The organism is Kitasatospora sp. NPDC051164 (assembly GCF_044455625.1).
In the GTDB taxonomy this organism is placed as follows: domain Bacteria; phylum Actinomycetota; class Actinomycetes; order Streptomycetales; family Streptomycetaceae; genus Kitasatospora.
The window spans coordinates 128,536-218,356 of record NZ_JBITFB010000020.1 but is presented as its reverse complement, the minus strand read 5'-3'; the positions used below and the strand labels follow the sequence as shown (position 1 = coordinate 218,356).

Annotated in this window: 86 protein-coding genes and 3 pseudogenes; 42 read left to right on the top strand and 47 right to left on the bottom strand. The window is 73.4% G+C overall.

What is annotated here, in order from left to right; all coding sequences use genetic code 11:
* On the bottom strand, nucleotides 1–89 hold an 89-nt coding region (locus ACIBEC_RS28830; protein WP_360497822.1), incomplete at its 3' end, for a helix-turn-helix domain-containing protein.
* 152 nt (nucleotides 90–241) lie between these two features.
* On the opposite strand from ACIBEC_RS28830, the gene ACIBEC_RS28825 reads away from it, so the two are divergent.
* Entirely contained in the window at nucleotides 242–640 is a 399-nt protein-coding gene (locus ACIBEC_RS28825) for a hypothetical protein (protein WP_360497789.1), read from the top strand.
* A 60-nt stretch (nucleotides 641–700) separates the two neighbouring features.
* On the opposite strand, the gene ACIBEC_RS28820 is transcribed toward ACIBEC_RS28825, so the two are convergent.
* The 3 genes from ACIBEC_RS28820 to ACIBEC_RS28810 form a co-directional block, all read right to left on the bottom strand.
* The gene (locus ACIBEC_RS28820; RefSeq protein WP_360497786.1) at nucleotides 701–1,324 is read right to left on the bottom strand and encodes an AAA family ATPase; all 624 of its coding nucleotides are present in this window, start codon (nucleotides 1,322–1,324) and stop codon (nucleotides 701–703) included.
* Nucleotides 1,325–1,586: 262 nt separating this feature from the next.
* A complete protein-coding gene (locus ACIBEC_RS28815) occupies nucleotides 1,587–2,108 on the bottom strand; it encodes a DUF6328 family protein (RefSeq protein ID WP_360497783.1) in 522 nt (173 codons plus the stop codon).
* A gap of 76 nt (nucleotides 2,109–2,184) precedes the next feature.
* Nucleotides 2,185–2,754: a MarR family transcriptional regulator gene (locus ACIBEC_RS28810; RefSeq protein WP_360497780.1), complete on the bottom strand. Its 570-nt coding sequence runs from the start codon at nucleotides 2,752–2,754 to the stop codon at nucleotides 2,185–2,187.
* A 49-nt stretch (nucleotides 2,755–2,803) separates the two neighbouring features.
* On the opposite strand from ACIBEC_RS28810, the gene ACIBEC_RS28805 reads away from it, so the two are divergent.
* From ACIBEC_RS28805 to fusA, 3 genes are all read left to right on the top strand, one after another.
* A complete protein-coding gene (locus ACIBEC_RS28805; protein ID WP_360497777.1) occupies nucleotides 2,804–3,736 on the top strand; it encodes an EamA family transporter in 933 nt (310 codons plus the stop codon).
* 77 nt (nucleotides 3,737–3,813) lie between these two features.
* On the top strand, nucleotides 3,814–4,323 hold the full coding sequence (locus ACIBEC_RS28800) for a hemerythrin domain-containing protein (protein WP_360497774.1): 510 nt from the start codon (nucleotides 3,814–3,816) through the stop codon (nucleotides 4,321–4,323).
* Nucleotides 4,324–4,743: 420 nt separating this feature from the next.
* Nucleotides 4,744–6,819 carry an elongation factor G gene (gene fusA, locus ACIBEC_RS28795; protein ID WP_360497771.1) on the top strand — a complete coding sequence of 692 codons (2,076 nt, stop codon included), beginning with the start codon at nucleotides 4,744–4,746 and terminating at the stop codon, nucleotides 6,817–6,819.
* 78 nt (nucleotides 6,820–6,897) lie between these two features.
* Here fusA and ACIBEC_RS28790 read toward each other — a convergent pair whose 3' ends face one another.
* Both ACIBEC_RS28790 and ACIBEC_RS28785 read right to left on the bottom strand, forming a co-directional pair.
* Complete coding sequence (locus ACIBEC_RS28790) at nucleotides 6,898–7,755, bottom strand: NAD(P)-dependent oxidoreductase (protein WP_360497768.1); 858 nt, start codon at nucleotides 7,753–7,755, stop codon at nucleotides 6,898–6,900.
* A gap of 428 nt (nucleotides 7,756–8,183) precedes the next feature.
* Nucleotides 8,184–8,714: an EF-hand domain-containing protein gene (locus ACIBEC_RS28785; RefSeq protein WP_360497765.1), complete on the bottom strand. Its 531-nt coding sequence runs from the start codon at nucleotides 8,712–8,714 to the stop codon at nucleotides 8,184–8,186.
* Nucleotides 8,715–8,859: 145 nt separating this feature from the next.
* Here ACIBEC_RS28785 and ACIBEC_RS28780 point away from each other — a divergent pair, with 145 nt between their 5' ends.
* Complete coding sequence (locus ACIBEC_RS28780; protein ID WP_360497820.1) at nucleotides 8,860–9,690, top strand: helix-turn-helix transcriptional regulator; 831 nt, start codon at nucleotides 8,860–8,862, stop codon at nucleotides 9,688–9,690.
* A 161-nt stretch (nucleotides 9,691–9,851) separates the two neighbouring features.
* On the opposite strand, the gene ACIBEC_RS28775 is transcribed toward ACIBEC_RS28780, so the two are convergent.
* The 4 genes from ACIBEC_RS28775 to ACIBEC_RS28760 form a co-directional block, all read right to left on the bottom strand.
* Nucleotides 9,852–10,655: a hypothetical protein gene (locus ACIBEC_RS28775; RefSeq protein ID WP_360497762.1), complete on the bottom strand. Its 804-nt coding sequence runs from the start codon at nucleotides 10,653–10,655 to the stop codon at nucleotides 9,852–9,854.
* A gap of 25 nt (nucleotides 10,656–10,680) precedes the next feature.
* Nucleotides 10,681–12,819 carry a serine/threonine-protein kinase gene (locus tag ACIBEC_RS28770; protein WP_360497759.1) on the bottom strand — a complete coding sequence of 713 codons (2,139 nt, stop codon included), beginning with the start codon at nucleotides 12,817–12,819 and terminating at the stop codon, nucleotides 10,681–10,683.
* Nucleotides 12,816–15,008, bottom strand: a complete 2,193-nt coding sequence (locus tag ACIBEC_RS28765; protein WP_360497756.1) for a protein kinase — start codon at nucleotides 15,006–15,008, stop codon at nucleotides 12,816–12,818. The genes ACIBEC_RS28770 and ACIBEC_RS28765 overlap by 4 nt, the downstream gene beginning before the upstream one ends.
* 251 nt (nucleotides 15,009–15,259) lie before the next feature.
* Nucleotides 15,260–16,126: a patatin-like phospholipase family protein gene (locus ACIBEC_RS28760; RefSeq protein WP_360497753.1), complete on the bottom strand. Its 867-nt coding sequence runs from the start codon at nucleotides 16,124–16,126 to the stop codon at nucleotides 15,260–15,262.
* Nucleotides 16,127–16,231: 105 nt separating this feature from the next.
* Here ACIBEC_RS28760 and ACIBEC_RS28755 point away from each other — a divergent pair, with 105 nt between their 5' ends.
* Nucleotides 16,232–16,792, top strand: a complete 561-nt coding sequence (locus ACIBEC_RS28755; protein ID WP_360497750.1) for a TetR/AcrR family transcriptional regulator — start codon at nucleotides 16,232–16,234, stop codon at nucleotides 16,790–16,792.
* Nucleotides 16,793–16,999: 207 nt separating this feature from the next.
* Complete coding sequence (locus ACIBEC_RS28750; RefSeq protein ID WP_360497818.1) at nucleotides 17,000–17,293, top strand: DUF1330 domain-containing protein; 294 nt, start codon at nucleotides 17,000–17,002, stop codon at nucleotides 17,291–17,293.
* Between the two features lie 124 nt (nucleotides 17,294–17,417).
* On the opposite strand, the gene ACIBEC_RS28745 is transcribed toward ACIBEC_RS28750, so the two are convergent.
* The 3 genes from ACIBEC_RS28745 to ACIBEC_RS28735 all read right to left on the bottom strand — a co-directional run bounded on the left by ACIBEC_RS28745 (nucleotide 17,418) and on the right by ACIBEC_RS28735 (nucleotide 19,395).
* A complete protein-coding gene (locus ACIBEC_RS28745) occupies nucleotides 17,418–17,633 on the bottom strand; it encodes a hypothetical protein (protein WP_360497747.1) in 216 nt (71 codons plus the stop codon).
* A 39-nt stretch (nucleotides 17,634–17,672) separates the two neighbouring features.
* Nucleotides 17,673–18,224 carry an ATP-binding protein gene (locus ACIBEC_RS28740; protein WP_360497744.1) on the bottom strand — a complete coding sequence of 184 codons (552 nt, stop codon included), beginning with the start codon at nucleotides 18,222–18,224 and terminating at the stop codon, nucleotides 17,673–17,675.
* A gap of 274 nt (nucleotides 18,225–18,498) precedes the next feature.
* Nucleotides 18,499–19,395: a hypothetical protein gene (locus ACIBEC_RS28735; RefSeq protein WP_360497741.1), complete on the bottom strand. Its 897-nt coding sequence runs from the start codon at nucleotides 19,393–19,395 to the stop codon at nucleotides 18,499–18,501.
* A gap of 513 nt (nucleotides 19,396–19,908) precedes the next feature.
* Between ACIBEC_RS28735 and ACIBEC_RS28730 the strand changes: the two genes are divergently transcribed.
* A complete protein-coding gene (locus ACIBEC_RS28730) occupies nucleotides 19,909–21,039 on the top strand; it encodes a hypothetical protein (protein ID WP_360497738.1) in 1,131 nt (376 codons plus the stop codon).
* Nucleotides 21,040–21,056: 17 nt separating this feature from the next.
* Here ACIBEC_RS28730 and ACIBEC_RS28725 read toward each other — a convergent pair whose 3' ends face one another.
* Entirely contained in the window at nucleotides 21,057–21,929 is an 873-nt protein-coding gene (locus tag ACIBEC_RS28725) for an IS982 family transposase (protein ID WP_396289188.1), read from the bottom strand.
* A gap of 489 nt (nucleotides 21,930–22,418) precedes the next feature.
* Between ACIBEC_RS28725 and ACIBEC_RS28720 the strand changes: the two genes are divergently transcribed.
* Both ACIBEC_RS28720 and ACIBEC_RS28715 read left to right on the top strand, forming a co-directional pair.
* Nucleotides 22,419–22,658, top strand: a complete 240-nt coding sequence (locus ACIBEC_RS28720; protein ID WP_360497735.1) for a hypothetical protein — start codon at nucleotides 22,419–22,421, stop codon at nucleotides 22,656–22,658.
* Nucleotides 22,659–22,874: 216 nt separating this feature from the next.
* Nucleotides 22,875–24,008, top strand: coding sequence for a phenylalanine 4-monooxygenase (locus tag ACIBEC_RS28715; RefSeq protein ID WP_360497732.1), 1,134 nt, complete (start codon nucleotides 22,875–22,877; stop codon nucleotides 24,006–24,008).
* A 555-nt stretch (nucleotides 24,009–24,563) separates the two neighbouring features.
* On the opposite strand, the gene ACIBEC_RS28710 is transcribed toward ACIBEC_RS28715, so the two are convergent.
* From ACIBEC_RS28710 to ACIBEC_RS28675, 8 genes are all read right to left on the bottom strand, one after another.
* Nucleotides 24,564–25,187 carry a DUF6000 family protein gene (locus ACIBEC_RS28710; protein WP_360497730.1) on the bottom strand — a complete coding sequence of 208 codons (624 nt, stop codon included), beginning with the start codon at nucleotides 25,185–25,187 and terminating at the stop codon, nucleotides 24,564–24,566.
* Nucleotides 25,188–25,355: 168 nt separating this feature from the next.
* Complete coding sequence (locus ACIBEC_RS28705) at nucleotides 25,356–26,642, bottom strand: sugar ABC transporter permease (RefSeq protein WP_360497727.1); 1,287 nt, start codon at nucleotides 26,640–26,642, stop codon at nucleotides 25,356–25,358.
* On the bottom strand, nucleotides 26,639–27,424 hold the full coding sequence (locus ACIBEC_RS28700; protein ID WP_360497724.1) for an ATP-binding cassette domain-containing protein: 786 nt from the start codon (nucleotides 27,422–27,424) through the stop codon (nucleotides 26,639–26,641). The genes ACIBEC_RS28705 and ACIBEC_RS28700 overlap by 4 nt, the downstream gene beginning before the upstream one ends.
* A gap of 103 nt (nucleotides 27,425–27,527) precedes the next feature.
* Nucleotides 27,528–28,625, bottom strand: coding sequence for a substrate-binding domain-containing protein (locus ACIBEC_RS28695; RefSeq protein ID WP_360497721.1), 1,098 nt, complete (start codon nucleotides 28,623–28,625; stop codon nucleotides 27,528–27,530).
* Between the two features lie 224 nt (nucleotides 28,626–28,849).
* Nucleotides 28,850–29,215, bottom strand: coding sequence for a hypothetical protein (locus ACIBEC_RS28690; RefSeq protein WP_360497718.1), 366 nt, complete (start codon nucleotides 29,213–29,215; stop codon nucleotides 28,850–28,852).
* Nucleotides 29,216–29,427: 212 nt separating this feature from the next.
* Nucleotides 29,428–30,381, bottom strand: coding sequence for a DUF4331 family protein (locus ACIBEC_RS28685; protein ID WP_360497715.1), 954 nt, complete (start codon nucleotides 30,379–30,381; stop codon nucleotides 29,428–29,430).
* A gap of 211 nt (nucleotides 30,382–30,592) precedes the next feature.
* Complete coding sequence (locus ACIBEC_RS28680) at nucleotides 30,593–31,036, bottom strand: cytochrome P450 (RefSeq protein WP_360497816.1); 444 nt, start codon at nucleotides 31,034–31,036, stop codon at nucleotides 30,593–30,595.
* Between the two features lie 85 nt (nucleotides 31,037–31,121).
* Nucleotides 31,122–32,348, bottom strand: a complete 1,227-nt coding sequence (locus tag ACIBEC_RS28675) for an RNA-guided endonuclease TnpB family protein (protein ID WP_360497814.1) — start codon at nucleotides 32,346–32,348, stop codon at nucleotides 31,122–31,124.
* 160 nt (nucleotides 32,349–32,508) lie between these two features.
* Here ACIBEC_RS28675 and ACIBEC_RS28670 point away from each other — a divergent pair, with 160 nt between their 5' ends.
* Nucleotides 32,509–33,117, top strand: a complete 609-nt coding sequence (locus ACIBEC_RS28670; RefSeq protein ID WP_360497712.1) for a putative glycolipid-binding domain-containing protein — start codon at nucleotides 32,509–32,511, stop codon at nucleotides 33,115–33,117.
* A 156-nt stretch (nucleotides 33,118–33,273) separates the two neighbouring features.
* Here the strand turns inward: ACIBEC_RS28670 and ACIBEC_RS28665 are convergent, their stop codons facing one another.
* The gene (locus ACIBEC_RS28665; protein WP_360497709.1) at nucleotides 33,274–34,680 is read right to left on the bottom strand and encodes a PQQ-binding-like beta-propeller repeat protein; all 1,407 of its coding nucleotides are present in this window, start codon (nucleotides 34,678–34,680) and stop codon (nucleotides 33,274–33,276) included.
* A gap of 334 nt (nucleotides 34,681–35,014) precedes the next feature.
* Here ACIBEC_RS28665 and ACIBEC_RS28660 point away from each other — a divergent pair, with 334 nt between their 5' ends.
* Nucleotides 35,015–35,497 (top strand): hypothetical protein, encoded by a 483-nt coding sequence (locus tag ACIBEC_RS28660; RefSeq protein WP_360497706.1) that lies wholly within the window; start codon nucleotides 35,015–35,017, stop codon nucleotides 35,495–35,497.
* An 86-nt stretch (nucleotides 35,498–35,583) separates the two neighbouring features.
* Here ACIBEC_RS28660 and ACIBEC_RS28655 read toward each other — a convergent pair.
* Nucleotides 35,584–35,847: pseudogene (locus ACIBEC_RS28655) on the bottom strand (helix-turn-helix domain-containing protein); the annotation flags it as partial.
* Nucleotides 35,848–35,872: 25 nt separating this feature from the next.
* On the opposite strand from ACIBEC_RS28655, the gene tnpA reads away from it, so the two are divergent.
* Nucleotides 35,873–36,289 (top strand): IS200/IS605 family transposase, encoded by a 417-nt coding sequence (gene tnpA, locus ACIBEC_RS28650; protein ID WP_360497703.1) that lies wholly within the window; start codon nucleotides 35,873–35,875, stop codon nucleotides 36,287–36,289.
* A 191-nt stretch (nucleotides 36,290–36,480) separates the two neighbouring features.
* Here the strand turns inward: tnpA and ACIBEC_RS28645 are convergent, their stop codons facing one another.
* Both ACIBEC_RS28645 and ACIBEC_RS28640 read right to left on the bottom strand, forming a co-directional pair.
* On the bottom strand, nucleotides 36,481–36,690 hold the full coding sequence (locus ACIBEC_RS28645) for a DUF397 domain-containing protein (protein WP_360497700.1): 210 nt from the start codon (nucleotides 36,688–36,690) through the stop codon (nucleotides 36,481–36,483).
* A complete protein-coding gene (locus ACIBEC_RS28640; RefSeq protein WP_360497698.1) occupies nucleotides 36,675–37,514 on the bottom strand; it encodes a helix-turn-helix transcriptional regulator in 840 nt (279 codons plus the stop codon). The genes ACIBEC_RS28645 and ACIBEC_RS28640 overlap by 16 nt, the downstream gene beginning before the upstream one ends.
* A 117-nt stretch (nucleotides 37,515–37,631) precedes the next feature.
* Here ACIBEC_RS28640 and ACIBEC_RS28635 point away from each other — a divergent pair, with 117 nt between their 5' ends.
* The 3 genes from ACIBEC_RS28635 to ACIBEC_RS28625 all read left to right on the top strand — a co-directional run bounded on the left by ACIBEC_RS28635 (nucleotide 37,632) and on the right by ACIBEC_RS28625 (nucleotide 38,626).
* Nucleotides 37,632–37,838 (top strand): hypothetical protein, encoded by a 207-nt coding sequence (locus tag ACIBEC_RS28635; RefSeq protein WP_360497695.1) that lies wholly within the window; start codon nucleotides 37,632–37,634, stop codon nucleotides 37,836–37,838.
* Nucleotides 37,835–38,083, top strand: a complete 249-nt coding sequence (locus ACIBEC_RS28630) for a hypothetical protein (RefSeq protein ID WP_360497692.1) — start codon at nucleotides 37,835–37,837, stop codon at nucleotides 38,081–38,083. Before ACIBEC_RS28635 ends, ACIBEC_RS28630 begins: the two co-directional genes overlap by 4 nt.
* 75 nt (nucleotides 38,084–38,158) lie before the next feature.
* Nucleotides 38,159–38,626 (top strand): NUDIX hydrolase, encoded by a 468-nt coding sequence (locus ACIBEC_RS28625; protein ID WP_360497689.1) that lies wholly within the window; start codon nucleotides 38,159–38,161, stop codon nucleotides 38,624–38,626.
* Between the two features lie 78 nt (nucleotides 38,627–38,704).
* On the opposite strand, the gene ACIBEC_RS28620 is transcribed toward ACIBEC_RS28625, so the two are convergent.
* A complete protein-coding gene (locus ACIBEC_RS28620) occupies nucleotides 38,705–39,283 on the bottom strand; it encodes a TetR/AcrR family transcriptional regulator (RefSeq protein ID WP_360497686.1) in 579 nt (192 codons plus the stop codon).
* A gap of 90 nt (nucleotides 39,284–39,373) precedes the next feature.
* Between ACIBEC_RS28620 and ACIBEC_RS28615 the strand changes: the two genes are divergently transcribed.
* Nucleotides 39,374–39,820 carry a DUF1772 domain-containing protein gene (locus ACIBEC_RS28615; RefSeq protein WP_360497683.1) on the top strand — a complete coding sequence of 149 codons (447 nt, stop codon included), beginning with the start codon at nucleotides 39,374–39,376 and terminating at the stop codon, nucleotides 39,818–39,820.
* 277 nt (nucleotides 39,821–40,097) lie between these two features.
* Here ACIBEC_RS28615 and sigJ read toward each other — a convergent pair whose 3' ends face one another.
* Nucleotides 40,098–41,072, bottom strand: coding sequence for an RNA polymerase sigma factor SigJ (sigJ, locus tag ACIBEC_RS28610; RefSeq protein ID WP_360497680.1), 975 nt, complete (start codon nucleotides 41,070–41,072; stop codon nucleotides 40,098–40,100).
* A 127-nt stretch (nucleotides 41,073–41,199) separates the two neighbouring features.
* Between sigJ and ACIBEC_RS28605 the strand changes: the two genes are divergently transcribed.
* The 3 genes from ACIBEC_RS28605 to ACIBEC_RS28595 all read left to right on the top strand — a co-directional run bounded on the left by ACIBEC_RS28605 (nucleotide 41,200) and on the right by ACIBEC_RS28595 (nucleotide 42,927).
* Nucleotides 41,200–41,679, top strand: a complete 480-nt coding sequence (locus ACIBEC_RS28605) for a carboxymuconolactone decarboxylase family protein (protein ID WP_360497677.1) — start codon at nucleotides 41,200–41,202, stop codon at nucleotides 41,677–41,679.
* Between the two features lie 62 nt (nucleotides 41,680–41,741).
* Nucleotides 41,742–42,221 carry a carboxymuconolactone decarboxylase family protein gene (locus tag ACIBEC_RS28600; RefSeq protein WP_360497674.1) on the top strand — a complete coding sequence of 160 codons (480 nt, stop codon included), beginning with the start codon at nucleotides 41,742–41,744 and terminating at the stop codon, nucleotides 42,219–42,221.
* 187 nt (nucleotides 42,222–42,408) lie between these two features.
* Nucleotides 42,409–42,927 carry a histidine phosphatase family protein gene (locus ACIBEC_RS28595; protein ID WP_360497671.1) on the top strand — a complete coding sequence of 173 codons (519 nt, stop codon included), beginning with the start codon at nucleotides 42,409–42,411 and terminating at the stop codon, nucleotides 42,925–42,927.
* A gap of 78 nt (nucleotides 42,928–43,005) precedes the next feature.
* Here the strand turns inward: ACIBEC_RS28595 and ACIBEC_RS28590 are convergent, their stop codons facing one another.
* Nucleotides 43,006–43,683, bottom strand: a complete 678-nt coding sequence (locus ACIBEC_RS28590; protein ID WP_396289165.1) for a histone deacetylase — start codon at nucleotides 43,681–43,683, stop codon at nucleotides 43,006–43,008.
* Nucleotides 43,684–44,122: 439 nt separating this feature from the next.
* Between ACIBEC_RS28590 and ACIBEC_RS28585 the strand changes: the two genes are divergently transcribed.
* The 3 genes from ACIBEC_RS28585 to ACIBEC_RS28575 all read left to right on the top strand — a co-directional run bounded on the left by ACIBEC_RS28585 (nucleotide 44,123) and on the right by ACIBEC_RS28575 (nucleotide 49,457).
* On the top strand, nucleotides 44,123–48,112 hold the full coding sequence (locus tag ACIBEC_RS28585; protein ID WP_360497668.1) for a Pls/PosA family non-ribosomal peptide synthetase: 3,990 nt from the start codon (nucleotides 44,123–44,125) through the stop codon (nucleotides 48,110–48,112).
* Nucleotides 48,113–48,225: 113 nt separating this feature from the next.
* The gene (locus ACIBEC_RS28580) at nucleotides 48,226–48,486 is read left to right on the top strand and encodes a DUF4287 domain-containing protein (protein WP_360497665.1); all 261 of its coding nucleotides are present in this window, start codon (nucleotides 48,226–48,228) and stop codon (nucleotides 48,484–48,486) included.
* Nucleotides 48,487–48,677: 191 nt separating this feature from the next.
* The gene (locus ACIBEC_RS28575; RefSeq protein WP_360497662.1) at nucleotides 48,678–49,457 is read left to right on the top strand and encodes an SDR family oxidoreductase; all 780 of its coding nucleotides are present in this window, start codon (nucleotides 48,678–48,680) and stop codon (nucleotides 49,455–49,457) included.
* Between the two features lie 89 nt (nucleotides 49,458–49,546).
* Here the strand turns inward: ACIBEC_RS28575 and ACIBEC_RS28570 are convergent, their stop codons facing one another.
* Nucleotides 49,547–50,119 carry a helix-turn-helix domain-containing protein gene (locus tag ACIBEC_RS28570; protein WP_360497659.1) on the bottom strand — a complete coding sequence of 191 codons (573 nt, stop codon included), beginning with the start codon at nucleotides 50,117–50,119 and terminating at the stop codon, nucleotides 49,547–49,549.
* Between the two features lie 126 nt (nucleotides 50,120–50,245).
* On the opposite strand from ACIBEC_RS28570, the gene ACIBEC_RS28565 reads away from it, so the two are divergent.
* Entirely contained in the window at nucleotides 50,246–50,686 is a 441-nt protein-coding gene (locus ACIBEC_RS28565; RefSeq protein ID WP_360497656.1) for a nuclear transport factor 2 family protein, read from the top strand.
* A gap of 287 nt (nucleotides 50,687–50,973) precedes the next feature.
* Nucleotides 50,974–51,615 (top strand): hypothetical protein, encoded by a 642-nt coding sequence (locus tag ACIBEC_RS28560; RefSeq protein ID WP_360497654.1) that lies wholly within the window; start codon nucleotides 50,974–50,976, stop codon nucleotides 51,613–51,615.
* Between the two features lie 23 nt (nucleotides 51,616–51,638).
* On the opposite strand, the gene ACIBEC_RS28555 is transcribed toward ACIBEC_RS28560, so the two are convergent.
* Entirely contained in the window at nucleotides 51,639–52,280 is a 642-nt protein-coding gene (locus tag ACIBEC_RS28555; RefSeq protein ID WP_360497651.1) for a flavin reductase family protein, read from the bottom strand.
* Between the two features lie 136 nt (nucleotides 52,281–52,416).
* Nucleotides 52,417–52,992, bottom strand: a complete 576-nt coding sequence (locus ACIBEC_RS28550) for a carbonic anhydrase (RefSeq protein WP_360497810.1) — start codon at nucleotides 52,990–52,992, stop codon at nucleotides 52,417–52,419.
* 260 nt (nucleotides 52,993–53,252) lie between these two features.
* Between ACIBEC_RS28550 and ACIBEC_RS28545 the strand changes: the two genes are divergently transcribed.
* The 4 genes and pseudogenes from ACIBEC_RS28545 (at nucleotide 53,253) to ACIBEC_RS28530 (ending at nucleotide 56,256) form a co-directional block, all read left to right on the top strand.
* Complete coding sequence (locus ACIBEC_RS28545) at nucleotides 53,253–54,560, top strand: deoxyribodipyrimidine photo-lyase (RefSeq protein WP_360497807.1); 1,308 nt, start codon at nucleotides 53,253–53,255, stop codon at nucleotides 54,558–54,560.
* A gap of 39 nt (nucleotides 54,561–54,599) precedes the next feature.
* Nucleotides 54,600–54,954 (top strand): annotated as a pseudogene (locus tag ACIBEC_RS28540) (RNA-guided endonuclease InsQ/TnpB family protein); the annotation flags it as partial.
* 454 nt (nucleotides 54,955–55,408) lie between these two features.
* Nucleotides 55,409–55,834: a helix-turn-helix transcriptional regulator gene (locus ACIBEC_RS28535; RefSeq protein ID WP_360497804.1), complete on the top strand. Its 426-nt coding sequence runs from the start codon at nucleotides 55,409–55,411 to the stop codon at nucleotides 55,832–55,834.
* A gap of 5 nt (nucleotides 55,835–55,839) precedes the next feature.
* Nucleotides 55,840–56,256 carry a VOC family protein gene (locus ACIBEC_RS28530; protein WP_360497648.1) on the top strand — a complete coding sequence of 139 codons (417 nt, stop codon included), beginning with the start codon at nucleotides 55,840–55,842 and terminating at the stop codon, nucleotides 56,254–56,256.
* A 92-nt stretch (nucleotides 56,257–56,348) separates the two neighbouring features.
* Here the strand turns inward: ACIBEC_RS28530 and ACIBEC_RS28525 are convergent, their stop codons facing one another.
* The 3 genes from ACIBEC_RS28525 to ACIBEC_RS28515 all read right to left on the bottom strand — a co-directional run bounded on the left by ACIBEC_RS28525 (nucleotide 56,349) and on the right by ACIBEC_RS28515 (nucleotide 58,673).
* Nucleotides 56,349–56,558: a hypothetical protein gene (locus ACIBEC_RS28525; RefSeq protein WP_360497645.1), complete on the bottom strand. Its 210-nt coding sequence runs from the start codon at nucleotides 56,556–56,558 to the stop codon at nucleotides 56,349–56,351.
* Nucleotides 56,555–57,328, bottom strand: a complete 774-nt coding sequence (locus ACIBEC_RS28520; RefSeq protein WP_360497642.1) for a MerR family transcriptional regulator — start codon at nucleotides 57,326–57,328, stop codon at nucleotides 56,555–56,557. Before ACIBEC_RS28520 ends, ACIBEC_RS28525 begins: the two co-directional genes overlap by 4 nt.
* Nucleotides 57,329–57,437: 109 nt before the next feature.
* Entirely contained in the window at nucleotides 57,438–58,673 is a 1,236-nt protein-coding gene (locus ACIBEC_RS28515; RefSeq protein ID WP_360497639.1) for an FAD-dependent monooxygenase, read from the bottom strand.
* Between the two features lie 275 nt (nucleotides 58,674–58,948).
* Here ACIBEC_RS28515 and ACIBEC_RS28510 point away from each other — a divergent pair, with 275 nt between their 5' ends.
* A complete protein-coding gene (locus tag ACIBEC_RS28510) occupies nucleotides 58,949–59,359 on the top strand; it encodes a RidA family protein (protein ID WP_360497636.1) in 411 nt (136 codons plus the stop codon).
* Nucleotides 59,360–59,401: 42 nt separating this feature from the next.
* Here ACIBEC_RS28510 and ACIBEC_RS28505 read toward each other — a convergent pair whose 3' ends face one another.
* Both ACIBEC_RS28505 and ACIBEC_RS28500 read right to left on the bottom strand, forming a co-directional pair.
* On the bottom strand, nucleotides 59,402–60,700 hold the full coding sequence (locus tag ACIBEC_RS28505; protein WP_360497633.1) for a hypothetical protein: 1,299 nt from the start codon (nucleotides 60,698–60,700) through the stop codon (nucleotides 59,402–59,404).
* Between the two features lie 222 nt (nucleotides 60,701–60,922).
* Entirely contained in the window at nucleotides 60,923–61,759 is an 837-nt protein-coding gene (locus ACIBEC_RS28500) for an NAD(P)-dependent oxidoreductase (protein ID WP_360497630.1), read from the bottom strand.
* Nucleotides 61,760–61,824: 65 nt separating this feature from the next.
* On the opposite strand from ACIBEC_RS28500, the gene ACIBEC_RS28495 reads away from it, so the two are divergent.
* Nucleotides 61,825–62,733: a LysR substrate-binding domain-containing protein gene (locus tag ACIBEC_RS28495; protein ID WP_360497627.1), complete on the top strand. Its 909-nt coding sequence runs from the start codon at nucleotides 61,825–61,827 to the stop codon at nucleotides 62,731–62,733.
* A 110-nt stretch (nucleotides 62,734–62,843) separates the two neighbouring features.
* On the opposite strand, the gene ACIBEC_RS28490 is transcribed toward ACIBEC_RS28495, so the two are convergent.
* A complete protein-coding gene (locus ACIBEC_RS28490) occupies nucleotides 62,844–63,692 on the bottom strand; it encodes an HNH endonuclease (RefSeq protein WP_360497624.1) in 849 nt (282 codons plus the stop codon).
* Between the two features lie 158 nt (nucleotides 63,693–63,850).
* Here ACIBEC_RS28490 and ACIBEC_RS28485 point away from each other — a divergent pair, with 158 nt between their 5' ends.
* Nucleotides 63,851–64,018 carry a hypothetical protein gene (locus tag ACIBEC_RS28485; protein WP_360497621.1) on the top strand — a complete coding sequence of 56 codons (168 nt, stop codon included), beginning with the start codon at nucleotides 63,851–63,853 and terminating at the stop codon, nucleotides 64,016–64,018.
* Nucleotides 64,019–64,131: 113 nt separating this feature from the next.
* Nucleotides 64,132–64,662 carry a cupin domain-containing protein gene (locus tag ACIBEC_RS28480; protein WP_360497618.1) on the top strand — a complete coding sequence of 177 codons (531 nt, stop codon included), beginning with the start codon at nucleotides 64,132–64,134 and terminating at the stop codon, nucleotides 64,660–64,662.
* Nucleotides 64,663–65,043: 381 nt separating this feature from the next.
* Here the strand turns inward: ACIBEC_RS28480 and ACIBEC_RS28475 are convergent, their stop codons facing one another.
* Nucleotides 65,044–65,793 (bottom strand): hypothetical protein, encoded by a 750-nt coding sequence (locus tag ACIBEC_RS28475; protein ID WP_360497615.1) that lies wholly within the window; start codon nucleotides 65,791–65,793, stop codon nucleotides 65,044–65,046.
* A gap of 218 nt (nucleotides 65,794–66,011) precedes the next feature.
* Nucleotides 66,012–66,869, bottom strand: coding sequence for a hypothetical protein (locus ACIBEC_RS28470; RefSeq protein ID WP_360497612.1), 858 nt, complete (start codon nucleotides 66,867–66,869; stop codon nucleotides 66,012–66,014).
* Nucleotides 66,870–67,256: 387 nt separating this feature from the next.
* On the opposite strand from ACIBEC_RS28470, the gene ACIBEC_RS28465 reads away from it, so the two are divergent.
* From ACIBEC_RS28465 to ACIBEC_RS28455, 3 genes are all read left to right on the top strand, one after another.
* On the top strand, nucleotides 67,257–67,775 hold the full coding sequence (locus tag ACIBEC_RS28465; RefSeq protein WP_360497610.1) for a hypothetical protein: 519 nt from the start codon (nucleotides 67,257–67,259) through the stop codon (nucleotides 67,773–67,775).
* Nucleotides 67,776–67,849: 74 nt separating this feature from the next.
* Complete coding sequence (locus tag ACIBEC_RS28460; RefSeq protein ID WP_360497607.1) at nucleotides 67,850–68,830, top strand: aldo/keto reductase; 981 nt, start codon at nucleotides 67,850–67,852, stop codon at nucleotides 68,828–68,830.
* Between the two features lie 171 nt (nucleotides 68,831–69,001).
* On the top strand, nucleotides 69,002–69,850 hold the full coding sequence (locus ACIBEC_RS28455) for a DUF4253 domain-containing protein (RefSeq protein WP_360497604.1): 849 nt from the start codon (nucleotides 69,002–69,004) through the stop codon (nucleotides 69,848–69,850).
* A gap of 33 nt (nucleotides 69,851–69,883) precedes the next feature.
* Here the strand turns inward: ACIBEC_RS28455 and ACIBEC_RS28450 are convergent, their stop codons facing one another.
* A complete protein-coding gene (locus tag ACIBEC_RS28450) occupies nucleotides 69,884–71,725 on the bottom strand; it encodes a beta-galactosidase family protein (protein WP_360497601.1) in 1,842 nt (613 codons plus the stop codon).
* Between the two features lie 271 nt (nucleotides 71,726–71,996).
* On the opposite strand from ACIBEC_RS28450, the gene ACIBEC_RS28445 reads away from it, so the two are divergent.
* The 3 genes and pseudogenes from ACIBEC_RS28445 to ACIBEC_RS28435 form a co-directional block, all read left to right on the top strand.
* Nucleotides 71,997–82,772 (top strand): LamG-like jellyroll fold domain-containing protein, encoded by a 10,776-nt coding sequence (locus ACIBEC_RS28445; RefSeq protein WP_360497598.1) that lies wholly within the window; start codon nucleotides 71,997–71,999, stop codon nucleotides 82,770–82,772.
* A 13-nt stretch (nucleotides 82,773–82,785) separates the two neighbouring features.
* Entirely contained in the window at nucleotides 82,786–83,334 is a 549-nt protein-coding gene (locus ACIBEC_RS28440; RefSeq protein WP_360497595.1) for an SMI1/KNR4 family protein, read from the top strand.
* A gap of 53 nt (nucleotides 83,335–83,387) precedes the next feature.
* A pseudogene (locus ACIBEC_RS28435) lies at nucleotides 83,388–83,492 on the top strand (DUF397 domain-containing protein); the annotation flags it as partial.
* Between the two features lie 65 nt (nucleotides 83,493–83,557).
* Here ACIBEC_RS28435 and ACIBEC_RS28430 read toward each other — a convergent pair.
* Entirely contained in the window at nucleotides 83,558–84,088 is a 531-nt protein-coding gene (locus ACIBEC_RS28430) for a hypothetical protein (protein ID WP_360497825.1), read from the bottom strand.
* A gap of 233 nt (nucleotides 84,089–84,321) precedes the next feature.
* Here ACIBEC_RS28430 and ACIBEC_RS28425 point away from each other — a divergent pair, with 233 nt between their 5' ends.
* The gene (locus tag ACIBEC_RS28425) at nucleotides 84,322–84,651 is read left to right on the top strand and encodes a DUF1330 domain-containing protein (RefSeq protein ID WP_360497592.1); all 330 of its coding nucleotides are present in this window, start codon (nucleotides 84,322–84,324) and stop codon (nucleotides 84,649–84,651) included.
* A 7-nt stretch (nucleotides 84,652–84,658) separates the two neighbouring features.
* Here ACIBEC_RS28425 and ACIBEC_RS28420 read toward each other — a convergent pair whose 3' ends face one another.
* The 3 genes from ACIBEC_RS28420 to ACIBEC_RS28410 all read right to left on the bottom strand — a co-directional run bounded on the left by ACIBEC_RS28420 (nucleotide 84,659) and on the right by ACIBEC_RS28410 (nucleotide 86,219).
* A complete protein-coding gene (locus ACIBEC_RS28420) occupies nucleotides 84,659–85,630 on the bottom strand; it encodes an NAD-dependent epimerase/dehydratase family protein (RefSeq protein ID WP_360497589.1) in 972 nt (323 codons plus the stop codon).
* 99 nt (nucleotides 85,631–85,729) lie between these two features.
* Nucleotides 85,730–86,026: a hypothetical protein gene (locus ACIBEC_RS28415; RefSeq protein ID WP_360497586.1), complete on the bottom strand. Its 297-nt coding sequence runs from the start codon at nucleotides 86,024–86,026 to the stop codon at nucleotides 85,730–85,732.
* Entirely contained in the window at nucleotides 86,019–86,219 is a 201-nt protein-coding gene (locus ACIBEC_RS28410; RefSeq protein ID WP_396289155.1) for a hypothetical protein, read from the bottom strand. The genes ACIBEC_RS28415 and ACIBEC_RS28410 overlap by 8 nt, the downstream gene beginning before the upstream one ends.
* 220 nt (nucleotides 86,220–86,439) lie before the next feature.
* On the opposite strand from ACIBEC_RS28410, the gene ACIBEC_RS28405 reads away from it, so the two are divergent.
* Together ACIBEC_RS28405 and ACIBEC_RS28400 are read left to right on the top strand one after the other, a co-directional pair.
* A complete protein-coding gene (locus ACIBEC_RS28405; protein ID WP_360497583.1) occupies nucleotides 86,440–86,961 on the top strand; it encodes a peptidylprolyl isomerase in 522 nt (173 codons plus the stop codon).
* Between the two features lie 23 nt (nucleotides 86,962–86,984).
* Nucleotides 86,985–87,395, top strand: a complete 411-nt coding sequence (locus tag ACIBEC_RS28400; protein WP_360497580.1) for a hypothetical protein — start codon at nucleotides 86,985–86,987, stop codon at nucleotides 87,393–87,395.
* Nucleotides 87,396–87,426: 31 nt separating this feature from the next.
* Here ACIBEC_RS28400 and ACIBEC_RS28395 read toward each other — a convergent pair whose 3' ends face one another.
* Both ACIBEC_RS28395 and ACIBEC_RS28390 read right to left on the bottom strand, forming a co-directional pair.
* Nucleotides 87,427–88,533, bottom strand: a complete 1,107-nt coding sequence (locus ACIBEC_RS28395) for an RICIN domain-containing protein (protein WP_360497577.1) — start codon at nucleotides 88,531–88,533, stop codon at nucleotides 87,427–87,429.
* A gap of 63 nt (nucleotides 88,534–88,596) precedes the next feature.
* On the bottom strand, nucleotides 88,597–89,748 hold the full coding sequence (locus ACIBEC_RS28390) for an alpha/beta hydrolase-fold protein (RefSeq protein ID WP_360497574.1): 1,152 nt from the start codon (nucleotides 89,746–89,748) through the stop codon (nucleotides 88,597–88,599).
* Nucleotides 89,749–89,821: the final 73 nt, after the last annotated feature.

The window sequence follows — 89,821 nt, the reverse complement described above, 5'->3', positions numbered from 1 at the left end:
CACCCGAACGTGCGCGACAGCTCAGCCGCCTGCGCATCGGTCGGATAGAAACGGAACTTGAACGCCCGCTTCACGGAAGTGGTCCGCACGAATCATACGATACATCATCAGATTGTGACCATTTGCTGGCGGTTGGTAACCGGCGGTCCGTCTCTACGACGACCCGCCGTCCCCTGCCCCGCTACGCGGGCGGTCCGTTTCCTCCCCCGGCTGAAGCCGGGGGTATCCACGGAGACATCCGATGACCGACACCAGGACCGAAGAGGGCTCCGCCGTGCGCAGCGGCAGCCCGGACTCCGCGGTGGACCGGGTCGCCGACTTCTACGGCGCCTACATCGACGCCGTCTCGGACGGCACCGACGACCTGGGCCAGGAACTGCGCGCCCACTACCTCACCGAGGACCTGCGCCGGCGGCTGGCGGCCTGGGAGGAGGCCAACCACGCCGACGGCGTGCTGCGCGCCCAGGACGTGCCGACCCGCTGGGAGGTGCGGTACCACGACTCCGGCGCCGGGCACCTGTTCACCACCGTCACGCTGACCTGGGGCGCCGGCCCCGACGCCACGCACACCCGGCTGGCGGTGCAGAGCGACCTGGGCACGAAGCTGATCTCGGACATCGAGGACGGCCCGGCGGCGTAGCGGCACTTCCGGTGACCCCGGCCGGGGCGCTGCGGTGCGGCAGGCGCCGTCCGGGGTCGGTCAGGCCAGGGCGGCGGCCAGGCGTTCGGGCAGGGTGGCGTACGGGCGGCAGTCGACCACGGGCAGGGCGTGGGCGGCGGCCCGGTCGACGAGCCAGGCGGAGTAGCGGGCGCTGACGGCGGCGCGCTCGCGCTGCGGGCCGCAACCGGGCTCGCGCTCGGCGTAGTTGGCGGCGATGCGCCGCGGGTCGCCCTCGTGGAGGAAGACCGCCCGTACCCGCCGTCCCTGCCCGGCGGCCTCGGCGGCGGCGCGGGCGGCGGCGTGCGGGGTGAGGTAGTCGCCCTCGACGATGGCGGGCACGTCGACGGTGAGCCGGTTGCGCACGACGCCGAGCAGGGCGTCGTCCAGGGCGTGGGCGGTGGCGATCTGCAACTGGAGGACGCGCTCGGCGCTCCTGGCCTCGGCGGGGGCCTCGTCGGAGGCCGAGAGGTCGGGGGCGGAGAAGTGGTGCAGGCCGGGGTGGGTGGCCGGGGTGGTGGCGGCCTGCAGGGCGGCGACGATGTCGTCGAACTCCACCGTGAACGCCCCGTGCCGGGCGGCGAGTCGGGCGGCGGCGCGGCTCTTGCCGATCCCGGAGGCGCCGCCGATCAGCAGGACGTCCCACGGGTTTTCGTCGGTGTGCATACGGGCACGGTAAGCGGTTCGGGGTGCGGGTGGGCTCGGTGGGGTGGGGGAGGCGGCCGGGGCGCGCCTTCCCGGCCCGGCCCCCGGCGCCCGACAGCCGGCCCATGGCCCGGTCCGTGGTTCGCCGCCCGCACCCCGTGGTGCCGGCGGCGGAAGCGGCGGCGGAAACGGGCGGCGGAAGCGGGTGGCGAGCGGACGCCGGAAGCGGGCAGCGGAAGCGGCGGAGGCGGCGGCCGGCGCGGTCAGGCGCGGTCAGGCGTGGTCAGGCGCGGTCGTGGGTGGTGGCGCGGCGTACGGCCCAGGGCAGGACGAACCACAGGGCGGCGAAGATCAGCGCGATGACGCAGGTGATCGGCACGGCCACCGCCGCGCCGAGGATGACGTCGAGGACGAGCAGGACGGCGCCGGTCAGCGCGCAGGCGAGCAGGAGCAGGCCGGCCTGGGCGATGCGGGCGGAGACGGTGACGATCCGTGCCTTGCCGGGGTGGCGGTACAGGCCGCGGTGCAGGGCGACGGGGGTGGCGAGGACGGCCGCGGCGACGACGGCCAGCAGCAGGGTGGCGACGTAGATGTCCTGCTGGGCGTCGGTGAGTTCGGCGAAGCGCGGGGTGAAGGCGATGCCGAGGAGGAAAGCGAAGACGATCTGCACGCCGGTCTGCAGCACCCGCAGTTCCTGCAGCAGTTCCACCAGGCGCCGGTCGGCCCGGACAGCGGGGTTCTCCCAGCCGGGCGGGGGAGGGGCGGAGGGCGAAGGGGCGTCCGGCGGGGGCGGCGTGCTGGTCATGGACCACATTGTCGCGGGAGGCAGCGGCCGGTCGCGGGAGGCCGGGGGCGGTGGCGGGCGCGCGGGCCCGGCGCGGTCACCGGTCGTGGCCCGCCTGCCCGGTGCCGTCCAGCCGGGCCTGCCAGGCGGTGAGCAGGGTCTGCAGGGCGGCGGCCTCCTCGGGGTCCAGGTGGGCGAGCAGGCGGTGCTCGTTGCGCATATGGGCGGTGAACGCCTCGTCGATCAGGCGCCGGCCGGCGTCGGTGAGGGCGACGACGCGTCCGCGCCGGTCGTCCTCGGCGGGGCGGCGGGTGACCAGTCCGGCGCGTTCCAGGCGGTCGATGCGCTTGGTCATCGCGCCGGTGGTCACCATCGTGTGGGCGGCGAGTTCGCCGGGGGCCCGTTCGTACGGGGCGCCGGCGCGGCGCAGCGCGGCGAGCACGTCGAACTCGCCCTCGCCGAGGCCGTAGCGCTGGTAGACGAGGGCGAGCTCGGCGGTCAGGCGGGCGGCGAGGCGGTGCAGGCGGCCGATGACGGCCTGCGGGGAGACGTCGAGGTCGGGGCGTTCGCGCCGCCACTCGGTCTGGATCTGCGCGACGTGGTCGCCGGGGTCGCCGGGGTCGCCGGGGTCGCCGGGGTCGCGGTGGGCGGCGTGGTCGGTCTCCATGGCAGCCAGTGTAGCGCGGATAGCTTCCCGAGAAGCTATATTGTCTTCCATGGAAGCCAATGTGCGGTGGGTGCTGCCGACCGCCCTCGCCCCCCTCACCTGGGGCGCCAACTACTACGTCACCCACGCCTACCTGCCCGCCGACCGCCCGCTGTGGGGTGCCGCCCTGCGCGCCCTGCCCGCCGGCCTGCTCCTGCTCGCCCTCGCCCGCCGCCGCCCGCATGGCCCGTGGTGGTGGCGCAGCGCCCTGCTCGGACTGCTCAACACCGCCGTCTTCTTCGTCCTGCTCTACCTCGCCTCCCAACTGCTGCCCACCAGCGCCGCCGCCACCGTGATGGCCGCCTCCCCGCTGGCGATGCTGCTCACCGCCTGGGCGCTGGCCGGCCAGCGCCCGCGCCGCGCCCACCTGGCGGGCGCCGTGGTGGGCCTGGCCGGAGTCGCGCTGGCCCTGTTCGGGGGACTCGGCACCGGCGGCGCCACCGGCTGGACCGGGCTGGCCACCTCGGCGGCGGCCATGCTCGTCTCCTCCGTCGGCTACGTGCTCGCCGCCCGCTGGCGCGAGGGCGCCGACCCGCTGGCCGCCACCTCCTGGCAGCTGACCGCCGGCGGCCTGATGCTGCTGCCGCTGGCCGCCGCCACCGAGGGCGCGCCCCCGGCGATGGACACCCCCACCCTGCTCGCCTTCGCCTACACCACCCTGATCGCCACCGCCCTCGCCTTCACCTGCTGGTTCGCCGGGCTGCGCCACCTGCCGGCCGGGACGGTGGGGCTGCTCGGGCTGCTCAACCCGCTGGCCGGGGTGCTGCTGGGCACCGCGCTGGACGGGGACCCGTTCGGGGTGCGGCAGGGGGCGGGACTGGTGCTGGTGGCGGCCGGGATCCTCCTCGGACGGCCGCGCGGGCGGTCGGCGCAGCCCTCGCCGGCCGAGGCCGCCGCCGAGCCTTCCACGGGTGTGCGCTTGCCCGATGATCGGGTCGCGTGATCTGCTGGCGCCAGCATCGCGTGCCGGTGACGGACTGCGTCAGGCATGGAGGTGCGGAACCGAAGGGACCGCCACCCGTGGCCTCCCCCGCCGGCGGCCGTACGGCCGCCCTCAGTCTTCAACTCTCCCGCGCGCACCAGGACTTGCGCCTCCGCCTGGCCGACGTCCGCTCGCACCTCGGCCGGCCCCGCCCGGACGGCGACACGCTCCTCACCCACTGCCTGGCCTTCTGCACCGCCCTGACCAACCACCACCAGGGCGAGGACAGCGGCCTCTTCACCCAACTGCTCCACGAACGGCCCGACTTGGTGCCGACCGTCGCCAAACTCGTGGAGGACCACGGGTTCATCTCCGCCATCCTCGCCCGCGTCCGCGACCTCGCCGAACAGGCCGCCCACCTGTCCGATGCCGACCCGGCCCGCCTGGAAGCGATCGGACGCGAACTCGACGGCCTGGCCGCCATCATGGACTCCCACTTCGGCTACGAGGAACGCGCCATCGGCGCCGCCCTCGACGCCGGGGTGCCCGACGACGGCTGGTCCGATCCGGTGCTGCGCTTCGCGGCCCCGCAGAACCCGCCGTCTTAAAACCCGCCGTCGCAGAACCCGCCGTCGCAGAACCCGCCGCCGCAGAACCCGCCGCCGGAGAACCGCCGCCGTAAAACCCGTCGCCCCACCCGGCCCGCCTTCCCTACACTCGCCACGCAGCCGCGCCGCGCCACGCCGTGCGGCCGACCGTGCCGACGGACGAGACGAGAGAGGGGGCGAGCGGCCGTGCCGAAGCAGAGCGCCGCCGCCCCCTCTCCCGCGTCGCGGTACGAGGTGATCCTGGTGTCCCCGTCCTCCCGGTGCCCGCTGCGCGGCCGGCACCGGAGCAGTGCCGCCACCGTCTGAACCCCGGCATCCACGGCCCGCACGGGCCCGCCAGGAAAACGCACCTGACGTGTCGTCAGCACCGCCGAATCGCGCGCCCACCCGCAGGAAAACGCCTCGAAAGGCACCCGGGCCATGCGCACCGACACCACCGCCTCCGCCATTGCCGCCGTCCGCAACCTCGGCATCCTCGCCCACGTCGACGCCGGCAAGACCACCGTCACCGAGCGGATCCTCTACCTCACCGGCACCACCCACAAGCGCGGCGAAGTCCACGACGGCACCACCGTCACCGACTTCGACCCCCAGGAACGCGACCGCGGCATCACCATCTTCGCCGCCGCCGTCAGCTGCGCCTGGGCCGGACACCGGATCAACCTCATCGACACCCCCGGCCACGTCGACTTCGCCGACGAGGTCGAACGCTCGCTGCGCGTCCTGGACGGCGCGGTGGCGGTGTTCGACGCGGTCGCCGGCGTCGAGCCGCAGAGCGAGTCCGTCTGGCGCCAGGCCGAACGCCACGGCGTGCCCCGCATCGCCTTCGTCAACAAACTCGACCGCGCCGGCGCCGACCTGGACACCGCCGTCGCCTCCATCCGCGAACGCCTGCACCCGCGCCCGCTCGCCGTCCAACTGCCCATCGGCACCGAGGAGTCGTTCACCGGCGTCGTCGACCTGCTGCACCTGCGCGCCCACACCTGGCACGACGACGGCACCCCGGCCGCCGAGGGCCCGGTGCCCGCCCACCTCGCCGACCAGGCCGCCCAACGGCGCCGCGCCCTGGAGGAGGCCGTCGCCGAACTGAACCCCGAAGCCCTGGAGGAGTTCTGCGCCCACGGCACCGTCACCGCCGCCACCCTCGCCACCGCCCTGCGCGAACTCACCCGCACCGGCGAGGCCGTGGTCGTGCTGTGCGGCTCCGCCTACCGCAACCGCGGCATCGAACCCCTCCTGGACGCCGCCGTCGCCTACCTGCCCTCCCCGCTCGACGTCCCGCCCGTCCGCTCGGCCGACGGCGCGCAGCAGCGCACCGCCGACCCCGAACAGCCCCTGACCGCCCTGGCGTTCAAGGTCGTCGCGGCCCCCACCGGCCGCCTCACCTACCTGCGCCTGTACGCCGGCACCCTGCACAAGGGAGCGACCGTGCTCGACACCGCCACCGGACGCCGCGAACGCGTCGCCCGCATCCTGCGCGTCATGGCCGACCGCCACACCGAGACCGACCACGCCCGCGCCGGCGACATCGTCGCCGTCATCGGCCCCAAGACCGCCCGCGTCGGCGCCACCCTGTGCGACCCCGACCACCCCGTCCTCCTGGAGGCACCCGTGAGCGCCGAACCGGTCGTCACCGTCGCCGTCGAGGCCCGCCGCGCCACCGACACCGACAAACTCGCCGCCGCCCTGGCCCGCCTGGCCGAGGAGGACCCCTCGCTGCGCCTGGCCACCGACCCCGAGACCGGGCAGCGCACCCTGTCGGGGCTGGGCGAGCTGCACCTGGAGGTGGCGGTGGAGAAGGTGCGGCGCGACAGCGGCATCGAGGCGGTCACCGGACGGCCGACGGTCGCGCTGCGCGAGGCCCTGGTCGAGGGCGTGCGCGGCTTCGTGTACCGGCACGCCAAGCAGGACGGCGGCGCGGGCCAGTTCGCGCACCTCGTCCTCGACGTCCACCCGCTCGCGGACGGCAGCGAGGGGGAGTTCGGGTTCGCCTCCACCGTCACCGGCGGGCGCGTGCCGCGCGAGTACGTGCAGGCCGTCGAGGCCGGCTGCCGCGACGCCCTCGCCGAGGGCCCGCTCGGCGGCCACCCGGTCACCGGCGTCGCCGTCACCCTCACCGACGGGGCCACCCACCCCAAGGACTCCTCCGAGCTCGCCTTCCGCACCGCCGCCCGCCTCGGCCTGCGCGAGGCGCTGCGGGCCTCGCGGATGCGGCTGCTGGAGCCGGTCGCGGAGGTGACGGTCACCGTGCCCGAGGACGCGCTGGGCACCGTCCTCGGCGACCTCGCCGCCCGGCGCGGCCACGTCCGGGCCACCACGGCCGGACGCGGCGGCACCGCGCAGGTGAGCGCGCTGGTGCCGCTGGCCGAACTGTTCGGCTACGCGAGCCGCCTGCGCGGGCGCACCCAGGGCCGCGGCACCTTCACCACCCGCCCGGCCGGCTACGCGCCCGCGCCGTCACCCTCGCCGTCGCCCTCGCCCGTGAGCGCCGGCTGAGCCCGGTGCCCGGCCCTCCCGTCCCCGGGAGGGCCGGGCACCGGCCCGCACCCGACCGACGGGTCCGGGCCCCGGCCCCTACAGCGCCCCGGCCTCGGCCGCCGCCCACGCCGACGGGTACAGCGGCCGCCAGCCCAGGTCCCGGCGCGCCGCGGCCGTCGACACCTGGCCCTCCCACGGGTCGAACGGCGCATCCGGCGAACCGCCCGGATGCGTCAGGCCGTTGAGCGCGTGCAGGTCCCAGGCCGTCAGCGGCGCGTCGTCGCCCACGTTGTACGTACGCCCCTCGATCCCGGGCACGGACACCGCCCGCCACAGCGCCTGCGCCACGTCCGCGTGGTGCACCACCGCCAGGCGCTGGTGCGCGGGCCAGTCGGCGGCCCACTGCAGCGACTGCGCCAGATGCGGATCGCCCTCCCCATACACGAACGCCAACCTCGCCACCACCAGCGGAAGTTCGTCGCCCAGTGCGCGCAGCCCGGCCTCCGCCTGCGCCTTGGACGCCGCGTACACCCCCCACGCCGGATCCGGCGCCGGCCGGTCGTCCTCCACGGCGGGGCGTCCCAGCCCCCGCCCGTACACCAGGTTCGTACTGGTGTGGACGAACCGCGCCACCCCCGCCTTCGCCGCCTCCCGGCCCAGCGCCACCGCCGCGTCCCGGTTGACCGCCCACGCCGTCTCCTCCGGCACCCCGCGCAGCGCCGCCGCGACGTTCAGCACCACCTCGGCCCCGTCCAGCGCCCGCGCCCGGTCCGCCTCCTCGCACAGGTCGCCGACCACCACCTCCACGCCCGGCCCCGCCAGTACGGCCGCCTTCGCCGCGTCCCGCGCCAGCACCCGCACCGCCGAGCCGTCCGCCCCGGCCCACCGCACCAGCCGCGGCACCAGCCGGCTCCCGACCGAACCGGTCGCGCCCGTCACCAGGATCGTCGCCATCGCCCGTCTCCTCCAGGAGAGTTGTTTTCCTCCGACGCCCACCACCCTGCCCGCGGCGCGGCAGGCGCGCCAAGAGACCCCCCGATCCAGGGACCGCCGATCCCTGGCTGGGGCGTCCGACCGGATACGCCCCGAGCGGTCAGCCGGCCGCCGCCTCCTCGATGAGCCGCAGCGCCTGCGCGCCGCTCAGGGCGCAGCCGTCGGCGCCCCTGTGGATCGAAGCGCACCGTCGGTTCGCGGGCCGGGTCCTCGTCGGGGACGACCGCGGTCACCAGGGTCCGCTGCTCGCACGCACGCACCCACCGGCTGGGCACCCGAATTCCCGGCCGACCGCCCGCCCTCACCTGGCCCGGCCGGGGCCGACCAAGCGCGCCCCGGCCGGTTCCCCACGGGCGTGCGGGAGAGCACGCCGGCCCTGCGGGCTCCGGTCAGTGGACGGGCAGCTCCCGAAGGTCCGGCCGGCCGTCGCCGTAGGCGCCGGCCATGGGGGAGGAGCCGGTGGTGAGGAACGCGCTGATCGCGGCCAGGTAGGCGGCGCGGTCCACGGTGCCCTCGCCGTCGGGGTCCAGGGCGTCGAACGCGGCGTCGGCCCCCTCGGCCGGGTTGCCGCTCGCCGTGCGCAGCCGGGTGAACTCCTCGCGGGTCAGGCGCCCGTCGCCGTCGCCGTCGGCGAGGTCGAACAGCGATCCGAGGGCGGGCCGGCAGGTCTGCTCGAAGGCTTCGTGGCCCGCCCAGAGGCGGTACTCCTCGAAGGTGACGCCGCCGTCCCCGTCGCCGTCCATCTGCCGGAAGACCTCCTGGTGGGTCGCGCGGGCCGCAGCGACCAGCGGGTCCTGCGGGCCGCGTCCGAAGGCCGAGGCCGCCCGGTCGACCCGGGCGAGGTACTCGTCGTGCGTGATCGCGCCGTCGCCGTCGCTGTCCAGCATCGCGAAGATGCGCCGCTTCGCCTCGTCCGACATATCGTCACCATCCGTTCGTAGTAGGGAGTTTTACGACCGGAACGCTATCGGTGGGGCGAGTCGGCGCCGGGGAGGCGCGGCCCGTCGAGGCAGGGATCGGCGGTCCCTGGCTGCGGACCGCCCGGCGCGCCATGCTGGGGGCATGATCGATCGCGCGGCGCTGGCCGACTTCCTCACCCGGACCCGGGCCCGGCTCGCCCCCGCCGACCTGGGGCTGCCGCCCGGGGCGCGGCGCCGCACGCCCGGGTTGCGGCGCGAGGAGGTCGCGCAGGTGGCGGGCCTGTCGGTGGACTACTACGCGCGCCTGGAGCAGCGGCGCGGGCCGCAGCCCTCGCCGCAGCTGCTGGCCGCCCTGGCGCGGGCGCTGCGGCTCAGCGAGGACGAACGCGACCACCTGTTCCGCCTCGCCGGGCACGAGCCGCCTCGCCGGCACGGGCCGCTCGGGCACGTGCGGCCGGGGCTGCTGCTGATCCTGGACCGGCTGCACGACACACCCGCCCAGGTGGTCTCCGACCTCGGCGACGTCCTCGCGCAGAACGCGATGGCCGCCGCCGTCTTCGGCGACACCGGCGCCCTGCCGCCCGGGCGGCGCAACCTGCTGCTGCGCTGGTTCACCGAACCGCACACCCGGGCACTGTTCCCGCCCGAGGACCACGAAGACCTGGCCCGCGCCCACGTCGCCGCCCTGCGCGCCGCCCGCACCGCCCGCCCCGGGGACCGGCGCGCCGCCGAACTGCTGGAGCAACTCCTCGCCACCGGCGATGAGTTCACCTCCCACTGGGAGCGCCACGAGGTCGCCCGGCGGCGCAGCGGCCGCAAGCGGGTGCTGCACCCGGTGGTGGGGGAGCTGGACCTGGAGTGCGAGGTGCTGGCCGCCGGCGGCGAGGACCAGCTGCTGCTCGTGCACACCGCCGCCCCCGGCAGCGACTGCGCCTCCCGCCTGGACCTGCTGCGCGTCGTCGGCGCCCCGGCCTGATCCCTGATCCCTGAGGCCTGAAACCCGAGGCCTGAGGTCCCCGCCGCTGCCCGCTGCCCGCTGCCCGCTGTCCGGCCCGAGGCCCCGCCGCGGCACCGCCGGCGCCGCTGCCCGTAGGCTGGGCGGGCCGTCGGCGGCACAGACCGTGGTGCCGGCGGGGTTCACGAGGTGGTGAGTGTGGCCAGCGCGTCCTGTGCGCAGGCGGTGGCAGCGGCCTCGGCGGTGGCGCTCGGGAGGGGCTGCGGGGTGTAGCCCGAGAGGGTGGCCCCCGTGAACGTGACGGAGACCAGCGCATTGCGCTGGAGAACCATGAGGTCGACCCGGCCGACGCCGCCTCCGGTGCTGTAGATCAGGGCCGCCTTGTCGCCGAGACCGGGAACCGCCCGGTCCTCGGTGATCTTCAGGCCGCCGGTGGGCAACGTCGACCGGTCGACGGTCAGCATTTGCTGGTAGACGCTCTCACCCATCGGGCCCAGTTGGACTTCGACCTGCACGGACGTGTAGCCGCTGCGGGGGTCCTTGGTGTTCCACAGTCCACGTGAGGTGTTGTCGCCCCCGGTGGTGCTTGCCTCGGTGCACGTGGCCCCTGCGGCGTAGCGGTCGACCGTGGCGGGGCTCATCAGCGAACAGCCTTTGGCCAGCCTGGTGTAGGGCATGTCGGCAGGCTGTGCCGAGGCGGGGGAGGACGCCGTGGCCGAGGTGGCGGCCGAGGTGGCCGCGGCGGCCGCCGGCGCGGTCGCCGCCGGGCTGACGAGGGTGGCCACCAGGCTCAGGACGAGTGCTGCGGCGCCCGCACCGGCCGTGATGCCGCCGAGCAGCCAGGTCCAGCGCCGGGCGGGTCCGGCGGGGCGCAGGTCGGCCTGGTCCGGGAGGGTCGCCGGGGTGGGCCGCGGCGGAAGCGGGCGCGTGGCGGCGGCCGTCGGCAGCGGCAGTGTCGCGGGCGGGGTGTCCTCGATGTCGGCCATCTCGTGGTGAACCTTCCTGGGGCTGTCAGGCGGAGGGCAGGCGATAGGCGGTCAGACCGGTTCCGTAGCCGACCAGCAGGACCGAGTCCTGGAGGAGGACCTGCGGGTCTCCTTGCTGCCGGGCGAAGTCCTGGTGCCACAGCGAGGTGCCGTCGGCGGCGGCGAGCGCCTGCAGGGCGACGCCACCGGTGGCGGTGGGCGCGGTGGCGAGGACCAGCTTCCCGGTGGCGGCCCGCACGGTGGCCGTCCCCTGTGCCGACCGCCAGGTCCACGCGGTGTGCCCGGTGCGCAGCGCGATGCCACTCGCGCCCTGCGGCCCGCCGAGCGCGACCACGCCTGCGGCGTCCGCGTATCCGGTGATGGTTCCGGGATGTGAGCCGTTCCAGAGCGGGGTGCCCTGCGCGGCGTCGAAGGCTGCCGTGGCGATCTTCTGCTCCGCGCTCGCCACCGCGAGGGCCGGCAGGCAGGTGAGGACTCCCTGGTGGAGCGAGAGCGAACGTTCGTAGGCGCCGGCGGCCATCGTCGCCGAGGCCGGGGGAAGCCCGCTGGGCCGGCTCCAGGCGGTGGATCCGTCCCCGGCGTCCACCGCGGTGAGGGCGAGGTCCGACGTCAGGGCGTACAGCCGGTCGCCGCTCGGCGGGGCGTACAGGTCCTGGACGTCGAGCGACCAGCGCTGCCGTCCGGTCGCGGCGTCGAGCGCCACGGAGTGGAACTCGCCCTTCACCGCCCCCGCCAGGTCCCCGAGGAACAGCATGACCAGCAGTGCGGCCTGGGGCATGGCCTGGAGGCGATACGAGGTGCCGAGCGCCGAACTGGCCCACCGCCTCCCGCCTGTGACCGCGTCGAAGCCGTGCAGCGCACCGCCTTGCCCGCTCACCAGCAGCAGGCCCGGTACCGGCAGCGAGACGGACTGTGCGCCGGGAACGGTGTCGGCCGAACGCCACAGCCGGGCACCGCTGGTCGCGTCGTACGCCTGCACCGAGCCGTCGGAGCCCACGGTCCACACCCGGCTGCCGTCGCTGGCCGGGAGGATTCCCGCTCCCTCCGTGGTGCTCCACAACGTCCGCCCGTCGGACCGCGCGTAGCCGACCACGCCCGTGCGGTCGGCGCACACCACGGCCGCCGGCCCGCAGCCGACGGGGGCCATGCCGGCCCGGGGCAGCGTGGCCGTCCAGGTCCGCAGCGGCACGTCCCCGGCCACCCCCGGGCCCGGCCACAGCGCCCAGGCGCCACCGCCCACAGCCGCCGTGGCGAGCAGCGCCCCGCCGAGGACGACCAGCCGCCGCCGGGTGCCGTCCGGGTCCTTCAGCACGCGGTCGAGTTCACGCTCGTGCCGGCGCACGCTGCGCTCGGCCACGCCCAGCCAGCCGGTGCCGACCGCCGGGCCGTACCGGAACGCCCTGGCGAGCTCGGCCGGCGCGGGCCTGCGGTACGGGTCCCGGTCCAGGCAGCGCAGCAGCAGTCCCAGCAGTTCCTGCGGCACTCCGTCGAGATCGGGGGGCTCCTCGGACGCCCGGTAGATCAGCACCGCGGGCGGGCCCTCACCGAACGGCGCACGGCCGGTGGCCGCGAAGGCCAGCACCGCGCCGAGGGAGAACAGGTCGCTGGCGGGGGTGAGATCCCTGCCTGCCGCGTGTTCGGGGGACATGAACCCGGGTGTGCCGATGATCTCGCCGCTGGCGGTGGGTGCCGCATCGGCGGTCGGCTTGCTGATACCGAAGTCGATGACCCTCGGGCCGTCCCGGGTGATCAGGATGTTCGAGGGTTTGAGGTCCCGGTGGATGGTCCGGGCCCGGTGGATCGCGGCGAGCGCCTCCACCAGTCCCGCGCCCAGCACCTGCAGTGCCGTCCCGTCGAGTGCCCCGTGCCGCGCCACGGCCTCGTGCAGCGACGGGCCGGCGACGAACTCGGTCGCCAGCCAGGGGATGTCCGCCTCGGTGTCGGCGTCCACCACGGCCACGGTGTAGGCCCCGTTGACGGCCCGTGCCGCCGCCACCTCCTGGGTGAACCTGCGCCGGAACCCGGTGTCGGCCGCGTACTGCTCCTGCACGGTCTTCACGGCGACGGGGCGTCCGCTGTCGGTGGTGGCGAGGTAGACGGCTCCCATGCCCCCGGCCCCGAGTTTGCGCAGGATCCGGTACGGGCCGATGCTCTCCGCGCTCATGCGCCGGCGGCCCGGAAGGCGTGCAGCGTGGTGGCGGAGACGCAGTAGAGCGTCCCGCCGGCGGCGGCGGTGGTCCACTGGCCCTCGTCGGAGGTCCCGTGCGCGGCCCAGTGGATCGTGCCGTCGGCGGCGTCCAGCACGACCACCCCGGACGGCTGGTTGACCATCGGGACGGCGAAGAAGCCGTCACCGGCGGATGGCGCCCGGAATCCCGTGCTCGTCCCGGTCGCCACCGCCACGGTCGTGTGCCACAGCCCCTTGCCGGTCGTGATGTCCAGGCAGTACACGGTGTCCAGTGCCCCGCACAGCAGCAGCCTGTCCGTGCCGAGCGCACAGCCGAAGACCGTCTGCGGGACGGTGGGAGCGGTCCAGCGCTGCTGCCCGGTGGCCGCGTCGAGGGCGACGACCGCCTGGCCGTTGACGACCAGCAGCAGTTCACCGGCCCGCAGCAGCCGTGAGGGCAGCGCGTTCGTGCCGGGTGCGAGGCCGGTGGCCTGCCAGAGGGAGGCGCCGGTGCGCAGGTCCACCGCGTACAGGACGTCGCTGTCCTGGTAGTAGCAGCGGCCGTCGGCGACCAGGCCCATCGAACTGCCGGAACCGCTCAGCTCGGTCTCCATGTGGCGTGCCGTGCTCACCGCCATGCTCTGGGTGACCTCGTGCTGCCACAGCACCTGCCCGCTGCTCTGATCGGTCCCCATGACGACGCCGCCACCGGTGACGCTCGTCTGGTAGGCCAGCACCACGGTGCGGCTGTCCGCACCGAAGACCCGCAGGCTTATCGCGGCGGCGGTGCGCTGCGACGCGGGCACGGGGAGCGGGCTGCTGTGGGTGGCGGCCGTGGCATCCAGCCACACCAGGCTCCCGAAGTCCATGGAGGTGCCGTAGAGCAGGCCGTTCTGTGCCTGGAAGAACTGGACGCTGGGCTGCGACCAGAGCTGGTGCCCCGTCGAACCGTCGAAACCGCGTGCGCCCTGCCCCTCGGCCCACCGCACCGGGGTGGACCCGAGGACACTCAGCTGAGCCATCATCAAGCCGCTGTCCTGACCGGTCCACAGCGGTGACGGGGCTGCGGGCAGCGGGTCGGGCACCGTGGCAGCGGCCCCCCAGGCGTTCGTGGGCTTGCCCACCGTGGCGGTGTTGCCCGCTATCTGCGCCCGGCGGGTGAGCAGCAGCGGCACTCCGGCGGCGACGACCGCACCCGCACCGAGCCCGGCGCCGAGGCCGAACAGGCCGCGGCGGGTGAGCGACTGCCACGTCCGCACCGGCAGCGCGGGCGGATCGGCGGGCGGCGCGGCCAGGTCGATCGCGGCCTGCCGCTCCCGGGCGTCGAGGTCGGCGAGCAGTCCCGGGGTCAGGAACATCTCCGGACCGGCCGGGGCCAGTGCGCCCAACAGGACCGCCGGCGTGGGGCGCCGGGCCGGATCCTTGTCCAGACAGGCGGCGACCAGCGGGCGCAGCGCGGCCGGCACTCCGGAGAGGTCGGGCTCCTCGTACACGACGCGCCGGTTGATCTGGGCGGGCTCGCCGCCGCCGAACGGGGTGCGGCCGGTGAGGACGTACACGAGCAGGCAGCCGAGTGAGAAGACGTCCGCCGCCGCGTAGGCGACCGAGGCGGAGACGATCCGCTCGGGGGCGATGTATCCGGGCGTGCCGCACACCGTGCCCGTGCGGGTCAGGTGGACGGCGTCGAAGGCACGGCTGATGCCGAAGTCGATGACACGCGGCCCGTCCCGGGCTATCAGCACGTTGCCCGGCTTGAGGTCACGGTGCACGACGCCCGCCGCGTGGATCGCCACCAGCGCCTCGGCGAGCCCGGCCCCCAGGGCCCGCGCTCCCGCCTCGCCGAGGACGCCGAACCGCGTGATCACTTCGCTGAGCGTGGGAGCAGGCAGGTAGGACGTGGCCAGCCAGGGCCTGCGGCCGCGAGGTTCCGCATCCACCACCGGCGGGGTGTGAAAGCCGGTCACCCGCCGTGCGGCCTCCACCTCCTGCTGGAAACGCTGCTGGAACTGCGGGTCATCGGCGAACTCGGGGCGGATGACCTTCACCGCGAGCAGCCTGAGCCCGGGTGAGCGCGCGAGGTACACCTCACCCATCCCGCCCTCGCCCAGGGGCCGCAGCAGTTGATGCGGGCCCACGAACACCGCCGGTCGTGCCTGCACGTCCCTGCCGTTCCTGTCGGCGGCCACCAAGCCTCCACGAGTGTAGTCCGCCACCATAGCCAGAGTGGCATGCGCGGCACACCCGTCGGGCGCCCTGACGTACGGTCAATGCCGGGACCGGAGACGATCGGTGTGCCGCCGTCGCGCTGCCACCGGCCACCGCCTGCGGCCGGAGCCTGCGGCCCGGTGGGCTCGCGCAGCGGTCCGCGCGGTTCCACCCGCCACCCGGACCGGCACCGAGGGGACGACGGCCCACCCCGACGTCCTGCGGGCCGAGGTCAGACGGATCCCCAGACGGCGCCCGCCCGTTCGGCCGCCCCGCCGCCCTGGCGCACGCCCTCCCGGTAGGCGCCGACCCAGGTGTCCCAGTCCGGCCGTTCGGAGTCCAGCACCGCCCGCGCCCCGGCGTCGGGGGCGAGCGCCACGGCCGACGGCCAGGGCGTGAGGTCGGTGGGCGGGTGGCGGTGCGCCAGCGGCTCGACCACGACCAGCGCGCGGGCCCCGGCGGCGAGGTCGGCGTTGGTGCCCGCGCGCAGCGCGCCGTCCATGCCGTGGCGGCCGCCGGGCAGGGTGACGGGCGCCTCCGCCCCCGGGAAGGCGCTGGAGGCGGCCACCGCGCGCAGCAGCGGCACGCCGTCGTCGGCGCCGAGCACCAGGGGCTCGCCGTCCACCGCGTCGACGACGGGCACCAGCAGGCGCCGGTCCGGCCATGCGGGCGCGCCGATCAGGGCCTCGCGGCGGGCCAGCAGGTCGCTTTCGGCCTCGGCGCCGGCGCTCGCCAGCGCGATCCGCCCGACCTGCCGGCGCGCCTCGGCCGGATCCAGGCCCCGGCCGAGCACGGCGAACACCTCGCCCGTGACGGCCGGATCGGGCCGGCGGGCCGGGCCTTGGAACCGGTGCCGCGGGTCCACCATGCGGCCCGGGTCCTGTCCGGTGGCCAGCAGTGCGGCCACGATCGCCCCGGCCGAGGTGCCGACCGTCAGCTCCGCCGCGCCCAGGTCCACCCCGGCCTCGCGCAGCCCGCTCACCAGCCCGGCCGTCCACGCCGTGCCCAGCCGGCCCCCGGGCCCGAGCACCAGCGCCCGCCCGAGGCCGTGACCGTCCGTCACAGCGACCTCGCCGCCCATGGCTTCCCCCTTCGTCACGGCGACCCCCGCCGTTCTTGAAACAGTCGTACCATAAACTCGTCCGGCAGCGCCGACCCGGTGCTGACCAGCCGTCACCGGGCCCCGGAGAAAGGACCGACCGCCGTGGGACGACCCGCCGACCCCGCCCGGCGCGAGCGCACCCTGGCCCGGGCGACCGACCACGTCCTCGCCCACGGGCTGGCCGGACTGAGCCTGCGCCCCTTGGCCGCCGCCCTCGACACCAGCCCGCGCATGCTGCTCTACGACTTCGGCAGCAAGCAGGAACTGGTGGCCGCCGTCCTCGCCGAGGCCCGCCGCCGCGGCGCGGCGCGCCTGGCCGGATGCCCGCCGTTGGGGGCGGGCACGCCCGCGCAGCGGCTGCGCGGCATCTGGGCGTGGCTGAGCGCGCCCGAACGCGCCCCGTTCGTCCGGCTGTTCTTCGAAGTCCACGCCGACGGCCTCGTCCACCCCGAGCACTATCCGGACCGCGCCCGCGCCGTCACCGACTGGTTCGACACCCTCGGCACCGCCTTCCGCGATGTCGCCGACGGCGAGAACGACACCGCCACCCCCACCCTGGTCATGGCCGTCCTGCGAGGCCTGCTGTTCGACCTCACCACCACCGGCGACCGCGAGCGCGCCGACCGGGCCCTGGAACGCTTCGCCCGCCTGCTGGGGCCTTGACCGGCCCCCTGCGCCGGTGCCGCACGGGCGGCGCGCGGGCGATGGGCCGGAACCTCGGGGGTGAATGTCGTACGTGAGTTGCCCTACGAGGATGACCTGCGTGAAGGGCGCATCCCGGCGGCGCCGGCGAGCTGGACGCCCGCCAAGTCGTACGATCTGATTGTCAATTCGACGTCGGACGTGTCCGGCCCAACACAGGAGGTCTCCATGGCCAAGGGCTACTGGGCCAGTGTCTACCGCGTCATTTCCGACCCTGAGAGGCTGGCCGCCTACGACAAGCTGGCCGGTCCGGCTGTCCGGGCCGGGGGCGGGCGCGTCCTGTCCCGTGGCGGTCGAATCGTCGCCCACGAGGCCGGAACCACGCAACGCGTCATTCTGATCGAGTTCGACAGCTTTGAACAGGCCGTCGCGGCATACGAGAGCGAGGCATACCAGAAGGCGCTGGTGGTCCTCTCCGACGGCGTCGAGCGCGACTTCCGCATCACCGAAGGCGTCGACTGACCGGCGGGCCCAGGACAGCGTGGTCCAGGGATGGTCCAGGGACAGTCCCGAACCCTGATGGCATACGTTGACAGAGCCTGGATCCTGGATCAGAAACCCACATCCCGTACTACAGCCGGTGGTTCTACGGTGAGAGGTCGGGTTGCTCGGCGAACTGCCACAGGTTCCTGCGCGGTACCTCGCTCAGCGGTCCGCAGGCCATCGCGCGCAGGTTCTCCCGCGAGGCCGGACGCGCGAAGGCGCCATCGACCGAGGCGCACAGTGCCTCCAACTCGCCTTCCACCGCCCGGACGTCGGCCTCGCCCGGCACACCCGGCCCGACCGCTACCAGCGGCAGCATCGGTCCCGCGAACGACTCGACGGACCCACCGCCGTCACGTCACGTGAACCACCGGCGGTAGTACCAGGGGCTCAGACGCCCCGGACGAGTGGTCCCGCTCGCGGCCGTCGGCCCCGCCTCGGTGAGCGGGGTGACAGCCACGCCGCGCGCGTACTCCTGGACCCAGCGGGCCCCCTCGCGCCGGACCTCGGCCGTCATCCGGCTCGACAGGGCGTTGACGACGGAAAGCCCGACACCGCCGAGTGCCACGTCGTGGCGGTCACCGGGCCCGACCCCGGCCCCGATACGGGTCAGGAGGGCTTCGAGGCCGGGACCGCAGGCGTCCTCCGTCTCGTGGACGGGAACGCCCGGGCCGTCGTCCTCGACGCGCACGCCGCCGTCGGCCGTCAGCGTGACGTCGACACGGCCGCCCCGGTCGGCGCGCCCGGCCAGGACCTCGTTCACCGCCCGGTCGGCGACCTCGAACACCAGGTGCGTCAGGCCGCGTTCACCGGTCGAGCCGATGTACATCCCGGGCCGCTTCCGAACGGCCTCCCACCCCTCCAGCACCTGGATGTGGCTGGCGTCGTACGCGCTGCCCTCCTGGCTCACGATGTCCCCTCCGAAGGTGGCCGACAGACCTCCACAGCCTAGGCGAATTTCCGAATAGCGCCAGGTCAGAGCCGGTTTGGCGAAGGCGTGGACGGGCATGGGAACCGCCCGCCCGGGGGCACCCGCCCCAGGAGTCGCGGACCACCCCCGCAGCGTGGACACGGCCCCGCCGAGGCCGCGCCCGGGGCCGTTCCGGGTGCCCCCGAGGGCCCCTCTTCCACCTTTTTTCGCGTGCGGCGCACACCGGCGTCGCGGACCCCGTGACGGCCCGGTCTCAGGCGGCGGCAAGGCCGCCCAGGTGCGGGCCCGGCGCCTTCCCGGCCCGCAGCGCCGACCTGGCGCGGGCCGCACCGAAACGGGCGGCCGCCACGCCACAGCCGACGTCCACCGGCCGGGGTGCGAGGCCCGCGCAGGGGCCGCAGATGCCGGGTTCGGGGACCGGGTCGTGACAGGCGGCGCACTCGGCGTACCGGGCCGCTGCGGGCTGCGCAGCGGCCCGGACGGGCGGCAGCTTGCGCTCCAGGCGGTAGCGGAGCACCGCGACCGCCGAATGCACGGGGGAGGGCAGGCCCGGCAGCAGGGCCCGGGCGAGGTCGGCGGCGCTGCTGCCGCGCTCCAGCCACTGCCCGACCAGGGGTGCGAGTTCACGAGCCTCGGCCTCGCCCAGACGCAGGCGCGGCTCGGGGCGGATCACCCGGAACAGCGTGGCGACCGCCTCGCGCAGCTGCTCGTCCGTTTCCGCCCCGGGAGCCGCGGGCGGCGGCCGTTCGGCCTGCCGGGCGGGGAGGGAGGGTTCTTGCCGCCGGTTCTTTGGAAGGGTGTCAGCGCCGCCGGTGGTCGCTGCGCCGGGGACCGGACGGGTGGCACCCGGCGGCGCGAGCTGCGGGGTGTCGTAGACGTGGGTCTCGGTGACGATCGTGCCGTCGGGCAGACGCACCTTCTCCACCCAGTAGAAGCCGGCGGCGGTCAGCTCCTTGAGGGCCTTGCGGACCGCGCCGCGCCCCTGGGGGCTGGTGTCGGCCATGCGACGGCCGTCCTCGCGCCGGCCGTCGGGGCGGGAGAGGAGATCGGCGAGCAGGCCGCGGGCGGTGTAGGACAACTGCCGGTCCTGCAGCATGCCGTTGGGCAGTACGGTGAAGTCGCGCACGTGGGCGCTACGATGGACACGCATGGGGAGTGTTGGCTCCTGGTGCCGGACCCCGGGGCGTTGGCGCGCTGCCGGGGTCGCCTGTTTTTCGGTTAGGTTACGGAACGTACCACAACGATCAGGCACCCAAAGGGCGTTCGCGACAACTGCCACCCCAGCCGGCTACTGGGCGGCGAAACGCTCCCCGCGCCCGACGACCCCGGGCAGGACGGCCGCGAACCTGCCGGCGCCCGGGCCTGCTCGTCCTGGGCTTCCCCCGGACGACACCGTCCTCACGGTCCTCGCCGCGGTCCGCGCCGGACTCCTGGCGGCCGTCGCGACGGCGGTGAGCGAGGGCCCGTCCGGGGTGATCCGCACCTGCCTCGCCCGGGAGGCCGCGCGCCCGACGCGGGCGTCACCCGGGCGCCCGGCATTCGGCGCACGTCGTCGGGCGGGGTGCGGTGGTGCGTGCCTAGCGTGGCGTCCTGGGGGGCGATCCGAGCACCTTCCACGGGTCGGGACGATCCATCCCGGCCCGCCCTCCAGGAGGCACCGCACATGAGACTTCGGGCTTGTTCGAGCGCACTGGCTGCCGCCGCGCTGACCGTCGGCCTGACCGCCGCCGCGACCCCGGGCGTCGCGACCCCGGGCGTCGCCGCCGAGCCGCAGCCGTTCCTCGACCGGCTGAACACCGTGTCCCTCGTCGGGTCCACCGTCCCCGCCAACGGCGACGTGAACCCGTACGGCACGTTCACGATCCGCGAGAACGCCGGCAGCCTGCGCCGGGGCAATGTCCTGATCAGCAACTTCAACGGCTCGGCGAACCTTCAGGGCACCGGCACCACCCTGGTCCAGGTCGCCCCGGACGGCACCCTGAGCACCTTCGCCACGATCGACCCGGGCGCCCTGCCCGGCCCCTGCCCCGGCGGGGTCGGCCTCACCACGGCGCTGACGGTCCTCCCCGGCGGCTGGGTCGTGGTCGGCAGCCTCCCCACCTCGGACGGCACGTCCGCCACCGCCCAGGCAGGCTGCCTGCTCGTGCTCGACAAGCACGGGACGGTCCGCGAGACGATCGCGAACGACGCCATCAACGGGCCGTGGGACATGACCGCCGTCAGCTCCGGCACGCGCAGTGAGCTGTTCGTGACGAACGTGCTCAACGGGACGGTCGCGGGCGGCGGCGCGGAGGTCGACCGGGGCACGGTCCTACGGATCACCCTGTGCACCGAGGGCGACGAGCCGCCGGTCCCGGTGGCCTTCACCGAGATCGGCTCCGGCTTCCCCGAGCGGACGGACCCGGCGGCCCTCGTCGTCGGCCCGACCGGGGTCGGCCTGCACGACGGCACGCTCTACGTCGCCGACACCGTGCTGAGCCGGATCACCGCCATCCCGGACGCGATCACCCGCAAGGGCAGCGCCGGAACCGGACGGGTCGTCACCTCCGGCGGCAACCTCAACGCCCCGCTGGGCATGGCCATCACGCCCAGGGGCGACATCCTCACGGTCAACGGCGGGGACGGAAACATCGTCGAGACCACCAGGACCGGACGTCAGGTGGCGACCAAGACGATCAACAGCGAGGGCACCCCGCCCGGCGCGGGCGCCCTCTTCGGCCTCGCACTGGACCTCGACCACGACGCGGTCTACTTCGTCAACGACGCCGACAACGTCCTCGACGTCCTGCACTAGATGACCGATGCGAAGGGTTAGTGATCGTAGGCGGTCAGCGGGCGCATGACGGGTTGGCCGGTGTGGTGGTTGTGCCAGATCGCGCTGGTCAGCGCGAGGATACGTTGCAGGACGCGGACCATCACGCCGCCCGGGGTGCGACCCTGGTGGCGTTCGAGGTCGAGCTGGGCCTTGAAGGTCTGGTTGACGGACTCGATGATCTGCCGCAGTGGCTTGAACAGGGCGGAGCCGGCCCGCGAGGGCTCGCCCTTGCGGGCCGGCCGCGGCAACTGGACACCCCACGCGGCGAGGTCGTGTTCGAAGGCGCGGCCGTAGTACTGCCGGTCGCCGATCACGGTCTGGCCCGGCCGGGAGCCGGCGAAGCCGGGTTCGGCGTGGAGCATGCCGAGGAGGGTCTCGCGCTCGTCCGCCTTCGCGCCGGTCAGCGCGAAGGCGACGGGCAGGCCGTGCAGGGTGCACAGCAGGTGCGGGCGCAGGCCCCAGAAGTACCGGGAGTGGCTGGCGCAGTAGCCGTACTCGGCCCAGCCGGCCAGGTCGGAGCGTTTGGCGGTCTCGCGTGAGCGGCCGCATTCCACCGGGGTGGAGTCGACGACCCACGCGGTGTCGGTCCGCGGCGAGGTGTCGCGGGCGAGCAGGCGGTTGACCCAAGCGATCAGGTCGGCGGCCTTGCGCAGCCGCCTGTTGTAGCCGGACCGGCCGGGCACGTAGGGGAACAGGTGCCGCAAGTGCGCTTGGGCGTGGCGGATCCGGCGGCGTTCGGAGGTGAAGCCGAGCAGGGCCTGCATGACTGCGAGGGTGACCGGCTCGGCGTCGCCGAGCCGGGGCCCTTCCGTGCCTCCCGGATCATGGTCGAACTGTCCGGCCGCGTGGGGCGTCGACCTGAAGGCGATCGTAGTGGCCTGCCCATCTCTTGCCACGACCTCAGGGTCCCGTTCCAGAAGGCTCCGCCCGAGCGTTTCGGTGTACTCGGCCATCGTCCGGGTGGGCAGGGTCAACAAGGTGACCGAGTGTGAGAACGGGCGCGACCCGTACCCGACACCCGCATCATGTACGCCCTCCTCCGCCGCTGCACCCACGCCGCCCCAGCAGCCGCCACCTGAACCCGCGCACGAGAAGTCGGCCCCACCGACTTCTCGTGCAGCGCGGTCGGTCCCCGGTTACGGGGCGAGCCGCAGGTGGATCGCGAGGACGCCGAGCCGCTCCTTCTCCGGTGGGTAGATGTCCCGGCAGGCGGTGAGGAGTTCGGCCCGGCTCATGCCTTCGGAGCCGATCGACTGGGGTTGCTGTCCGCGCTCCGGTGGCATCGGCAAGTTCGTCTGGGCGCTGGTCGCCCCCACTTCCGTCCCCGTCCTCGCCACCGCCTGAGAGACCGAGTCCCCATGCAGCAGCCCTCCCTGGCCACGCTCGCCCGGCACGCGCTCTCCCGGGGCGCCACCCCCGCCGCCACCTACGCCCTGCTCGCGCGCCGCAGCCGCGAACCCCTGCCCTGCGCCCGGGCGGTGTGCGCCGCCCTCGGCATCCCCCTCGCCGTGACCGCCCGCCGCCTCGATGACTGCTACGACGCCCTGCTCGCGAACCCCCGGCCGAACCCCGAGGCGGAGTCCGACACCCTTCGGTGACCGCCCCTCGCATGTGGGCCACCTCTGCGGTCCCGTTGTGCGAACGCGCACTGCGTCTGCACCGGTTGAGTCCCGACGGCCCGCTTCCGCAGCTTGAACGCCTGCCGGACCACGAGCGCCACCTCCGGGCGGAACCTCAGCGCCGGTGCATTGGACCTGGCGGATTCTCGCTCGATTTCATGCGTGTTGTCGGATCTGCACTGTGCCTTGCGCGGCGTGTTGACGGAGGTGGGGCTGGCCGATGTCGAATGGGCTGATGCCGACGGCGGCGGCCTGCGGCAGACCAGCGGGGTGGGCGCGGGTCCGGACCGGGCGCATGAGTCCACGCTGCTTGGAGACATCTACTCCGTGAGCGAAACAGAAGGGCGTACGCCCGTCGCGGCCGACGGCCGGCTGGGCGCGCCCGCCGAGCACCCCGGCCTGGGCGATCCGCACTACCTGCGACGGCGCCAGGCCATCGCCGGCATGGCCCGCGAACACCGGGTCGGTGATCCCGCACCGATGGTCGACTACAGCGCGAGCGAGGAACGGACCTGGCGAATCGTCCACCAGGCGCTGTGGGCGGCCCAGGGCGAGCATGCCTGCCGCGCCGTCCTCGACGCCAGGGAGCAGGCGCCCATTCCCGCCGACCACATCCCGCAGCACGCCGAGGTCGGGCCGGAGCTGCGGCGGATGACGGGCTTCGATTTCACCCTCGCGGGAGGCGTGGTCGCCAACAAGCGATTCCTCGGCTCGATGGCCGAAGGCTACTTCCACGCCGTGCAGTTCGTCCGCCACCCCGCCGTACCGCTGTTCACACCCGAGCCCGATGTCATCCACGACGTCTTCGGCCACGGGATCCACCTGTCCTGCCCGGCCTTCGCCGACATCTACCGCTTGATCGGACAAACGGCCAGGCGCATCGACAACGCGGACGTCCTGCAGATGATCAGTGACGTCTACTGGTTCACCGTGGAGTACGGCATCCTCGATGAAGACGGCACACCGAAGGCATACGGCGCAGCCCTGCTCTCCTCCTACGGGGAGATCCGGCGCCTGGGCCTGCCCCGTGCCCGCGCGCTGGACATCGAGGCGATGCTCGCCACCCGGTACGAGATCGACGGCTACCAGCCGGTGCTCTTCAGCGCACGCTGCCTGCACGAGGTCGCCGACACCCTGAACGGCTTCCTGGAGAAGCTCGACGACGAGAGCGCGCAGCGCTTCGGCCGCACCCGGCTGCCTGAGCGCGCTTCGCCCGCTCCGGGCAGCGCTCCGGCGGCGTGGCCGATGTCCTCGCGGAGACCGGATCGACCGAGATTTCGGGCTGCTCCTCGTCTCACGCGATCTGGTCGCCGCAGGCCACAGCCCTGATGCCGGACCAGATCATTTGCGACGGGACCCGATCTCACCGCGTCCTCGGATCTCGTCCGACTGAGCCCGCACCGCAACTGCCTCCGCCCTCGCCCTGACTTGGTCCTCCTCGAAAGGAAATACGCATGCCAAGGTGCCCAGGCAATCAGCGATCCTCTCTCGCCAGTCAGCGAACTCGCCTGGACGACACCGACCGGCCGCTGCGATTTCACAGCACGAAGGCGGACCAAGGCGGCCTTGAGCAGGGGGTCAACCACGAGAACTTCTTCCGATCGGCACGCGGTTGACCCCCATCCGGCACGACTTCCAAAACTGTACTGACCTGTGAGGTTGGGGACGCGGTGCACGGTGGCGCAGGAAGTCGGACCCGCCGACTTCCTGCGCCGTCCTTTCCGGATCGGCCCCCGCAGTCCGCCTCGCGCCTCGCGCCTCGCGCCGCTCGGCCCGGGTGCCGGGAAGCGGGACCTCCGGCCGCCGGCGGAACCGGTTCACCATGCTCAAGCGGGCCGGGGCGAACCGGGTCGTCACCTGCGCGGCCCCGGACCCCGCCCGTCGTCACGTCCTTGCCGTGCAGTGTCCGCCGCTCTCGTCGGCGAAGGCACAGAACCGGGCGATGACTGTGCGGTAGTGGTCCGGGATGCCGTGGTGCTTCTTGTGGGGAGGCCCCTCGATCCACTGGTGCCAGAGGCCGTCCGGGGCCAGGAACGGGGCTGCTTGATCGGCGCCGAGCTTGGTGTCGAGATGCGAGAGCGCGCCCATGGCGGCTTCCTGGTCGTAGCGGAGGTCGGGGCGTCGCAGGTAGCGGTCGAGGTAGGCGGCCAGCAGGTCCGCGTCGGCGGGGGTGCCGAAGGTGGCGAGGGCGACGCAGTAGGCCATGCCCGTGTAGGGCCCTTCGCCGGCGAGCAGGAGTTCGCCGAGGCGTTCGCGGAACTCGGTTCTGCGGGCGACGGCAATGAGCCAGGCCGCGGTCTTGCGCTCGCGCCAGCCGCCTTCGAGTAGGACGCCCAGCTCATGCGGTGTGATGTCGCCGGCGACCTCGCCGAGCTCCAGTGCGACCTTGGCGCGTTCGGGCCCGGTCACGCGCATGAGGCTGCCGCCGAGTCTGAGGTAGCGCCGGTCGGGCGTGACGTAGCGGCGCACGAGAGTTCGCAGCTCGGGGTCTTCGTGGGTGTGGCGCATGGCGGCATCCTGCCCTGGGCGAGGCCGTCCGACCAGTGCGTTTCTCAGCCGCCCCTCTCGGGCGGGGTGCCCCTGCGTTCAGCGGCCCGGCGTTCAGTGGCCCGGCGTCCCGCGATGCGGCGGGGCGTCGGGCCGGAGGAGCTGGTGGGTGGTGCGCCGGGCCGGGGGCTACCTGCCGGTGGTGGCGCGGGTGCGGCGGGTGAGGGAGTCGAGGACGACGGCGGCGAGCAGGACGGCGCCGGTGATCATGTACTGGATGGCCTGGGCGGCGTGGACCATGTCCAGTCCGGTGGTGATGGACTGGATGACCAGGATGCCCAGCAGCGCCGACCAGGTCTTGCCGCGGCCGCCGAAGAGGCTGGTGCCGCCGATGACGGCGGCCGCGATGGCGCTCATCAGCACGTTGCCGCTGCCGAGTTGCTTGTCGGCGGAGCCCTGCTGGGAGGCGTAGAAGAGGCCGCCGAGGCCGGCCAGGAACGCGGAGAGCACGAACACCGAGATCCGTACCCGGGCGACGTCGACGCCGGCGCGCCGGGCCGCCTCGACGCCGCCGCCGACCGCGAAGACCTGCCGCCCGTAGCGGGTGCGGCGCAGTACGAAGTCGGTGGCGAGGACGGTGCCGAGCAGTACGACCAGGGACAGTGGCAGGCCGCGGTCCTGGTTGAGGGCGTAGGCGGTGGCCAGGGTGAGGACGGTGAGCGCTCCGGCGCGTACGGCGGTGTCGGCGCCGGTGCGGGCGGTGAGGCCGGCGGCGCGGCGGCGGCGGGCGGTGTACAGGTGGGCGAGCAGGTAGAGGGCGGGGGCGAGGACGGCCAGGGCCCAGGCGTAGGCGATGTCGCCGTCGCCGAGGAAGGTGGTGTCCAGGCTCGCGATGACGCCGTCGTGGCGGTTGTTGGCGGTGCCGCCGTCGCCGAGGACGTACTCCTGCAGGCCGCTCCAGGCGAGCATGCCGGCCAGGGTGACGACGAAGGCGGGCACGCCGACGCGGGCGAAGAAGAGGCCGTGCAGCAGGCCCATGACGCAGGCCGCGGCCAGGGCGAGGAGGATCGCGACCCATTCGTTGAGGCCCTGGCGTACGGTCAGCACCGCCGCCATCGCGGCGCTCGCGCCGGCGACGGAGCCGAGTGACAGGTCGATCTCGCCGAGGATGAGGACGAACACGACGCCCACCGCGATCAGGCCGGGGCCGGCGATGAAGCGGCTGATGTTGGTGAGGTTGTCGGCCTGCAGGAAGTGGTGGGTGACGGACTGGAAGACCACGGCGATCACGACGAGGCCGACGACGACGGGCAGTGAGCCGAGTTCGCCGGTGGCCAGGCGGCGCCGGACGGCTTCCAGGTGCCCGGCCCATCCCTGCGCGGGCGCGTGCAGCCGCGGGTCGGGCGCGCCCGGCGCGGGGGAAGCCGTGGGCGCGGGGGAGGCGGTGGTGGGGACGGGTGCTTCGGGGGTGGTCATGCGGCGTCGGCCTCCTCGCTGCGGCGGGCCTTGCGGCGGGCGTGGGCGTTGTCGCTCGCGCCGGTGATGGCGGCGACGATCTGTTCCTGGGTGGTGTCGGCGACGGGGAAGACGCCGTTGTTACGGCCCAGGCGCAGCACGGCGACGGTGTCGGCGACGGCCCGCACGTCGGCCATGTTGTGGCTGACCAGCACGACGGCCAGGCCGCGCTCGCGAAGCCGTTCCACCAGGTCGAGGACCTGGGCGGTCTGCTCGACGCCGAGGGCGGCGGTGGGCTCGTCCAGGATGACCAGGGACGGCTCGCCGACCAGGGCGCGGGCGATGGCGACGACCTGGCGCTGCCCGCCGGACAGGGCGGCCACGGGGGTGCGCACGTCGGGGATGCGGATGGCGAGGGTGTCCAGGAGGCGGCGGGCGTGCTGCTCCATGTCGACTTCGTCGAGCAGGCCGCGGCGGCGTTTCTCGCGGCCCAGGAACAGGTTGGCGATGACGTCGAGGTTGTCGCACAGCGCGAGGTCCTGGTAGACGGTCGCGATGCCGAGGGCGGCGGCGTCCTGCGGGCGGGCCAGGCGTACGGGCTCGCCGTGCCAGGTGACGGTGCCCCCGTCGACGGGGTGGACGCCGGCGATGGTCTTGACGAGGGTGGACTTTCCGGCGCCGTTGTCGCCGACGAGGGCGAGGACCTCGCCGGCGTGGACGGTGAGGTCGACGTCGGTGAGGGCCTGGACGGCACCGAAGCGCTTGGAGACCGAGCGCAGCTGGAGGACGGGTGCGCCTGTCACGTGTGAACCACCTTGGAGTGGGCTGGGGCAGGGGCTGCTCGGGTTCCCGAGGAGGCGTCCCCGAGGAGGCGTCCCCGAGGAGGCGTTCCCGAAGGGGCCGGGGCTACTTGAGGCCCGCGGCGGCGCAGGCGGCGGCGTAGTCGGCGGTGCAGATGTCGGAGGCCTTGTAGAGGCCGTCGGCCAGCACGGTGGCGGCGATGTTGTCCTTGGTGACGACCTTGGGGTCCAGCAGCTTGGCCGGGATGTTCTTGGCGGTGGCGCTGTCGACGCTCGCGGTGGCGACGGTCTTGACGTCCTTGCCCTGCAGGAGGTCGACGGCCAGTTCGGCGGCGGTCTCGGCGAGCGGCTTGTAGGCCTTGTAGATGGTGTAGGCCTGGTCGCCGTTGACGAGGCGCTGGACGGCGTCGAGGCCGGCGTCCTGGCCGCCGACGGGGACCTTGATGCCGGCGCCCTTGAGCTGGGTGATGATGGCGCCGGCCATGCCGTCGTTGGCGGAGTAGACGGCCTGGAAGCCGTTCTTGCCGAGCTCGGTGACGGCGGCGGAGATCTTCTGGCCGGCGACGGTGGGGCTCCACTGGCCGGACTGCTCGTAGACGACCTTCTTGACCTTGCCGTCGAGGACCTTGTGGGCGCCGGACTTGAACTGGGCGGAGTTGGGGTCGGCCTCGTCGCCGTCGATCATGACGATGTTGGCGTCGGCGGCCTGCGCGCCGAGCGCGTCGAGCAGGGCCTGGCCCTGGAGTTCGCCGACCTTCTCGTTGTCGAAGGAGGTGTAGGCGGCGATCGGGCCGCCGGCGAGGCGGTCGTAGGCGAGGACCTTGACGCCCTTGGCGGCGGCCTCCTGGACCCAGCCCTCGGTGGACTTGGCGTCGTAGGGGTCGAGGATGATCACCTTGACGCCCTGGGTGAGCAGGGTGTCGAACTGCTGCTTCTGCTTGGCCGCGCTGCCCTCGGCGTTGTTGTAGAGCACCTTGCACTGCCCGCACAGGGACTTGACCTTGGCCTCGATGAAGGGCTTGTCGAAGGACTCGTAGCGGACGGAGGAGGCGTTCTCGGGCAGCAGCAGGCCGATGGTGCCGGAGTCGCCGGCGGAGGTGGCGTCGCTCTTGGTGCCGCCGGCCTTCCCGCAGGCGGCGGTCATGGACAGGGCCAGCGCGAGGCCGGTGGTGGAGACGAGGGCGCGACGCAGTACGACATTCATACGGGTGCCTCTCCCTGGGGTCGCCGCGACTCTGCGGCGGGGTGGGGGGAGTTAACCTGAGCGCGTACATGACGTCAATAAGTAAAACCAAACTGCCCGGAATCCACCTCGACTCGTCATCTTCATGAACACGCCCCGGTGAAGACACGGGAAAATGGGGGTGCCCGCCGCTCCCCTGTGCGGCGGGCACCCCCGGCTTGCGGTGACGCTCGGATGACCGCCCGTCAGGGGCGGTCGAGGGTGATCGAGTTGATCGGACCCAGGTCGTAGTAGACGCCCCGCTGGGCCGCGATGTCGTAGACGCAGTTCCCGCCGCCCGAACCGCGGCACAGGTGCGCGTGCGCGCCGCCGGTCTGGTTGTTCAGCACCCAGTGGTTGCCGTACTGGTTGCTCAGGTTGTGGGCGCCGTAGCTCCAGTACACGTCGGTGGGGGAGACGGCCGGGTCCTGGTTCTGCGGGTAGATGCAGACCGCGCCGGACGGGCAGTTCGCCCAGGAGCCGTCCGCGGCGCCGGCGCTGCCGGTGCCCATCGCGGTCAGGGCGGCGGTGGCGAGACCGAGGGCGGCCAGGGCGTGGGTGATCCTGCGCATGGGGTGGTTCTCCCTTGGCTGGTGCGGGGCCCGGCGATCGACCGGACCGGTGCCCGTCAGCCTAGGAACGCACCGGCCGCAGCGGTCCCTGACATCTGACAGGGGCGCGCCGCCTTGCCACACGCCCCTGACCGGCGTACTCGGCGACGCCTGCTCGGCGAGGCGGGCTCGGCGAGGCCTGCACAGCGCGGGGTACGTCAGTGCGGGGTGCGTCAGTGCGGGTGGCCCAGGTACGGGAACGCGGGCAGCAGGTCGGTGTGCGGGCCGATGTGATCGGTGGGCACCGTGCCGTCGGTGAGCATCGACAGCCGCGCCGAGGTGACGTCGTCGCTCAGCGTGCGCCCGTTCGGATAGCCGGCCGCACGGGTGCGGTCGTAGCGCAGGATGTCCGGCAGCACGAGCCGCAGCTGCGCCTCGGCCGCCTCCGTGGTGTACCCGCCGAAGTGCTGCAGCTTGGCCGTCCACGGCGCACGGTAGGTCTGCCAGTCCTCGGCGGGCTCCCCCGCGTTGTACGCGTCCTTGACGTCCTCCTCGTTGAAGTACGCCGTCAGCGACGGGTGCGCCCCCCGGTCCACCGACACCAGCCGCCCGTCCTTGCGCACGCTCACCCGCGCCCACACCCCGATCTGCGGCGCGTCGCCGAACTCCGCCTCGGGCGCCTCCAGCACGATCCCGAACACGTTCTTGTCCGCGCCCCAGTCCACCCCCGTCCACCGGAACTCGTGCACGATGCCGTCCAGGTCCGCGAAGAACGGGTCGCTGCGCAGCCCCGCGCTCACCCGGTACGGGCCCGCCTCCACCACCGCCGGGGTGTCCGTGAAGCTCACCGGCGCACCCGACACCAGCGGCTCGCCCGTCGCCTCGTGCCCCCGCGCCCCCTCGCCGGTGGCGCGCCGCACCGTCATGGTCTGCGCACCGCCGACCGGTTCGGAGAAGGTGAAGCTGAAGGCGAGATCGGCCCGGTTGTCGCCGTCGGTGTCGATGTTGATCCGGTACACCGCCTCCGGGTGGAAGGCCTGCCCGCCGGTCGGCGCGACCGGGTTGACGTTCATGATCAGCACGGTCCGGCCCGCCTGCGGCGAGGCGAAGGCGAACAGGTCGGTCAGGTCCAGGCGCGCGTCGCCGTCGGGCGAGCGCAGGTTCGGTCCGCTGAGGTGGTGCGACAAGACGGGTCTCCCGCTTCGAGTGCGCACGTGCGCGTGAACGCGTGCGCGTGCGTGCTGGCGTGTGTACGTGCGTGCGTGGGTGCTTCGTACGGATGGCCCCACCCCTGCGGCCATTGCTAACACGCCCGCCCGCCCCCGGCCCGCCCGCTGCTCCGCGCGGACTAGCGCAGCCCCGGACGGCCGCTCCGGACGGCCGCTCCGGAGGGCCGTTCTAGAGGGCCGGCGGTGCCTGCCCGCCGAGCAGGACCGGCAGGGCGTGGTGCCCGTTGGAGATCATCGACTCGACGGGCCGCAGCTCGGTGCCCGGCGCGAGGGCGAGGTCGGGGAAGCGTTCGAAGAGCTTGCGCAGCGCGGTCTGCCCCTCCACGCGGGCCAGCGGGGCGCCGATGCAGAAGTGAGGGCCGTGGCCGAAGGCGAGGTGGTCCTTGGCCGGGCGGGTGACGTCGAAGTCCGCGCCGCTGTCGCCGTAGCGGGCGGGGTGGCGTCCGGCGGCGGCGTAGGAGGCGAGGATCGCCTCGCCCCGGGGGATGGTCGTCCCGCCGGGCAGCTCGATGTCCTCCACGGCGTAGCGCAGCGGCAGGTGCGCCACGGGGGCGTCGCGGCGCAGCGCCTCCTCGACGACGTCGCCCCAGCCGGCCTTGCCCGCGCGGACCAGGGCGAGCTGCTCGGGGTGGGTGAGCAGGGCCGCGATGCCGTTGTCGATGAGGTTGACGGTGGTCTCTTGACTTCCGCTCCCCGGTCTAATGGCCGGGGATTCCTACCACGGTCGGCTGACCGTCTCGGTGGGTTCCTGCTTCTTCGCGCTGTGCCGGGATCGCTCCCGGTCTTACCCGCGCTCCACAGGCTGATACCGCCAGTCCGGCGGCCTTGGCGACGTTGACCGCCGCATTGATGTCCCGGTCAAGGACGGCCCCACACGCTGCGCACGTCCACTCGCGGACGTTGAGTGGCTTGGGGCCGTCTTTGACGCCGCAGGCCGAGCACACCTGAGACGTCGGCTCGAAGCGGCCGATCTTGACCAGGGTGCGCCCGTACCGGGCGGCCTTGTACTCCAGCATCGTGACGAACGCCGACCATCCGGCGTCGTGCACGGACTTGGCCATGCGTGTGCGGGCCAGTCCCTTGACCGCCAGGTCCTCAACGGCAACCGCTTGGTTCTCGCGGATGATCTCGGTTGAGAGCCGGTGGTGGAACTCGCGCCGCGCATCGGTCACCCGCGCATGAGCGCGGGCGACTTTGATGCGGGCCTTGTCGCGGTTGCTGCTGCCCTTGGCCTTGCGGGAGAGGGCTTGCTGGGCCTTCTTGAGGCGCTTCTCGGCCCGGCGCAGGAAGCGCGGACTGTCGATCTTCCGGCCGTCGGACAGGATCGCGAAGTGCGTCAGCCCGAGGTCGATCCCCACCTGGGAGTCCGTTTCGGGCATGCGCCCGAGGTCGTCGGCGGGGTCGGTGTCTATGACGAAGCCGGCGAAGTACCGGCCCGCGCTGTCCTTGACCACGGTCACGGTGGACGGCACGGACGGCAGGGCTCGGGACCACTTCACCCGCACGTCGCCGATCTTCGGCAACGACAGGTCACCGCCCGGCGTGATCTTCCATCGGGCGTTGGCGGTGAACCGGATCGCCTGCCGGGTGTCGCGGCGGGACTTGAACCGGGGTGCTCCCATCTTCGGGCGCTTGCCCTGGAGGCCGTCGAAGAAGTTCCGGTACGCGGTGTCCAGGTCCCGTAGGGACTGTTGCAGCACCACGGCCGAGACTTCCCCGAGCCACGTGCGCTCGGGAGTGGCCTTGGCGGCGGTGAGCTGCTTGCCCAGCTCGGCGGAGGTGACGAACGCAAGCCCAGTGGCGCGGGCGGTCTCACGGACGCGAAGCGCGTCGTTGTAGACCACCCGAGCACACCCGAACGCCCTTGCCAGCGCGGAACGCTGAGGCCCGTTCGGGTACACGCGGAAGCTGTACCTGAGCTGCACGGTGATCACCGTAACGTGACGGGTGCGGTGACGACGCGCGGCCGCGCCCCCGGACGAGGATGCGGCCCCGGGCGCGCCCGCGTCGAGAGGGCCTGCGCGACGCGAGAGGTGACGCAGGCCCAGGGCGGCAGCGGCCCCCGGCCCGGCGTACCGTGCACGAATGGACAGCCGCACCGACGCCTCCGCCGACAGCCGTACCGACAGCCGTGCCGCGACGCCCACCTGGCGGGTCGTCGAGAGCGCGGGCCTGGAGACCGCCTGGATCGACCTCGGCCCCACCGCCCTGACCGCCCGCGGGCGCGTCGCCGCCGCCGAGCCCGCGCCGTACTGGCTCACCTACGAACTCGAGACCGGCGAGGACTTCACCACCCGCCGTATGCACGTCACCGCGCACACGTCCGGCGCCGTGCGCACCCTCGACCTGCGCCGCGAGGAGGCCACCGGCCGCTGGAGCGTCGACGGGCGCCAACGCCCCGACCTCGCCGGCGCCCTCGACTGCGACCTGGGCCTGTCCCCGCTCACCAACACCCCGCCCGTCCTGCGCCACGCCCTCCACCGGGGCCCGGGCGAGCAGAGCCTCCTGATGGCCTGGATCCGCGTACCGGACCTGGCGGTCGTCCCCTCCCACCAGACCTACACCCACCTGCGCCGCCACGAGGACGGTGGCGCCACCGTCCGCTACACGTCGGGCGACTACCACGCCGACCTGCTGCTGGACCCGGACGGCCTCGTCGTCGACTACCCGGGCCTGGCCCACCGCATCGCCTGACCGCATCGCCTGACCGCATCGCCTGACGCCGGCCGCCCCCACCGGACGCGGGAAGTCGGCCCGGCCGACTTCCCACTCCCCGCCCCTGCACCCCCTCCGCCCCCCGCGCCTGCACCCCCTCCGCCCCCCGCGCCTGCGCCCCAAACGCCCGGGCCGTCAGGCCGACGGCAGCGCCCCCAGGGCGTGCAGGCCGGTGCGGCTGCCCCGGAAGACCGCCGAACCGGCCGCGGCCAGGAACACCCTGGTGTACTCGGTGTCCCCCTTGAGCCGCTCCGGCTCGTCCCGCCAGCGCGGCCGCCCCGTCGCGAGGTCGAACGCGAACAGCCGGTCGTCGTTCGTCCCCACGTAGGCGGTGCCGTCGGCGGCCGTCATCGAACTCATCCCGCGCCCCAGGCCCACGGGCACGCCGGCCGTCCAGCGGGTGTCGCCGGTGTCCGCGTCCAGCACCGTCAGCCGGTTCCCGCCGAGCAGGCAGACCGTCCGGTCGGCGACCGACAGCGGGCCCGCCACGGGCAGCCGCCCGCGCTGCCACCGCACCTGACCGGTCGCCGCGTCCAGCGCGAAGACGGCCGCGGAATTCTGCACCGGACCGTTCTGCTTGACGTAGACGGCGCCCCGGTCGACGACCGGACGGTCACCGAGACCACCGACCGCGTCCTGCGCCCAGCGCCGCTCACCGGTGCCCGCGTCGAACGCGAACAGCCCGCCGTACCGGCCCGCCGCGTACACGGTGTCCCCGGCCAGCGCCAGGACCCCCGACGCGCCCGGGTCACTGCTCCAGCGCACCGCGCCGGTGGCCGCGTCGTAGCAGCGCAGCGAGGACCCGTGGGCCGCGAACACCCGGCCGCCGCCGACCACCGGATCCTGGTCCCACGCGTCCTCGGCCCAGTCCGGCAGCGCCGCCTCCCAGCGCAGCTCGCCCGACGCCGCGTCGAGCACGTGCACACCGCTCGTGGAGACCACGCACACCACGCCGTCCCCCGCGGCCAGCCGCCACCCGCCCGAGGTGTCCAACTGCCAGACGCCCAAGTGGTCGACGGGCGCGGCCGCCCCGACCACCCGGCTCCAGCGCACCGCGCCGGTCCGCGGATCGAGCGAGCGCACACTGCCGTCGTACCCCGAGGCGAACAGCCCCTGCTGCTCCCCGGCGGGCAGCACGACCCGCCCGCCCATGCCGGGCGAGCTCCACAGCCGCGGGCCGCGCACGTCGTCCCGGCGCGCCCACCAGCCGATCCCGCCGGCGACGGCGAGCGCGCCGAGGCCCCCGGCGGCGCTGAGCAGCAGCCTCCTGCGGTCGATCCGGGGAGGAGTCGCGGACGGGGACGGTTCGTTCTGCATGGCGTCGGTCTTCACATCGATCATGACTTCGGGTACGGACCTGCGGTTCCCGCAGGTCGGGCGGTCGGTCGGTCGGGCGGTTGTGCGGAGGGGCGACCAGGAGGCGGTCCAGCCGTTGTGGTCGGGGGTGCCGAGGGTCCGGATGTGCTCGCCGTCGGCGTCGTCGAAGGAGTCGGTGGCGATCTTGAACTCGTGGCCGTTCGGGCGGATCCCGAACAGCGTCACCTTCTCGTTGCTCTGGAGGCGCTGGTGGTGGCGGCGGTGAGGCCGACAGCGGAGATCAGGCCGGCGGCCGGCAGCAGGCCGGTCGCCCGGACGGAACGGGGGGCAGCGGACACGGGATCCTCCGGAGGTCGTGGAACGGCAGGGATGCGACGCGCGCCCCCATCCGCTCAACGGCCCCTCCCTGCACTCAGGTTCACCATGCGCATGCCAGAGGGGAAGGGGAGCGGGAAGTCGGCCGGGCCGACTTCCCACTCAACCGGCCCAAGCCCAAACGCGTGCGACCGGACACCCCGGCCTGGCATCATGACCCCCATGACCACCTGCCGAAAGGCCCATGCCGCGTAACCGGCCGCGCGCCCTGCGCGCCGAAGGAACAACCCGAGGCCCGTCCCCCCGCTCCCGGGACTGCGCCCCACCGTCGCGCATCCACGGACTCTCCACCCGCACCAGCCTGGCCGTCCACCGCCTCGAGGAGCGCTGCGACAGCTTCTACCTCCACCCCGGCGCCACCGACCGGGCACTACGGCGCTACCGCACATTCCTGCACCCACCGGGCCGGCGCCCGCTCTACCCGCAGGAGTCGATGTGCCCCTCGTGCCCGGGCTGCGCCTTCGACGACGTCCGGCACGCCCGCGACGTGCTGGACGCCGTCCTGGAACGACTGCCGCCCCGCCCCCGTACCGAACTCGCCCGCCTCGTCAGGCCCCTGGACGTGGCGCTCCACCGCCGCACCCTGCCCGACCCCTTCGCCCACCGGCGCCCCTGGCGCGCCGAATACTGGTGGCACCGCCGCCTGGGCGACCCCGCACGGGGATGACAGCCGCGCCCCGCCGAACCCCTGGCGCCCCACGCGTGATCGGGTCTGCGGCGCCGGGTACCGGCCGATCAACCGATCAGCCGATGGTACGCGGTGTCCAGGTCCCGTAGGGACTGTTGCAGCACCACGGCCGAGACTTCCCCGAGCCACGTGCGCTCGGGAGTGGTCTTGGAGGCGGTGAGCTGCTTGCCCAGCTCGGCGGAGGTGACGAACGGAAGCCCAGTGGCGCGGGCGGTCTCACGGACGCGAAGCGCGTCGTTGTAGACCACCCGAGCACACCCGAACGCCCTTGCCAGCGCGGAACGCTGAGGCCCGTTCGGGTACACGCGGAAGCTGTACCTGAGCTGCACGGTGATCACCGTGACATGTTGGTTTATGGCTGAGTATCAGAACATTCGCACTGGTCGGCACTGCGCTTTCGTCTTGCATGCGCACTTGGTTTTCGTGACGAAGTACCGTCACAAGGTGTTCGCCGACCGGCACCTGACCAGGCTGGAAGAGATCATGCGGAGCGTCTGCCAGGACTTCGAAGTGGAGCTGGTCGAGTTCAACGGCGAGAACAACCACGTCCACCTGCTGGTGAACTTCCCGCCGAAGGTCGCCCTGTCCAAGCCGGTCAACAGCCTCAAGGGCGTCAGCTCCCGTCGGATGCGCCAGGAGTACCCCGAGCTGGTCAAGCACTACTGGCGGGCACAGCGCCTGTGGTCCGGTTCGTACTTCGCCGGATCAGTCGGCGGCGCGCCGCTGTCGATAGTCCGGCAGTACATCGAGCAGCAGAACCGCCCGGTATGACCGCCAGCGGTGAGCACCGTCAACAGCGCGGGAGGGTGCCCACCGCACAGGTCAGAGCAGGGCTCAGAATCGCTTCACCACCGGGCTGAAGCCCAGTGCACTGCGATTAGTCCCGGTAGCAGTCCGATCACGGCCCGCACTCGTTTTGGTTCGTAGTTGGCGTGCCCAAGTCGCTGATGTGGTAGGCGCGGTCAGCGGGTGTCGAACTCGCCGGTGCGGACGGCGGTGACGAAGGACTGCCAGGCGGAGGACGAGAAGACGAGGGCCGGGCCGGAGGGGTCCTTGGAGTCACGGACGGGCAGGATGCCGGTGAAGCCGTCGGCGACCTCGATGCACTGGCCGCCGCCCCCGCCGCTGTACGAACTCTTCCGCCAGGAAGCGTCCGTCAGGTCGACATCCATTCCAGGTCCCTCCTTGCCGCACGGATGAAAGCTCGCGATTCGGCCCGGCCAAGGGCCTCGATCGCTAGCCGATCGTAGCTCTTGACTAGCGCGGCAACCGACTTGGTATCGCGGTCGATGAAACCGCGCTGTTCAACCTCGCCGTAAGCGAGAACCTTGCGGTTCGGCATGGTAAGGAGAGCCGTCATGTGTGTGAACGGCCGGTCCTCGCCCAGGGAGAACGGCGCCACCTGGATGACCACGTTGCGGCGGGTGCTCAACTGCTCAAGGTGGAGAAGCTGTTCGACCATGACGTCTCGCCCACCGACGATCCTCCTGAGTGAGGCCTCGTCCAGCACCACGTGTACGAGTGGGGGAGAAGGCCGCTCCATGATCTTCTGTCGGCCAAGCCTGAATTCGATGCGCTCCTCGACCAGCTTGTCGCTGGTGTCCGTCTGCCTGGCGTAACCCATTTCGATGGCCGTTGCGTACGCCCGGGTCTGCAGGAGTCCGTTGATGACATCGATCTCGAAGATCCTGATCTGCTCCGCGAGGCCCTCGTAGCGCGCGTACTCCGGGAAGCCCTCCAGGATCGCGGCGCTCTTCAGCTGGAACCACATCAGCAGGAGGGTGCCGCCGGTGTCGAGCGCGAGGTCGGCGAGTTCGGCGAGCCTGCGACTCGGGGGTCGGTGCGCAAGTTCGATGTACGAGAGGTGCGAGGGGGAGCACTCCAGGAGCGGAGCCAGGTCCTCTTGGAGGAGGCCCTTCGCCTCTCGGAACTTGCGGAGCTGGATCCCGAAGGGTGCCCAGGGGCTGGACTCCGGGTCAACCTTCTTCTTGTTCATGGCAGTCCTCAACTTCTGGCCGGCCGAAGGCAAGTAGCAAGCCGCTTCCGATCGTAGGCGACGCTGCGCCACCATGTGCACAGAACGTGAAACTCCGATCGCAGAGGGTTCCCTTCCATGTCCGACGACAAGTCCCCCCGCCTCCACGGCTACGGCGTCCGCTTCGACCCCGCCACCCAGCTCTACCGGGTCCGCAACGAGATGACCGGCGAGTGGCTGCGTCAGCCCACCGGTGAGCTCACCGGGTTCACCTTCTTCACCGACGCCTACGACGCGTGGCGCGCCTTCGAGGTCCACCCGCGCCCGGGGGAGCCGGCGCGATGACCTCCGCCCTCTCCCGCGCGACCGCCGAGCAGCGCCGGCAGGCTGCCGCCGTCCTGGACGACCTGACCACCGTCCTCGCCCTCGGCGGGGTGAAGTGGCCCTCGATCGAGGTGGACTGGGAGTACGGCCGCCTCACCGGCACCTACCTGATCGACCTCGGTGTCGCCCGCCCGCTCGACCTGCTGCGCCTGCTCGACCTGCTGCGCAAGGGGCTGCGCTACGAGCGCCTCACGTATGACGACTGAACTCCTCGCCCACCTCGCGTGGTGGGCGTGCTTCTCTCTCGTGCTTCTCGCCGCCCTGAGAAAGTGAACTCCCTGATGCGTGACCCCCGTCTGCTCGCCAAGCCGCCCGTGTGCCGGCTCGGCTGCCTCGTCCTCGTCCGCAACCAGCGCGGTGAAGTCCTGCTGGTGGACCCGGACTACATGGACGGCATGATCCTGCCCGGCGGCGCCGCCCGTCCCAACGAGCCCCCGCACCTGGCCGCCGCCCGGCACCTGCACGCCGAGACCGGCCTGATCGTCCGTCTCACCGCTCTCGTCGCGGTCGACTTCACGCCCGCCGACCGCCACCTGGAGCGTCTCAACCTGGTCTTCGACGGCGGCACCGTCTCCGACGGCGTGCGCCTGACCGTCCCGCCGCAGAACAAGAGCGGCCTGCTCGGCGCGCGCTTCGTCCCCGCGAACGACCTGCCGGACTTCATGGCCCCCTCCCAGGCCGCCCGCGCCGCCGAGGCCCTCGTCAACCGGTCCCTGCCCGTCCTCCTCCACGGCCAGCGCGCCGACTGAACCCCGCAGCGCACCGCACCGCACCGCACCGCAGCGCGCAGGAAGTCGGCCCGGCCGTGTGCCCGCCGGGACGGTGCGTCAGAGCACGGCGAGCCGGTCCACCAGCAGTTGCGTCCTGCGCTCGGTCTCCTCCGGCGGCAGCCGTCCCGCCCTGGTCAGGGTCGCCAGCCCGTGCAGGGCCGCCCAGAACACCTCGGTGAACAGCCCCGGGTGGACGCCGTCCCCGGCGACCTCGCCGAGGCTCTCCAGCAGGGCGGCGAAAGCGTCCTTCAGCGGCTCCGGCGTGTCCTCCTGCGCGAACGCCAGGCCGCCGTCGAGCTGGAACATGGCGTCGTAGACCGCCGGGTTGCGTGCGGCGAAGTCGAGGTAGGCGCGGGCGAGGGCGGTGACCCGGGCGCGCGGGCCGTCCGCGGTGCGGGCCGCGGCCCGCACCGCCGCGGCCATGTCGGCGGCGCCTTCGAGGGCGACGGCGCCGATGATCTCGCGCTTGCCGCGGAAGTGGCTGTAGAGGACGGGCTGGCTGTATTCGATGCGCTCGGCGAGCCGGCGGGTGGTGACCGCGTCCCAGCCCTGCTGCTCGGCGAGTTCGCGGGCCGTGGCCACGATGAGGCGTTCGCGCTCCGCCCGTTCGCGCTGCTTTCGTTCCTGTACCGACATGGCTCGATCCTAGCACCGCTAGACAAGCGAGCGGCAGAAGGGCTAGCGTTGCCACATCAGCTATCAACGCTAGATCGCAGGAGGGTCATCATGCTCAACGCACTCGAGGTCTTCACCACCGTGGGCGTCGGCGTGATGGTGGGGGTGGAGTTCTCCGTCGCCTTCGTCATCAACCGGATCCTCAACGCCCTCCCGGAGGACAGCGGCCAACTCGGCCGCGCCCACGGGGGCCGGATGCTCGGCGCCGTGATGCCGGTCTGGTACATCACCTCGCTCGTCCTCGTCGCGGTCTGGGCCGTCGCCGGATGGCACCACCACGGCACCGGCCTCGTCGTCACCGCCGGCGCCCTGCTGGTCCTCAGCGTGATCATGTCGATCCTGCTGCTCGTCCCGATCAACAACCGGGGCAAGACGTGGACCCCCGAGAACCGGCCCGCCGACTGGAAGGAGCAGATGAACCGCTGGGACCGCTTCCACTACGCCCGCGTCGCCGTCCTCATCGCCGCCTTCACCCTCCTGGTCGCCGCCCTTGCCTGAACCCGCGGGAAGCCGCCGGGCCGTCAGCCGGCCATCAACCGCCCGCGCACAGCGCGTGCTCGGCTTCACCTCAGGGGCGATGGGGGGACGGTCCTGCGGCGGCGGCTCCCGGGAGGTCGCAAGAGGCGCCAACTGCCGTTTCCGATAAGGAAAACGATGGTTCTTTGGGGGGATCCTTCCCGGGGATCGGCCCCGACGCCGACCGGAGAGAGCAAGAAAGCAAGAGAGCAGTGGGAGCAGGAAGTCGGCCGGTCCGACTTCCTGCTCCCGGGCCCGGCTACTGCTTCGACAGCAGGCCGAGGTCCGACACCGGCCCGAGGTGGACGAGCTTGTCGGGGTTGGACACCGAGTGCAGCGCCCGGATCGCGCCGTCGGCGATGTCGAGCTCGATGACGCTGGTGATGCGCTCCTCGGCGTCGAACATGACCGCGCCGGGGCGGCCGTTGACCCACGCGGGCCGCACGGAGACGCCGCGTTGGCGGTTGCGGTCGAAGCCGAACATCAGCAGGCGGGCGACGCGCTCCAGGCCGCTGACCGACTTGCCGACCGCCCGGGCCTTGCCGCCGCCGTCACCGTGGAAGACGACGTCGGGTGCGAGCAGGTCCAGCAGCGCCTCCAGGTCGCCGCCCTCGGCGACCTGGAAGAAGCGGCGGGCGAGTTCGTCGCCCTCCGCGCGCCGTTCCGGGGCGGGCACCGGGGCGGGCCGGGTGTCGGCGCCCGGTGCCAGGTGCCTGCGGGCCCGGGCGAAGATCTGACGGCAGTTCGCCTCGGACTTGCCGGTCATCTCCGCGACCTCCGGGTAGCCGTACCCGAAGGCCTCGCGCAGCAGGAACACCGCCCGCTCGACGGGGGAGAGGGCCTCCAGCATCAGCAGGAAGGCCATTGACAGGGTGTCGGCCAGCTCGGCGTGCTCGGCCGGGCCGCCGGGGCGCTCCGCGAAGGCGACCACCGGCTCGGGCAGCCACTCGCCGACGTAGGTCTCGCGCCGCACCCGGGCAGACTTCAGGTGGTTGATGCCCAGGCGGGTGACCGTCGTGGCCAGGTACGCCTTCGGGTCGGCGACCGCGGTGCCCGCCCGGTCGGCGCGGGTCAGGCCGAGGAAGGTGTCCTGGACGAGGTCCTCGGCGTCGCCGACCGAGCCCGTCATCCCGTAGGCGATGGAGAACAGCAGCGGCCGGTATCCGGCCGCCTCCGCCACGCCCGCCGAACCCACCGATCCTGCCGAGCCTGCCGAACCCGCCGATTCCGCCATGGAACCCCTCCCTCCCCGGCACCGCCCCGCACCGGGGTGGCGCACGTCACATCCGGGCCGTGTCACAGGCCGCCCGGGTGCCCTGTCTCAAAGGGCACCAGCGGACAACGTACCGAGGAGCCACACCATGGAAGCCCGCCTGAACCCCTTCGCCAGCCCGGTCATGGGCAAGGTCTTCAAGCATCTCGTCGCCGCGAACCAGGCACTGCTGGAGTCCACCCTGCCGGTCGCCACCCAGGAGCTGGTGAAGCTGCGCGCCAGCCAGATCAACGGCTGCGGCTACTGCGTCGACATGCACTTCAAGGACGCCGTCCACGCCGGGGAGGAGGCGACCCGGCTGAACCTGGTGGCGGCGTGGCGCGAGGCCACCGTGTTCACCGACGCCGAGCGGGCCGCCCTGGAGCTGGCGGAGGAGGGCACCCGGCTCGCCGACGCGGCGGGCGGGGGCGGCGACGAGGTGTGGGAGAACGCCGCCAAGCACTACGACGAGGAGCAGCTCGCCGCGCTGGTCAGCCTCATCGCGGTGATCAACGCCTTCAACCGCGGCAACGTCATGACCCGCCAGCCCGCCGGCGGCTACCAGCCCGGCATGCACCACCGCCTCTGACGCGCCCGCACCGCATCGACGGCACAGCACCGACCGCATCGCATCGCCCCGAGGAGCACACCATGGAAGCCCGCCTGAACCCCTTCGCCAGCCCGGTCATGGGCAAGGTCCTCAAGCACCTCATCGCCGCGAGCCGGCTCATCACCGACTCGGTCCTGCCGTACACCACCCAGGAGCTGGTGCGGCTGCGCGCCAGCCAGATCAACGGCTGCGGCGCCTGCATCGACATGCACGTCAAGGAGGCCGTCCACGCCGGGGAGGACCCGGCGCGCCTCAACCTGGTCGTCGCCTGGCGCGAGGCCACCGTGTTCACCGACGCCGAGCGGGCCGCCCTGGAGCTGGCGGAGGAGGGCACCCGGCTCGCCGACGCGGCGGGCGGGGTCGGCGACGAGGTGTGGGAGAACGCCGCCAAGCACTACGACGAGGAGCAGCTCGCCGCGCTGGTGTGCGTGATCGCGGTGATCAACGCCTTCAACCGCGCCAACGTGATGCTCCGTCAGCCCGGCGGCGGCTACGAGGCCGGCATGCACCACCACCTCTGACCCGGACGGGGCGTACGGCCGGACCGGTTTGGCCGGGATCCGGCGCTCCGTCACCCGCACGGGTGAACCCTGCCGGTGTGTCCCGGCCAACGGGCGGTCGGCACGGGGTGGTTGCGCGGTCGGGCTGCCACGATCTTGGCTGTCGCGTCCGTACGGGAGGGCCCGTGCGGGGGAGAGGGAGGAACCCATGTCCGAGGAAATGCCGCGCCGCATCGTCCTGGTCCGTCACGCCAAGGCCGAGTGGTCCGATACGGACGACCACGAGCGTCCCCTCGCCGAGCGGGGCCGCAAGGACGCGCCGGTGCTGGGCCGCTGGCTCGCCGGCACCGGTGTCACCCCCGACCTCGCGCTCGTCTCGACCGCCACGCGGACCCGGGAGACCTGGAAGCTCGCCTCCGCCGAACTGCCGGTCAGGCCGAGGAGCGTCTTCGAGGACCGCCTTTACGAGGCGAGCCTCGGGGAGATGATCGCGATCCTCAACGAGGTCTCCGACGAGGTCCAGGACCTGGTCGTCGTCGGCCACAACCCCGGCGTCCACGCGCTGGCCGATGCCCTGGCGGGCGAGGCCGACGGCGACCTGCCGGCCCGGATGAACCGCTCCGGCTTTCCGACGGCCGCCGCCGCGGTGCTGACGTTCCAGGGCGACTGGAAGAGCGTCGAGCATGGTGTCGCCCGGTTGGTCGCCTTCTGGGTGCCCCACGCCTGAGAGCCACGCCTGAGAGCCACACCTGAAGCCACGCCGGAGAGTCACGCCCGAGGCCCGGGCCTGACACCCGGGTTCCCGTCACCCCAGCAGTGCCGCCACCGCCCCCGGTGTCCAGTGCCCCTGCGCGCCTGGGCGGGTGGCGAGGTAGCCGGCGGTGCGCCAGGGGCCCCAGGTGTGGGACTCGGCCAGCCCCGCGCCGAGGGTGCGCAGGTAGGCGGCGGCGGGGGCGGCCAGTTCGGCGCCGGCCACGCCCCAGGGGGCGGTGAAGGTGAGCAGCGGGTGCCCGTCGAGTTGGCCGACGTGCAGCAGGGTCTCGTACCGGCCCGGGCCCAGTTCGGCGCGTCCGTGGGCGAGTACCCGGTCGAGGTCGAGGTCGGGGCCGGGGGAGCGGCGCATCTCCTGGGCGGCGATGTCGCTGAACTGCCCGGCCGTCAACAGGTATGCCCGGCACGGGACTTCGCCGCGTACCGAGGGGTCGTAGAAGGCCGATCCGCCGCCCCAGGTCGGTGACCGCCCGGCGAAGTACAGCGTGCCCGCCAGTGCGGTCGCGACCGACCGGCGTGCGGGGCTGTGGTCGCGGCAGCCGGGGTAGGTGCGCGCTCCGCCGTTCGGGCGGCCTCCGCGCAGGTAGCAGGTGAGGCGGGCGGCGTGCAGGTTCGAGCCGTAGGCCACGTACCAGACGAGGCCTGTGCCGTTCAGGCCGGGAGCCTGCCCGGCCCCGCGCCCGCTTTCGGCCCCGTTGGCGGCCCCGCTCACGGCTCGCTCACCGGACGGGCCCGCTGTGACGGCGGTGGAAGCCTTCCGCAGGACGTGTGAATCGGGTGAAAAGGCTGATGATCCGACCAAATCCCCCCGATTCGGTAGCTCGCTACCGGTACGGTGCCGAACGCCATGGTGTTCGTCACTCCGTCCTCTCCCGTTGCGCCGCCGCCACCGTCCGGCGGCTACCCTTCACCAGCGAAAACGCCCGAAAAGCACCGAACGACATTCGATTCATGCGCTGCCGGCCCCGTGCGGCATCGATGATGAGAATTTCCTTTGACCGCACCATCACTGCATCCAGCGGACTCCCGGCCGAGTCATGGTGAGTGGGCGCGCCCGCCGGTGACCTCAGTGTCACCTCCCGTCACCCCCGACACAGCCCCAACAGCCCGAACGCGCCCTCAGAACCACGGAGCCGAGGAAACAAACCCCCATGGACGCACGCCACGACCCGGCCGGCCCCGGCACGCTGCACCGCCCGCACCCGGGCCCCGCGTCCGGCTGGCCGGTGGCCCAGCCCGCCCACCCCCGCAGCCTGCTCGACGTCATCGCCGCCACCGCCGACGCCCACCCCGAGGCGCCCGCGCTCGACACCGGCGACACCGTCCTCGGCTACCGCGCCCTGCTGCACGAGGTCGACGCCCTCGCCGGGCAGCTGGCCGGCCACGGCATCGGCCAGGGCGACCGGGTCGGCGTGCGCATCCCCTCCGGCACCGCCGACCTGTACGTCGCCATCCTCGCCGTGCTGCGCTGCGGCGCCGCCTACGTGCCGGTGGACGCCGACGATCCCGACGAACGCGCCGAGATGATCTGGCAGGACGCCGCCGTCTGCGCCGTCATCGGCGCCGGCGCCCGCCTGTACGCCGGGCCCGCCGCCCGGCCCGGCGGGCGCCCCGCCTGGCCCACGCCGGCCGACGACGCCTGGATCATCTTCACCTCCGGCACCACCGGCCGCCCCAAGGGCGTGGCCGTCACCCACCGCAGTGCCGCCGCCTTCGCCGACGCCGAGGCCCGCCTCTTCCTGCAGGCCCGGCCCCTGGGCCCCGGCGACCGAGTCCTCGCCGGCCTCTCGGTGGCTTTCGACGCCTCCTGCGAGGAGATGTGGCTGGCCTGGCGCCACGGCGCCTGCCTGGTCCCCGCCCCCCGCTCCCTGGTCAAGGCCGGCACCGACCTCGGCCCCTGGCTCGTGGAGCGCCGCATCACCGCGATCTCCACCGTCCCCACCCTGCTCGCCCTGTGGCCGCAGGAGTGCCTGGACGGCGTGCGCCTGATCATCGTCGGCGGCGAGGCCTGCCCCGCCGAACTCGTCGAGCGCCTCGCCACCGACGGCCGCGAGTTCTGGAACACCTACGGCCCCACCGAGACCACCGTCGTCGCCACCGCCGCCCGCATGCTGCCCGGCGAGCCCGTACGCATCGGCGCGCCCCTGGACGGCTGGGAGATCGCCGTCGTCGACCGGGCCGGCCACCCCGTGCCCTGGTACGGGACCGGCGAACTGCTCATCACCGGCGTCGGCACCGCCCGCTACCTCGACCCCGCCAAGGACGCCGAGAAGTTCAGCGCCCACCCCGCCCTCGCCTCACCCCGCGTCTACCGCAGCGGCGACCTGGTCCGCAACGACCCCGAAGGCCTGGTCTTCCTCGGCCGCGCCGACGACCAGGTCAAACTCGGCGGCCGCCGCATCGAACTCGGCGAGATCGACGCCGCCCTGCAAGCCCTGCCGGGCATCAGGGCCGCGGCCGCCGCCGTCCGCAAGACCCCGGCCGGCGCCGACCTGCTCGTCGGCTACCTCGTCGCCCAGCCCGCCGCCGCCCCCGACCTCGCCGCCGCCCGCCGCCAGCTCCTCGAACGCCTGCCCGCCCCGCTGGTGCCCGTCCTCGCACTCGTCGACTCCCTGCCCACCCGCACCTCCGGCAAGGTCGACCGAGGCGCCCTGCCCTGGCCCCTCGCCACCACCACCGGCACCGCCGACCGCCCCGCCGAGACCCTCGACGGCACCGCCGGCTGGCTCGCCGGACACTGGGAACGCCTGCTCGGCACCGCCCCCGGCCGCGCCGACGACTTCTTCGCCCTCGGCGGCTCCAGCCTCACCGCCGCCCGCCTCGTCTCCGACCTGCGCACCCGCCACGGCGGCGTCTCCGTCGCCGACCTGTACGCCCACCCCGTCCTCGGCGACCTCGCCGCCTACCTGGACTCCCTCACGGCAGCACCCGAGAACGCCACCCCCGCCGCCGCGGACAACCGGCGCACCGTACGCCGCACCCCCCGCAGCGCCGCCCTGTGGCAGACCCTTGTGCTCCTCGCCATGTTCACCCTCGCCGGACTGCGCTGGATCCTCGTCCTGATCGCCCTCGACAACCTCACCGGCAAGCACCTCGCCTGGGCCCCGCACAGCTCCTGGTGGCCCGTCGCCGCCGGCCTCGCCCTCCTCTACAGCGCCCCCGGCCGCACCCTGCTCGCCGCCACCGGCGCCCGCGCCCTCACCGCCGGCATCCGCCCCGGCAGCCACCCCCGCGGCGGCCACGTCCACCTGCGGCTGTGGGCCGCCGAACGCTACACCGCCATGTTCGCCACCGCCGCCCTCGCCGGCACCCCCTGGGCCGCGCGCTACGCCCGCGCCCTCGGCTGCCGCGTCGGCCGCGGCGTACGCCTGCACACCCTGCCCCCCGTCACCGGCCTCGCCCGCCTCGGCGCCCACAGCTCCCTCGAACCCGAAGCCGACCTCGCCGGCTGGTGGCTCGACGGCGACACCCTCCACCTCGGCCGCATCGACGTCGGCGAAGGCGCCCGCGTCGGCCACCGTGCCACCCTCATGCCCGGCGCCCGCGTCGGCGCCCGCGCCGAGATCGCCCCCGGCTCCTGCGTCACCGGCACCGTCCCGCCCGGCGAACACTGGCACGGCTCCCCGGCCCGCCCCACCACCGAACCCCTCGCCGACTGGCCCCCCGCCGCAACCCCGGCCCGCCGCGCCTGGAACCCCTGGAACCTCGCCTACGGCGCCGGCTTCGCCATCCTCGGCCTCGTCCCGATCATCTCCGCGCTGCCCGCGCTGCTCATCGTCTACCCGATGATCGACACCGACCACACCCTGACCGCCGCCCTCGTCCAACTCCTGCCCGCCACCGTCCCCCTCGCCGCCCTCACCCTCCTGTGCCACGCCGCCCTCATGGCGCTGCTCGTCCGGGTCCTGTCCCTGCCGCTACGCCCCGGCTTCCACCCCGCCGGCGGCCGCGTCGCCTTCTGCGCCTGGGCCGTCACCCGCCTCAGCGACACCGCCCGCCGCACCCTCTTCCCCTTCTACGCCAGCCTCTTCACCCCCGTGTGGCTGCGTCTGCTCGGCGCCCGCGTCGGGCGCCGCGTCGAAGCCTCCACCGTGCTCGCCCTGCCCGGCCTGATGCGCGTCGACGACGGCGCCTTCCTCGCCGACGACACCCTCATCGCCCCCTACGAACTGCGCGGCGGCTGGCTCCACCTCGGCCCCTCCCGCGTCGGACGCCGCTCCTTCGTCGGCAACTCCGGCATCGTCGGCCCCGACCGCCACCTGCCCGACAACTCCCTCGTCGGCGTCCTGTCCGACACCCCCGCCCACGCCCCCGAAGGCACCTCCTGGCTCGGCCGCCCCGCCTTCGCCCTGCCCCGCGTCGCCGACACCGGCACCGAAGGCCGCACCTACGACCCGCCCCGGCGCCTGATGTGGGCCCGCGCCGGCGTCGAAGTCTGCCGCCTGCTGCCCGTCGTCCTCGCCGCCCTGCTCGGCGACCTCGTCCTCGCCGTCCTGCAGGAACTGCGCGACGCCTACGGGCTGGGCACCGCCCTCGCCGGCGCCGGACTCGTCCTGACCGGCGCCGCCGTCATCGCCTGCGCCGTCACCACCGCCGCCAAATGGCTGCTCGTCGGACGCTTCCGCGTCGCCGAACACCCCCTGTGGTCCTCGTTCGTGTGGCGCAACGAGCTCTACGACACCTTCGTCGAGGAACTCGCCATGCCCTTCGGCGGCTCCACCATCACCGGCACCCCCTACCTGAACGTGTGGCTGCGCAGCCTCGGCGCCCGCATCGGACGCGGCGTGTGGTGCGAGACCCACTGGCTGCCCGAAAGCGACCTCGTCACCGTCGACGCCGGCGCCAGCGTCAACCGCGGCACCGTCCTGCAGACCCACCTCTTCCACGACCGCGTCATGCGCCTGGGCCCCGTCCACCTCGGCGCCGGCTCCACCACCGGCCCGCACACCATCGTCCTGCTCAACTCCTCCCTCGGCGCCAACACCACCGTCGGGCCCGCCTCCCTCGTCATGCGCGGCGAGAACGTCCCCGGCGCCACCCGCTGGCTCGGCAACCCCGTCGCCGCGTGGAACACCGACCCCACCCCGCCCGCCGGGCGCCGGGCCGGACGCGGCAGACGGCGGGCCCCGGCGGCGGTGTGACGCTGATCACTTCCGCCGGCCGATGAGTTCGCGGTGCGGTCACGGTCATAACCCGTGACCGCACCGCTTTTTCGTTGCCCGACTTCGTTGCCCGACCGAGAGGAACCACGCTCATGACCGCCACCCCCGTGAAGACCGCCGCCGCCAAGCCGGCCGCCGAGCCGGCCGCCGCGAAGGGCAACCCCGCCTCCTACTTCCCCTCCATCGAGAAGAAGCACGGCCGCCCCATCGAGGAGTGGAAGGACCTCATCCGCACCTCCCCCCTCACCAAGCACATGGAACTCGTCGCCTGGCTCAAGACCGACCACGGCCTGGGCCACGGCCACGCCAACGCCCTCGTCGCCCACACCCTCGCCGAGCAGACCCGTCCCTGAGCCGTCCCTGAGCCGTCCCCGGCCTTTCGCCGCCCCGGTCCCGCCCGGGCCGCGGCCCGCACTGTGGCCGGCCCTGCGGCAGTACCGAGACTGATCCCGGACGCGTTCCGCCCTTTGACGGCGCGGAACTTCGGGTTGTACTGGAGATCGGTCCCGGACTCGGCCGGGGCGGCACGAAGGGAGAGACGATCGTGGGGGAACTGGACGGCAGGACCGCTCTGGTGACAGGCGGCTCGCGCGGGATCGGGCGCGCGGTCGCCGTGCGGCTCGCGGCCGAGGGGGCGCTGGTCGCGGTCCACTACGGCGGCAACGAAGCGGCCGCCGCGCAGACCGTGGCGCTGATCGGCGAGGCCGGGGGCCGGGCGTTCGCGGTACCGGCCAGGTTCGGCGAGAGCGGCGCGGTGGACTCGCTGTTCGAGGGGCTCACCGCCGGGCTGGCGGACCACGGCGCGGACGGTCTGGACATCCTGGTCAACAACGCGGGCATCCACGCGGCCGCTTCGATCGGGCAGCTCACCGAGGAGAAGTGGGAACGGCTCCTGGCGGTCAACGTGAGCGCGCCCGTCTTCGTGGTCCAGCGGGCGCTGCCGCTGCTGCGGGACGGCGGACGGATCGTCAACGTGGGCTCGGCGGCCACCCGGATCGCCAATCCCTTCCAGATCGGCTACACCGTCACCAAGGCGGCGCTGGCCGCCCTCGGCCCCTCGCTCGCCAACGAACTGGGCCGGCGCGGGATCACGGTGAACACGGTCGAACCCGGGGTGGTGCTGACCGACATGACCGTCGGGTGGACCGTCGCTCCCGAGGCGGTGGCCGGACTCGAGTCGATCACCGCGCTCGGGCGGATCGGCCGGCCGGAGGACGTCGCGGACGTGGTGGGCTTCCTGGCGGGCCCCCAGGGGCGCTGGGTGACCGGCCAGGTCATCGACGTCTCCGGCGGCACCTACCTCGGCCCGATCACGGGCGGGTGATCCACCCGGAACCCGGGGCCTCCCTCCTCGCGATGCGTGACGGACCCCGGAAGTAGGAGACCGGCAGCTCGCGGTCGGGCCGCGCCGGGTCAGTGCGTCCGCAGCCCGGCGAAGACCACGTCGAAGACCCGTTCGCGGGCCGCCGGATCGGCCGCGAGCTGCTCCGCCGCCGTACCGACGCCGACGAGCAGCGCGATCAGCTCCGGCAGGCCCACCTCGGGGCGCACGGCCCCCACCCGCTGCGCGCCGTCCAGGAGTTCGGACAGCTGGGCGCGCATCAGCTCGCTGGACTCCCGCAGGCAGGCGTGCACGTCGATGCCGGCTTCGGTGAGGGCTCGGGTGAACTCCTGTTTGCCGGCGGACTGTTCGACGACCAGGCGGAAGCAGGCGAAGAAGGCCTCGGCGGGTTCGGTCTCGGCGGCGAGCCGGGCGGTGCGGTCGGTGATCGTCTGCAGCCGGCGGACCATGACGGCTTCCAGCAGCGCTTCCTTGGTGGGGAAGTGGCGGAAGAGGGTGCCGATGCCGACGCCGGCGGCGCGGGCGATCTCCTCGGTGGGCACGCCGACGCCGCGGGTGGTGAACACCTCGGTGGCGGCGTCGAGGAGCCTGGCCCGGTTGCGGGCCGCGTCCGCGCGCAGGGGCCGTTCCGGGGCGCCGCTCATCCCGCTCGTCTCCCTCCTCTCCGCGGCGATCGCGGATGTACCCATGGACAACCGGAGTGGTCAGTCCGTATCGTTCAAAGCGGAGTCGCTGGTCCGATTCCAGCGGCGCGATCCTGGGGGTTGATCATGTCCGAAACACCGTCTCCGCGCGAGGTCTTCCTCGAACTGCTGGCAGGCATCACCGGGGGGAGGTTCTCGGAGCTGGCCCGGCTCTACGCCGAGGACGCGGTGGTGGAGACCGTGTTCGCGCCGGTCGAGCCGCGCGTCTTCGCGGGGCGGGCCGTCATCGCCGAGCGGTTCGCGCAGGTCGGCGCGCACCTGACGCTGGACCTGCGGGCGAAGAACGTGGTGGTCCGGGAGACCGAGGATCCGGAGGTGGTCGTCGCGCAGTTCGACTACCAGGCGCACCACCGGGACACCGGGCGGGACTTCGAGGTCGCCAACGTCCTGGTGCTGCGGGTCCGCGACGGCCTGATCGTCCACAGCCGGGACTACCACGACCACCTGGCCCTCGCCGTCGCCGGCGGCAACCTGCCCCAGCTGGTGGCGGCCCTGGAAGGGAACTAGCGCAACGGTGGACCCGGGGGCCGGGGCCGCCGACGGCGCGATCGGATGAAGGCGGCCCCGGCCCCGGGTACGGTTTCCGTACGGGCGGGGCATCGACCGCGGATGCCCGTACGGCTGCGGTCGGGTGCCATTCGACAACTTCAACAGCACTTGAAGTCAAGTCCTGGGCCCCGGCCCCGCCCCGCGACGGCCCGCCCCCGCCAGCCCGCGGCGCTCCGCAGCCCGGTAGCCTCGCACACGGCGAGGGCCTGCTGGGCCGTGCACAGACGACGAACAGGGGCGGGCGGATGACGGAGCAGCAGCGCGGCTACTGGCGGGTGTCGGACGATTCGGCGGTCGGCGCCACCCAGGCGCACATCGTGTGGACCCGGGCGGCCTACCCGGCCCTGGTGGAGGTGGCGCGCCACTACCACGCGGTGATCACCTACGCGGACCTGGCCGAGGCGGTCCAGGAGGCCTCCGGGGTGCGCACCCGGGTCCAGCAGCGGCACTGGATCGGCAAGGTGCTGTCCCTGGTGATCCTGGAGGCGCACCGGCGCGGGGACCCGCCGCTGACGGCACTGGTGGTGAACGCGGCGGACGGCAAGGTCGGCGCCGGCTACCAGGAGGTGCTGGCGGTGGCCGGGCAGCCGCCGGTGACCGCGGAGATGGACCGCGAGCAGCACGCTGCCGCCGCCCGCCTGGCCTGCTACCGGCACTTCGGCGCCGACCTGCCCGCCGACGGCGGCACGCCCGCCCTCGCCCCGCGCCTGCAGGCGTCGGTGGAGCGCAAGGCGGCCAAGCCGGCCGTCAAGCCGGGCGCCAAAGCGGGCGTCAAGCCGGCCGCCGCCGCGGCCGTGCCGCGCCCTCCGGCGATCTGCCCGACCTGCTTCCTGGAACTGCCGGCGACGCGGGTGTGCGACTCCTGCGGGGCGACCATCGAACCGTGACCCGCGGCTGCGGCGGGCGGCGGTCACACGGTGGCGGCGGCGGGCAGGCGTCCGGGCATCCGCCAGCCCTCGGCGAGGCGGGAGGGGGACAGCCGCTTGCCGTCGCCGAAGAACTCGCAGAACTTCATGATCAGCGGGTCCCAGCCGAGCGGGTCGACGTAGTGGTCGCTGCCGGGCACGATCAGGCTCTCCTCGACGTGGGCGCGCACGACCGTCACCTCGAAGGCGGTGCACCGGTCGTTGCCCGCCAGCGGCGTCGCCGCCTCCAGCCGGCACTCCAGCTGCACCGGGCACTCGGCGGCGCGCGGCGCCCGGACCAGCTCGCCCGCCAGCTCGGTCATCCCGGCCGCCGCGAACTTGCCCCGCTCGTGGCGGTAGCCCTGCTCCCGCCGCATCTCGCTGATGTGCGGGTTCGCCGTCAGCAGCGCGAGGGCGTCCACGGCGTCCACCTGCGCCGAGGAGGGCAGGTTGAGCACGCACTCGCCCTCGCGCCGCAGGTTGACGGAGGTCTGGGAACTGTTGCCCAGGCCCAGCACGCAGGACTGCCCCAGCCACCACGCCGAGGACATCGGCGCGAGGTTGGCACTGCCGTCCTCGTTGCGCGAGCCGATCAGCACCACCGGGGTGCCGAAGTACAGGACCTTGAGGTCGGTGACCTTGTGCACGGGATTGCCGTCCTTGGAAGAGGGAGAGAGGGAACCGCTGTCGGCCACCGACTCTGCCCTCGCCCGGACGGGGGCGCTGGCGGCGATCGGACATCCAGTTCCCGCCGCCCCGCCCCCGGGCCGCCGCCCCGGGCCGTCAGTCCACCGGCCCCCGGGCGGCGACCTGACGGGCCTGGCCGTCCCGCAGCCGGTAGGACAGGCCCACCACGGCCACCGTGCCCTCGGCGACCCTGGCGGCGAGCGCCTGGGAACGCTCCACCAGCAGGTCCACGGTCTGGCGGATGTGCTCGTCCACGATCGCGTCCCGGTCCTCGATGCCCGCCGCCTTGGCGGACAGCACGCTCGGGGTCACCCGCTCCACCACGTCACGCACGAAGCCGCCCGGCAGCTGCCCCTGCTCCAGGGAGTCCAGCGCCGCCGCCACCGCACCGCAGGAGTCGTGCCCCAGCACCACCACCAGCGGGCACTCCAGCACGCTCACCCCGTACTCGATGCTGCCCAGCGCCTCCGCCCCGGTGACGTGCCCGGCGGTGCGCACCACGAACAGGTCGCCCAGGCCCTGGTCGAAGATGATCTCGGCGGCCAGCCGGGAGTCCGAACAGCCGAACAGCACCGCGAAGGGCCGCTGCGCCGGGGCGAGCGCGGCCCGGCGCCCGGCGTCCTGGTTGGGGTGCTGGGGGCTGCCCGCGACGAACCGGGCGTTGCCCTCCATCAGCACCCGCAGCGCCTGGCGGGGGTCGGTCACCGGGTCGGCCGTCGGGTCGGGGACGGAGACCGGGACGGAGGCGGACACCGGCGTGGCGCCGGACACCGGCGTGCGGTCGGATATCGGTGTGGGGATCATGCCAGCACCCTAGAACGCCGCAGGTGGGCCCCGCAGCCGGGGGGTTGACGTCGCACCCCCGCGGGCACGGCGTGTCCCGGGCGCCGGACGGCGGCCCCCGCCATAGTCGACCCATGCCCACGGCCCCGATGAGCACCGCCGTCGTCCTGTTCACCCAGGACCTGCGCCTGCACGACAACCCCGCCCTGCACGCCGCCCGCACCGGCGCCGACCAGGTCCTGCCACTGTTCGTCCTCGACCCCGCCGTCGAGCGGGCCGGCTTCGCCGCGCCCAACCGGCGGGCCTTCCTCGCCGACAGCCTCGCCGACCTCGACCGGGCCCTGCGCGCGGCCGGCTCCCGGCTGGTCCTGCGCCACGGCGACCCCGCCGAACAGGCTGCCCGCGTCGCCGCCGAATGCGGCGCCGGCGCCGTCCACACCGCCGCCGGCGTCTCCGCCTTCGCCACCCGCCGCGAAGCCGCGCTGCGCCGCGCGCTGGGCGACAGGCTGCACCTGCACGACGGGCTCACCGTCGTCCCCGCCGGCGCCCTCACCCCGGCCGGACGCGACCACTACGCGGTCTTCACCCCGTACCTGCGCGCCTGGCAGCAGGCCCCACGCCGCCCCCTGCTGCCCGCCCCGCGCACCCTCGCCACCCCCGACGGCCCGCACGGCGACCCGCTGCCCGCCGCCCCCGCCGGCACCTCCCCGGGCCTGCCGCCCGGCGGCGAACGCGCCGCCCGCCGCCGGCTGCGCGCCTGGAACCCGGGCGACTACGACCGCCTGCACGACGACCTCGCCGCCGACGCCACCTCCCGCCTCTCGCCCTACCTGCACTTCGGCTGCCTGTCCGCCGCCGAACTCGCCCACCGCGCCGCCGAACACGGCGGACCCGGCGCCGACGCCCTGGTCCGCCAGCTCGCCTGGCGCGACTTCCACCACCAGGTCCTGGCGGCCCGCCCCGACGCCGCCCACGCCGACTACCGCCCCCGCGGCACCCGGTGGCACCACGACGAGGAGGAACTGCGGGCCTGGCGCGAGGGCCGCACCGGCTACCCGATCGTCGACGCGGGCATGCGCCAGCTCGCCCACGAAGGCTGGATGCACAACCGCGCCCGCCTGCTCACCGCCTCCTTCCTCACCAAGACCCTGCGCCACGACTGGCGCCCCGGCGCCGCCCACTTCCTCCACCTCCTCGTCGACGGCGACCTCGCCAACAACCAGCTCAACTGGCAGTGGATCGCCGGCACCGGCAACGACACCCGCCCCAACCGGGTCCTCAACCCCCTGCGCCAGGCCGAGCGCTACGACCCCGACGGCGCCTACGTGCGCCGCTGGCTGCCCGAACTCGCCCACCTCCCCGGCCGTACCGTCCACCGCCCCTGGACCCTGGACGAACCCCTCGACTACCCCGCCCCCCTGGTGCCCCCGGACGCCCTGACCGCCCGCATGCCCTGACCGCCCGCATGCCCTGACCGCCCGCAGGCACGACACCGGCTGCCGGCCGTCCCGACCTCGGTCACGGTGACCAAGGACGCCGCGGACCGGTACTGGGCGTCGTTCGTTGTCGACACGGCCCCGGGCATCCTGCCCGAGCTGGACACCGACCGGGATCGATCTCGGACTCACCCACTTCGCGGTCCTCTCGGACGGGAAGAAGATCGACGCGCCGAAGTTCCTGCGCCGGGCGGAGCGGAAACTGAAGCGACTGCAGAAGGCTCTGAGCCGCTGTGCGAAGGGCAGCAACAACCGGGCGAAGGCCCGGAAGAAGGTCGCGCGCCAGCACGCCCGGGTGGCCGACCGGCGCAGGGAATGGCACCACAGGGAATCCACGCGACTCGTGCGCGACAACACCACCACACCCGCCACCCACACCGAGACGGCCACCGTCTGCGCGACCGTGCCCAGCCCCGCCAGCAGCGCGGGCAGGAACACCAGCAGCAGCACCAGCCGGGCACTGGTACCACTGGCCGCCTGCGCCAGCAGCACGACCGCCGTCGCCGCCGGCACCTGCCCCAGCACCACCGCCCGGTGGCCGGGCGCCCGCGGGACGGTGCCGTTGGTCCCCACCCCGCCGCCCTCTCCGCCGTCCGCCGCGCCCCGGTCCTCGCCCGACTGTCCCCCCAGGGTGGTCGGCCCGGCGGCGCGGGCGCCAACCGGCCGCGCCGGAGAAGGGAAGCCGCTTGTCACCGGCGGTCGGTACGGTGGCAGGTGTGTCCTCCCCAGAACCCCGTACGAGCGGTGCGCCCCGTGAGAGCAGCCCCAGCAGTGCGGCCCGAGCGAGCAGCCCGGCCCGTACGGCCCGGGTGCCCCTGGCCGACCTCGTCCGGCTGCGCCAGGCCCGCGACCGGATGGACCGCGACTACGACCAGCCCCTCGACGTGCCCGCGCTCGCCCGCACCGCCCTGATGTCCCCCGGCCACTTCTCGCGCAGCTTCCGCACCGCCTACGGCGAGACCCCGTACAGCTACCTCATGACCCGCCGCATCGAACGGGCCAAGGCGCTGCTGCGGCGCGGGGACCTGAGCGTCACCGACGTGTGCATGGCCGTCGGCTGTACCTCGCTGGGCTCCTTCAGCACCCGCTTCACCGAACTCGTCGGCGAAAGCCCCAGCGCCTACCGCGCCCGCGACCACGAGGACGGCGCCCCGATTCCCGCCTGCATCGCCAAGATCCGCACCCGCCCGGTCCGGCGAACCGAAGCGAAGGGCGGGACCACTCCCGTAGCGTGACCGGCATGAGCATCGAACTCGCCCAGTGCTTCATCGCCGTCGACGACCACGACAAGGCCCTCGCCTTCTACCGCGACGTCCTCGGCTTCGAGGTACGCAACGACGTCGGCTTCGAGGGCATGCGCTGGGTCACCGTCGGCTCACCCGACCAGCCCGACGTCGAGATCGTCCTGGAACCGCCGCTGGCCGACCCGCACGCCTCCGAGGACGACCGCCACGCCGCCGCCGAACTCCTCGCCAAGGGCCTGCTGCGCGGCGTCATCTTCCGCACCGACGACTGCGACGCCACCTTCGAACGCATCCGCGCCGCCGGCGCCGAAGTCCTCCAGGAACCCATGGACCAGCCCTACGGCGTCCGCGACTGCGCCTTCCGCGACCCCTCGGGCAACATGCTCCGCTTCAACCAGCCCCGCACGCGGTAGCGGGCCAGCCCCGGCCCGGTCCACCCCCGTGGGACCGGGCCGGAGCTCGTCCGGGGTCAGGGCTCGTCCCGGGGCCCGGGGCTCGTCCGGGGTCAGCGGGCGAGGCGGTGGTAGTGCCGGTAGGCCTGGAGGGCCTCGGCGGCGGTGACGGCGGGCAGCACCGTCCAGGGCAGGAGGCCCGCCGCGGCGGCGAGGGTGGCCGGGGTGAGGACGGGGAGGGTGGCCGCCAGGGCGAGGCGCAGCCGCAGGTGGTGGGGCAGGTGGTGGGGGAGCCGGGGGCCTTCGGGGGCGGTGGCGGTCATGAGGCCTGGCGGGCCCGGTCGAGGAAGGCGCGCAGCTCGGCCCAGGCGTCGGCCGGGGCGTCGGGGTCGCCGGACATCGCGGCGGGGTCCTCGCGCCAGGCGGTGTGCACGGCGGTCGACAGGGTGGTGTCGCCGCCGCTGAAGAGGCGCCCGAGTTCGTCGAGGCGTTCGGCGATGCGGCGGATCCGGGGGTCGGTGGGCCCGGCCCCGGCGGTGCGCAGGGCCTCGGCGCTGCGGTAGAGCTGGGGCCATTCGACCTCCAGCAGGTAGTGGGCGGCGGGGCCGAGGGCGGCGGCGTGGTCGGCGAGGGCGTGGATCTGGTCGTCGTCGAGGTGGCGGTGCAGGGCCTCCCGGGCGGCGGGGCCGGTCGGGCCGGTGGCGCCGACGGCCTGGACCAGGCGCAGCAGGTCGGTGGTGGAGGGGGCGCGTTCGGCGCTGAGTTCGGTGTGCACGTGGGCGAGGCGCTCGCGCAGCGCCTGCAGGGAGGTGAGGGAGGCCTCGGTGGCGGCCAGGTGCTCGCGCACCAGGCGCACGGGGTCGATGCCGGCGTCCAGGCAGGTGGCGATGGTGTCCAGGCCCAGGCCCAGGCGGCGCAGGGCGAGGATCTGGTAGAGGCGGACGACGTCCTGCTCGGTGTAGGCGCGGTGGCCGGAGGCGGTGCGCCGGGAGGGGGCGAGCAGGCCGATCCGGTCCCAGTGGTGCAGCGTTCGTACGGTCAGGCCGCCGGCCTCGGCGAGCGGGCCGACCTTCCAGGTCTGTTCGGTGGGCATGGCACGAGCATTCCTCCTGACGTCGGGTGAGGTGCAAGCCCGTTTCGGGTTCGGGTTGTTCGGGTTCGGGTTGTTCGGGGTCGGGGTCGGGGTCGGCTTCGGGTGCGGTTCAGGGGTGGGCGGGCCGGGCGGGCAGCGGGTAGTCGGGCAGGTCGATGGCGTCGGCCTTGGCGAACTGGGCGGCGAGCAGGTTGCGCAGCGGCCGGCGGCCCATCCAGCGCATGGAGGCGGCGCGCAGGCGGATCATCAGGGCGCTGTCGGGGGCGTAGCCGGGCAGGCCGCCGGGCGGCAGCTCCTGGGCCTGGGTGACGTAGGGCCGCATCAGCTCCTCGTAGCGGGCGAAGGCGGTGCCGAAGTCGCCTTGGGCGGCGGCGAGTTCACCGGCGAGCAGGTAGGCGCCGACGAGGGCGAGGCTGGTGCCGAGGCCGGTGAGGGGGCTGGGGCTGTAGCCGGCGTCGCCGAGCAGGGCGACCCGGCCGCGGCTGTAGTGGTCGAGGCGGATCTGGCTGAAGGAGTCGAAGGCGAAGTCCTCGGCGGTGCGCATCCCGGCGAGCAGCCGGTCCACCTCCCAGCCGGCGCCGGCGAAGCGGTCGGCGAGCAGGCGCTTGAGGGCGGCGGTGTCGCGGCGCTCGTACGTCAGGGGCGCGGAGCGGAAGCCCAGGGAGGCCTTGACCTCGCCGGGCAGCCGGCCGGGGCGGGCGCCGGCGACCAGCCCGCCGGGGGCGTTGTACATCAGGAACCAGCTGTCGAGGTCGCGGGCGAGCGCGGCGTCGTGGACGGTGAACCAGGCGTGGTAGCCGCCGAGGGGGCGGTAGTGGCCCTCCTCGGGGCCGAAGGCGAGGCGGCGGACGGCGGAGTGCGGCCCGTCCGCGCCGATGACCAGGGCGAAGCGGCGGGCGGGGGCGTTCTCGAAGGTGATGGTGACGCCGTCGGCGTCCTGGGCGAGCGCGGTGACGGTGTCGTCCCAGAGGTACTCGACGCCGTCGGTGGACTCCCGGAGCAGGTCGGCGAGGTCGCCGCGCAGGATCTCGATCTCGGAGACGATGCCCTCGCCCCCGAACAGTTCGACGGGCATCCGGGCGCTCATCCGCCCGCGCCGGTCGACCAGGGCGATGCCGCGCTGCTCGACGCAGAGCGCGCGGGCCCGCTCCATCAGGCCCATCCGCTCGACGACGGTGCGCCCGGCGCCGCGCAGGTCGACGGCCTGCCCGCCGGGGCGCGGGCCGGGGGCGCGCTCGACGACGGTGGGGTTGAAGCCGTGGCGGCGCAGCCAGTAGGCGAGGGCGGGACCGGCGATGCCGCCGCCGGAGACGAGGATGTCGGTGGGGTGGTCAATGCTGCTCACGGGGTTCGCTCCGTCCGTGTGTCCGGCGTGTCCCGGTGTGGTCGGGGTGTCCGGGGTGTCCGGGGTGTCCGGGGTGTCCGGGGTGTTCGACGCTGATGAATGTACGCCGTACGCATCGGCTCAACAAGCCCTGTACTGCAGGGATTTGGGGACGGTGTACTAGTGCGCCAGGGTGCTCGAGGCCGCGCTCCCGGTGCCCGGTCGAGAGCTTTCGCGCAGGCGGGAGGCGGTCGGGGCGGACGGCGACGGGTGCACTAGTGCGGGACGATGGCGGCATGGAGAACACTCGACAGCTGGTGAGCTCCGGCTCACCCCTCGAACCGCGGATCGGCTTCTCCCGGGCCGTACGCAAGGGCCCGTACGTCGCGGTCGCAGGGACCGCCCCCATCGGCGAGAGCGGCACGGCGGTGGCCCAGGGCGACGTCCACGCCCAGACCGTCCGCTGCCTGGACGTCGCCGAGGCAGCCCTGAAGGAGGCCGGCGCCTCGCTCAAGGACGTCGTGCGCACCCGCGTCATGCTCACCGACATCACGCGGTGGAAGGAGGCCGCGCGCGCCCACGGCGAACGCTTCGCGACGATCCGCCCGGCGTGCACGTTCATGGAGGTGTCGCGCTTCATCGACGAGCGGTGGCTGGTCGAGGTCGAGGTCGACGCGGTCCTCGACCAGCGCGGTGAGCGCGAATAGCGTGATCAGCGGCCAGGCGGCCAGGCGGCCCGACGGCGCGGGTCAGTCCGTGTAGCGGGCCGTGCGGTAACCGCCGCGGGCCGTGCGCTCCACCTCCTCGGCGCCCCAGGTGTGCGGCACGGCCAGCTTCCAGCGGGCCCGCAGGACCGCGTGCTCCGCACGGTCCCTCGTCACGAACCACTGCCCCATGCGGCACCACGCCAGCGGCTCGTCGGCCTCCGTCGCCACCGCCCGCACCAACTGCGCCGCCTGCCGGGCCACCTGACCCTCCAGCGCGTCCTGCGCCTCGGCGGCGTCCTGCGCCTCCAAGTACTGGTTCATCCGGTACGTGGCCTGGTCACCGTGCTGGAACATGGCGTACTCGGAGCCGCCCGCCATGTGCAGCCTGCCGTTCTCCGTGGCCACCGTGCCGCTGCGCACGACCTCTTCCTGGGCGTCGAGTGCGATCCCCCCGTTGAGCCGGTTGAGCAGCTTGGCCTTCTCGGGGGTGGCTTCGGGGATCTGGCCGCCGCCCGTGCCGCCCTGCGCGGAGTACACCTCGTGCAGGTCGTAGTCCCCGGTGTAGAGGTAGTGCTTCCATTGCGGGTCGGCCTTCAGCTGGGCCAGCTCCGGGCCGCCGTCCTGCGCCGCCATGTCGAGCGGCACGTACTGCTCGCCCCTGGCGCCGGTCCGTACGATCCCCAGGTCCAGGACCTGCTGGGGCGGGTGGTCGATCCGGATGCCGATCAGGCCCTGGTCGCTCCAGTGGCCGACGAAGCCGCTCAGGTCGTGGTCCTTCAGCCAGCGCAGCACGGTCGCCGGGTCGCCCTGCGCCTGCCCGGGCCCGGTGCCGTACTTGCGACGGACGGACGAGGGCTTGACGGACTTCTCCAGGATGGTGTGCGGCTTGGGCTTGGCGCCCTCCGCGATGCGCCGGATGGAATGCTCCCCGGTCTCGCGGACGGCGATGGTGTACTTGTGCTTCCGGCACACCTCCGCGATGGCGGCCCAGTGGTTCTCCCACACGATGTTCCGGAGCTCGGACGCCCGTCCGCCGGGTGTGACGGTCCCCTCCTTGTACGTGGCGGCCTCGCAGACCCTCAGTACGTTGTTCGGGTCGAGCTGTTCGCGCGCCACGCGCTGGAGTACCGGCACCGTCTGACGGTCCGCCGGGCCGGAGCCGTCCCGGCGCCTGGCGATCATGCGGGACGCTGCCGCGTTGCCGACGGTGCGTTGCAGGGCCGCGCCGGCCTGCGGGGGCACCGTTCCGGCGTCGGATCGTGCACCGGCGCCGGGCCGTCGGGCCGGGCCCGCGTCGCGATGAGGACGCTCGGCCTTCTCCGGCTGCTGCCTCGCGTGCATGCTGAAACCCCCTCGCTCCCTTACGGTCCCCCTTGTCTCCGTTTATACAGGGGCCGTTGGCCGGACGTGGAGGGAAGTTCCGGCCTCACTCGCCGAGAGCCGTGCCCTCGCGGCGCCGCGCCACCACCACCTGTTCGATCGAGGTCGGGCAGGTGGCGCATCACTCACCCCGCAAAGGCCCATGCGACCAGCACCCCGATCAGATGATCCGCAGGAAACGGCCTAGCCCCGTCGCAGGGCCCTCACCACCGCCGACAGGTCCTCCTCGGCGATCGACGGGTCCGCCAGCAGCACCTCGCGGGCCGCCGACAGGACCGGGCCGCCGCCCGCCAGGGCGAGGTCCTTGGCGGCCAGGCGGACCGGGAAGTCCGACTCGGCGCTGTGCGCCCGGGCCACCACCCCCGCGAGCGGCCCGGCCGACAGCACCTCCCGCGCCAGCTCCTGCGGCACGCCCAACTCCTCGGCCACCGCCAGTACTTCGCCGACCACCGTGACCGAGGCCACGATCGCGCCGATCACCACCACCTTCAGCGCCGCGCCCGACCCCGGGCCGCCGCAGCGCCGCACCCGGCCCAGACGCTCCAGGACGGGCTGCGCACGGTCCAGGTCGGCGTCCTCGCCGCCCGCGAAGACCAGCAGGTCGCCGGTCGCCGCCGGTCCCACACTGCCGACCACCGGGGCGTCCACCAGGCCGACGCCGTCCGGGAGTTGCGCGCGCAGCCCGGCGGTGGCGCGCGGGCCGATCGAGGACATGTCGATCCACAGCGTGCCCGGCGCCAGCTCCGCCGCGAACCGCCCGGCCACCTCGGCGACGGCCGCCGGGTCGGACAGCATGGTGACGACGACGTCCGCACCCCGCACCGCCTCCGCCGGGGTCGCGGCCTCGGTGAGGACGGCGTCGGCGCGACCGTCGGTTAGGCCGTCGGCGAGGCCGTCGGCGAGGGTGTCGATACGGCCGGGGGAGCGGTTCCAGACGGTCAACGGGTGGCCGGTGGCGGCGAGGCGACGGGCCATCGGCAGGCCCATCCGGCCCAGTCCCAGAAATGCGATCTTCTCCATGGCCGCAACGCTAGGCAGCCACAACCCAGGCGACAAGCGAATGTCTCGCATGGTAGGCATGCGGAATGGACATGGCTTGGCTGGACGTCTTCCGCACCGTCGCACACCTCGGCTCCTTCACCGCCGCCGGAGAACGGCTGGGCTTCACCCAGTCCGCCATCTCCCGCCAGATCGCCACCCTGGAAGGCGAGTTGGGCACCCCACTGTTCGACCGCCTGGCCCGCGGAGTGCGACTGACCGAGCACGGCCGGGCACTGCTGCCACACGCCGAAGCCATGCTGGAACGCCTCGACACCACCCGGCGCGACCTCGCCGCACTCACCGAACTCACCGCCGGACAGCTGCGGGTGGGCGCCTTCGACAGCGCCAACGCGGCCCTGGTCCCCGGCGCGCTCGCCGCCTTCCGCACCGCACACCCGCAGGTGGCGATCAGCCTCACCGAAGGCCTCTCGGCCCACCTGCTCGAGCTGCTCGGCAACGGCGCGATCGACCTCGCCGTGGTCGCCTCGTACGGCGAACTCACCGACGAGGCCGAACAGTTCGACCTTCGGCCACTCCTGGACGACCCCGTGCTGGTCGCCCTGCCGCCCGGCCACCGCCTCGCCGGCCGACGGCGCCTGCGACTGGCCGAGCTCGCCGAAGAACCCTGGATCGCCGCCCGCCGCCACGCCGAAACCACCCTCCTCGCGGCCTGCCTGCGCAGCGGCTTCCAGCCCCGCATCGAATACGCCGTCTCCGCCTGGACCGCCAAACTCGGCCTGGTGGCAGCCGGCTTGGGCCCCACCCTCATCCCTTCCCTGGCCGCCCGCGCCGCCCGCCCCGACCTCGCCCTCATCCCCCTGCACCCCGACGACACCCCGGTCCGGCACGTCTACACGGCCACCCGCAGAGGCCGGCGAGTACCGCCGGCGGTGAAGGGCTTCACGGACTTCCTGCGGGAGGCAGCGGACGCGGGCGCGGAGGCGGGGGAGTAGGGGGCACGCGGGTCCGCGCCCCATCGGACCGGGGCCGGCTCCTCGGTGGAATGTGCCACTTGTGGGGCCGGTGCATTTGCGGGGAGATCCACGAGGGAGAGCGTGGTACGTCAGTCACGCAAGCCTTCGACAAGCTTATCCATGCCGAGATACGGGAACTCCCGCTTGAGATCGTCCGCCGAGTACTCCGGACGGTAATGCTGGAACCGCAGCATCTCGTCCGGACCGCGGGTGACTGTAATGAACCCGATGTCAAAGCGGTAAACCGGATCGAAAGACTCTCGCACGGCGCTCAGGAGGAAGTTCGCCGCCGCTGAAGTCTGCATCGTGAGCAGGTGTACGATATCGCAGTTGTCGTCGAACTCCTTCCCCAGTCTCTCGTACATTGGCGGATCCCAAGGAATCTCCTTGTACTTGGCATGCAGCTCCAGCTGGCGAGGATCCCATCGGGCGTTCTTGAAATGGATGTCCAGGAACTGCATGAGGTCGCCCCATGCGAGCGAGAAATTCTTGAATGCCCTCGCGAGCTGCCGGTAGTCGCCAGGCGGAAAGAAGCGACTCTTCACCCAGGTATGGGAATTCTGGAGGTGGCTGAACCGTTCCGATGTCATGCGTGGGTGCGGAGAGAGCAGCCACGATGTCCAGGCATCCCAGTCATCAAGCAGAACCTGACGCTCCCACTCGCTCAGGAGTGCCGCCATATTCTCGTCCTTGGCTTGGCGTTCTTGCGAATGGCGATCGCGTTGCCGCTTCACCCGCTCCTCGTGCTCGGATTTCATCACGAGCAATTGGTCGACCGAGAAGAATTTCCCGTTGGCGGAGTCGATCACTTTGTGATGCTCTTCGCACAGCAGGATCATGTTGGCGTATGAGTCGCGTTCGGGCTTGGGCATGCGGGGGTCGGCCCTGGGGCCGCCGTCGTTTTCGGCGATGATGTGTGCTTCCTCGCCCAGTGTCACACCGACTCCCGAGTCGTCCTCCGTATATCCCCCGAGATCCGCCACCAGTTCTCTGGGACACTCAGGGAAGGCGCACTCGTTGCCTGAGCGCCCCCAGAGCATCTTCCTGTCCTTGGCCGAAATCCCCACGATACCCCCGACCGGCGCCCGGCTTGGTGATGGACAAAGCATTCGGCTCTGTCGGGGTAAGCGTACTCCCGGGCAACCTGCCGTTCGGCCGTATCGCCTGTATCGCCCGCTGCTGCCCCCTTTCCGGCGGCACCGCCATCAACATGCTGCGCCGCATGGTGGCGAACCTGGGCGGCAACGGGAACCTCCCCGACTGACCGCCGACTCCTGCGCCATGGCGGGATGCCCGGAGGCCGGAGGGGAATTGACCCATGAAAACGGCCTCTGATTGCCACATGACCATGGGTCTATTCGGCCGTAGATTGATCACATGACGACGACGAAGAACATCCCCGCCACCGCCACCGCCATCGCTGCTGTCGCGACCCCCGTCCTGACCCGCTGCGCCGAGGCCGAAACCTGCGCCGACCCCAGCGCCACCATGACCCTCCTCGCCGAGACGGACCCGGGTGCGGGCGGCTTCACCGTCTACCGCTCCACCTTCGCCGAGGGCGCCGCCGGGGCCCCCTCGCACTTCCACACCCGGGCCTGGGAGCTGTTCTTCGTGATCAGCGGCTCGCTGGAGGTACTGGTCGGAGAGGAGGTCACCGTCCTGGGCGCGGGCGACTTCCTCGCCGTGCCCCCGCACACCCCGCACGCCTTCGCGGCCGCGCAGGGGGCCGAGGCCGACGTGCTGTTCATGTTCACCCCCGGCATGGAGCGCTTCGACTACCTGCGCCTGCTGGGCAGCGTCATGCGCGGCGAGACCGCGCCGGCGGCGATCGCCGCCTCCTCCGAGCGCTTCGACAACCACTACGTCGACAGCCCCGCCTGGCGCGAGGCCCTGGCGAGCCGCGCCTGAGCGGCGGGGCCCCTCCCGGGCCGCCGGAGGCTCGGCGGGCCGGGACGGCCCGGGTGTGGAACGGTGGAAGACCAGGGTGTCCCGGTTGCGAGAGGAGAGGCCATGTCGTCGAAGCGCCGCCGCAAGAAGAAGGCCCGGGCCAGGCGCGGGGCCAACCACGGCCGCCGCCCCCAGTGCTGAACGGCTGAGCAGCTGAGCAGCTGAGCAGCTGAGCGGCTGACCGCGCGGCCGTCGGTGGCATCCCGCCGACGGCCGACAGCTGACGGCTGACAGCCGCGCCCGTCCGCGTTCGGCACCGCCCGCCCGTCACTGGACGGCGCGGGCGGTGCTCCCCCGTGCCTCCAGGTTCCCCAAGCGCGCCTGAGATCGAGGCCGCTGAGGTCAGATCAGTCGCCCGCGCCCCGCGAAGCCGCCGCGCGGCACCACGTGGTACTGGCGGTGGTCGTGCCCGTTCGCGCCCAGAACCAGCTCCAGGACCACGCCCTGCCCGCCCGCGCGGGCCTCGCGCAGCAGCTGCGCCCCGTCCGCGTCCGCCGGGGTCCGGTCCGTCCTGAAGCGCCGGCTGATGTACGGGCCGTTCGGTTCGGGGTCCGGGCGCAGGATGCCGGACCGGTCCCAGTTCAGCCGCGCGACGGGGCTGAACAGGTCGGGGGAGTCCATCGGCAGGCCCTCCTGGTTGATGCCGCCGTTGCGGTACCAGCGCAGCGCGTGCTCGACGGTCCCGCCCGCGCTCGGCCTCTGGTCCCGGGCGCACCACTCGGCCACGTCCGCCGCCTCGATCCTGGGCAGCACGTCGGTGATGTCCTCCCGGACCACGAAGTAGGCCCGTGCGGAGATCCGGCAGAGCAGTAGCGCATCGGCGTCGGAGAGACTGTGGAGCACGGCGAGGCCGTCCGGGCGGACGGAGAAGTCCCTGACCTGGGTCAGCACGTGCTCGACGCCCTCCACCGCCCCCAGTGCGTCCACCAGTTCCCGGATCCGCTCCCGTTCCGCCGCCCTCGCCGCCCGCGCCCGCGGCGAGTGGATCAGGGCGACCATCCGCCGGTCGGTGGGCCAGTGTGCGCGCAGCGCTCGGAAAGCCTCCCAAAGCCGGGACAGCGGATAGAGGAGGAGGTACAGGATGCTTTCCACCGGCCGGAGGTCCTCTCGGGTCGCGCACGCCTCTGCGCCCACACCCTGCCCCGCCCGCGCCCCGGACCGCAATCCGCTTCCGTACTCAATTCCCCTCCGTGGGCCCACGGTTGCCGAGCGCGCCCACCCCGCGATCCCCGCGATCCCCGCCGCCCCGGGCGGCCTGCGGCTGCGTGGGAAGTCGGAGGGGCCGACTTCCCGCGCAGCGGGCCGGGTCGTCAGGGCTGGGCGAGGTAGGAGGCGACGAAGGCGTCCAGGTCGGCGAGGGCGGAGGCCAGGTCGGAGGGGGCCAGTTGCCTGCCGGTGGTGCTGGTGGCGAGGAAGAAGCCGAGGGCGGCCTGGCAGGTCGGTACGGGGGAGGCGGCCGTCGGCACGGTGCAGCTGATCTCCTGCCCGGGGCCGCCGGGGGTCTGGAACGCCACCAGGGCGACCGTGCGGTCCGGCCCTCCGCTCGCGGGAAGGTTCGGCTCGCGGGTGCCCGCCGGGACGCCGACGGCGGTGAGGAACACGCCCGGGGCGTGGACCGGGAGGGCGTGCAGGCGGTCGGCGCCCTGGCGCGGCGGGGAGTTGCAGATGTTCGGCGCGGCCGCGGCCTGGGGCACGAACGGGCAGGCCAGGTCGATGTTCGTCTGCGCGCCGCCGCTGACGAAGACGGCCTGCACCACCGAGGCGAACCGGGTGCCGGCCGGGTTGGCGACAGGAGCGCCGGGGTGGACGAACGCCTGCTCTCCGCCGTCGCCGCTGAAGAAGACCACGTCACAGGTCCAGTCACCCGGCGCGACGAGGTACTGGACCTCGCCCGGGTACCGGGCGGCGAACACCGCGGCCGAGGACGGCAGTGCGACGCCGTCCGGCACCGCCACCGAGGACGGCGCGGCCGCGAGCGGCGGCAGGCCCGGAGCGAGCGCCTCGGCCGGACACGCCCGCACCGGCGCCGTACCGGCGGCCGCGGCAGGCCACGCCCCGTACGCGAACTGGCCACCGCCCGCGAGCACCGCCGCCGCGACCAGGACCCCCGCCCGCACCCGCCGCGCCCCCGTCCGGCGCCCGGCGGCCGTGCCACGCGTGCCACGCATACCCCACCTCCAGGGCGAAAAGGTCCGAGCGGCCACGGCGGGTCACCGATCCCGTTCCGGAGCCGCCCGCCAGGCGGTCACGCCACCAGCGTAGATCCGCCACACCAGCCCCGCGCGCCGTACACCCCGCCCCCGCCCCCGGGCCCTGCCGCCCCTGGACCCTGCCGTACCCGGCCGTACCCGGCCCAGGAGTGACTGTCCGTCAGATTCCCGCGCCCGGGGAATCGCCACGCCCGCACCGGCAACTCCCCCTCCCCGACGATCCGACGCCACCCCGACCCGGCGGCCCCGTCCCGGGGGCGGGTTGAGCCGCCGGGCGGCGTTCGGCCGTAGACGTGGAAGGGGCGCCGCCGGTCGGAGGGGGCGCCGGGGCGTCAGGAGGCGGGCATGCTCAGGTATCACGGCGCGTGGCGGATCACGGTGATCGGGCGCAGCGCCGACTTCGACCAGCGGGCGGTCGTGCGCGGACCGTACGGCAGCCGGGTGCTGGCCGGGCGGGTCGGCGCGGCGCTGGAGGTCGACGAGGAGAGCTGGACGCTGTCCCTGGAACACCACCTGTGGGGGCGCAGCTGGCAGCCGAACCTGCGTACCACCCCCGGACCGGTCACCGAACGCGACGGTGTCCGCAGCCAGTTGCTCACCAGCAACGACTGCCACTGGCCGGGCAAGGCGCTGGACTACGTCAACTTCGTGCTGCGCCTGGACCAGGTCTTTGCCACGACCCCCGCGCCGGTGCGCGCCGTCCGTCTGACCGAAGTGCCGATCGACGCGCCCCTCCAGGCCGTCCGCACCTCGTCCTCGGACTGGTCCGAGCCCGGGCCCACCGCCGCCCCCGCGACCCGGCCGGGGGAGACCGCCGCCCCCGCGACCCGGCCGGGGGAGACCGCGCGCCGGGCCGCCTGGTAGCCGGCCGGCGCCCGCCCGGGCCGGCACGGCTAAAGTCCCAGGTGAGCACCCGTCGCGCCCGAGGAGACCACGCCATGCCGACCGACCCCGCCCGTCCGGAGCCCGCGCGTCTGGGACTGGGCACCGCAGCCGTCGGCCGGCCCGGCTACATCACCCTGGGGCGCGACGCGGACCTGCCCGCCGAACGCACCGTCGAGGCGCTGCGCGAGCGCACCCACGCCCTCCTCGACGCCGCGTACGCCGCCGGGGTGCGCTACCTCGACACCGCCCGCTCCTACGGCCGCGCCGAGGAGTTCCTCGCCCACTGGCTGGACGAACACCCCGAGGCGGCGGCCGAGGTGACGGTCGGCAGCAAGTGGGGCTACACCTACACGGCGGGCTGGCAGGCGAACGGGGTCGCCGCGCACGAGGTCAAGGAGCACTCGACGGCGGTGTTCGACCGCCAGATCCGCGAGACCCGCGCCCTGCTCGGCGACCGCCTCGACGTCTACCTCGTCCACTCCGTCGTGCCCGGCAGTCCCGCCCTCACCGACCCCGCCCTGCACGAGCGCCTGGCCGCCCTCGCTGCCGAGGGCGTGCGGGTGGGCCTGTCCACCAGCGGCCCCGCCCAGGCCGACACCATCCGCGAGGCCCTCGCCGTCACCGTGGCCGGCCGCCCGCTGTTCACCGCCGTCCAGGCCACCTGGAACCTGCTGGAGACCTCCGCCGCGCCCGCCCTCGCCGAGGTCCACGCGGCCGGCTGGCTCGTCGTGGTCAAGGAGGGCATGGCCAACGGCCGCCTGGCCGGCCGCAACGCCACCGGCCCCGACACCGCCGCCCTGCGCACCCTCGCCGCCCGCACCGGCACCACCCCCGACGCCCTCGCCCTGGCCGCGGCCGCCGCCCAGCCCTGGGCCGACGTCGTCCTGTCCGGCGCCGCCACCCTCGACCAGCTCGCCTCCAACCTGACCGCGGCCGAGGCCCATCCGACCCCGCAGGACCTCGCCGCCCTCGCCGCCATGGCCGAGCCCGCCGAGGCGTACTGGCACACGCGCTCGCAGCTGCCCTGGGCCTGAGCGCACTCCTGAGAGGACGCCTGAGCGGACGCCCGAACGAACACCTGATCGGACACCTGATCGGCCGTCGTCGGCGGCGGACGTCGGACGTCGGGCGTCGGGCGTCACCGGGCGCCAGGGCACCAGGGCGCACCCGCCCCGTTGTCGGTGCCCGCTCCTACGGTGGGCGCCATGACACAGCCCCCGGACCTCGACCTCGACGCCGCCCTCACCGCCCTGCCCGTGGCTCTGCCGCCCGGCCGCCTCGTCGCCGCAGACGACGGAGGCGAAGGGAACGAAGGGGACGGCCGGGAGCCGCTGCTGTGGATCAGCGACGCCCCCGCCCCCGCCGGCCTGTGGGCGCGACTGCACCGCGCGCACCCGCAGACCGGCCTGTGGCCGCTGCTGCTCAGCCCCCTGGGCGACGGCCCCGACTACCGGCCCTGGCTGTCCGGCGAGCTGTACCCGAGCCAGGCCTGTGCTCCCGACCGGTACGATCCGGCCGCCCTGCTGCACCGCTGGTGGGAGGCGGACGGCGACGGCGAGGAGGAGGCCGGCCACGACGACGGGGACGAGGACGAACTCGCCGAGGCCCTGGCCCCCTACGGCCGCACCTGGCCCGGCCCCGCCCCGGCCGCCGACGTGCCCGACGGCGCGGCCGGCGCCGAGGCCCGCGAACTGGCCGACGTGCTGCAGTCCGTGAAGGACGCCCGCCTCGGCCTCGTCCGGGCCGGCAGCGGCGCCGAGGCGCTGGCGGTGTGCGGGTGGAGCGGACCGGTCAACCACGAGAACGACATCGCCAAGATCGCCGCCGTGCTCGCCGACTGGGAACGCCGCTTCGGCGCCCAGGTCGTCGAAGTCGGCTTCGACACCCTCCGGTTGAGCGTCCCCGTGCCGCCCGCCACGCTCGCCGAGGCGCTCCCGCTGGCCGCCGAGCACACCGCCCTCTGCCCCGACCTGGTCTTCCAGGGCGCCGGCCGCCTCACCGAGTACGCCGAGCAGCTGGTGGGCGCCCGCCAGTGGTTCTTCTGGTGGGACTGACCCGGGAAAGCGGCCGGGGACCGGCCGGGCGCGTCAGTACTCGGAGCTCGGCGCCGCCGTGGTCGGCCCGAGGTCCGGCTGGTCGCGCAACTCCACCGCCTCGCCGTGCCGTTCGAGCTCCAGCACGACCAGCTCATTGCCGTCCGGGCGCCACAGCGGCGCGGGGGCGTAGAGGGTGCGCTGGGGGCCGGCGGCGCAGTAGCGGCCGAGCAGGAAGTCGTTGAGCCACAGCAGTCCGCGCCCCCAGCCGGGCAGGGCGACGAACGCGTCGGCGGGGGAGGGGAGTCGGGCGGTGAAACGGTGGAACACCGGCTCCCCGTCCCGGACCGGCGTGCCCGGCCTGCCCGCCGCACCAGGCCCGTCCGCCGTAACCGCCGTACCCGGCGTGCCCGGGGTGAAGCGCAGCGCGGACAGGTCCGTCAGCGGCAACGGCCGGATCTGCCAGCCGAACAGCCGCTGCCCGCCGTGCGAGACGCCGCGCGTGATGCCCTTGCGGTCGTCCATGTTCGGGCCGTAGTTCACCCGCCCCAGCGCCTCGACCAGGATGTCCAGGGTGACCCCGTCGGCGCCGGTGGCCAGGTCCAGCGTCGCACCGGGGGAGTTGCGCTCCAGCACCCCGAGCGGGCGCCCGTCCGCGAACACCTGCGCCCGGTCGGCCAACCCTTCGATGCGCAGCGGCAGTTCGGGGCGGGGGCCGGGCACGCGGGTGCGGTAGTGGATCAGGCCCAGGGACTGCCCGAGCTGCTCCATGGGCAGTGGCGCGGCCCGCTCCACCGGCTGCGACAGCGCCTCCAGGCTCTCCAGCAGCGCGGCCCGCCCGTCCGCCCGCAGGCGCTGCGGCGCCACCCGGGGCAGGGGGGCGGGCAGTTCGCCCTCCGGCAGGGGCAGGTACCGGCCGATGACCTCCCGCAGCGCGTGGAACTTGTCGGTCAGCTCGCCGGCCTCGCCGATCGGCGCGTCGTAGTCGTAGCTGGTGACGGTCGGCTCGTACCCGCCGTCCAGCGGGTGCGCACCGAAGTGGTTGGCGCCGGCCCACAGGCCGAAGTTGGTGCCGCCGTGCGCCATGTAGAGGCTGACGGAGGCGCCGGTGGCCAGCAGCTCGTCCAGGGACGCGGCGGTCTCCTTGGCGTCGCGCACGTGGTGGGGCAGGCCCCACTGGTCGAACCAGCCGATCCAGAACTCCATGGCGGTCAACGGCCCTTCGGGCTGGTGGCGGCGCAGCACCGCCAGCCGCTCGGGGGCGCGCGAGCCGAAGGTCGCGGTGGCCAGGTGCCCGGGCAGGGCGCCGCCCTGCTGCATGGTGTCGTGCGCGCCGTCGGTGGTGAACAGCAGGCAGTCCACGCCGCGCCGCTCCAGCCCGTCGCGCAGGTGCCGCAGGTAGGCCGTGTCGTCGCCGTAACTGCCGTACTCGTTCTCCACCTGCACCGCCACCACAGGCCCGCCCCGGCTCGCCAGCAGCGGCAGCACCTCGGGCACCAGCGCGTCGAACCAGCCGTCCACCTCGGCCAGGTACGCCGGGTCCGCGCAGCGCAGCCGCAGCCCGTCCACGGCCAGCAGCCGGGCCGGCAGCCCGCCGAACTCCCACTCCGCGCAGATGTACGGGCCGGGCCGCAGCACCACGTCCAGGCCCATCTCCCCGGCCAGCCGCACGAACCGGGCCACGTCCCGCCAGCCGGTGAAGTCCACCCGGCCGTCCGGCAGTTCGTGGAAGTTCCACGGCACGTACGTGTCCACCGTGTTCACCCCCAGCGCCCGCACCCGCCGCAGCCGGTCCTCCCACAGCTCCGGGTGGATCCGGAAGTAGTGCACCGCCCCGGCCACCACCCGGTGCGCCACCCCGTCCCGCACGAACCCGTCCGCGTCGTACCCGAGCATGCGCACACCCGCCTTCCGGTCTGGAGAACCCGTCCCGCCCGAGCCTAGCCGGGCCGGGCCGGAACCACCCCGGGGTGCTGACCCTGGGTAATCGGTTCCACACTCCCCGAGTTATCGCCGACTTTTGGATGTGACCTTCCGCACATGGGGATATTTGTCTCTTTATCTGTCTACTGACGGTCAGATATATCTACTGCCGTTTCATTTGCTCTCCCTTGAACGGCTGGTGGGTTTCCGAGTGCTGCGCCGTCCCCTGGCAATCCTGCTGGCCATGACCATGGTCGTCCTCGGAACGGCCGAAGGGTCGGCCGCCGCCGAAACCCTGCTGCGCCGGGCCGCCGCCGCGACAACCGCCGACCCCGGCCCGCACCCCAAGCAGCAGCAAGGCAACGCCGACGGCCGCGGCCACGACGCCACCACCGCCGCCACCAGCGCGAAGGACGGCTCCGAGCACCCCGGAGCGGCCCCCGCCCCCGGTGAACTTCCCGAGGACAAGCCCACCGGCGCGCCCGCCCACAACGTCCTGCCGCCGCAGACCACCCAGCTGCCCGCCACCGAGGCCAAGGTCACCGACAAGCCGGTGACCAAGCCCGCCGGCAAGGTCGACCCGGCCAAAAGCTTCGACCCCGCCACCAGCAAGGAACTCCCCGAGAAGCGCACCGCGCAGCAACGGACCTTCCAGAACGCCGACGGGACCTTCACCACCCGCAGCTACCCCGAGCCGGTCAATTTCCGCCGATCCGACGGCTCCTGGGCCGCCATCGACACCACGCTGATACCCATCGGCACCGCCACCGCCGGCCGCGCCGCCCCCGTCCAGAACGGCTGGACCGCCGGCTCCACCGAGCAGCAGCTCAAGCTCGGCCTCACCGCCGACGCCGACCCGCTGGTCCAGCTGCAGCTTGCCGACGGCCTCTCCGTCGGCTACAGCCTCCAGGGCGCCGCCCCCGTCCAGGGCGCCGCCCAGGGCAGCACCATCACCTACCCCGAGGCCCGGCCCAAGGCCGACGTGACGATCCTTGCCGGGAGCTCCTCGTTCAAGGAGAACCTGGTCCTCAAGGACGCCACCGCGCCCACCGAGTGGGTCTTCCCGCTGCGCCTGCAGGGCGTCACCGCCTCCCTGGACGCCGACGGCTCGATCCACTTCACCGACGCCGCCGGCACCCTGCGCGGGCGCATGCCCGCCGGCTGGATGCAGGACTCCGCCTTCGCGCCGAACACCGAGGAAGGCGCGATCACCGGCGGCGTCACCTACGAGCTCGTCCAGTTGCCGGCCGGCGGCCAGGCCCTCAAGGTCAAGCTCGACGAGGCCTGGCTGCACGCGCCCGAGCGCGTCTACCCGGTCAAGGTCGACCCGTCGGTCTCCTCCGTCCGGGCCCTGGAGAGCACCTACGCCTACTCCGGCTACGAGCAGGACTTCTCCGGCGACACCGTCCTCAAGGTCGGCACCAACAACGGCGGCGGGCACCAGGCCACGTCGTTCGTCAAGTTCACGGGCATCGAGGACTCCCTCAGCAACGCGAGCATCCTCGGCGCCCGCCTGAGCCTGTACAACGCCTGGTCCTACAGCTGCACCCCGCGCACCGTCACCATCCACCAGGTCACCTCCTGGTGGTCGCCCGGCGCAGTGCGCGCTTCGTCCGCGCCCTCCACCGGCTCCGCCCTGGCCGCCCCCTCCTTCGCCCACGGCTGGCGGCCCAGCCCCTCCAGCGCCTGGGCCTGCCCGGAGGCCTGGGAGTCGATCGACCTCGGCGCCGACGGCCGCGACCTGGTCAACTCCTGGACCCACCACTGGACCGCGAACTACGGCCTGGCCATCAAGACAGACGTCTGGGACAACTACTCCTGGAAGCAGTTCGGCAGCGTCAACATGTCCGGCGGCCAGCCGTCCCTGGACGTCACCTGGTCCCGCTACGGCGCCAACTACGAACTCTGGGGCCTCCAGCAGCCGGTGACCGCCACCCAGGACGGCATCGTCCGCCTGCGCGTGTGGAACCGCGGCATGGACACCTGGACCCCCACCGGCAACTACAAGATGTCGTACCTCCTGTACGACCAGTGGGGCAACAACATCACCAACTACGGCAGCAACGTCGCCTGGACGCCGATGCCCTACGACGTCCCGCCGGGCGGCAGTGCCGTGGTCGACGCGCACATCCGCACCCTTCCGCAGGGCGCCTACACCGTCGCGTTCACCATGGACCAGTACCAGGTGAGCAACTTCTGGGTCGACGCCGGCGTCACGCCGATCAGGATCCAGATCTCTTCCGTCAACGTGCCCCCGCACATGACCCGCCTCGCCCCGCCCTCCGGCACGGTCCTCTACCAGCTCCACCCCACCCTCACCGCCGAGGGCACGGACCCCGACCAGGCCCCGGTGCCCACCGTGGACTACCGGTTCGAGGTCTGCCGGGTCGTGGGCGGGGACGCGCGGGTGGACTGCCACCAGTCCTCCTGGCACCAGCCGTCGACGTTCGTGGTGCCGGACGGATGGCTGACCTGGAACGAGCAGTACGCCTGGTACGCGGAGGTCGGCGACGGCGCCGCCTCCAGCCCGAAGACCGAGGCCTCCTACATCCGCACCGTCCTGCCCCAGCCCAACCAGTACACCGCCGCCGACGACGCCGGACGCAGCGTCAACACCGCGGCCGGCAACTACACCACCGCCGCCACCGACGCCGCCCTGCCCGTCGTCGGCCCCGAGCTGTCCGTCACCCGCAGCTACAACTCCCTGGACCCGCGCACCGACGGCGCCTTCGGCGCCGGCTGGTCCACCCCCTGGGACATGCGCATCCAGGTCGAGTCCAGCAACTGGCTCGCCCTGCCCGGCAACGTGCTGCTCACCGCCGCCAACGGCTCCCGCGCCCGCTTCGGCTGGGACCCGGCCAAGAACGCCTACGTGCCCGGCGGCGGCATCGCCGCCGACCTGCGCAAGGCCGACGGCGGCGGCTGGACGCTCACCGACCGCGCCGGCAAGGTCCACACCTTCGGCGCCGACGGCAAGCTCACCCGCATCACCGACGTCGCCGGCCACACCCAGGACCTCGTCTACGCCTCCGGCCACCCCGTCCAGGTCAAGGACGCCGCCTCCGGCCGCTACCTGACCCTCACCTGGGCCGGCAACCACGTCACCTCCGCGGCCGTCGCCGGCTCCGCCGGCAGCTGGGTCTACCAGTACGACGGCGACCGCCTCACCAAGGTCTGCCCGCCCGGTGCCGACCCCGCCGCCGCCACCGGCTGCACCCTCTACGACTACGGAACCGGCTCGCGCTACCGCACCGCAGTCCGCGACGCCGGCCCCTCCGGCTACTGGCGCCTCGGCCAGGGCGACGGCAGCTCCCTCACCAACGACGCCCAGGTCAGCGACCGCGCCCCGGCCCAGGCCCAGGACGTCACCCCGGGCACCGACGGCGCGATCGGCGCCAGCGGCAACCGGGCCCTCACCTTCAACGGCCGCGCCACCAGCTACGTCGAGCTGCCCAACCGGGCCATCAGCTCCTCCGTCAACCGCAGCGTCGAACTGTGGTTCCGCACGGCCGCGCCCGGCGTGATCCTCTCCTACCAGAACCGCGCCATGGGCGAGACCCCGTACAACGTCGTCCCCGCCCTGTACGTCGGCACCGACAACAAGCTGCGCGGCAAGTTCGGCAGCCCCGGCGCCCCCGTCACCAGTACCCGCGACGTCACCGACAACGCCTGGCACCACGTCGTGCTCGCCGGCGCCCGCGACAACACCGCGATGTTCCTCGACGGCGCCCTGGTCGGCACCACCCCCGGCACCATCGACCACCTCAACATGGACCGCACCTACCTCGGCGGCGGCTACACCGGCAACTGGGCCGGGAACTGGCCCGCCAGCAACGGCAGCTGGTCCTGGTTCACCGGCCAGATCGACGAAGCCGCGATCTACGACTACCCGCTCACCGAGCAGACCGTCGCCGACCACTACGCCCTGCGCACCGGCAGCGCCCAGCTCACCAAGACCACCCTGCCCAGCGGCCGCACCAGCGCCCAGGTCACCTACGACGCCACCACCGAGCGCGTCACCAAGGTCACCGACGCCGCCGGCGGCGACTGGAAGATTTCCGACCCCACCTACAGTGGCGGCTCCTTCCTCTACAGCAACGCCGTCAAGGCCTCCGACCCGGCCGCTTACTGGCGCCTCGGGGAGCGCGACGGCGCCAGCGCCGCCAGCGAGGTCGGCAACGGCCTGGCCGGCACCTACGGCGACGCCGTCGCCAAGAAGGCGCCTGGCGTCTTCGCCCCCACCGACGACACCGCCGCCCGCTTCGACGGCTCCGCCAAGTCCCAGATCGAGATCCCGCAGGACGTCCTGCACGCCAAGACCGAACTCGCCGTCGAACTATGGTTCAACACCACCACCGCCGGCGTGCTGCTCGGCGACCAGAGCCGCACCATCGACGACCCGGCGGGCGTCGGCGGCACCTGGACCCCGGTCATGTACATCGGCACCGACGGCAAGCTGCGCAACCGCTTCTACGGCACCGCCGACACCACCCTCGCCTCCCCGAACGCCGTCACCGACGGTGCCTGGCACCACGCCGTCTTCTCCGTCCAGGGCACCACCCAGACCATCTACCTCGACGGCCAGATCGTCGGCGTGCAGAACGGCACCGTCGACCACCAGCAGAACAGCCACACCTACATCGGCGCCGGCTTCGCCCGCTCCTGGCCCGCCGCCCCCGGCGACATCAGCCACTTCACCGGCACCATCGACGAAGTCGCCCTCTACCAGCACCCGCTCAGCGACCGCGACGTCGTCGCCCACTACCGCGCCCGCAGCGCCCAGGTCGCCGGCCAGGGCACCGGCTACCGCGGCTCCGTCGTCGCCGACTCGCCCGGCGGCTACTGGCGCCTGGACGAGACCGGCGGCACCACCGCCGCCAGCGAGGTCGCCGCGATCAAGGGCAACGGCACCTACACCTCCGCCGCCAAGCCCGGCACCACCGGCGTGTTCGGCCCCGGCGACGGCCACGCCGTCGAGTTCAACGGCACCAACGCGTCCTACGTCGAGATGCCCGCCCAGATCCTGCGCGCCCAGACCGACCTCGCCGCCGAACTCTGGTTCCGCACCGGCGGCACCGGCATCCTCCTGGACCAGGCCAACAACACCAGCGGCAACACCATGCCCGTCCTGTACGTCGGCACCGACGGCAGACTGCGCGGCATGTTCTACGGCGCCACCAACGGCCCGATCACCACCGCCGGCACCGTTACCGACGGCTCCTGGCACCACGCCGTGATCAGCGCCGCCCAGGGCACCCAGTCGCTCTACCTGGACGGCACCCTGGTCGGCACCGCCTCCGGCACCGTCAACCACCTCGACATGGACCGCGTCACCCTCGGCGGCGGCTACCTCGGCAACTGGCCCGCCGGCAACGGCGGATGGTCCTGGCTGACCGGCCAGATCGACGAAGTCGCCATCTACCAGCACCCGCTGAGCGCCGACCGGGTCGCCGCCCACTACCAGGCACGCTCCGCCTCCTCGGCCACCGAACTCGCCGCGCGCGTCACCCTCACCGACCCCGCCGGCAACACCAGCACCGACATCCACGACGCCACCCGCGGCAACCGCCTCATCTCCCGCACCGACGAAGCCGGCAACACCACCAGCTACACCTACGACACCGGCGGCTTCGTCCACACCGTCACCGACCCCAACGGCCACTCCACCGTCAGCGGCCAGGACGCCCGCGGCAATACCGTCTCCCTGACCACCTGCCGCGACGTCAACTCCTGCTGGACCTCCTACACCAGCTACTTCCTCAACAAGGACAACCCGCGCGACCCGCGCAACGACAAGCCCACCGAGACCCGCGACGCCCGCTCCGCCGGGCCCGGCGACACCACCTACCGCACCACCGTCGCCTACAACGCCCTCGGCCTGCCCGAATCCACCACCCGCCCCGACGGCCGCACCACCCGCACCAGCTACACCACCGGCACCGAACCCGCCTACAGCGGCGGCACCACCCCCGCCGGCCTGCTCGCCTCCGAGACCACCGCCGCCGGGGCCGTCACCACCTACGCCTACTACTCCACCGGCGACCTGGCCCGCAGCACCCTGCCCAGCGGCCTCACCCTCACCTACGGCTACGACACCGCCGGCCGCAAGACCCGGACCACCCAGACCTCCGACGCCCAGCCCGCCGGCGTCACCACCACCTACGAGTACGACCAACTCGGCCGCCAGACCGCCCAGACCGGCCCCAAGGCCACCGACGCCGTCACCGGCGACACCCACCAGACCAGGACCACCGTCGCCTTCGACGCCGACGGCCGCCCCACCGCCACCACCACCGCCGACATCGCCGGCCTCGACGGCACCCGCACCGCCACCAGCAGCTACGACAGCGCCGGCCGCCTGCAGAACGACACCGACCCGATGGGCGGCGTCACCCGCTACGACTACGACGCCCTCAGCCGCCTCACCACCGTCACCGACCCACTCGGCCAGATCACCACCCACACCTACACCCAGCGCAGCCAGCCCGCGACCACCGTCGTCAATGGCTGGAACGGCGACGCCAAGGGCGTACGCGACCTCACCGTCGAATCCCGCGCCTACGACCCCGCCGGCCGCCTGGCCACCCTCACCGACGCCATGGGCGCCGTCACCGCCTACACCTACTTCGACGACGGCCTGCCCGCCACCGTCACCGCCCAGAACGTCACCCAGGCCGACGGCAGCACCCGCCCGATCGTCCTCGAAGCCGACGAGTACGACGGCGCCGGCCACCTCGTGAAGCAGACCACCGGCGGCGGACGCACCACCACCGTGCGCACCATCGACCCCTCCGGGCGCGTCACCCAGACCGTCCTCGACCCGGCCGGCCTGGCGCGCACCACCACCCTCGGCTACGACGCCGACGACCGCGTCACCACCAGCACCCTCAAGATCAGCAACACCGAGAACAGCGTCCAGACCAACACCTACGACGGCGCAGGCCGCCTGACCCGAAGCCAGCTCGCCTCCTCCACCGGCGGCCCCACCGCCGTCAGCACCTTCAGCTACGACCAGCGCGGCCTGCTCACCGCCGCCACCTCCCCCAACGGCAACGCCCCCGGCGCCGACCCGGCCGCCTCCACCACCACCTACCAGTACGACGTCCTCGGACGACAGACCGCCGCCACCGCGCCGCCGGTCGCCGCCGAAAGCGGGGGAACGGCCGCCACCACCGTCCGCCCGACCACCACCACCGGCTACAACGCCTTCGGCGAAGCCGTCTCCACCAAGGACCCGCTCGGCCAGGTCGCCAAGACCACCGTCGACCCGCTCGGCCGCGTCACCGAGGCCCGCCTGCCCTCCTACACCCCGCCCGGCTCCACCACCGCGCTCACCCCGGTCAGCCGCATCGAGTACGACAAGCTCTCCCGCGTCACCGCCACCACCGACCCGGCCGGACGGCGCACCACCTTCGGCTACGACCGCCTCAGCCACCAGGTCCAGCGCGTCGACCCCAACTCGCTCGGCGGCCTCCAACCCCCGGTCGACGACAACCCGCCCACCTGGGCCGCCACCTGGACCCCCACCGGCCTCCAGCTGTCCGCCACCGACCCGCTCGGCGCCCGCACCGAAGCCACCTACGACCAACTCGGCCGCACCCTCACCGCCACCGCCGTCGAACGCCAGCCCACCCCCCAGAACCTGACCACCAAGTTCACCTGGGACGATGCCGGCAACCTCACCAACCTCACCACCCCGGCCGGCTCCACCAGCAGCGCCACCTACAACCCCGCCGGTCAGACACTCACCAGCACCGACCCGCTCGGACGCGTCAGCAAGGCCGAGTACGACGGCCTCGGCCGCCCCGTGCGCGCCATCGCCCCCCTCGGTGAATCCGTACGCACCCGCTACGACGGCCTCGGCAACCCCGCCGCCACCGACGACCTCGACCCGGCCGGCGCCGTGCTGCGCACCACCACCGCCACCTACGACCTGGAGGGGCGGACCCTCACCACCACCAGCCCGGCCACCGGCGCCGTCACCAGCACCGCCTACGACGCGCTCGGCCGCCCGATCAAGCTCAACGAACCGGTGGCCGCCGGCCAGAACATCACCACCACCTTCGGCTACGACGCCACCGGCAACCGCACCCGCCTGACCGACGGCAAGGGCAACACCACCGTCTACACCTTCAACACCTGGGGCCTGCCCGAGTCCACCGTCGAGCCGGCCACCACAGCCCACCCGGCCGCCGCCGACCGCACCTGGACCACCGCCTACGACATCGCCGGCCAGGCAGTGCGCAGCACCGAACCCGGCGGCGTGGTGCGCACCAGCACTTTCGACCCGCTCGGACGCCTGGTGCACGAGAGCGGCACCGGCGCGGAGGCCGACACCGCCGACCGGGACCTCGCCTACGACAAGGCCGGACACCTGATCCGGCACAACTCCCCGGCCCTGAACGGCCAGAACTACGCGTACAACGACCGCGGCCTGCTCATCAAGGCCGGCGCCGACCTGACGACGCCCGCCCAGACCTGGGAGTACGACGCCGACGGGCGCCTCACCAGGCGCCGGAACCAGGACACCGGCCTGACCGTGTTCGGCTACAAGGCCGACGGACAGCTCGACTGGACCAGCAACCCCAAGCTGAACATCAAGAACTGGTACGGCTACGACGGCGACGGCCGCCCGAGCAGGCAGTGGTACATCCAGGCCGACCCGGTCGACGTCACCAAGGACAAGTCCGTCTCCGAACGGCGCCTGAGCTACGACGGCTTCGGCCGCCTGAGCAGCGACCAGGTACTGGCCGGCAACCCGGCCGCCGCCCCGATCTCCGGCACCGCCTACGAGTACGACCTCGACAACCGCCTGACCCGCAAGACCGTCAGCGGCGCCCCCGCCGACCCGGTCAAGGACAACCGCTACGGCTACGACCTGGCCGACCGCCTCACCTCCTGGACCGCCGACGGCACCACCACCGCCTACACGTGGGACGCCGCCGGCAACCGCACCGGGAACGGCACCGCCACCGCCTCCTACGACGAGCGCAACCGTCTGCTGTCGGACGGCACCAGCACCTACCGCTACACCGCGCGCGGCACCCTGGCCGCCGTCACCACCGGAACCAAGGAGGACACCCTCGCCGACGACGCCTTCGGCCGCCTGGTCACCGAAGGCACCACCGGCTACACCTACGACGGCCTCGACCGCGTCACCAGCCGCAACGCCGCCCGCTTCAGCTACGACGGCGACTCCAACGACCTGACCGGCGACGGCACCTGGACCTACGCCGGCGACACCGCCGGCAACCTGCTCGGCGCCGCCAACGCCACCAGCAGCGTGCGCCTGCGCACCGACCAGCACACCGACGTCACCGCCACCCTCGACCACAACGGCACCACCGTCACCGGCTCCACCACCTACGACCCCTTCGGCAAGCCCACCGCCACCAGCGGCACCGGCACCAGCCTCGGCTACCAGAGCGGCTGGACCGACCCCGCCACCGGCGACGTCAACATGGCCGCCCGCTGGTACCGCCCCGGCACCGGCGGCTTCACCAGCCGCGACTCCGCCCTCCTGGACCCGACGTCCTCCGCCCGGGCCAACCGCTACACCTACGCCAACGGCAGCCCGCTGAACGGCATCGACCCCACGGGGCACGAGGTGATCAAGGGCGGCGCGGGCGGTGGAGGCGGAGGCGTTGGAGCAGGCGGAGGCGCGGGCGGTGGAGGCGGCGGCGGCAGGCCCGTCACGGTCATCGAGCGCCCGGCGGGCCCCAACACCAGCGGAATCGACCTGGAGGGCGGCACCGCCCGCATCTCCGTCCCACGAGCGGGTGGGACGCAGAGCCAGACCCCAGGCAAGCCCACGACCTCCCAGTCCTACGCCGACGAGCTCAACACGTACACCGGGAACGCCCCGACCAACAACCGGTACACCTCGGACTACACCAACCCGTCGGGCTACGTCGGGTACTACAGCGCGACATCGTACGGTTCCTACGACCTCAGCGAGTACTACTCGGAGCAGTGGGAGTACCGGCACCGTTCGAGGCACACCTCCTCTTCTGCCTCTTCCACCTCACAGGACCCGATCGGCGAGCCGGTCGAGGACGAGTCGGCCGCCGACGAGGGAAGGCCCGTGGGACGGGGCCACTCGCAGTCCTCGGGTGGCCGGTGCACCACCTGCCACCGGCCCACCCGACCGGTGCGCCCCGCGGTCTTCCACCAGGAGCCCCCCAAGCCCCTGTTCGACAAGACCCACGCCGCCGTCGAGCGCCCCGCCCCCAAGCTCGACTGGACCCCGCCGGACCCCAACCAGGCCCCCACCGTCATCGCGGCGTCCTACAGCTCCTCGAGCCTGGCCGCCATGCTGACGGTCCAGCAGAACGTCACCCCGACCGTCGTCGCGGCCGCCCCCGGCCCCCAGCCGGCTGTCGTCCCGGACAGCCCGTCGGCCACCGGGACCAACCCGGACAGTTGCCTGAACCACCGTCCGGCGGGCGCCGACACCGACAACCAGGACGCCCCCGGAGCCGGGTGGATCAAGTACGGCGCCATGGAGGGCGTCGACGGCAAGTCTGGCGTGACGCGACCCACCGCTGCCGTGGCGTGCCTGGTCGGCAAGCCGTACGGGGACCGAGGCACGGAAGCGAAGGGAGAGATCACCGGCTGGCTGGACGCCAGGGACATCGCGAACGGCGCGGGCTGGGACGTCCGTCCCGACGGCCCGGACCGGAACCTCCTGGCCCGTTGCCACTTCATCGCCCGGGAAGTCGGAGGCATGGGCAAACCCGAGAACCTCGCGCCGTGCTTCCAGAACGGGGTCAACACCACCCGGATCGGAATGCGGGACTTCGAACAGAATGTCGTGGGCAGGGCCCTGAGAAGGGACATGGTCGTCAACTACCTGGTGGAGCCGATCTACCAGTCGCCATCGAGCACGATTCCGATGGGGTTCTTCATGGTCGCCATCGGGGAAACCCCCAGCGGCGGACGGATAGGGCTGGGGACGAAGACCGTGAACAATGAGAAGGTTCAGCCCACCAGCCGGCAGCTGGTCCAGCTCGGCAACTAGAGAGGAGCGGGAAATGACGAGCAGCATCGGCCGGCTCGCGGAGATCATGGGCGACCCCGGCCATGAGCCCTTCGAGGTGCACTGGGCGGGGTCCGTCGAGCGACTCGGCGTTGAACTGCCCTCGGACTACCGTGCGTTCGTGGAACGGTACGGGCGCGTCCAGTACCACGGCGACCTCGCGGTGGTGACACCGGCGCTCCGGCCCGGCATCCCGGACGAGCAGAGGTTCGACGGCCTCTACTACTTCAACAAGGACGTCGGGGAGATGCTGGAGGAGTGGTACGGGTGGGATCCCGAGTTCGGCCGCCCGTACGAGCCGTTCCCAGGCAAGGGCTGCCTGCTCGCGTGGGCCAATAACACGATCTCCGACTACTTCTGTTGGGACACCTCGGCCGGCAGCCCGGACGAGTGGCCGGTCGTGGTGTGGCGCTTCGACATCAGCGAGATGCACCGGTTTGACGGGGGCATGACCGACTTCCTCGCCGCCGTCCTCACGGGGGAGTTCCCCGCCTCGGACGAGATGATCGACCGGACCCTGGAGCCCGACCTGTGGCGCTCGTAGCTGGTACGGGTAGCAATGTCACCCCAACTTGCCGATGCCGCACTCACGCGGGGAGCAGCAGTGTCGTCCCGGTGCGTGACTCCAAGGACCCCCATGGGCCCGTGCTGCGGTTCCCCGCCGACGCCTGGTCCTCTTTCCTCGCCGGGGTCAAGGGCGGGGCACCCCTGGCTGGTCGGGGCGCGGACCAGGTGGTGCGGCCGAAGCTCTCCCGACCGTGGGTGGTTCAGTGGGGTGTGGCGGGTGGATTGGTCGGGCCGAGGGGGATGGCCGGGCCGAGCGGGTGACAGCCGTCCCAGGAAGCGATCTGTCCGTGCGGGCAGGAGGCGGGGACGGGCGGCAAGGTGGGCACCGGCCTGGGCGGGATGGTCCAGTCGGGTGAGGGTTTGGCGGCGGGGGACGCCGGTTGTTTGCCGGTGGGCGAGGCCGGGGCCAAGGTGGCGGGCGCCGCGGCGGCCGTGGGGCGGGACCGGGTCGGCTGCGCGGTGGCCGGGGCCTCGGGCGTGGGGGCGGTGGCTTCGGACCCGGCCCCGGGTCCGTCCGTCGTCGGTGCGGCCGCGGGCGTCTCGGCAGGGGCCGGTGCCGGTGCCGGGGCCTCGGCCGACGGGGAAGCGGAGGGGGAGGGGGCCGAGGTGGCCGCGGAGTCCGGCGTCGCCGGGGTCGGCGACCCCGCCAGCAGGAGCGTCCCGCCGATCCCGGTCACGCCCAGCACGCACACCCCGGCCGCCACGGCGAGGCTTCGCCGACGCCGCGTCATCCTGTCGTCCTCGGCTCTGTCCCCGGGGCCGCCGTCGGCTCTCTTCTGCACTCTTCCTCATCCGTCCGTATGGTCACGCCTTTGAGCTGCGCGGATGCTACACGAGGCGTCAGGACCGGCAGGCACGTCACCCCTACCTATACGTGACGGATTCGCCCACCCCCGGCCGCGTCCTACTGTCGGGGACGTCAGCAGGAACCACCGACCACCGCGACGAACCCCAGGAGCACCCCATGACCGCCTACGCGATCGCCCAGGTCCACTCGGTCGAGTTCGGCCCCGACATCGTCGAGTACCTGGAGCGCATCGACGCCACCCTCGACCCCTTCGGCGGCCGCTTCCTCGTCCACGGCGGCCCGTCCGAGACGGTGGAGGGCCGCTGGGGCGCCGGCGGCACGATCGTCATCGAGTTCCCCGACGTCGAGCGGGCCCGCGCCTGGTGGCACTCGCCCGCCTACCGGGAGATCCTGCCGCTGCGCACCCGGCACATGAACGCCGACATCATCCTCGTCGAGGGCGTGCCGACGCCCGACTACCGCGGGGCGGACGCGCTCGCGCACTGAGCCGGCGCTACGGCCGCACCCGCTCGCGCCACCACGCGACCGTCGCCGCGACCTGCTCGTCCAGCGGCGTCGCCCGCACCGTGAACGCCTTCTCGTACGCGGAGGAGTCCACCACGAACGGCCGGTCGAACTGGTAACGGGTCTCGCGCAGTTCGCGCAGCAGCGGGGAGAACAGCCCGGCCGCGCCCAGCAGGACGGGGGACAGGCGGCGCACCGAGACCGGCGCGGTGCCGGCCTCGGCGGCCAGGCGATCGACCATCGCGCGCACCGGCTCGGCGGGGACGGTGGGCACGTGCCAGGCCCGGCCCCAGGCCCGCTCCTCGCCCGCGACCTCGGCCAACGCCCGTGCTACGTCCGGCAGGTAGGTCCAGCTGTGCGGGGCGTCCGGGTCACCGAGGACGGCGACGGAGCCGCCCTTGAGCACGCCCGGCATCGCGCGCGCCGCCAGGTGGCCGCCGTCGGTGACGCCGGGGCCGAAGAAGTCGGAGGCGCGGACCTCCACCGCCCGGATCCGCCCGGCCTCGTGCAGCGCCCGCGCCTGCTCCCACGCGGCCGCCCGCACCCGCCCCTTGGGTCCGGTCGCGGCGAGCGGCAGGTCCTCGGTGATGGGGCGGGCGGGGTCGGCCAGCGGCCCGTAGCCGTACAGGTTGCCGAGCATGACCAGCACCGCGCCGCTCTCCTCGGCCGCCGCGCACAGCGAGGCGGACAGGGCCGGCCAGCGCTGGGCCCACTGCGGCAGCGGCGGCGCGGCGCAGCCGTGGATCGCGACGGCGCCGCGCGCGGCCTGCGCCAGCGCCGCGGGGTCGCTCGCGTCGACGGCGAGGTGCTCGACGCCGTCAGCGCCCTCGACGCCCTCGGCAGGCTGGTGCGCGGGGCGTCCGGATCGGGTGACGACCCGGACCTGGTGGCCCTGTTCGGCCAGCAGGCGGGCGGTGGCGGCCCCGGCGGGCCCGTATCCGACGACGAGATGGAAGCTCACCCGCCCCACCCTATCCACGTCCCGACCGGGGCCACGCGGCGCGGCAGGCATCGGGGCCCCGGCGTCAGCCGTCGAGGTCCCGCGTCGGACGCCGCGGCCTCACGTCAGGCGCCGGGGCCTCGCGTCAGCCGCCCGGTCGGCGAACCTGCGTGCCTGCCATGCGTGCTGACGGGCCGCATTGCTGCCGTCCAGCTGCCCGGCGAAGGCACGGCGCGCCGCCTCGACCAGGTCCGGCGACACGTCGGGGCGGGCCAACTCGATCGCCCACAGCGCCTCGTCGGTCTCCATGTCCAGGCCCAGGCAGCTCGGCACCCCGCGCCCGGCCAGGGTCCCGGCCAGGACCGACTCGAAGACGGCCCGCAGCCGGTCCCGCTCCACCGCGCCGCCCTCAGTCACCGCTGCCGCTGTTCGTGTTCCGGCGCCGCCGGCTGCGCAGGGCGCTGCGCAGCGCCTCCCCGGTGCGGACCGTGAGGGCCGCGACCACGCGGGTCCAGGGCGGCCCGCCCCGGTCGGCCCACACCACGCATCCGCACCCGGCGACGACGAGTACCAGCACCCCGATCAGCACCGCACCGACCACCACGGCCACCGGCCCTTCCGCTACGACCTACGACTAAGACGACGACGTACCAGCCGACGTACTACGTGTCACGTGCGGATCCTTCCACCTGGTTCGGCCGTGAACCCCGAGGCTGTGCCAGGATGCCGTAGCCGATCTTCCTGATCACCGCACCGGCCGCACCAGGCACGCCAGCCGCACAAGCGCCGGCCGTACAAGCCGTACAAGCCGTATCCCGAGGAGAGTCCCCGTGGCCACTGCCCGCTTCGCCACCCTGCACACCACGGCGGGCCCGATCCGCCTGGAGCTGTTCCCGTTCCACGCGCCGAAGACGGTCCGCAACTTCGTCGAACTCGCCGAGGGCACCCGCGAGTACACGGACCCGCGCACCGGTGAGCCGGGCAGCGGCCCGTACTACGACGGCACGCTGTTCCACCGGGTGATCGCGGGCTTCATGATCCAGGGCGGTGACCCGACCGGCACCGGCACCGGCGGCCCGGGCTACGCCTTCGCGGACGAGTTCCACCCGGAGCTGTTCTTCACCAAGCCGTACCTGCTCGCGATGGCCAACTCCGGCCCGGGTACCAACGGTTCGCAGTTCTTCATCACGGTGGGCACTCCGGCCCACCTCAACCGCAGGCACACCATCTTCGGCCAGGTCGCCGACGCGGCCTCCAAGGCCGTGGTCGACGCGATCGCCACCGCCCCCACCGAGGACGAGCGCCCGGTGACGGACGTGGTGATCGAGTCCGTCGAGATCACCTACTCCTGAGCCCGAGGATTCCGAGGACCCTGATGAGCGTCGCACCGCAGAGCTTCCCGTCGCACCCGATCCGCGGGGTGCAGGCGCGTTACGTCCGCCAGAGCGGCTGCCCCTGCGACGTGGCGATCGTCACCGTGGACTTCGAGCCGTGGGAGGAGGGCGTGCACCTGGAGGTGGCGCCGGACGCCACGGTGCGCGGCGACTCCGACCCGCACTACCTGGCGCTGTTCCACGCGGCGCTGGCCGAGGGGGTGCGCGAGGAGCTGGCCGAGCGGGCGCCGGGACGGGCGGTGGCGCTGGCGGTGGTGGTGCACTTCACCGTCGTGCACGAGTTGGACTCGCGCGAGCACTCCTTCCGGGTGGCCGGACGGCTGGCCGCGCGCGAGGCCCTGGCCCGGGAGGGCGGCGGTCCCGGGGAGGACGCGGACGGCCGCCGCCCGTAGCGCGGGCGGCGGCCGAAAGGGGCGGTGTGCGTCAGGAGCAGCTGGTGAACGTCGGGCTGGTGTTGGCGACGTAGAGGGTCGGCCCGGCGTTGGGGTCGGAGGTCACCGGGATGGTGATGGTGTCGTCGGCGGTCCACGGGATGCCGTGGGCGTCGAAGGTCCAGGTACCGGTGACCTTGCGGGCGACCGCGGCCAGCGTCACCCAGCCGTACTGCTGCTGCGGGACGGAGACGGTGACGGCGTTGTTGACGCTGCGCGAGCCGTTCCAGACGTTGGTGAAGCTCAGGCCGACCTTGACCGCCGCGTTCAGGGCGCCCGGCGCGCCGGCGGAGATCTCGGTGCCGATCTCGGAGCCGAGGGAGGTCGACCAGCCGCTGGTGTCGGTGACCGCGAAGCTCTGCTGGACGGTGCCGCTGGTGTTGTTGAACCAGACCGCGGAGGAGCAGATCCGGGGCAGCGGCGCGGCCGGGGCCTCGTTCTGGACGGCCCAGGAGCAGGTGGAGGCGTCCTTCTGGCACTGCTTGGCGGCGTGGTCGACGGCCAGGGTGCGGGCGGCCTGCGGGAAGCCGGTGGCCCACTGCTGGTTGGCGGTGCCGTTGCAGGCGTACTGGTCGGTCCAGGCGTCGTCGTACTGGCCGCCGCCCAGCAGGTCCAGGCAGGTGTTGTCGCCGGCGTGGCGGATCATGAAGGCGTCGCCGCCGCCCGGCGCGGGCTGCAGGAACCAGCGCTGGCTGGCCTGACCGGCGCAGGTCTGCTGGCGCAGGGCCGGGACGAACCAGGAGGCCAAGTCGATGCACTTGCCGGTGTCGTTGTTGACGATGGTGAAGGTGTAGTCGGAGGTGTCGACGTTCAGCCGCCAGGACTGGTGGTAGCCGGGCGCGGAGTTGGTGACGACGTAGACGCCGTCGCCGGTGTTGCCGTTCTGGACGTCGAGCTGGCGTCCGTTGCTCAGCGACTTGATGGTCAGGCACTGCTGCGGCGTGGCGCACGTGGCGGCCGGAGCGGCGGCGGGCGCAGGGGCCGGTGCGGCGTGGGCGGGCGCGGTGGCCAGGCCCAGGGCGGCGCAACAGGTCACCAGGAAGGCCGCGAGCAGGCGCAGCCAGGGCGCCGTACGGCCGGGGTTCTCGGTGGCGGGCAAGGAGGGTGTCCTTTCGTCAGGGGAGAACAGGGAGGGGAGAGGAGGGGAGAGGAGGGGAGGGCGTCAGGGCGCGGCGGCGAAGGCCGCTTCCAGGCGCGGGACGTAGTCCGCGAGGTCCTGCGCCCAGCAGCCCGCGGTGTGGCCGCCGTGGCAGTCGGCGCCCCAGCCGGTGCCGTCGCCGTAGTCGACGTAGTGGTACGGCAGGTGGAGGGCGTCCAGGCGCTCCTTGAGGCGTTTGGCGGTGCCCTCGGCCCAGAACTCCATGTCGGCGGGGTTGCCGTTGCCGTTGCCGGTGTAGACGGCGATGCCGGTGTGGGCGAGCAGGGCCGCCCGGGAGGCCGGGTCGGCGGCGTTCCAGCGCCAGTCGGCGTTGAACACCGGGTACGGGGTGCCGAAGAGGGCGTCGCTGGAGACGGTGGGCCCGTAGTCGAAGCCGCAGGGGCGGCCGTCGCTGGGGCCGCACAGCACGGTGCCGGCGTTGGTCAGCATGGCGACGACGGCGCCGCGCAGGACCATCTGGTCGGCGGACAGGTCGTTGGCGCCGGACATGGTGAGGACCTGGCCGAACAGCTCGGGGCGGTCCTGGGCGTAGTGCAGGGCGCCGAAGCCGCCCATGGACAGGCCGCCGACGGCCCGGTGGGCGCGGTCGGTGTGGGTGCGCAGGTTGGCGTCGACGAACGGGAGGACCTGGTTGAGGTGGAAGGTCTCCCAGTTCTGCGCGCCGGCGGCGGTGCCCTGGTCGAGCCAGTCGGTGTACCAGCCGCGCAGGCCGCCGTCCGGGATGACCGTGATCATCGACTGCGCGGCGGCCAGCGCGGGGTAGGCCAGCGCCGGGTCGCTCGGGTTGTCCGAGGCGCCGTGCAGGAAGTACAGCACGGGGTAGCGCTGGTCGGGGTGCTGCGCGTAGTCGGCGGGCAGCAGGATCCGGATGGTGTGCTGCCCGGCGACCTGGGGGGTGGTGACGGTGATGACGAAGTTGGTGGCGCTGCCGGTGGCGGTGCCGACCTGGGTCAGCCCGAAGCCGTCCGCCAGCGGCGGCGGCCCGGCGGGCTCCCCGGAAGCGGCCCCCCCGGAAGCGGCCTCCCCGGGAGCGGGCTCCTGTGCGGGGACGGCGGCGGCCGCGGGCGCGGCGAGCAGGAGCAGGCAGGCGGCCAGGGCGGCGACGGCCGTACGGGCGCGCCGCAGCCGGGCGGGCAGGAGCCGGGCTGGGGTCATGGGTGGTCGTCCTCGGCCTTCGACGGGGCGGTGTGACGGGCTGTCCCGGCAGGCGGTTCTGACGATCGGTCCT

What these genes read in the sequence shown, in the direction of transcription:
- ACIBEC_RS28775 (WP_360497762.1), bottom strand. Translation starts at nt 10,655, where the DNA reads ATGGCCGACATCGAGGACACCCCGCCCGCGACACTGCCGCTGCCGACG.
- ACIBEC_RS28815 (WP_360497783.1), bottom strand. Translation starts at nt 2,108, where the DNA reads ATGACCAGCACGCCGCCCCCGCCGGACGCCCCTTCGCCCTCCGCCCCT.
- ACIBEC_RS28580 (WP_360497665.1), top strand. Translation starts at nt 48,226, where the DNA reads ATGACCGCCACCCCCGTGAAGACCGCCGCCGCCAAGCCGGCCGCCGAG.
- ACIBEC_RS28645 (WP_360497700.1), bottom strand. Translation starts at nt 36,690, where the DNA reads ATGGATGTCGACCTGACGGACGCTTCCTGGCGGAAGAGTTCGTACAGC.
- ACIBEC_RS28660 (WP_360497706.1), top strand. Translation starts at nt 35,015, where the DNA reads ATGCCGCGTAACCGGCCGCGCGCCCTGCGCGCCGAAGGAACAACCCGA.
- fusA (WP_360497771.1), top strand. Translation starts at nt 4,744, where the DNA reads ATGCGCACCGACACCACCGCCTCCGCCATTGCCGCCGTCCGCAACCTC.
- ACIBEC_RS28390 (WP_360497574.1), bottom strand. Translation starts at nt 89,748, where the DNA reads ATGACCCCAGCCCGGCTCCTGCCCGCCCGGCTGCGGCGCGCCCGTACG.
- ACIBEC_RS28670 (WP_360497712.1), top strand. Translation starts at nt 32,509, where the DNA reads ATGGACAGCCGCACCGACGCCTCCGCCGACAGCCGTACCGACAGCCGT.
- ACIBEC_RS28545 (WP_360497807.1), top strand. Translation starts at nt 53,253, where the DNA reads ATGAGCACCGCCGTCGTCCTGTTCACCCAGGACCTGCGCCTGCACGAC.
- ACIBEC_RS28440 (WP_360497595.1), top strand. Translation starts at nt 82,786, where the DNA reads ATGACGAGCAGCATCGGCCGGCTCGCGGAGATCATGGGCGACCCCGGC.
- ACIBEC_RS28460 (WP_360497607.1), top strand. Translation starts at nt 67,850, where the DNA reads ATGCCGACCGACCCCGCCCGTCCGGAGCCCGCGCGTCTGGGACTGGGC.
- ACIBEC_RS28465 (WP_360497610.1), top strand. Translation starts at nt 67,257, where the DNA reads ATGCTCAGGTATCACGGCGCGTGGCGGATCACGGTGATCGGGCGCAGC.
- ACIBEC_RS28615 (WP_360497683.1), top strand. Translation starts at nt 39,374, where the DNA reads ATGCTCAACGCACTCGAGGTCTTCACCACCGTGGGCGTCGGCGTGATG.
- ACIBEC_RS28520 (WP_360497642.1), bottom strand. Translation starts at nt 57,328, where the DNA reads ATGCCCACCGAACAGACCTGGAAGGTCGGCCCGCTCGCCGAGGCCGGC.
- ACIBEC_RS28705 (WP_360497727.1), bottom strand. Translation starts at nt 26,642, where the DNA reads ATGACCACCCCCGAAGCACCCGTCCCCACCACCGCCTCCCCCGCGCCC.
- ACIBEC_RS28495 (WP_360497627.1), top strand. Translation starts at nt 61,825, where the DNA reads ATGGACATGGCTTGGCTGGACGTCTTCCGCACCGTCGCACACCTCGGC.
- ACIBEC_RS28450 (WP_360497601.1), bottom strand. Translation starts at nt 71,725, where the DNA reads ATGCTCGGGTACGACGCGGACGGGTTCGTGCGGGACGGGGTGGCGCAC.
- ACIBEC_RS28550 (WP_360497810.1), bottom strand. Translation starts at nt 52,992, where the DNA reads ATGGAGGGCAACGCCCGGTTCGTCGCGGGCAGCCCCCAGCACCCCAAC.
- ACIBEC_RS28445 (WP_360497598.1), top strand. Translation starts at nt 71,997, where the DNA reads ATGACCATGGTCGTCCTCGGAACGGCCGAAGGGTCGGCCGCCGCCGAA.
- ACIBEC_RS28570 (WP_360497659.1), bottom strand. Translation starts at nt 50,119, where the DNA reads ATGAGCGGCGCCCCGGAACGGCCCCTGCGCGCGGACGCGGCCCGCAAC.
- ACIBEC_RS28500 (WP_360497630.1), bottom strand. Translation starts at nt 61,759, where the DNA reads ATGGAGAAGATCGCATTTCTGGGACTGGGCCGGATGGGCCTGCCGATG.
- ACIBEC_RS28430 (WP_360497825.1), bottom strand. Translation starts at nt 84,088, where the DNA reads ATGACGCGGCGTCGGCGAAGCCTCGCCGTGGCGGCCGGGGTGTGCGTG.
- ACIBEC_RS28785 (WP_360497765.1), bottom strand. Translation starts at nt 8,714, where the DNA reads ATGTCGGACGAGGCGAAGCGGCGCATCTTCGCGATGCTGGACAGCGAC.
- ACIBEC_RS28400 (WP_360497580.1), top strand. Translation starts at nt 86,985, where the DNA reads ATGAGCGTCGCACCGCAGAGCTTCCCGTCGCACCCGATCCGCGGGGTG.
- ACIBEC_RS28770 (WP_360497759.1), bottom strand. Translation starts at nt 12,819, where the DNA reads ATGAGCGCGGAGAGCATCGGCCCGTACCGGATCCTGCGCAAACTCGGG.
- ACIBEC_RS28690 (WP_360497718.1), bottom strand. Translation starts at nt 29,215, where the DNA reads ATGCGCAGGATCACCCACGCCCTGGCCGCCCTCGGTCTCGCCACCGCC.
- ACIBEC_RS28635 (WP_360497695.1), top strand. Translation starts at nt 37,632, where the DNA reads ATGTCCGACGACAAGTCCCCCCGCCTCCACGGCTACGGCGTCCGCTTC.
- ACIBEC_RS28640 (WP_360497698.1), bottom strand. Translation starts at nt 37,514, where the DNA reads ATGAACAAGAAGAAGGTTGACCCGGAGTCCAGCCCCTGGGCACCCTTC.
- ACIBEC_RS28825 (WP_360497789.1), top strand. Translation starts at nt 242, where the DNA reads ATGACCGACACCAGGACCGAAGAGGGCTCCGCCGTGCGCAGCGGCAGC.
- ACIBEC_RS28810 (WP_360497780.1), bottom strand. Translation starts at nt 2,754, where the DNA reads ATGGAGACCGACCACGCCGCCCACCGCGACCCCGGCGACCCCGGCGAC.
- ACIBEC_RS28605 (WP_360497677.1), top strand. Translation starts at nt 41,200, where the DNA reads ATGGAAGCCCGCCTGAACCCCTTCGCCAGCCCGGTCATGGGCAAGGTC.
- ACIBEC_RS28630 (WP_360497692.1), top strand. Translation starts at nt 37,835, where the DNA reads ATGACCTCCGCCCTCTCCCGCGCGACCGCCGAGCAGCGCCGGCAGGCT.
- ACIBEC_RS28480 (WP_360497618.1), top strand. Translation starts at nt 64,132, where the DNA reads ATGACGACGACGAAGAACATCCCCGCCACCGCCACCGCCATCGCTGCT.
- ACIBEC_RS28735 (WP_360497741.1), bottom strand. Translation starts at nt 19,395, where the DNA reads ATGCGTGTCCATCGTAGCGCCCACGTGCGCGACTTCACCGTACTGCCC.
- ACIBEC_RS28805 (WP_360497777.1), top strand. Translation starts at nt 2,804, where the DNA reads ATGGAAGCCAATGTGCGGTGGGTGCTGCCGACCGCCCTCGCCCCCCTC.
- ACIBEC_RS28530 (WP_360497648.1), top strand. Translation starts at nt 55,840, where the DNA reads ATGAGCATCGAACTCGCCCAGTGCTTCATCGCCGTCGACGACCACGAC.
- ACIBEC_RS28720 (WP_360497735.1), top strand. Translation starts at nt 22,419, where the DNA reads ATGCAGCAGCCCTCCCTGGCCACGCTCGCCCGGCACGCGCTCTCCCGG.
- ACIBEC_RS28510 (WP_360497636.1), top strand. Translation starts at nt 58,949, where the DNA reads ATGGAGAACACTCGACAGCTGGTGAGCTCCGGCTCACCCCTCGAACCG.
- ACIBEC_RS28750 (WP_360497818.1), top strand. Translation starts at nt 17,000, where the DNA reads ATGGCCAAGGGCTACTGGGCCAGTGTCTACCGCGTCATTTCCGACCCT.
- ACIBEC_RS28505 (WP_360497633.1), bottom strand. Translation starts at nt 60,700, where the DNA reads ATGCACGCGAGGCAGCAGCCGGAGAAGGCCGAGCGTCCTCATCGCGAC.
- ACIBEC_RS28455 (WP_360497604.1), top strand. Translation starts at nt 69,002, where the DNA reads ATGACACAGCCCCCGGACCTCGACCTCGACGCCGCCCTCACCGCCCTG.
- ACIBEC_RS28745 (WP_360497747.1), bottom strand. Translation starts at nt 17,633, where the DNA reads ATGCTGCCGCTGGTAGCGGTCGGGCCGGGTGTGCCGGGCGAGGCCGAC.
- sigJ (WP_360497680.1), bottom strand. Translation starts at nt 41,072, where the DNA reads ATGGCGGAATCGGCGGGTTCGGCAGGCTCGGCAGGATCGGTGGGTTCG.
- ACIBEC_RS28820 (WP_360497786.1), bottom strand. Translation starts at nt 1,324, where the DNA reads ATGCACACCGACGAAAACCCGTGGGACGTCCTGCTGATCGGCGGCGCC.
- ACIBEC_RS28425 (WP_360497592.1), top strand. Translation starts at nt 84,322, where the DNA reads ATGACCGCCTACGCGATCGCCCAGGTCCACTCGGTCGAGTTCGGCCCC.
- ACIBEC_RS28625 (WP_360497689.1), top strand. Translation starts at nt 38,159, where the DNA reads ATGCGTGACCCCCGTCTGCTCGCCAAGCCGCCCGTGTGCCGGCTCGGC.
- ACIBEC_RS28595 (WP_360497671.1), top strand. Translation starts at nt 42,409, where the DNA reads ATGTCCGAGGAAATGCCGCGCCGCATCGTCCTGGTCCGTCACGCCAAG.
- ACIBEC_RS28525 (WP_360497645.1), bottom strand. Translation starts at nt 56,558, where the DNA reads ATGACCGCCACCGCCCCCGAAGGCCCCCGGCTCCCCCACCACCTGCCC.
- tnpA (WP_360497703.1), top strand. Translation starts at nt 35,873, where the DNA reads ATGGCTGAGTATCAGAACATTCGCACTGGTCGGCACTGCGCTTTCGTC.
- ACIBEC_RS28620 (WP_360497686.1), bottom strand. Translation starts at nt 39,283, where the DNA reads ATGTCGGTACAGGAACGAAAGCAGCGCGAACGGGCGGAGCGCGAACGC.
- ACIBEC_RS28565 (WP_360497656.1), top strand. Translation starts at nt 50,246, where the DNA reads ATGTCCGAAACACCGTCTCCGCGCGAGGTCTTCCTCGAACTGCTGGCA.
- ACIBEC_RS28600 (WP_360497674.1), top strand. Translation starts at nt 41,742, where the DNA reads ATGGAAGCCCGCCTGAACCCCTTCGCCAGCCCGGTCATGGGCAAGGTC.
- ACIBEC_RS28790 (WP_360497768.1), bottom strand. Translation starts at nt 7,755, where the DNA reads ATGGCGACGATCCTGGTGACGGGCGCGACCGGTTCGGTCGGGAGCCGG.
- ACIBEC_RS28730 (WP_360497738.1), top strand. Translation starts at nt 19,909, where the DNA reads ATGAGACTTCGGGCTTGTTCGAGCGCACTGGCTGCCGCCGCGCTGACC.
- ACIBEC_RS28470 (WP_360497612.1), bottom strand. Translation starts at nt 66,869, where the DNA reads ATGCGTGGCACGCGTGGCACGGCCGCCGGGCGCCGGACGGGGGCGCGG.
- ACIBEC_RS28710 (WP_360497730.1), bottom strand. Translation starts at nt 25,187, where the DNA reads ATGCGCCACACCCACGAAGACCCCGAGCTGCGAACTCTCGTGCGCCGC.
- ACIBEC_RS28485 (WP_360497621.1), top strand. Translation starts at nt 63,851, where the DNA reads ATGGACAAAGCATTCGGCTCTGTCGGGGTAAGCGTACTCCCGGGCAAC.
- ACIBEC_RS28560 (WP_360497654.1), top strand. Translation starts at nt 50,974, where the DNA reads ATGACGGAGCAGCAGCGCGGCTACTGGCGGGTGTCGGACGATTCGGCG.
- ACIBEC_RS28695 (WP_360497721.1), bottom strand. Translation starts at nt 28,625, where the DNA reads ATGAATGTCGTACTGCGTCGCGCCCTCGTCTCCACCACCGGCCTCGCG.
- ACIBEC_RS28585 (WP_360497668.1), top strand. Translation starts at nt 44,123, where the DNA reads ATGGACGCACGCCACGACCCGGCCGGCCCCGGCACGCTGCACCGCCCG.